The 113,190-nt window shown below is 49.5% G+C and carries 117 protein-coding genes and 4 tRNA genes (2 of these 121 running past the window's edge); 87 read left to right on the top strand and 34 right to left on the bottom strand.

What is annotated here, in order from left to right; all coding sequences use genetic code 11:
* The 55 genes from DCW36_RS18355 to DCW36_RS18620 all read left to right on the top strand — a co-directional run.
* Positions 1-1,548, top strand: partial view of a M1 family aminopeptidase gene (locus tag DCW36_RS18355; RefSeq protein WP_114778230.1) — the 3' portion only. 1,008 nt of this gene lie to the left of the window's left edge; the window shows 1,548 of its 2,556 coding nt (coding positions 1,009-2,556); the start codon falls outside the window, past its left edge; it ends in the stop codon at positions 1,546-1,548.
* Positions 1,549-1,704: 156 nt separating this feature from the next.
* Positions 1,705-1,787: transfer RNA gene (locus tag DCW36_RS18360), tRNA-Tyr, on the top strand.
* 37 nt (positions 1,788-1,824) lie between these two features.
* Positions 1,825-1,897 (top strand) — tRNA-Gly (locus DCW36_RS18365).
* Positions 1,898-2,007: 110 nt separating this feature from the next.
* Positions 2,008-2,079: transfer RNA gene (locus tag DCW36_RS18370), tRNA-Thr, on the top strand.
* A gap of 70 nt (positions 2,080-2,149) precedes the next feature.
* Positions 2,150-3,337 carry an elongation factor Tu gene (gene tuf / locus DCW36_RS18375; RefSeq protein WP_114778231.1) on the top strand — a complete coding sequence of 396 codons (1,188 nt, stop codon included), beginning with the start codon at positions 2,150-2,152 and terminating at the stop codon, positions 3,335-3,337.
* 107 nt (positions 3,338-3,444) lie between these two features.
* Positions 3,445-3,517 (top strand) — tRNA-Trp (locus tag DCW36_RS18380).
* Between the two features lie 29 nt (positions 3,518-3,546).
* A complete protein-coding gene (gene secE, locus DCW36_RS18385) occupies positions 3,547-3,738 on the top strand; it encodes a preprotein translocase subunit SecE (RefSeq protein WP_114778232.1) in 192 nt (63 codons plus the stop codon).
* 9 nt (positions 3,739-3,747) lie between these two features.
* Positions 3,748-4,305: a transcription termination/antitermination protein NusG gene (gene nusG, locus DCW36_RS18390; RefSeq protein WP_114778233.1), complete on the top strand. Its 558-nt coding sequence runs from the start codon at positions 3,748-3,750 to the stop codon at positions 4,303-4,305.
* 12 nt (positions 4,306-4,317) lie between these two features.
* Positions 4,318-4,761: a 50S ribosomal protein L11 gene (gene rplK / locus DCW36_RS18395; RefSeq protein ID WP_114778234.1), complete on the top strand. Its 444-nt coding sequence runs from the start codon at positions 4,318-4,320 to the stop codon at positions 4,759-4,761.
* A 16-nt stretch (positions 4,762-4,777) separates the two neighbouring features.
* The gene (gene rplA, locus DCW36_RS18400; RefSeq protein WP_114778235.1) at positions 4,778-5,470 is read left to right on the top strand and encodes a 50S ribosomal protein L1; all 693 of its coding nucleotides are present in this window, start codon (positions 4,778-4,780) and stop codon (positions 5,468-5,470) included.
* A 4-nt stretch (positions 5,471-5,474) separates the two neighbouring features.
* Entirely contained in the window at positions 5,475-5,999 is a 525-nt protein-coding gene (gene rplJ, locus DCW36_RS18405) for a 50S ribosomal protein L10 (protein ID WP_114778236.1), read from the top strand.
* Between the two features lie 44 nt (positions 6,000-6,043).
* Positions 6,044-6,424: a 50S ribosomal protein L7/L12 gene (rplL, locus tag DCW36_RS18410; protein ID WP_114778237.1), complete on the top strand. Its 381-nt coding sequence runs from the start codon at positions 6,044-6,046 to the stop codon at positions 6,422-6,424.
* Between the two features lie 152 nt (positions 6,425-6,576).
* A complete protein-coding gene (gene rpoB / locus DCW36_RS18415; protein ID WP_114778238.1) occupies positions 6,577-10,455 on the top strand; it encodes a DNA-directed RNA polymerase subunit beta in 3,879 nt (1,292 codons plus the stop codon).
* 101 nt (positions 10,456-10,556) lie between these two features.
* Positions 10,557-14,873 (top strand): DNA-directed RNA polymerase subunit beta', encoded by a 4,317-nt coding sequence (gene rpoC, locus DCW36_RS18420; protein WP_114778239.1) that lies wholly within the window; start codon positions 10,557-10,559, stop codon positions 14,871-14,873.
* A 6-nt stretch (positions 14,874-14,879) separates the two neighbouring features.
* Positions 14,880-15,191: a DUF3467 domain-containing protein gene (locus DCW36_RS18425; protein ID WP_114778240.1), complete on the top strand. Its 312-nt coding sequence runs from the start codon at positions 14,880-14,882 to the stop codon at positions 15,189-15,191.
* A 106-nt stretch (positions 15,192-15,297) separates the two neighbouring features.
* Entirely contained in the window at positions 15,298-15,714 is a 417-nt protein-coding gene (rpsL, locus tag DCW36_RS18430) for a 30S ribosomal protein S12 (protein ID WP_007654317.1), read from the top strand.
* A 16-nt stretch (positions 15,715-15,730) separates the two neighbouring features.
* Positions 15,731-16,198 carry a 30S ribosomal protein S7 gene (rpsG, locus tag DCW36_RS18435; RefSeq protein ID WP_114778241.1) on the top strand — a complete coding sequence of 156 codons (468 nt, stop codon included), beginning with the start codon at positions 15,731-15,733 and terminating at the stop codon, positions 16,196-16,198.
* 2 nt (positions 16,199-16,200) lie between these two features.
* On the top strand, positions 16,201-18,303 hold the full coding sequence (fusA, locus tag DCW36_RS18440; protein WP_114778242.1) for an elongation factor G: 2,103 nt from the start codon (positions 16,201-16,203) through the stop codon (positions 18,301-18,303).
* A 10-nt stretch (positions 18,304-18,313) separates the two neighbouring features.
* On the top strand, positions 18,314-18,619 hold the full coding sequence (rpsJ, locus tag DCW36_RS18445; protein ID WP_007654312.1) for a 30S ribosomal protein S10: 306 nt from the start codon (positions 18,314-18,316) through the stop codon (positions 18,617-18,619).
* 6 nt (positions 18,620-18,625) lie between these two features.
* Complete coding sequence (locus tag DCW36_RS22650; protein ID WP_164891178.1) at positions 18,626-18,796, top strand: hypothetical protein; 171 nt, start codon at positions 18,626-18,628, stop codon at positions 18,794-18,796.
* 177 nt (positions 18,797-18,973) lie between these two features.
* Positions 18,974-19,591, top strand: coding sequence for a 50S ribosomal protein L3 (gene rplC / locus DCW36_RS18450; RefSeq protein WP_114778243.1), 618 nt, complete (start codon positions 18,974-18,976; stop codon positions 19,589-19,591).
* A 1-nt stretch (position 19,592) separates the two neighbouring features.
* Positions 19,593-20,222 carry a 50S ribosomal protein L4 gene (gene rplD / locus DCW36_RS18455; protein WP_114778244.1) on the top strand — a complete coding sequence of 210 codons (630 nt, stop codon included), beginning with the start codon at positions 19,593-19,595 and terminating at the stop codon, positions 20,220-20,222.
* Positions 20,222-20,509: a 50S ribosomal protein L23 gene (rplW, locus tag DCW36_RS18460; RefSeq protein ID WP_114778245.1), complete on the top strand. Its 288-nt coding sequence runs from the start codon at positions 20,222-20,224 to the stop codon at positions 20,507-20,509. The genes rplD and rplW overlap by 1 nt, the downstream gene beginning before the upstream one ends.
* 11 nt (positions 20,510-20,520) lie before the next feature.
* Entirely contained in the window at positions 20,521-21,345 is an 825-nt protein-coding gene (gene rplB, locus DCW36_RS18465) for a 50S ribosomal protein L2 (protein WP_114778246.1), read from the top strand.
* Positions 21,346-21,624 carry a 30S ribosomal protein S19 gene (gene rpsS / locus DCW36_RS18470; protein WP_114778247.1) on the top strand — a complete coding sequence of 93 codons (279 nt, stop codon included), beginning with the start codon at positions 21,346-21,348 and terminating at the stop codon, positions 21,622-21,624.
* Between the two features lies 1 nt (position 21,625).
* Positions 21,626-22,018, top strand: a complete 393-nt coding sequence (rplV, locus tag DCW36_RS18475; RefSeq protein WP_114778248.1) for a 50S ribosomal protein L22 — start codon at positions 21,626-21,628, stop codon at positions 22,016-22,018.
* A 4-nt stretch (positions 22,019-22,022) separates the two neighbouring features.
* The gene (gene rpsC, locus DCW36_RS18480) at positions 22,023-22,790 is read left to right on the top strand and encodes a 30S ribosomal protein S3 (protein ID WP_114778249.1); all 768 of its coding nucleotides are present in this window, start codon (positions 22,023-22,025) and stop codon (positions 22,788-22,790) included.
* Positions 22,791-22,819: 29 nt separating this feature from the next.
* Positions 22,820-23,242 carry a 50S ribosomal protein L16 gene (gene rplP, locus DCW36_RS18485; protein WP_114778250.1) on the top strand — a complete coding sequence of 141 codons (423 nt, stop codon included), beginning with the start codon at positions 22,820-22,822 and terminating at the stop codon, positions 23,240-23,242.
* A 2-nt stretch (positions 23,243-23,244) separates the two neighbouring features.
* Positions 23,245-23,445, top strand: coding sequence for a 50S ribosomal protein L29 (rpmC, locus tag DCW36_RS18490; RefSeq protein WP_114778251.1), 201 nt, complete (start codon positions 23,245-23,247; stop codon positions 23,443-23,445).
* Positions 23,446-23,457: 12 nt separating this feature from the next.
* Positions 23,458-23,715, top strand: coding sequence for a 30S ribosomal protein S17 (gene rpsQ / locus DCW36_RS18495; protein WP_114778252.1), 258 nt, complete (start codon positions 23,458-23,460; stop codon positions 23,713-23,715).
* A 1-nt stretch (position 23,716) separates the two neighbouring features.
* Positions 23,717-24,085 (top strand): 50S ribosomal protein L14, encoded by a 369-nt coding sequence (gene rplN, locus DCW36_RS18500; protein WP_018476849.1) that lies wholly within the window; start codon positions 23,717-23,719, stop codon positions 24,083-24,085.
* 19 nt (positions 24,086-24,104) lie between these two features.
* Positions 24,105-24,428, top strand: coding sequence for a 50S ribosomal protein L24 (gene rplX, locus DCW36_RS18505; protein ID WP_114778253.1), 324 nt, complete (start codon positions 24,105-24,107; stop codon positions 24,426-24,428).
* Position 24,429: 1 nt separating this feature from the next.
* The gene (gene rplE, locus DCW36_RS18510) at positions 24,430-24,984 is read left to right on the top strand and encodes a 50S ribosomal protein L5 (protein WP_114778254.1); all 555 of its coding nucleotides are present in this window, start codon (positions 24,430-24,432) and stop codon (positions 24,982-24,984) included.
* A 4-nt stretch (positions 24,985-24,988) separates the two neighbouring features.
* Positions 24,989-25,258, top strand: a complete 270-nt coding sequence (gene rpsN / locus DCW36_RS18515) for a 30S ribosomal protein S14 (protein ID WP_114778255.1) — start codon at positions 24,989-24,991, stop codon at positions 25,256-25,258.
* Positions 25,259-25,349: 91 nt separating this feature from the next.
* Positions 25,350-25,748 carry a 30S ribosomal protein S8 gene (gene rpsH / locus DCW36_RS18520; RefSeq protein WP_114778256.1) on the top strand — a complete coding sequence of 133 codons (399 nt, stop codon included), beginning with the start codon at positions 25,350-25,352 and terminating at the stop codon, positions 25,746-25,748.
* A 14-nt stretch (positions 25,749-25,762) separates the two neighbouring features.
* Positions 25,763-26,317: a 50S ribosomal protein L6 gene (gene rplF, locus DCW36_RS18525; RefSeq protein WP_114778257.1), complete on the top strand. Its 555-nt coding sequence runs from the start codon at positions 25,763-25,765 to the stop codon at positions 26,315-26,317.
* 8 nt (positions 26,318-26,325) lie between these two features.
* On the top strand, positions 26,326-26,676 hold the full coding sequence (gene rplR / locus DCW36_RS18530) for a 50S ribosomal protein L18 (RefSeq protein ID WP_114778258.1): 351 nt from the start codon (positions 26,326-26,328) through the stop codon (positions 26,674-26,676).
* A gap of 6 nt (positions 26,677-26,682) precedes the next feature.
* Positions 26,683-27,201: a 30S ribosomal protein S5 gene (gene rpsE / locus DCW36_RS18535; RefSeq protein WP_114778259.1), complete on the top strand. Its 519-nt coding sequence runs from the start codon at positions 26,683-26,685 to the stop codon at positions 27,199-27,201.
* Between the two features lie 5 nt (positions 27,202-27,206).
* Complete coding sequence (gene rpmD, locus DCW36_RS18540; protein ID WP_114778260.1) at positions 27,207-27,386, top strand: 50S ribosomal protein L30; 180 nt, start codon at positions 27,207-27,209, stop codon at positions 27,384-27,386.
* 1 nt (position 27,387) lies between these two features.
* A complete protein-coding gene (rplO, locus tag DCW36_RS18545) occupies positions 27,388-27,834 on the top strand; it encodes a 50S ribosomal protein L15 (protein WP_114778261.1) in 447 nt (148 codons plus the stop codon).
* A gap of 5 nt (positions 27,835-27,839) precedes the next feature.
* Complete coding sequence (secY, locus tag DCW36_RS18550) at positions 27,840-29,147, top strand: preprotein translocase subunit SecY (RefSeq protein WP_114778262.1); 1,308 nt, start codon at positions 27,840-27,842, stop codon at positions 29,145-29,147.
* 3 nt (positions 29,148-29,150) lie between these two features.
* On the top strand, positions 29,151-29,924 hold the full coding sequence (gene map / locus DCW36_RS18555) for a type I methionyl aminopeptidase (protein WP_114778456.1): 774 nt from the start codon (positions 29,151-29,153) through the stop codon (positions 29,922-29,924).
* Positions 29,925-30,143 (top strand): translation initiation factor IF-1, encoded by a 219-nt coding sequence (infA, locus tag DCW36_RS18560; RefSeq protein WP_025609076.1) that lies wholly within the window; start codon positions 29,925-29,927, stop codon positions 30,141-30,143. It begins immediately after the preceding gene.
* Between the two features lie 5 nt (positions 30,144-30,148).
* On the top strand, positions 30,149-30,265 hold the full coding sequence (gene rpmJ / locus DCW36_RS18565; protein WP_007654264.1) for a 50S ribosomal protein L36: 117 nt from the start codon (positions 30,149-30,151) through the stop codon (positions 30,263-30,265).
* 10 nt (positions 30,266-30,275) lie between these two features.
* Positions 30,276-30,653 (top strand): 30S ribosomal protein S13, encoded by a 378-nt coding sequence (gene rpsM / locus DCW36_RS18570; protein WP_114778263.1) that lies wholly within the window; start codon positions 30,276-30,278, stop codon positions 30,651-30,653.
* Between the two features lie 9 nt (positions 30,654-30,662).
* Positions 30,663-31,055 (top strand): 30S ribosomal protein S11, encoded by a 393-nt coding sequence (rpsK, locus tag DCW36_RS18575; RefSeq protein WP_114778264.1) that lies wholly within the window; start codon positions 30,663-30,665, stop codon positions 31,053-31,055.
* A 25-nt stretch (positions 31,056-31,080) separates the two neighbouring features.
* Positions 31,081-31,686 carry a 30S ribosomal protein S4 gene (gene rpsD / locus DCW36_RS18580; RefSeq protein ID WP_114778265.1) on the top strand — a complete coding sequence of 202 codons (606 nt, stop codon included), beginning with the start codon at positions 31,081-31,083 and terminating at the stop codon, positions 31,684-31,686.
* A gap of 37 nt (positions 31,687-31,723) precedes the next feature.
* A complete protein-coding gene (locus DCW36_RS18585) occupies positions 31,724-32,713 on the top strand; it encodes a DNA-directed RNA polymerase subunit alpha (protein ID WP_114778266.1) in 990 nt (329 codons plus the stop codon).
* A gap of 71 nt (positions 32,714-32,784) precedes the next feature.
* Complete coding sequence (gene rplQ, locus DCW36_RS18590; RefSeq protein ID WP_114778267.1) at positions 32,785-33,291, top strand: 50S ribosomal protein L17; 507 nt, start codon at positions 32,785-32,787, stop codon at positions 33,289-33,291.
* Between the two features lie 99 nt (positions 33,292-33,390).
* Positions 33,391-34,497 (top strand): glutamine-hydrolyzing carbamoyl-phosphate synthase small subunit, encoded by a 1,107-nt coding sequence (gene carA, locus DCW36_RS18595; protein ID WP_114778457.1) that lies wholly within the window; start codon positions 33,391-33,393, stop codon positions 34,495-34,497.
* A gap of 18 nt (positions 34,498-34,515) precedes the next feature.
* Entirely contained in the window at positions 34,516-35,793 is a 1,278-nt protein-coding gene (gene eno / locus DCW36_RS18600) for a phosphopyruvate hydratase (RefSeq protein WP_114778268.1), read from the top strand.
* Between the two features lie 97 nt (positions 35,794-35,890).
* The gene (locus DCW36_RS18605) at positions 35,891-36,190 is read left to right on the top strand and encodes an FtsB family cell division protein (protein ID WP_114778269.1); all 300 of its coding nucleotides are present in this window, start codon (positions 35,891-35,893) and stop codon (positions 36,188-36,190) included.
* A 322-nt stretch (positions 36,191-36,512) separates the two neighbouring features.
* Entirely contained in the window at positions 36,513-37,010 is a 498-nt protein-coding gene (locus DCW36_RS18610) for a DinB family protein (RefSeq protein ID WP_114778270.1), read from the top strand.
* 292 nt (positions 37,011-37,302) lie between these two features.
* Positions 37,303-39,165 (top strand): Fe-S protein assembly chaperone HscA, encoded by a 1,863-nt coding sequence (hscA, locus tag DCW36_RS18615; protein ID WP_114778271.1) that lies wholly within the window; start codon positions 37,303-37,305, stop codon positions 39,163-39,165.
* 53 nt (positions 39,166-39,218) lie between these two features.
* A complete protein-coding gene (locus tag DCW36_RS18620; protein ID WP_125185144.1) occupies positions 39,219-39,755 on the top strand; it encodes a hypothetical protein in 537 nt (178 codons plus the stop codon).
* Between the two features lie 350 nt (positions 39,756-40,105).
* Here DCW36_RS18620 and DCW36_RS18625 read toward each other — a convergent pair whose 3' ends face one another.
* Positions 40,106-40,444 carry a hypothetical protein gene (locus tag DCW36_RS18625; protein ID WP_114778273.1) on the bottom strand — a complete coding sequence of 113 codons (339 nt, stop codon included), beginning with the start codon at positions 40,442-40,444 and terminating at the stop codon, positions 40,106-40,108.
* A 9-nt stretch (positions 40,445-40,453) separates the two neighbouring features.
* A complete protein-coding gene (locus DCW36_RS18630) occupies positions 40,454-41,521 on the bottom strand; it encodes an Ldh family oxidoreductase (RefSeq protein ID WP_114778274.1) in 1,068 nt (355 codons plus the stop codon).
* A 202-nt stretch (positions 41,522-41,723) separates the two neighbouring features.
* On the opposite strand from DCW36_RS18630, the gene DCW36_RS18635 reads away from it, so the two are divergent.
* Entirely contained in the window at positions 41,724-44,096 is a 2,373-nt protein-coding gene (locus tag DCW36_RS18635; RefSeq protein ID WP_114778275.1) for a hypothetical protein, read from the top strand.
* 230 nt (positions 44,097-44,326) lie between these two features.
* Here the strand turns inward: DCW36_RS18635 and DCW36_RS18640 are convergent, their stop codons facing one another.
* Positions 44,327-45,262 carry a Ppx/GppA phosphatase family protein gene (locus DCW36_RS18640; protein WP_114778276.1) on the bottom strand — a complete coding sequence of 312 codons (936 nt, stop codon included), beginning with the start codon at positions 45,260-45,262 and terminating at the stop codon, positions 44,327-44,329.
* A gap of 420 nt (positions 45,263-45,682) precedes the next feature.
* On the opposite strand from DCW36_RS18640, the gene acsA reads away from it, so the two are divergent.
* From acsA to DCW36_RS18680, 8 genes are all read left to right on the top strand, one after another.
* Entirely contained in the window at positions 45,683-47,401 is a 1,719-nt protein-coding gene (acsA, locus tag DCW36_RS18645; protein ID WP_114778277.1) for an acetate--CoA ligase, read from the top strand.
* Positions 47,402-47,419: 18 nt separating this feature from the next.
* Positions 47,420-48,424, top strand: a complete 1,005-nt coding sequence (gene pdhA, locus DCW36_RS18650) for a pyruvate dehydrogenase (acetyl-transferring) E1 component subunit alpha (RefSeq protein WP_114778278.1) — start codon at positions 47,420-47,422, stop codon at positions 48,422-48,424.
* A 4-nt stretch (positions 48,425-48,428) separates the two neighbouring features.
* The gene (locus DCW36_RS18655; RefSeq protein WP_114778279.1) at positions 48,429-49,415 is read left to right on the top strand and encodes an alpha-ketoacid dehydrogenase subunit beta; all 987 of its coding nucleotides are present in this window, start codon (positions 48,429-48,431) and stop codon (positions 49,413-49,415) included.
* Complete coding sequence (locus tag DCW36_RS18660) at positions 49,408-50,718, top strand: dihydrolipoamide acetyltransferase family protein (protein WP_114778280.1); 1,311 nt, start codon at positions 49,408-49,410, stop codon at positions 50,716-50,718. The genes DCW36_RS18655 and DCW36_RS18660 overlap by 8 nt, the downstream gene beginning before the upstream one ends.
* Positions 50,715-50,963 (top strand): acyl carrier protein, encoded by a 249-nt coding sequence (locus DCW36_RS18665; RefSeq protein WP_114778281.1) that lies wholly within the window; start codon positions 50,715-50,717, stop codon positions 50,961-50,963. Before DCW36_RS18660 ends, DCW36_RS18665 begins: the two co-directional genes overlap by 4 nt.
* 26 nt (positions 50,964-50,989) lie before the next feature.
* Entirely contained in the window at positions 50,990-53,758 is a 2,769-nt protein-coding gene (locus DCW36_RS18670; protein ID WP_114778282.1) for a cation-translocating P-type ATPase, read from the top strand.
* 126 nt (positions 53,759-53,884) lie between these two features.
* Positions 53,885-54,484: a rubrerythrin family protein gene (locus DCW36_RS18675; RefSeq protein WP_164891179.1), complete on the top strand. Its 600-nt coding sequence runs from the start codon at positions 53,885-53,887 to the stop codon at positions 54,482-54,484.
* Between the two features lie 77 nt (positions 54,485-54,561).
* Complete coding sequence (locus DCW36_RS18680) at positions 54,562-54,897, top strand: hypothetical protein (RefSeq protein WP_125185145.1); 336 nt, start codon at positions 54,562-54,564, stop codon at positions 54,895-54,897.
* Here DCW36_RS18680 and DCW36_RS18685 read toward each other — a convergent pair.
* From DCW36_RS18685 to DCW36_RS18755, 14 genes are all read right to left on the bottom strand, one after another.
* Positions 54,825-56,033 (bottom strand): DUF3570 domain-containing protein, encoded by a 1,209-nt coding sequence (locus DCW36_RS18685; protein ID WP_114778284.1) that lies wholly within the window; start codon positions 56,031-56,033, stop codon positions 54,825-54,827. The two genes, DCW36_RS18680 and DCW36_RS18685, sit on opposite strands and share 73 nt — an antisense overlap.
* Positions 56,018-56,245 carry a DUF4266 domain-containing protein gene (locus DCW36_RS18690; protein WP_240676237.1) on the bottom strand — a complete coding sequence of 76 codons (228 nt, stop codon included), beginning with the start codon at positions 56,243-56,245 and terminating at the stop codon, positions 56,018-56,020. The genes DCW36_RS18685 and DCW36_RS18690 overlap by 16 nt, the downstream gene beginning before the upstream one ends.
* A complete protein-coding gene (locus tag DCW36_RS18695) occupies positions 56,242-57,309 on the bottom strand; it encodes an FAD:protein FMN transferase (RefSeq protein WP_114778285.1) in 1,068 nt (355 codons plus the stop codon). Before DCW36_RS18695 ends, DCW36_RS18690 begins: the two co-directional genes overlap by 4 nt.
* A gap of 29 nt (positions 57,310-57,338) precedes the next feature.
* Complete coding sequence (locus DCW36_RS18700) at positions 57,339-57,803, bottom strand: thioredoxin family protein (protein ID WP_240676238.1); 465 nt, start codon at positions 57,801-57,803, stop codon at positions 57,339-57,341.
* 148 nt (positions 57,804-57,951) lie between these two features.
* Positions 57,952-58,527 (bottom strand): cation transporting ATPase C-terminal domain-containing protein, encoded by a 576-nt coding sequence (locus DCW36_RS18705; RefSeq protein WP_240676239.1) that lies wholly within the window; start codon positions 58,525-58,527, stop codon positions 57,952-57,954.
* Positions 58,528-58,632: 105 nt separating this feature from the next.
* Entirely contained in the window at positions 58,633-58,839 is a 207-nt protein-coding gene (locus DCW36_RS23050; protein WP_114778286.1) for a cation-transporting P-type ATPase, read from the bottom strand.
* 87 nt (positions 58,840-58,926) lie between these two features.
* On the bottom strand, positions 58,927-60,579 hold the full coding sequence (gene glgP, locus DCW36_RS18715) for an alpha-glucan family phosphorylase (RefSeq protein WP_114778287.1): 1,653 nt from the start codon (positions 60,577-60,579) through the stop codon (positions 58,927-58,929).
* A 125-nt stretch (positions 60,580-60,704) separates the two neighbouring features.
* Entirely contained in the window at positions 60,705-63,293 is a 2,589-nt protein-coding gene (mgtA, locus tag DCW36_RS18720) for a magnesium-translocating P-type ATPase (protein ID WP_114778288.1), read from the bottom strand.
* A gap of 85 nt (positions 63,294-63,378) precedes the next feature.
* A complete protein-coding gene (gene pncA, locus DCW36_RS18725) occupies positions 63,379-63,987 on the bottom strand; it encodes a bifunctional nicotinamidase/pyrazinamidase (RefSeq protein ID WP_114778289.1) in 609 nt (202 codons plus the stop codon).
* Positions 63,988-63,989: 2 nt separating this feature from the next.
* Entirely contained in the window at positions 63,990-65,402 is a 1,413-nt protein-coding gene (locus DCW36_RS18730; protein ID WP_114778290.1) for a nicotinate phosphoribosyltransferase, read from the bottom strand.
* A gap of 32 nt (positions 65,403-65,434) precedes the next feature.
* Positions 65,435-65,911, bottom strand: coding sequence for a hydrogenase maturation protease (locus tag DCW36_RS18735; protein ID WP_114778291.1), 477 nt, complete (start codon positions 65,909-65,911; stop codon positions 65,435-65,437).
* Entirely contained in the window at positions 65,908-67,359 is a 1,452-nt protein-coding gene (locus DCW36_RS18740; protein WP_164891180.1) for a Ni/Fe hydrogenase subunit alpha, read from the bottom strand. Before DCW36_RS18740 ends, DCW36_RS18735 begins: the two co-directional genes overlap by 4 nt.
* Before the next feature lie 10 nt (positions 67,360-67,369).
* Positions 67,370-68,662, bottom strand: a complete 1,293-nt coding sequence (locus DCW36_RS22785) for an NADH-quinone oxidoreductase subunit B family protein (protein ID WP_205702963.1) — start codon at positions 68,660-68,662, stop codon at positions 67,370-67,372.
* Positions 68,649-70,376: an NADH-ubiquinone oxidoreductase-F iron-sulfur binding region domain-containing protein gene (locus DCW36_RS18755; protein WP_114778293.1), complete on the bottom strand. Its 1,728-nt coding sequence runs from the start codon at positions 70,374-70,376 to the stop codon at positions 68,649-68,651. The genes DCW36_RS22785 and DCW36_RS18755 overlap by 14 nt, the downstream gene beginning before the upstream one ends.
* 114 nt (positions 70,377-70,490) lie before the next feature.
* Here DCW36_RS18755 and DCW36_RS18760 point away from each other — a divergent pair, with 114 nt between their 5' ends.
* From DCW36_RS18760 to hypE, 6 genes are read left to right on the top strand one after another with little or no spacing between them, the layout of a single operon-like run.
* On the top strand, positions 70,491-70,832 hold the full coding sequence (locus tag DCW36_RS18760; RefSeq protein ID WP_164891181.1) for a hydrogenase maturation nickel metallochaperone HypA/HybF: 342 nt from the start codon (positions 70,491-70,493) through the stop codon (positions 70,830-70,832).
* A gap of 11 nt (positions 70,833-70,843) precedes the next feature.
* Positions 70,844-71,605, top strand: coding sequence for a hydrogenase nickel incorporation protein HypB (hypB, locus tag DCW36_RS18765; RefSeq protein WP_114778295.1), 762 nt, complete (start codon positions 70,844-70,846; stop codon positions 71,603-71,605).
* 3 nt (positions 71,606-71,608) lie between these two features.
* Positions 71,609-73,948, top strand: a complete 2,340-nt coding sequence (gene hypF / locus DCW36_RS18770) for a carbamoyltransferase HypF (RefSeq protein ID WP_114778296.1) — start codon at positions 71,609-71,611, stop codon at positions 73,946-73,948.
* An 11-nt stretch (positions 73,949-73,959) separates the two neighbouring features.
* Positions 73,960-74,223, top strand: a complete 264-nt coding sequence (locus DCW36_RS18775; RefSeq protein WP_114778297.1) for a HypC/HybG/HupF family hydrogenase formation chaperone — start codon at positions 73,960-73,962, stop codon at positions 74,221-74,223.
* A gap of 12 nt (positions 74,224-74,235) precedes the next feature.
* Complete coding sequence (gene hypD / locus DCW36_RS18780; RefSeq protein WP_114778298.1) at positions 74,236-75,351, top strand: hydrogenase formation protein HypD; 1,116 nt, start codon at positions 74,236-74,238, stop codon at positions 75,349-75,351.
* A gap of 9 nt (positions 75,352-75,360) precedes the next feature.
* Positions 75,361-76,380 carry a hydrogenase expression/formation protein HypE gene (hypE, locus tag DCW36_RS18785; protein ID WP_114778299.1) on the top strand — a complete coding sequence of 340 codons (1,020 nt, stop codon included), beginning with the start codon at positions 75,361-75,363 and terminating at the stop codon, positions 76,378-76,380.
* Between the two features lie 55 nt (positions 76,381-76,435).
* Here hypE and DCW36_RS18790 read toward each other — a convergent pair whose 3' ends face one another.
* The gene (locus DCW36_RS18790) at positions 76,436-77,329 is read right to left on the bottom strand and encodes a class I SAM-dependent methyltransferase (RefSeq protein WP_114778461.1); all 894 of its coding nucleotides are present in this window, start codon (positions 77,327-77,329) and stop codon (positions 76,436-76,438) included.
* 106 nt (positions 77,330-77,435) lie between these two features.
* Between DCW36_RS18790 and dapF the strand changes: the two genes are divergently transcribed.
* The 13 genes from dapF to DCW36_RS18855 all read left to right on the top strand — a co-directional run bounded on the left by dapF (position 77,436) and on the right by DCW36_RS18855 (position 93,245).
* The gene (gene dapF, locus DCW36_RS18795) at positions 77,436-78,209 is read left to right on the top strand and encodes a diaminopimelate epimerase (RefSeq protein WP_114778300.1); all 774 of its coding nucleotides are present in this window, start codon (positions 77,436-77,438) and stop codon (positions 78,207-78,209) included.
* 39 nt (positions 78,210-78,248) lie between these two features.
* A complete protein-coding gene (locus DCW36_RS18800; protein WP_114778301.1) occupies positions 78,249-78,764 on the top strand; it encodes a GNAT family N-acetyltransferase in 516 nt (171 codons plus the stop codon).
* 709 nt (positions 78,765-79,473) lie between these two features.
* Complete coding sequence (gene secA, locus DCW36_RS18805) at positions 79,474-82,845, top strand: preprotein translocase subunit SecA (protein ID WP_114778302.1); 3,372 nt, start codon at positions 79,474-79,476, stop codon at positions 82,843-82,845.
* A 5-nt stretch (positions 82,846-82,850) separates the two neighbouring features.
* Entirely contained in the window at positions 82,851-83,513 is a 663-nt protein-coding gene (gene deoC, locus DCW36_RS18810) for a deoxyribose-phosphate aldolase (RefSeq protein ID WP_114778303.1), read from the top strand.
* A complete protein-coding gene (locus DCW36_RS18815) occupies positions 83,506-84,015 on the top strand; it encodes a sporulation protein (protein ID WP_114778304.1) in 510 nt (169 codons plus the stop codon). The genes deoC and DCW36_RS18815 overlap by 8 nt, the downstream gene beginning before the upstream one ends.
* A 96-nt stretch (positions 84,016-84,111) precedes the next feature.
* Complete coding sequence (locus DCW36_RS18820) at positions 84,112-85,302, top strand: M20 metallopeptidase family protein (protein WP_114778305.1); 1,191 nt, start codon at positions 84,112-84,114, stop codon at positions 85,300-85,302.
* A 538-nt stretch (positions 85,303-85,840) separates the two neighbouring features.
* A complete protein-coding gene (locus tag DCW36_RS18825; protein WP_164891182.1) occupies positions 85,841-86,602 on the top strand; it encodes a DUF2490 domain-containing protein in 762 nt (253 codons plus the stop codon).
* A gap of 162 nt (positions 86,603-86,764) precedes the next feature.
* On the top strand, positions 86,765-87,292 hold the full coding sequence (locus DCW36_RS18830) for an Hsp20/alpha crystallin family protein (protein WP_114778307.1): 528 nt from the start codon (positions 86,765-86,767) through the stop codon (positions 87,290-87,292).
* A 189-nt stretch (positions 87,293-87,481) separates the two neighbouring features.
* Positions 87,482-88,978, top strand: a complete 1,497-nt coding sequence (locus DCW36_RS18835) for a Do family serine endopeptidase (RefSeq protein WP_114778308.1) — start codon at positions 87,482-87,484, stop codon at positions 88,976-88,978.
* 100 nt (positions 88,979-89,078) lie between these two features.
* On the top strand, positions 89,079-90,656 hold the full coding sequence (gene amaB, locus DCW36_RS18840) for an L-piperidine-6-carboxylate dehydrogenase (protein WP_114778309.1): 1,578 nt from the start codon (positions 89,079-89,081) through the stop codon (positions 90,654-90,656).
* Positions 90,657-90,923: 267 nt separating this feature from the next.
* Complete coding sequence (locus DCW36_RS18845) at positions 90,924-91,484, top strand: RNA polymerase sigma factor (protein WP_114778310.1); 561 nt, start codon at positions 90,924-90,926, stop codon at positions 91,482-91,484.
* Between the two features lie 11 nt (positions 91,485-91,495).
* Positions 91,496-92,128: a hypothetical protein gene (locus tag DCW36_RS18850; RefSeq protein WP_114778311.1), complete on the top strand. Its 633-nt coding sequence runs from the start codon at positions 91,496-91,498 to the stop codon at positions 92,126-92,128.
* A 1-nt stretch (position 92,129) separates the two neighbouring features.
* Complete coding sequence (locus tag DCW36_RS18855) at positions 92,130-93,245, top strand: DUF4097 family beta strand repeat-containing protein (RefSeq protein WP_114778312.1); 1,116 nt, start codon at positions 92,130-92,132, stop codon at positions 93,243-93,245.
* A gap of 135 nt (positions 93,246-93,380) precedes the next feature.
* Here DCW36_RS18855 and DCW36_RS18860 read toward each other — a convergent pair whose 3' ends face one another.
* Positions 93,381-95,030 carry a sulfatase-like hydrolase/transferase gene (locus tag DCW36_RS18860; RefSeq protein WP_114778313.1) on the bottom strand — a complete coding sequence of 550 codons (1,650 nt, stop codon included), beginning with the start codon at positions 95,028-95,030 and terminating at the stop codon, positions 93,381-93,383.
* Between the two features lie 3 nt (positions 95,031-95,033).
* Positions 95,034-96,194, bottom strand: coding sequence for a DUF418 domain-containing protein (locus DCW36_RS18865; RefSeq protein ID WP_114778314.1), 1,161 nt, complete (start codon positions 96,192-96,194; stop codon positions 95,034-95,036).
* A gap of 189 nt (positions 96,195-96,383) precedes the next feature.
* On the opposite strand from DCW36_RS18865, the gene DCW36_RS18870 reads away from it, so the two are divergent.
* Together DCW36_RS18870 and DCW36_RS18875 are read left to right on the top strand one after the other, a co-directional pair.
* On the top strand, positions 96,384-98,198 hold the full coding sequence (locus DCW36_RS18870) for a MutS-related protein (RefSeq protein WP_114778315.1): 1,815 nt from the start codon (positions 96,384-96,386) through the stop codon (positions 98,196-98,198).
* Positions 98,199-98,215: 17 nt separating this feature from the next.
* A complete protein-coding gene (locus tag DCW36_RS18875; protein ID WP_114778316.1) occupies positions 98,216-98,458 on the top strand; it encodes a hypothetical protein in 243 nt (80 codons plus the stop codon).
* 61 nt (positions 98,459-98,519) lie between these two features.
* Here the strand turns inward: DCW36_RS18875 and tsf are convergent, their stop codons facing one another.
* The 7 genes from tsf to DCW36_RS18905 form a co-directional block, all read right to left on the bottom strand.
* Positions 98,520-99,356: a translation elongation factor Ts gene (gene tsf / locus DCW36_RS18880; protein WP_114778317.1), complete on the bottom strand. Its 837-nt coding sequence runs from the start codon at positions 99,354-99,356 to the stop codon at positions 98,520-98,522.
* Between the two features lie 204 nt (positions 99,357-99,560).
* Entirely contained in the window at positions 99,561-100,328 is a 768-nt protein-coding gene (gene rpsB / locus DCW36_RS18885; protein ID WP_114778318.1) for a 30S ribosomal protein S2, read from the bottom strand.
* Between the two features lie 21 nt (positions 100,329-100,349).
* Positions 100,350-100,736, bottom strand: coding sequence for a 30S ribosomal protein S9 (rpsI, locus tag DCW36_RS18890; protein ID WP_114778319.1), 387 nt, complete (start codon positions 100,734-100,736; stop codon positions 100,350-100,352).
* Positions 100,737-100,745: 9 nt separating this feature from the next.
* On the bottom strand, positions 100,746-101,195 hold the full coding sequence (rplM, locus tag DCW36_RS18895) for a 50S ribosomal protein L13 (RefSeq protein ID WP_114778320.1): 450 nt from the start codon (positions 101,193-101,195) through the stop codon (positions 100,746-100,748).
* A 166-nt stretch (positions 101,196-101,361) separates the two neighbouring features.
* The gene (locus DCW36_RS22655) at positions 101,362-101,529 is read right to left on the bottom strand and encodes a hypothetical protein (protein ID WP_164891183.1); all 168 of its coding nucleotides are present in this window, start codon (positions 101,527-101,529) and stop codon (positions 101,362-101,364) included.
* 255 nt (positions 101,530-101,784) lie between these two features.
* Entirely contained in the window at positions 101,785-104,238 is a 2,454-nt protein-coding gene (locus DCW36_RS18900; RefSeq protein WP_125185146.1) for a M56 family metallopeptidase, read from the bottom strand.
* Positions 104,216-104,581: a BlaI/MecI/CopY family transcriptional regulator gene (locus tag DCW36_RS18905; RefSeq protein ID WP_114778322.1), complete on the bottom strand. Its 366-nt coding sequence runs from the start codon at positions 104,579-104,581 to the stop codon at positions 104,216-104,218. Before DCW36_RS18905 ends, DCW36_RS18900 begins: the two co-directional genes overlap by 23 nt.
* 175 nt (positions 104,582-104,756) lie before the next feature.
* On the opposite strand from DCW36_RS18905, the gene DCW36_RS18910 reads away from it, so the two are divergent.
* Positions 104,757-105,737, top strand: a complete 981-nt coding sequence (locus tag DCW36_RS18910) for an NAD(P)H-quinone oxidoreductase (RefSeq protein ID WP_114778323.1) — start codon at positions 104,757-104,759, stop codon at positions 105,735-105,737.
* A gap of 69 nt (positions 105,738-105,806) precedes the next feature.
* On the opposite strand, the gene DCW36_RS18915 is transcribed toward DCW36_RS18910, so the two are convergent.
* The 6 genes from DCW36_RS18915 to DCW36_RS18940 all read right to left on the bottom strand — a co-directional run bounded on the left by DCW36_RS18915 (position 105,807) and on the right by DCW36_RS18940 (position 111,979).
* Positions 105,807-106,520 (bottom strand): RluA family pseudouridine synthase, encoded by a 714-nt coding sequence (locus tag DCW36_RS18915; RefSeq protein ID WP_114778462.1) that lies wholly within the window; start codon positions 106,518-106,520, stop codon positions 105,807-105,809.
* Between the two features lie 448 nt (positions 106,521-106,968).
* Positions 106,969-108,006, bottom strand: coding sequence for a sensor histidine kinase (locus tag DCW36_RS18920; protein ID WP_114778324.1), 1,038 nt, complete (start codon positions 108,004-108,006; stop codon positions 106,969-106,971).
* Positions 108,007-108,009: 3 nt separating this feature from the next.
* Entirely contained in the window at positions 108,010-108,699 is a 690-nt protein-coding gene (locus DCW36_RS18925; RefSeq protein WP_114778325.1) for a response regulator, read from the bottom strand.
* 224 nt (positions 108,700-108,923) lie between these two features.
* Positions 108,924-109,730, bottom strand: a complete 807-nt coding sequence (locus tag DCW36_RS18930) for a DUF3108 domain-containing protein (RefSeq protein WP_114778326.1) — start codon at positions 109,728-109,730, stop codon at positions 108,924-108,926.
* 161 nt (positions 109,731-109,891) lie between these two features.
* Positions 109,892-110,932: a recombinase RecA gene (recA, locus tag DCW36_RS18935; protein ID WP_114778327.1), complete on the bottom strand. Its 1,041-nt coding sequence runs from the start codon at positions 110,930-110,932 to the stop codon at positions 109,892-109,894.
* Positions 110,933-111,346: 414 nt separating this feature from the next.
* Positions 111,347-111,979, bottom strand: a complete 633-nt coding sequence (locus DCW36_RS18940; protein WP_114778328.1) for a GNAT family N-acetyltransferase — start codon at positions 111,977-111,979, stop codon at positions 111,347-111,349.
* Positions 111,980-112,240: 261 nt separating this feature from the next.
* On the opposite strand from DCW36_RS18940, the gene DCW36_RS18945 reads away from it, so the two are divergent.
* Entirely contained in the window at positions 112,241-113,104 is an 864-nt protein-coding gene (locus DCW36_RS18945; protein ID WP_114778329.1) for an SDR family NAD(P)-dependent oxidoreductase, read from the top strand.
* 70 nt (positions 113,105-113,174) lie between these two features.
* Here the strand turns inward: DCW36_RS18945 and DCW36_RS18950 are convergent, their stop codons facing one another.
* Positions 113,175-113,190, bottom strand: the end of a protein-coding gene (locus DCW36_RS18950) for a hypothetical protein (RefSeq protein WP_114778330.1). It continues 413 nt past the right edge of the window; 16 of the gene's 429 nt are visible here — the last part of the coding sequence; its start codon lies off the right edge, out of view — the gene reads right to left on this strand; the stop codon is at positions 113,175-113,177.

Raw genomic sequence — 113,190 nt, forward strand, 5'->3', positions numbered from 1 at the left:
ACCACGGCCTCTACTTTTATGGAAGACCTGCAACTGAATGAACGCGAGCTGCTGGACAAAGACTGGGACAACATCATCGCCCATGAGCTTTTTCACCAGTGGTTCGGCGATTACGTAACCACCGAGTCGTGGGCGAACCTGCCGCTGAATGAGTCGTTTGCAAATTATTCGGAATACCTGTGGGCCGAGCACAAGTTTGGCCCTGACCAGGCCGCTTACCAGCAGCTGGAGGAACTGGGGCAGTACCTGGACGAAGCCCAGACCAAGCGGGTGCCGCTGATCCGGTACCATTATGACGACCGCGAGGATATGTTCGACAGCCATTCCTATGCAAAAGGAGGACGTGTACTGCACATGCTCCGCAAGTACGTAGGCGACGACGCTTTTTTTAAATCGCTGAACCGCTACCTCACGCAGAACAAGTTTTCGGATGTGGAAATTGCCGAACTACGGATGGCTTTTGAAGAAGTAACCGGCCAGGACCTGATGTGGTTTTTCGACCAGTGGTTTATGAATGCAGGTCACCCGGAGCTGAAAGTGACGCACAATTACGCAAACGGGCAGCTGAACCTGCAGGTAGTACAACAGCAGGACACGCTGTATGCGCCCGTATACCGCCTGCCGCTGAAGGTAGCCATGTGGGTAAACGGCGAGCGGAAAGAGTATCCTATTGAAATAACAAAAGCAAAGCAAACCTTTAGCTTCCCGGCTGGCTCGCAGCCACAGCTGGTTGTGTTCGATAGCGAGCACCAGTTGCTGGGTACTATAGACCATGAGAAGCAAACCGATGAACTGGTGTTTCAGTTTAGAAATGCCAACCAGTTTGGCGCCAAATATGAAGCACTGGGAAAACTGGGTAACAACATCGCAAACCCGGAAGTGCAGAAAGTGCTGCAGACAGCGCTGAAAGATGATTTCTGGTTTATCCGGAGTATGGCAATCAATGCCCTCGGCGACCTGAAGCCGGAAGAAAGAGCTGCTTATACGGATGAACTGCTGCGGATAGCGCAGAAAGATAAAAAAGGATCGGTACGTTCCGATGCCCTGCTTACATTGGCTGCCTGGGGAGGGGAGCAGTACAAGGCCTTGTTCGAGCAGGCCATGCGCGATAGTTCGTATGTGGTAAATGCAGCCGGTATACTGGCTTATGCAGGCACAGGAGCCGCAGACGCTAAAACCAGGCTGGAGACTTTTGAAAAAGAGAAAAACGAAGACATTACGCTGGCCCTGGCCAATTATTACGCCGTTAGGGGCGGAGCCGGAAAGCAGGACTGGTTTATGCAGAAACTAAAACAGGCAAAAGGCGGGAACCTGTATTACCTCCTGCAAAGTTACGGCGCCTTTCTGGCCAGTCACCCGGAAGCAAACACACCAGCGGCAGTAGACATGCTGCGTGATCTGGCAAAAAGCCATAAGGCTTACTATGTAAGGATGGCTGCTTACCAGGCGCTGCTGGTGATGGCAGATAAGCCGGAGGTGAAAAAAACGCTGGAAGAAATAAAACAAAATGAGAAAGACGAGCGTCTTCTGAGGCTATATAACCAGTAAAGGAGGGGCTCAGAAAAAATATTAAATTTTTTTTCAAGAATATTTGCCTCTAAAATAAATGTGCTTAATTTTGCATCTCCTTAGAACGAACAGCGGGTTTGAAGCTGCAAAGTTGAAGGAGGTGATCTGAATAAGATTAGTCGAAATAAAGCATTTGGGGAGATTCCAGAGTGGCCAAATGGGACGGACTGTAACTCCGTTAGCGCGAGCTTTCGAAGGTTCGAATCCTTCTCTCCCCACATTTTAAAGTCAGGTAATTGGCTGCATTTTATTGAAGCGGGAGTAGCTCAGTTGGTAGAGCGATAGCCTTCCAAGCTATAGGTCGCGAGTTCGAACCTCGTCTCCCGCTCAGCTCAGAAATTACAGGCTGGATTTACTGGTTTATGTAAAAAGAGGAAATTCATGAAAATGGACTTCCTTTTTACTGTAGGTCCGGTTCTTGTTTTTGACGGGGAATAAGCCGACGTAGCTCAGGGGTAGAGTACTTCCTTGGTAAGGAAGGGGTCGTGGGTTCAATTCCCATCGTTGGCTCAAAGTCCGTTACGTGTATCTTTAAAACACTGCAACACTTAAACGTTTTAACCTTAATTAAATATCATAGATGGCTAAAGAAACATTTGACCGTTCCAAACCGCACGTAAACATCGGTACAATCGGTCACGTTGACCACGGCAAAACTACTTTGACTGCTGCCATTACTACTGTACTGGCTAAAAAAGGTCTTGCTCAGCTACGCGACTTCTCTTCAATCGATAACGCTCCTGAGGAAAAAGAAAGAGGTATTACAATTAATACTTCTCACGTAGAATACGCAACTGCTAACCGTCACTATGCACACGTTGACTGTCCTGGTCACGCTGACTATGTGAAGAACATGGTTACTGGTGCTGCCCAGATGGACGGCGCTATCCTTGTGGTTGCTGCTACAGATGGTCCGATGCCGCAAACGCGTGAGCACATCCTTCTTGCCCGTCAGGTAGGTGTTCCTCAGCTTGTTGTGTTCATGAACAAAGTGGACATGGTGGATGACCCTGAGCTTCTTGAGCTTGTTGAAATGGAAATCAGAGAACTTCTTTCATTCTATGAGTTTGATGGTGACAATATCCCGGTTATTCAAGGTTCAGCTCTTGGTGGTCTGAACGGCGATGAGAAGTGGGTGAAGACAATTGAAGAATTGATGGATGCAGTTGATAGCTGGATTCCAATTCCAACTCGTCTGACTGACCTTCCATTCCTGATGCCGGTTGAAGACGTGTTCTCTATCACTGGTCGTGGTACAGTTGCTACTGGCCGTATCGAGCGTGGCGTAATCAACTCTGGTGATCCTGTTGAGATCCTGGGTATGGGTGCTGAGAACCTGAAGTCTACTGTTACTGGTGTGGAGATGTTCCGTAAGATCCTTGACAGAGGTGAGGCTGGTGACAACGTAGGTCTACTTCTTCGTGGTATTGAGAAAACTGATATCCGTCGTGGTATGGTTATCTGTAAGCCAGGTTCTGTTAAGCCTCACCAGGAGTTCAAAGCAGAGGTTTACGTTCTTTCTAAAGAAGAAGGTGGTCGTCATACGCCATTCTTTAACAAGTACCGTCCTCAGTTCTACTTCAGAACGACAGACGTTACTGGTGAGATCCACCTGCCAGAAGGTGTAGAAATGGTTATGCCTGGTGACAACATCACTATCACTGTGAAGTTGATCAACAAGGTTGCTATGGAGAAAGGTCTGCGTTTCGCTATCCGTGAGGGTGGTAGAACTGTAGGTGCCGGTCAGGTAACTGAAGTATTAGACTAATACATAAAAATTACAAGCCCGTTTTAAAATTTATTTAAAACGGGCTTGTTTTTACCTGAATTATAAGTAACTTTGCACTCCATTTCCAAAGTGGCGTGCATTTTTTTACGGGTGTAGCTCAATTGGTAGAGTAGTGGTCTCCAAAACCATTGGCTGGGAGTTCGAGTCTCTCCACCCGTGCAATTTTTTTTAACAGGTTAAGTGAAGCGATGAGCAATATTAAAAGCTATATAGACGAGACAGTTGAGGAGATGAGAGATAAAGTCTCATGGCCTACCTATTCTGAATTGCAGAATAGTTCCGTACTGGTGTTGATAGGTTCTTTGGTATTTGCATTAGTCGTTGGTGCTATGGATTTTGTTTTTGATTCTGCGCTTACGTGGTTTTACAACCAGTTTTAAGGGGAAGCTATGGCTGATTTAAAATGGTATGTAGTACGCGCGGTAAGTGGCCAGGAGAAAAAAGCAAAAGCTTACCTGGAGAATGAAATCATAAGGCAACACCTGGAAGATTATGTGCCTCAGGTTCTGATTCCTTCGGAGAAGGTGTATGAAATGAGAGGCGGTAAGAAGCGTATCAGGGAAAGAAATTTTTTTCCGGGATACGTACTGGTAAATGCAGATCTTTCGCACGGCGAAGCTGAACACGTAATCATCAGTACCCCTGGTGTAATAGGCTTCCTGGGTGCCAGTGAAGGAAATGTAAGTAAAAAGCCGGTTCCCCTTCGTCAGTCGGAAATCAACAGAATTCTTGGTACAGTAGACGAAGCAGAAGAGCAGGCGGAAGTGCTCGATACTCCTTTTATAGTTGGAGAAACAGTAAAAGTAATGGATGGTCCGTTCAGTGGATTCTCCGGTACGGTAGAAGAGGTGTTCGAAGAGCGTAAGAAACTGAATGTGATGGTGAAGATCTTCGGTCGTAATACGCCGGTGGAGCTTAACTACATGCAGGTTGAAAAAGAATCGTAGTAAAAATAAATAATGGCAAAGGAAATAAAAGGTTACCTGAAACTTCAGGTAAAGGGAGGTGCCGCGAACCCATCGCCACCGATTGGACCTGCACTTGGTTCTAAGGGTCTTAACATCATGGAGTTCTGTAAGCAGTTTAATGCCAGAACCCAGGATAAGCCCGGACAAGTGTTACCAGTATTGATTACAATTTATGCAGACAAGTCCTTCGACTTCGTTATCAAGACGCCACCTGCACCAATATTGTTAATGAATGCTGCTAAAATTAAGGGTGGTTCAAAAGAGCCAAACCGTAACAAAGTAGGTTCAGTTACATGGGATCAGGTAAAAGAGATTGCAGAAACTAAAATGCCCGATTTAAATGCGTTTAAACTGGAATCAGCCATGAGAATGGTGGCAGGTACAGCACGCAGCATGGGTATTACAGTTACTGGTAATGCTCCTTGGAACGAATAAAAAGAGTTGAAGGATAATGGCTAAGATTTCAAAAAATAGGAAAGCTGCTTTAGAAAAAGCTGACCTTAACAAAGAATATTCTTTAACAGACGCCGCTTCGGTAGTAAAAGATATCACCTTTACTAAGTTTGATGCTTCTGTTGATATTGATGTGCGCTTAGGCGTTGACCCTCGTAAAGCTGACCAGATGGTTAGGGGTATTGTTACCCTTCCACATGGAACTGGTAAAGAAGTTAAAGTTCTTGCATTGGTAACTCCTGACAAAGAGCAGGAAGCAAAAGATGCCGGCGCTGATTTCGTAGGTCTTGACGACTATATTCAGAAAATAGAAAAAGGCTGGACGGATGTGGATGTGATCATCACAATGCCAGCTGTAATGGCTAAAGTTGGTCGTCTGGGAAGAATATTAGGTCCACGTAACCTGATGCCAAACCCGAAGTCTGGTACAGTTACGCAAGACGTTGCAAAAGCAGTTAAAGAAGTAAAAGCTGGTAAAATTGATTTTAAAGTGGATAAATTTGGTATTATCCACACCAGTGTTGGGAAAGTTTCCTTCTCACCAGAGCAGCTTGCTGCTAATGCTGCTGAAGTAATTTCAACGCTAAACAGATTGAAGCCATCTTCAGCTAAGGGTACTTATATTAGAAGTATAACATTGTCCAGTACAATGAGCCCTGCCGTAATCGTTGACAAAAACGCAATTAGCTAAGAAAATGACCAGGGAAGAAAAAGAAATAATTGTAAAGGACCTGAGCGAAAAGTTTGCTAATACAAACTATTTCTATATCACAGATGCTTCTACCATGTCAGTGGCGAGCATCAACCAGTTCAGGAGAATGGCTTTTGAAAGAGGTCTGGAGTATAAAGTATACAAGAATTCGCTAATCAAAAAAGCATTGGATACTTTAGAAGCTGATACTACTGAACTGGAAGGTGTACTGAAAGGTTTCTCCGGAGTAGTATTCTCTACGGAAGCAGGCAATGCCCCAGCTAAACTCATCAAAGACTTCCGCAAAAAAGGAAATCAGCTTCCACTTCTGAAAGGTGCCTATATCGATGCAGGCATTTATGTAGGAGAGGATCAACTGGATGCACTGACGAAAGTGAAGTCTAAATTCGAACTCATCGGTGATGTTATCGGATTGCTGCAGTCTCCTGCGAAGAACGTTGTTTCTGCGCTACAGAGCAGTGGTGGCAAACTGGCTGGTATCCTGAAAACTTTGTCTGAAAAAGAATAAATTTAAAAAACGTAATCAATAAGTAACTTTTAATTTCAATAAAAATGGCAGATTTAAAAGCATTCGCTGAGCAGTTAGTAAACTTAACTGTGAAAGAAGTTAATGAACTAGCTACAATCCTTAAGGACGAATACGGTATCGAACCAGCTGCTGCTGCTCCAGTAATGGTTGCTGGTGGTGGTGCTGCTGAAGGCGGAGCTGCTGTAGAAGAAAAAACTTCTTTTGATGTTATCCTTAAGTCAGCAGGTGCATCTAAACTAGCGGTAGTAAAACTAGTTAAAGAACTTACTGGTCTTGGTCTGAAAGAAGCTAAAGAATTGGTAGACGGTGCTCCTAAGCCTTTAAAAGAAGGTGTTGCAAAAGATGAAGCAGAGTCACTGAAGAAGTCTTTGGAAGAAGCTGGTGCTGAAGTGGAGGTTAAATAATCACACTTTTTCAACATACTGAGAACAGGTAGACCTGGCGATGAGTCAGGTCTTTTCCTGTTTGTATACGGATTCAAATTTTGAATCCTTTTTTTGCAAGTAGCTGTTCAGAAGTGAATAAGCTAGAAACAAAATGTTAACGTTAAAATTCAATGTCTTTGGCTAAGAATAAAACGACAAATCGAATCAATTTTGCTTCTATTAAGCCTGTCATAGATTATCCTGACTTTTTAGATGTTCAGCTTCAGTCATTTCAGGATTTCTTTCAGCTGGAGACTCCTGCTGAAAATAGAGCGCAGGAGGGTTTGTTTAAGGTATTTGCCGAAAACTTCCCAATCTCTGATTCACGCGAGAACTTCGTGCTGGAGTTCATCGATTATCATATAGATCCACCTAAATATTCAGTAGATGAAAGTATTGACAGAGGCTTAACGTATTCTGTTCCGCTGAAGGCAAAGCTTCGTCTGATTTGTAACGATGAGGACAACGAGGACTTTGAAACGATAGAGCAGGAAGTTTTCCTTGGCAATATACCTTACATGACTGAACGAGGCTCCTTTGTTATAAATGGAGCTGAACGTGTTATTGTATCTCAATTACACAGATCGCCAGGCGTATTCTTTGCGCAAAGTAAGCACACGAACGGAACAAAACTTTATTCTGCCAGAATTATTCCTTTTAAAGGTTCCTGGGTTGAGTTTGCGACAGACGTAAATAACGTGATGTATGCCTACATCGATCGGAAGAAAAAGTTCCCGGTTACCACGCTCCTTCGTGCTATCGGATATGGCACAGATAAGGATATCCTGGATCTGTTTGGCCTGTCAGAAGAAATCCCGGCAACAAAAGAGAATCTGAAAAACTCTGTTGGACGAAGACTTGCTGCACGTGTGCTGAGAACATGGACAGAAGACTTTGTAGATGAAGATACGGGCGAAGTAGTTTCTATTGACAGGAATGAAGTGCTTTTGGAGCGTGATTCTGAAATCACAGCCGAAGATATAAGTGTAATTACAGAGTCGGGTGTGCAGTCGATTATCCTGCACCGCGAAAATGTAAACATTGCAGATTACGCCATTATCTATAATACCTTACAGAAAGATAATTCAAACTCTGAAAAAGAAGCGGTAGAGCAAATTTACCGTCAGCTAAGAAACACAGAGGCTCCTGACGAAGAGACAGCGCGTGATATTATCCAGAAGTTGTTCTTCTCAGACAAGCGCTATGACTTAGGAGAGGTTGGCCGTTACAGGATCAACAAAAAACTGGGTCTGGATACTAATTGGGATGCGAAGGTACTTACAAATGAAGACATCGTTCTGATTGTAAAATACCTGATCGGCCTCATCAACTCTAAAGCTGTAGTGGATGATATTGACCACCTGAGCAACCGTCGTGTAAGAACGGTGGGTGAGCAGTTGTATGCCCAGTTTGGTGTTGGTCTGGCACGTATGGCCCGTACCATCAAAGAGCGTATGAACGTACGCGACAACGAGGACTTTAAGCCTGTTGACCTGATCAACGCGCGTACGCTGTCTTCGGTAATTAACTCATTCTTCGGAACCAACCAGCTGTCTCAGTTCATGGACCAGACAAACCCGCTGGCAGAAGTAACACACAAACGCCGTGTGTCTGCCCTGGGGCCAGGTGGTTTGTCGAGGGAACGTGCCGGTTTCGAGGTACGTGACGTGCATTATACCCACTATGGCCGTCTGTGTACGATTGAAACACCGGAAGGGCCAAACATTGGTCTGATTTCTTCGCTGTGTGTGCACGCCCGCGTAAACCACATGGGCTTTATCGAAACTCCTTACAGAAGGGTGGAGGAAGGTAAAGTAAACGTTACCGGAGAAGTAAAGTACCTGACAGCTGAAGAGGAAGATACCCATCACATTGCGCAGGCAAACGCTGTTATTGACGATAATGGGAATTTTGTAAACGACCGTGTAAAAGGAAGGTTTGAAGGCGACTTCCCTGTTGAAGAGCCTACTACTTATACTTATATGGACGTTGCGCCTAACCAGATTGTATCGGTAGCCGCATCGCTTATTCCATTCCTGGAGCATGACGATGCCAACCGTGCCCTGATGGGTTCAAACATGCAACGCCAGGCGGTACCTTTATTAAAGGCAGAAGCTCCGATAGTAGGTACAGGTCTGGAGAGAAGAGCGGCAATAGATTCCAGAGCATTGGTTATTGCTGAGGGCGATGGTGTAATTGATTTTGTCGACTCAACTAAGATTGTAGTAAAATATGATCTGACCGAGGAAGAAAAGTTAGTTGCCTTTGATGCTGAATATGTTACTTATAAACTGATCAAGTTTAGAAGAACAAACCAGGATACCTGCATTAACCTGACGCCAATTGTTTACAAAGACCAACGTGTTGTTAAAGGACAGCCGCTGTGCGAGGGTTATGCGACCAACAATGGCGAACTGGCACTTGGAAGAAACCTGCAGGTTGCCTTCATGCCATGGCAGGGGTATAACTTTGAGGATGCCATTGTAATATCGGAGAAGGTTGTACGCGACGATGTGTTTACTTCTATTCACATTGAAGAGTTTGAACTGGAAGTACGTGAAACGAAGCGTGGAGAAGAAGAACTTACTTCTGAAATTCCGAACGTAAGTGAGGAAGCTGTAAGAAACCTGGACGAAGACGGTATCATCCGTATTGGCGCTGAGGTTACTGAAGGCGATATCATGATTGGTAAGATCACACCGAAAGGTGAGACTGATCCAACGCCGGAAGAGAAACTGCTACGTGCCATATTCGGCGATAAAGCAGGTGATGTAAAGGATGCATCTCTTAAAGCGCCGCCTTCTTTGAATGGTGTGGTAATTGAAACCAAACTTTTCTCCCGTCCTAAAAAAGACAAAAACCTGCGGGCCAAGTCTAAGAAAGAGGTAGAAGAGCTGAAGGTGAAATATTCCAAAGATCTGATTGCCGTTAAAAATGTAATGGTGGACAAACTGGTGACGTTGCTGGAAGGTAAAACATCACAGGGCATCAAGCATAAGTTTGGGGATGAGATCCTGACAAAAGGCTCTAAGTTTAGCAGAAAGAATATCATAGAAGCACTGTTCCCTGAAAAGAACCCTTATAAAGACGAAAGTAATTATGCGGTTCCGGAAGAAGTGAACATGTTCAAAGATCTGATTCTGGAGAACTGGACAACAGACGAGAAAACAAATTCCATGCTGGTGGAGCTTGTTAAGAATTATAATAAGCGCAGAAACATCATATCAGCCCACTTTAAACGTGAGCGGTTTACGCTGGAAGTTGGAGACGAATTACCTGCAGGTATTGTGCAGTTGGCTAAAGTTTATGTAGCCAAGAAGCGTAAGCTGAAAGTAGGTGATAAAATGGCCGGTCGACACGGTAACAAAGGGGTGGTTGCCCGTATTGTTCGCGAAGAAGACATGCCGTTCCTGGAGACAGGCGAACCGATGGACATCGTGCTGAACCCACTTGGTGTACCATCCAGGATGAACATTGGGCAGATCTATGAAACAGTACTTGGATGGGCCGGTAAGAAATTGGGCAGAACTTATGCTACGCCAATTTTCGACGGAGCAACTGAAGAGCAGGTTTCTGCCGAACTGGCTGAAGCAGGATTACCAAGATTCGGACGATCTTATTTATTTGATGGATTGTCCGGAGAACGTTTTGATCAACCGGTAACAGTAGGTGTGATCTACATGCTGAAACTGGGCCACTTGGTAGACGATAAGATGCACGCCCGTTCGATTGGTCCGTACTCGCTCATCACGCAGCAACCACTGGGTGGTAAGGCGCAGTTCGGTGGTCAGCGTTTTGGTGAAATGGAAGTGTGGGCGCTTGAGGCATTCGGTGCATCAAACGTTCTGCAGGAAATCCTTACAGTAAAATCTGACGATGTGATTGGCCGTGCGAAAGCATACGAAGCCATCGTAAAAGGTGATGTATTGCCTAAACCGAATATACCTGAATCATTCAACGTACTGATTCATGAGCTAAGAGGCTTGGCATTGGAAATCACATTAGAATAAAAGAGAAGTGTAAGCGCAGCCGTGAATGGTTGCGCTTTCGCTACTTCCATAAAATGTTAGGCTGTAAGGCATATTCATTGTATTGACATTATTATAATAATATGGCATTTGCAAAAAATAAAAAACTAACTCAGGACTTCTCGAAAGTAACGATAAGCTTGGCTTCTCCAGAGTCTATTCTGGAACGTTCCAACGGAGAGGTAACAAAACCTGAGACCATAAATTATAGAACCTATAAGCCTGAAATGGGTGGTTTATTCTGCGAAAGAATATTCGGACCTGTAAAGGACTGGGAATGCCACTGCGGGAAATATAAAAGAATCAGATACAAAGGCATTATCTGCGACCGTTGCGGCGTAGAGGTGACCGAGAAAAAAGTGCGTCGAGAGCGCATGGGCCACATTGAACTGGTAGTTCCGGTGGCACATATCTGGTACTTTAAATCGCTTCCCAATAAAATAGGATATCTGTTAGGCTTGCCAACCAAGAAGCTCGACCAGATTATCTACTATGAAAGATATGTAGTTATCCAACCGGGTATGCTGGCAGAAGATGGCGTGAACACGCTGGACTTCCTGACAGAGGACGAGTACCTGGATATGATTGACAAGCTTCCGCGCGAAAACCAGATGCTGGACAATAATGATCCAAACAAGTTTATCGCGAAGATGGGTGCCGAAGCATTACAGATGCTGTTAGAGCGCACGAATCTGGATGACCTGTCGTATGAACTGCGCCATGCTGCGGCACATGAAACCTCCCAGCAGCGTAAGGCGGAAGCGTTAAAGCGTCTGCGTGTGGTGGAAGCATTCCGTGATGCTACTACCAGGATAGAAAACAAGCCGGAGTGGATGATCATCCGCATGGTGCCTGTAATTCCGCCAGAGCTTCGTCCACTTGTTCCGTTGGATGGTGGCCGTTTCGCTACGTCTGACTTGAACGACCTTTACCGACGCGTGATTATCCGTAACAACCGTCTGAAGCGCCTGATCGAGATCAAAGCCCCAGAGGTTATCCTTCGAAATGAGAAGCGGATGCTGCAGGAAGCGGTTGACTCGCTGTTCGACAACTCACGTAAAGTGAACGCTGTTCGTGCAGAGGGTAACCGTGCGCTGAAGTCACTATCTGACATGCTGAAAGGTAAGCAAGGACGTTTCCGTCAGAACTTACTTGGTAAGCGTGTTGACTACTCCGGTCGTTCGGTAATTGTGGTTGGTCCTGAACTGAAGCTGCATGAGTGCGGTCTGCCAAAGAACATGGCTGCCGAGCTTTTCAAGCCGTTCATCATCCGCAAACTGATCGAAAGAGGTATTGTAAAGACAGTAAAGTCTGCCAAGAAAATAGTAGACCGTAAGGACCCTGTGGTGTGGGATATCCTGGAGAATGTGCTGAAAGGCCACCCGGTACTCCTGAACCGTGCTCCTACGCTCCACAGACTTGGTATACAGGCGTTCCAGCCGAAACTGATCGAAGGAAAAGCGATTCAGTTGCACCCACTGGTGTGTACGGCCTTCAACGCCGACTTTGACGGTGACCAGATGGCGGTGCACGTTCCACTGGGACCTGCTGCCGTACTGGAAGCCTCTATGCTGATGCTGGCTTCGCACAACATCCTGAACCCTGCCAACGGTGCGCCTATTGCAGTACCTTCGCAGGACATGGTACTAGGTCTGTACTATGTATCGAAAGGAAAGCGCAGCACCGAAAATGAGAAGATCAAAGGAGAAGGCATGAGCTTTTATTCTCCTGAAGAAGTAATCATTGCTATCAACGAAGGCCGGTTGTCGAAGCACGCTTACATTAAGGTAAGAACAAACGTGAAGAATGATAACGGCCAGTTAGAGCTGAAACTGATAGAAACAGTTGCCGGACGTGTTATCTTCAACCAGTTTGTTCCGGAAGAAGTAGGCTACATCGATGAACTGCTAACGAAGAAAAAACTGCAGCAGATCATTTCCAGAGTGTTCAAAGAAACAGGTATGGCTCGTACGGCTCACTTCCTGGATGATATTAAGACACTCGGCTTCCAGTCAGCTTATAAAGGTGGTCTGTCAATGGGGCTGGGTGATATCAACATACCGGCAGAAAAAGACATACTGGTAGCACAGGCCAAGAAAGATGTAGAAGCTGTTTGGCAGAACTACTCTATGGGTCTGATTACGGATAACGAACGATATAACCAGGTGATCGACATCTGGACCCGTATCAACAACCAGATAACGGAAACGCTGATGCGCCGCCTGGAGAACGATGATCAAGGCTTTAACTCAATTTTCATGATGATGCACTCCGGTGCACGTGGTTCGAGAGAGCAGATCCGTCAGCTGGGTGGTATGAGAGGCCTGATGGCGAAACCTCAGAAATCGCTTCAGGGTTCGGTTGGTGAAATTATTGAAAACCCGATCCTTTCCAACTTTAAGGAAGGGCTGGATGTAATCGAGTACTTTATCTCCACACACGGTGCGCGTAAAGGTCTGGCCGATACTGCCCTTAAAACGGCGGATGCGGGTTACCTGACCCGTCGTCTGGTGGATGTGTCGCAGGACGTAATTGTAAACGAAGAAGACTGCGGTACCCTGCGTGGACTGGATGTAAGTGCTCTGAAAGACAACGAAGATATCGTAGAGTCTCTGTCTGAAAGAATTCTGGGACGGGTAACAGTACACGATGTGTATGACCCGATCACCAATGATCTGATCGTAGAGTCAGGTTCTGAAATTACGGAAGAAATTGCACGAGCTATCGAAAACACGGCAATAGAATCAGTAGAAATCAGATCGGTACTGACCTGCGAATCGAAGCGGGGAATTTGTGCTAAATGCTACGGCCGTAACCTGGCTACCGGATTTATGGTGCAGAAAGGTGAAGCGGTTGGTGTAATTGCAGCACAATCCATCGGTGAGCCTGGTACACAGCTGACACTTCGTACCTTCCACGTGGGTGGTACTGCTTCGAACATCGCCGTTGAAGCAACTATCTTCGCCAAGTTTGGTGGTAGAATAGAATACGAAGACGTTAGAACGATCGATACCATCAACAACGAAGGTGAGCCAGTGAAAGTGGTGATGGGACGCTCCGGTGAAGTGAAAATTGTTGATCCGGCATCCGGAAAACTGCTGATCAGCAACCACGTGCCATATGGTTCTTTCCTTGTAGTAAACGATGGAGATACCGTAGAAAAAGGAGCTCAGATCTGTAGTTGGGATCCATATAACGCGGTTATCCTGTCAGAATTTGATGGTGAGATTTCTTATGAGTCCATCATCGAAGGTGTTACGTACCGTGAAGAATCTGATGAGCAGACAGGTTACCGTGAAAAAGTAATTGTTGATACAAAAGATAAAACGCAGAACCCGGCTATTATTGTAAATCCGAAAAACGGAGAGTCAAAAGCGTACAATATACCGGTGGGTGCTCACTTAACAGTAGAGGACGGAGAGAAGATAAAAGCAGGTCAGATCCTGGTTAAAATTCCACGTGCTATTGGTAAAACACGCGATATTACGGGTGGTCTGCCAAGGGTAACAGAATTGTTCGAGGCACGAAATCCTTCAAACCCAGCGGTAGTAAGTGAAATTGATGGTGTAGTTACCTACGGAAGTGTGAAACGTGGTAACCGTGAGATTTACATCGAGTCGAAAGACGGTGTGAAGAAAAAATACATGGTGCCATTGTCAAAACACATTCTGGTGCAGGATAATGACTTCATCCGTGCCGGTATGCCGCTTTCTGACGGAGCGATCACACCAATCGATATCCTGAACATTCAGGGGCCGGGCGCCGTGCAGGAATACCTGGTAAATGAAATTCAGGAAGTATACCGTCTGCAGGGTGTGAAGATCAACGACAAGCACATCGAGGTAGTAGTACGCCAGATGATGCAGAAAGTAGTTGTGATCGATCCGGGAGATACAAGCTTCCTGGAGCACCAGGTAGTGGATAAGGTGAACTTCATGGAAGAAAATGACCGCATCATTGATATGAAAGTGGTAGAAGACGCCGGAGACTCTGCAAGCTTTAAACCAGGACAGATTGTAACAGCCAGAAAGCTTCGTGACGAAAACTCGAGCCTGAAGCGTAGAGATATGAAACTGGTAACAGTACGTGATGCCTCACCTGCTGTATCAAGACCGACACTGCAAGGTATTACACAAGCATCGTTAGGTACACAAAGCTTTATTTCTGCAGCATCGTTCCAGGAAACAACAAAAGTACTGAGCGAGGCCGCCATTAAAGGTAAGGCGGATGAGTTACTGGGTCTGAAAGAGAACGTGATTGTAGGACATCTGATTCCAGCCGGTACAGGTCTGAGAGAATACCAGAACCTGATCGTGGGAAGTGCAGAAGAATACGAATCATTGGTAGAGTCGAAAAAAGCTTTCGCTCGTTCAAAACAGCAGGAGTATCAGAATAAATAATAAGAAATGGCAGAAGAACAGCAAAATCAAATAAACATCGAACTGACGGAAGAGATAGCAGAAGGACAGTATGCTAATCTGGCCATGATCGCCCATTCGAGCAGTGAATTTGTAATTGATTTTATAAGGCTGATGCCAGGTCTGCCAAAAGCAAAAGTAAAAGCTAGAGTTGTTATCACGCCAGAGCACGCTAAAAGATTATTGGCTGCTCTGGCCGATAACATCCAAAAGTATGAACAAAGCTTTGGAGAGATAAAATCGGCACAGGAAGTCCCTTCATTCCCCATGAATTTCGGAGGAACGATAGGCGAAGCTTAACGTGCTAAGAATTAATGAATTATTAATTTTGAAAAAGCAAAGAAAATTCTCTACCTTTGCAGACCGAAATTTTGAGTAAAAAAATCGAATAATTAATAGATTGTAAATGCCTACTATACAGCAATTAGTAAGAAAAGGAAGAGAGAAGTTAACTTCAAAATCAAAATCTCCTGCCTTAGATTCATGCCCACAGCGTCGTGGCGTATGTACTAGAGTGTATACTACTACTCCTAAAAAGCCGAACTCAGCTATGCGTAAAGTAGCCAGGGTAAGACTTACAAACGGAAAAGAAGTAAACGCTTATATCCCTGGTGAAGGACACAACCTGCAGGAACACTCAATCGTGTTGATCAGAGGTGGCAGGGTAAAAGACCTTCCAGGTGTACGTTACCACATCGTACGTGGTGCATTAGATACTGCCGGAGTAAACGGCCGTCTGCAAAGCCGTTCTAAATACGGTGCAAAACGTCCTAAGCCAGGTCAGCCAGCAGCTGCAGCAGGCAAAGGCGGAAAGAAAAAATAAGTAATTTAAAAATACAATGAGAAAAGCAAAGCCTAAAAGTAGAATTCTCCTTCCCGACCCAAAATTTAAAGAGACCCTGGTAACACGTTTCGTTAACTACCTGATGGAAGACGGAAAGAAAAGTGTTGCTTACGGAATCTTCTACGATGCTGTAGAATTAGTAGAGCAAAGAACAAAAGAAAACGGTCTTGAAACCTGGAAGAAGGCATTGAACAACATCATGCCGAGCGTAGAGGTGAAAAGCCGTAGGGTAGGGGGAGCTACATTCCAAGTGCCGACTGAGGTTCGTCCGGACCGCAGAGTATCTCTGGGAATCAAGTGGATGATTTCCTATTCTCGCAAAAGAGGCGAGAAAACAATGAAAGACAAATTAGCCGGCGAAATTATTGCTGCCGCTAAGGGTGAAGGTGCTGCCGTGAAAAAGAAAGACGATACGCACAGAATGGCAGAAGCAAATAAAGCATTCTCACACTTCAGATTCTAGTAATGGCAAGAGATTTAAAATACACAAGAAACATAGGTATAGCGGCGCACATTGATGCTGGTAAAACAACAACAACAGAGCGTATTCTATACTATGCAGGCGTAAGCCACAAAATTGGTGAGGTTCATGATGGCGCTGCCACAATGGACTGGATGGAACAGGAGCAGGAAAGAGGTATCACCATTACGTCTGCCGCTACAACTGTAAACTGGCCATACAGAGGCAACAACTACCACATCAACATCATCGATACCCCTGGTCACGTTGACTTTACGGTAGAGGTAAACAGATCGCTCCGCGTATTGGATGGTCTTGTGTTCCTCTTCAGTGCAGTAGACGGTGTGGAGCCGCAATCTGAAACTAACTGGCGCCTGGCAGACAACTATAAAGTTGCCCGTATCGGCTTCGTAAATAAAATGGACCGCTCCGGTGCCGACTTCCTTGCTGTTTGCAAGCAGGTGAAAGAAATGCTGGGTAGCAATGCCGTAGCACTTCAGTTACCTATCGGTGCTGAAGACGATTTTAAGGGAGTGGTTGATCTTGTGAATAACCGTGGTATTATCTGGAACGAAGAGGATAAAGGTATGACCTTTACTGAAGTTCCGATTCCGGATGATATGGTGGATGAAGCTGCTGAATATAGAGAGAAACTGCTGGAAGCGGTTGCAGAATATGATGAAACGTTGATGGAGAAGTATTTCGAAGATCCGGAATCTATCTCTGAAGACGAAATCCTGGCTGCTTTACGTGCTGCAACTATCGATATGGCAATCGTGCCAATGCTGTGTGGTTCTTCTTTCAAGAACAAAGGCGTTCAAACGATGCTGGATTACGTGATGGCACTTTGCCCTTCTCCGCTCGATAGAGATAAAATCACAGGTACTAACCCTGACACCGGTGAAGAGGTTTCTCGTAAGCCAAGCGAAAGCGAGCCATTTGCAGGTCTTGCCTTCAAAATTGCTACTGACCCTTACGTAGGTCGTCTGTGCTTTGTGCGTGCCTATTCAGGTGTGCTGGAGTCAGGTTCTTATATCTTCAATACGCGTTCAGGCAACAAAGAACGTATTTCCAGGATATTCCAGATGCATGCTAACAAGCAGAACCAGATCGAAAGACTGGCAGCTGGTGATATTGCTGCGGTAGTAGGCTTTAAAGATATCAAGACAGGTGATACCCTTTGCGACCAAAGCGCGAAGATCGTACTGGAGTCTATGGAGTTCCCTGAGCCAGTTATTGGTTACGCTATTGAGCCAAAAACACAGGCTGACTCTGATAAAATGGGTATGGCCATTGCCAAACTCGTAGAAGAAGATCCAACCCTGCAGGTAAATACTGACGAGGAAACTGGTCAGACTATCCTGAGAGGTATGGGCGAACTTCACCTGGAGATCATCATCGACAGGATGAAGCGCGAATTCAAAGTGGAACTAAACCAGGGTGCTCCTCAGGTTGCTTACAAAGAAACCCTTACCAAAACTGTTGAACACAGAGAGGTATTCAAGAAGCAGTCTGGTGGTCGTGGTAAATTTGCTGATATCGTATTCAACTTAGGACCACGCGAAGATGGCAAACAAGGACTTGAGTTCGAAAATGCTATCGTGGGTGGTGTGATTCCAAGAGAATTCATCCCGGCGGTTCAGAAAGGTTTCGAAGAAGCCATGAAAAACGGTATTCTTGCAGGCTTCCCGATCGACTCGATGAAAGTGAGACTGTTCCACGGTTCCTTCCATGATGTTGACTCTGACTCACTTTCTTTCGAATTAGCTGCACGTCAGGGCTTTAAAGAAGCAGGGAAACAATGCGGTCCGAAGCTGCTCGAGCCAATTATGGCTGTTGACGTGGTAACTCCTGATGAATATACGGGTCCGGTAACAGGTGACTTGAACAGAAGAAGAGGTATCATGAAGGGTATGGATACAAAAGGTACTTCAACTGTAGTAAAAGCGGATGTTCCATTATCAGAACTGTTTGGTTATGTGACAGACCTCCGTACCATTACTTCAGGTAGAGCTACTGCCTCCCTTACTTTCTCACATTATGAGCAAGTGCCACAAAACCTGGCAGACGGTATCATTGCAAAATTAAAAGGAACTGCAGCTAAATAGTTTTAGAATAATGAATCAGAAAATAAGAATTAAATTAAAGTCTTACGACCATAACCTGGTAGACAAATCTTCTGAGAAGATCGTGAAAGCTGTAAAGGCTACTGGTGCAATCGTAAGCGGACCAATTCCACTTCCAACTGAAAAGGATAAATTCACTGTGCTGCGCTCGCCACACGTAAACAAAAAATCACGTGAGCAGTTCCAGCTTTGCACATACAAAAGATTAGTTGACATCTATTCAACCAGCTCTAAAACAGTTGATGCCCTGATGAAGCTTGAGCTTCCGAGCGGCGTAGACGTTGAAATCAAAGTTTGATAGACCTTGAGCGACAAACAAAAAAGAGAACCAAATCAATGGTTCTCTTTTTTTATGGTACAGGGGGAAAAGATTGGCCAAGACAGAAAAACGCCCGGAACACGAATAGAAAAGGTTTCTGCTCCTGCCACCAGAGCCACTCCACATGGTCAAATCGATGAGCAGAAGATGTGGTGAAAGAGGCTGCAGAATAAATTCGAATCCGAAAGGCTCTAATTCTGCTATACTACAAGGTTGAAAATAAATATTTTAGACAATACTTGTGTTAAGAAAAAATAAATCATTAAATTTGCACTCCCTTAGCAAAACTGCAGGGTGAAATAATATAATTTCCATCTAAAAAAAACAAGTTGAATGCCTGGAATTATCGGTAAAAAAATCGGAATGACAAGCCTCTTCACTGCAGATGGTAAATACACACCAGTAACGCTTATTCAAGCTGGTCCGTGTGTAGTTACGCAGGTGAAGACAGTGGAAACTGATGGCTACACAGCTGTACAGCTTGGCTATGGCGATAAAAAGCTAAAGAGAGTAACCAAAGCGGAAGCCGGTCACTACGAAAAAGCCAAAACTGCTCCAAAGAAAAAAGTTGCTGAATTCAGACTGGATGAAGTTAACCTGAATTTAGGTGACCTGGTAGACGTAAACTTATTCGAAGTTGGCGAATTTGTTGACGTTGTTGGTACATCTAAAGGTAAAGGTTTTCAGGGTGTTGTAAAACGCCACAATTTCGCCGGTGTTGGCGGCCAGACCCACGGTCAGCACAACAGGGCAAGACACCCCGGATCTATCGGCGCCTGCTCCTGGCCATCACGCGTATTCAAAGGAATGAGAATGGCTGGCAGAATGGGTGGTAACAGAGTGAAGATCCAAAACTTAACTGTGTTGCGTGTTATTGCAGATAAAAATCTGCTAGTAGTTAGTGGCTCTGTTCCAGGTGCCAAAAATTCTTACGTGTTAATTGAGAAATAAAATGGAGCTTTCTGTATTAAATATCAAAGGTGAAGATACAGGTAGAAAGGTAAACCTTTCGGATGCTGTGTTTGGTCTGGAGCCAAACGAGCATGCCATGTATCTTGACGTGAAGCAGTATCTGGCAAACCAGAGACAAGGAACGCACAAAGCGAAAGAGCGAAACGAAGTAGCAGGTTCTACTAAGAAGATCAAAAAGCAAAAAGGTACTGGTGGCGCGCGTGCTGGTAGCTTAAAAGCTCCCTTATTTGTTGGTGGAGGTAGAGTGTTCGGCCCTAAGCCAAGAAACTACAGCTTTAAATTAAATAAAAAGCTGAAGTCGCTGGCTCGTCTGTCTGCACTGTCTTTATTAGCACGTGATAACAAAGTGGCACTGGTAGAGAATTTCACACTGGAAGCACCAAAGACAAAAGAATTCAAAGGAATTCTGGGAAATCTGCAGGCTACAGGTAAAACACTGCTGGTAGGATCTTCAGTTGATAAAAACGTGTTGCTGTCCAGCAGAAACCTGCCAAAAGTAAAAGTGTCTGCGGTTAACGACCTGAACACGTATGATCTGCTCAACACAGAAAAACTTCTGTTGATAGAAGATTCAGTTAATGTTTTAGAAAACCTCTATAGCGAAAAATAATGAACGTTCTTAAAAGACCGCTTGTCACAGAGAAATACGCTGCCATGAATGAGGTTGGAAAGTATGCTTTTGAAGTAGCAAAAACTGCCAATAAAGTAGAAATCAGAAAGGCAGTTGAGAAAATTTATGGAGTTACAGTTGAAAAGGTAGCTACCATCAGAACCTTAGGCAAGTTAAAAACAAAGCACACCAAATCCGGTGCTGTAACCGGCCGTTCGGCTTCCATAAAAAAAGCAATCGTTACTGTGAAAGAAGGTGACGTGATAGACTTTTACAGCGGCATTTAATCATTTAGAAAATGGCTTTAAAGAAACTAAGACCAATAACACCAGGTCAAAGATTTAGAGTAGCTCCCGCGTTTGACGAGATAACGACAGACACGCCGGAGAAATCTTTGTTGGCATCAAGAAAAAAATCTGGTGGACGTAACAATACTGGTAAAATGACCATGCGCTACATTGGTGGCGGTCATAAGCAGAAATACAGGCTCGTTGACTTCAAGAGAACGAAGCATGGAGTTCCTGCAACAGTAAAAACAATTGAATACGATCCGAACAGAACAGCACGTATAGCGCTGTTGTATTATGCAGATGGTGAGAAGAGCTACATCATTGCTCCATCTGGCTTACAGGTAGGTACCGTGGTGGTGTCAGGACCTGGCATTGCACCTGAAGTAGGAAACTGCCTTCCTTTATCAGAAATTCCTCTAGGTACAATTATTCATAATATTGAGCTTCAGCCAGGCAACGGTGCAACCCTAGCCAGAAGTGCAGGTGCATATGCCCAGCTGGTGGCAAGAGAAGGCCGCTACGCTACCATCAAGCTTCCTTCCGGCGAGCTGCGTATGGTGCTGGTTAATTGCTACGCTACGGTAGGTACAGTATCAAACGGTGACCATATGAATGTGAAGGTTGGTAAAGCCGGCCGTAGCAGATGGTTAGGAAAACGTCCACGCGTACGTGGTGTTGCAATGAACCCGGTAGATCACCCTATGGGTGGTGGTGAAGGTAAGTCTTCAGGAGGACAGCCTCGTTCTAGAAAAGGTTTATACTCAAAAGGATTAAAAACCAGAAAGCCTAAGAAGTATTCAGAGAAACTAATAGTTAATAGAGGAAAAAAATAAATGGCTAGATCATTAAAAAAAGGGCCTTACATTGACTATAGGCTCGAGAAGAAAATAGGAGTAATGAACGATTCTGGCAAGAAGTCAGTTATCAAAACCTGGTCGCGCAGATCAATGATTTCTCCTGATTTTGTTGGACATACCTTCGCAGTACACAACGGGAATAAATTTATCCCTGTTTATGTAACTGAAAACATGGTAGGCCACAAATTAGGTGAATTTGCTCCAACCAGAAATTTCAGAGGTCACGTGGCTAAAAAAGATAAAGGCAAGCGATAAGATGGAAGCAGTAGCAAAATTAAAGAACGTACCTACTTCTCCTCGTAAGATGAGGTTAGTAGCAGGCTTGGTACGCGGCAAAAGCGTAACAAAAGCTTTGGGACTCCTTAAATTTGAAGCTAATTCTGGCGCTGAAAAGTTAGAAAAGCTTCTTCTTTCAGCCTTATCGAACTGGCAGCAAAAAAATGAAGATGAGCGCATCGAAGACGCCAACCTTTTTGTAAAGGAAATCTTCGTGGATGAAGGTAAAATGTTGAAGCGCCTTCGTCCGGCTCCTCAAGGTCGTGGTCACCGCATCAGAAAAAGATCAAACCATGTGACAGTTGTAATTGACAGCCTGACTGACGAGCAACTGGAGCAGCAATCTAAGAAATCTATAAAAGCCACTAAGTAAGAATATGGGACAGAAAGTAAATCCAATCGGTTTTCGACTCGGAGTTATCAAAGGTTGGGATTCAAACTGGTATGGCGGTAAAGATTTCGCTGATAAGCTGGTTGAAGACGAGAAAATCAGAAAATATATTTTAGCACGTATCCCCAAAGGCGGTATTTCTAAAATAATTATTGAGCGTACCCTTAAGCGTATCACCATTACCATCAACACGGCTCGTCCTGGTGTAGTAATCGGTAAAGGCGGACAGGAAGTAGATAAGATCAAAGAAGAGCTTAAGAAGCTTACTAACAAAGATGTTCAGATTAACATTTTTGAAATTAAGCGTCCTGAGTTAGATGCCAAGCTTGTTGGTGAATCAATTGCCCAGCAGTTACAGGCTCGTATCTCTTTCCGTCGTGCGATGAAGCAGGCAATCGCTTCTGCGCTTCGAGTTGGTGCTGAAGGTATCAAAGTTCAGGTTTCCGGTCGTTTAGGTGGTGCCGAGATGGCAAGAACCGAACACTACAAGGAAGGCAGAACTCCTCTTCACACACTGCGTGCTGATATCGATTATGCGCTTTCAGAAGCACAAACGGTATACGGTAAACTTGGAATCAAAGTGTGGATCTTCCGTGGCGAAGTTTACGGCAAGAAAGATCTGACTCCGAATGCAGGTATCGAAAGCAAGAGCAGCGGTGGTGCTGGTGCACCTGGTGAAAGACGCGGGGGCGACAGACGCAGCAAAAAAGGTGAAGGTGCCGGTGCTGCCAAGCGTAACAAGCGTCGTCAATAATTGATTGTATACATTAACAGGTTTTAGAAATGTTACAGCCGAAAAGGACTAAATATAGAAAAATGCAAAAAGGCCGCGTGAGAGGTCTTGCTCATAGGGGCAGTACTATCTCATTTGGTTCATTTGCGATTAAATCACTCGAAGCTACTTGGATCACGAGCCGTCAGATTGAAGCTGCCCGTATTGCGATGACAAGAGCAATGAAACGTGAAGGCCAGGTATGGATTCGCATATTCCCTGACAAACCAGTTACCAAGAAGCCTGCAGAGGTTCGTATGGGTAAGGGTAAAGGTTCCCCGGAGTATTGGGTAGCCGTAGTGAAGCCAGGTACTATCATGTTTGAATCTGATGGTGTTCCTTTGGAAGTGGCAAAAGAGTCGTTGAGACTTGCAGCGCAGAAGCTTCCGGTAAAATCAAAATTTGTAGTACGTAGAGATTACGTTGAGAAATAGTTATGAAAAATTCAGAGATAAGAGCTTTATCTTTAGAAGAGCTGAAAGATAAACTTGCTGCTGAGAGCACAAATATGCAAAATCTGCGTTTTGCACATGCCATTTCTCCGCTGGAAAACCCAATGCGAATTCGGGAAACTAAGCGTGAAATTGCCAGATTGAACACAGAGATTCGTCGTCGTGAATTAGAAGCTAACTCTTAATAACAAAGAATCATGGAAGAGAGAAATCTTAGAAAAGAAAGAAGTGGTAAAGTTGTTAGCAATAAGATGAACAAATCTATCACTGTGCTTGTGGAGAGCAAAATGAAACACCCGATCTACGGTAAATTCGTACGCAAGTCCACAAAATTTATGGCTCACGATGAGAAGAATGAGTGCAATATCGGTGATACCGTTCGCATTCAGGAGACTCGTCCGCTTAGCAAAAATAAAAACTGGCGTTTAGTTGAAATAATAGAAAGAGCGAAGTAAGATGATACAGCAGGAATCAAGATTAACTGTAGCTGATAACAGCGGTGCAAAGGAGGTACTTTGCATCCGTGTACTTGGTGGTACTGGTAAAAAGTATGCATCCATTGGTGATAGAATAGTTGTAACGGTAAAATCAGCTCTTTCTTCAGGTAACGTAAAAAAAGGAACTGTTTCTAAAGCAGTTATTGTAAGAACTAAGAAGGAAATCAGAAGAAAGGACGGGTCTTATATCCGCTTTGATGATAATGCAGCTGTGTTGTTGAATGCAAACAATGAGCCACGTGGCACCCGTATTTTCGGACCTGTTGCACGTGAACTTCGTGAAAAACAATTCATGAAGATTGTTTCGTTAGCGCCTGAAGTTCTTTAATCTATAATTCAGAATCAAAATGAATAAAAGTAAACTTCATGTAAAAACCGGCGATACTGTAAAAGTAATCGCCGGTGATGAGCGCGGCAAAACAGGCCGCATTGTTTCTGTTGATACTCAAAAGCAGAGAGTTGTAATTGAGGGATTGAACCTGGTTACAAAACATAACAAGCCTAGCGCCAAAAATCCACAAGGCGGTATTGTAAGTGTTGAAGCACCTATCCATGCAAGCAATGTACAGCTTGTTGATCCAAAGTCAGGTGAATCGACCAAAACTGCCAGAAGAAAAAATAGCGAAGGTAAATCAGAGCGATATTCTAAAAAGACAGGAGAAGTAATATAACATGGCAACTGCAAGATTAAAAGATAAATATCAAGCCGAGGTTGTACCTGCTCTGAAAGAGAAGTTCCAGTATAAGAACATTATGCAGGTGCCTAAGCTGACAAAAATCTCCATCAATAAAGGCATTGGTGCTGCTGTAGCAGACAAAAAACTTGTTGATATTGGTGTAGAAGAGTTAACTACTATCACTGGTCAGAAGGCTGTTCCTACAATAGCAAAGAAATCTGTTTCGAACTTCAAGCTTCGTGAAGGTATGCCAATCGGCGCCCGCGTTACGCTTAGAGGTGAAAGAATGTATGAGTTTCTGGATCGTTTGCTGACTATTGCACTGCCACGTGTACGTGACTTCAGAGGTGTTAGTGACAAAGGTTTTGACGGCCGTGGTAACTATACCCTTGGTGTTAAAGAGCAAATCATTTTCCCTGAAATCAGTATTGATAAAATTAAGGCTATTAGTGGAATGGATATTACATTCGTAACTACAGCTCAGACAGATGAGGAAAGTTATGAATTGCTAAAAGCATTTGGTATGCCTTTCACTAATATTAAGAAATAAAAAAATGGCGAAAGAAGCAGTAAAAGCAAGAGAGCTCAAAAGACAGAAATTGGTAGCTAAATATGCTGCCAAAAGAGCTGAACTGAAAGCCAAAGGAGATTATGAAGCGTTAGATAAATTACCTAAAAATGCATCTCCTGTACGGTTACATAACCGTTGTAAGTTAACTGGAAGACCACGTGGCTATATGAGAAAATTTGGTATTTCTCGTGTTACTTTCAGAGAGCTGGCTTCAGCTGGTAAAATTCCAGGTGTAACAAAATCGAGCTGGTAATTATTTTCTTAAGTAATTAAGAAAATAAAAAGATATTCGTATCTTTGCGGCTCGCTTACAAAAAAGCGTTTATTATTTAAGTGAATTCATAATGAACTCAGATCCAATAGCAGATTATTTAACGAGGCTCAGAAACGCCATTAAGGCGAATCATAGAGTAGTTGAAATACCATCTAGCAATATTAAAAAAGAGATAACGAAAGTTTTGTACGAAAAGGGTTATATTCAAAGCTATAAATTTGATGACTCTTCTGTACAAGGTACTATCAAGGTCGCTCTGAAATATAATCCCTCTACCAAGCAATCTGCTATTGTGAAACTAGAGCGGATCAGTAAGCCAGGGCTCCGCAAGTATGCTGGTCATGATAACTTGCCAAGAGTTTTGAACGGCCTGGGAATTTCCATCCTGTCAACATCTAAAGGTGTAATGACTGAGAAAGAAGCCCGCGAGCAAAATGTTGGTGGTGAAGTTTTGTGTTACGTTTATTAAGAGGAGGAAAGACGATGTCACGTATAGGAAAATTGCCAATCACTCTGACTAATAATGTACAGGTTACTGTTGACAAAAATAACCTGGTTACCATTAACGGACCAAAAGGTTCTCTTTCTACGCAGGTAGATAAAGATATTATTGTAAAGCAGGAAGATAACCAGATTGTGGTGGAGCGTCCGACTGAGCAGAAACGTCATAAGGCGATGCACGGTCTATACAGAGCTCTCATCAACAATATGGTGGTTGGTGTAACGCAGGGGTACCAGGAGAAATTAGAACTTGTTGGTGTTGGTTATAAAGCAGCCGTTCAAGGAAAAATTCTGGAGCTGTCTTTAGGTTACTCTCACAATATTTACATGACCTTGCCTGCAGAAGTTTCAGTTTCCGCTGTAACTGAAAAAGGTAAAGCGCCTGTAATTACATTAGAATCTAATGATAAGCAGCTTATCGGTCAAGTTGCTGCAAAAATCCGTTCACTGCGCAAAGTTGAACCTTACAAAGGTAAGGGTATACGATTTGTTGGTGAAGTAGTAAGAAGAAAAGCTGGTAAGACAGCATCTAAATAATCATCATCATGTCTGCTAACAAAGTACAAAGAAGACTCAGAATTAAACAAGGTATCAGAAATAAAATTTCTGGTACTCCTGAAAGGCCTAGATTATCTGTGTTCAGAAGCAATAAATTTATTTATGCGCAGATTATAGATGATACTACTGGTGTGACACTAGCGGCGGCCTCTTCAGCTAAACTAGATGATGCAAGCAAATCCAACATCGAAGCTTCTGGCAAAGTTGGTAAAGCTATTGCAGCGCAAGCACTGGAAAAAGGTATTACCCAGGTTGTTTTCGACAGATCGGGTTATCTGTTCCACGGCAAAGTTAAATCATTGGCAGAAGGTGCTCGCGAAGCAGGACTCAAATTCTAAATAGTTATGTTAAAGAATAATATACGTAGTGTGAAGGCTAGCGAAATCGAATTAAAAGAGAGAGTAGTTGCCATTAATCGCGTTGCCAAAGTTGTAAAAGGTGGTAGAAGATTTAGCTTTGCAGCCATTGTTGTAGTAGGTGATGGAAATGGTGTTGTTGGCTACGGATTGGGTAAAGCAAATGAAGTTACTGACGCTATTGCGAAAGGTATCGATGATGCGAAGAAGAACCTGGTTAAAGTTCCTCTCTATCATCATACTGTTCCTCATGCGATGGAAGGTAAATACTCCGGTGGTTTTGTTTTAGTAAAACCTGCAGCTGCTGGTACAGGCGTTATTGCTGGTGGAGCTATGCGTGCTGTGCTGGAAAGTGCTGGTATCAAAGACGTACTTTGCAAGTCAAAAGGTTCTTCAAACCCGCACAATGTGGTGAAAGCAACCTTTGATGCCCTTGCGAAAATGCGTGATCCACTTGCTGTTGCACAGCAAAGAGGTGTTAATTTACAGAAAGTATTTAACGGTTAACGGAGATGGCAAAAGTTACAATAACGCAGGTTAAAAGCACAATCGACAAGCCTAAGAACCAAAAGCTGACTATTCAGGCTCTTGGACTTGGCAAGATAAGCAAATCAGTAACTGTAGAACTGACTCCTCAGATTGCTGGTATGGTTAACAAGGTTCAACATTTAGTAGAAGTAAAAAATATTTAATATGTATTTAAGTTCATTAAAGCCTGCAGAAGGATCTGTAAAGACCAGAAAAAGAATAGGTAGAGGTACAGGTTCAGGTAGAGGTGGAACTTCTACTAGAGGTCATAAAGGGGCTAAATCACGATCAGGTTATTCTCAAAAAGCTGGATTTGAAGGTGGCCAGATGCCACTTCAAAGACGTGTTCCAAAGTTTGGCTTTAAAAATTTCAACAGAGTTGAATTTAAAGCTATCAATTTGGATGTGCTTCAGTCTTTGGCTGAATCTACTAATGAAACTGTTCTTAACTTTGACTTCCTTAAGTCACATGGATTGGTTTCTAAAAATGATAAAGTAAAAGTTTTAGGTAGAGGAGAGATTTCTAAGGCTGTAGAAATACACGCACATGCTTTCTCAAAAACTGCTTCCGAATCTATTGAAAAAGCAGGCGGTAAAACAGTAGCTCTTTAAGTAATATGAAGAAGTTTATAACAACAGTTAAGAACATTTTTGCTATAGATGATTTAAGAATCAGAATCTTAAATACGTTAGGTTTTATAGCTATTTTCAGATTAGGTTCTTATGTTGTTCTCCCTGGTGTTGATCCTAATGCTTTAACAGCCAATACTCCTGGCCTGCTGGGATTATTAGATACTTTCTTAGGTGGTGCATTTAGCAATGCTTCCATCTTTGCATTGGGGATAATGCCATACATTTCAGCTTCTATCGTATTACAATTATTGACTATAGCTGTTCCCTACTTTCAGAAGATGCAGAAGGAGGGTGAGTCTGGCAGAAAGAAAATAAACCAAATCACCCGTGTCCTCACTATTGTAATCACACTTGCGCAGGCTGTTGGTTTTGTGGCTACATTAAATGCAGAGGCTATCTTAATAAATACTACGCTGTTTACGATCATGTCCATGATCATATTATCAGCCGGTACTATTTTCTGCATGTGGTTAGGAGAGCGTATTACGGATAAAGGTATTGGAAACGGTATTTCTATGCTGATCATGATCGGTATTGTTTCCAGGTTCCCTGGGGCTATTATTGCCGAATTCCTTTCCAACCAGGCCTTTGTTTTCTTGATTGAACTTGCTGTTCTGTTCTTTGTTGTAATGTCTGTTGTTATGCTTACACAGGCTATCAGAAGAATTCCAGTACAGTATGCCAAGCAGATTGGTGGTAGTTCTCTTTATTCCGGTCAGCGACAGTTTATTCCATTAAAAGTTAACGCTGCTGGTGTAATGCCTATCATTTTTGCACAGTCCCTGATGTTTTTACCTTCTATGGTTGCATCAATTTGGGCTGATACAAATGAAACTGCTAATTATATTGGTTCAACTTTCTCTAACTTCCAGTCTTGGCAATATAATCTGGTGTTTGGATTGATGATTCTAATCTTTACTTATTTCTATACAGCTATAAGTGTAAATCCAAATCAGATTGCCGATGATTTGAAACGCAGTGGTGGGTTTATCCCGGGTGTGAAGCCAGGACGATCTACTTCAGAATATATTGATTCAATTTTGACAAGAATAACTCTTCCTGGAGCTATTTATCTTGCCTTAGTAGCTATTTTCCCTGCTATTGCCATGATATTCGGTGTTACCCGTGAATTTGCGCAGTTTTTTGGTGGAACCTCCCTGATCATTATGGTGGGTGTTGTTCTGGATACTCTGCAGCAAATTGAGAGTTATTTATTAATGAGACATTACGATGGTATGATGAAATCTGGAAAACTTCGCGGTAGAACAGAGAACATTGCCATGGCATCCTAGTTGATGATTTATTATAAAACCGAAGAAGAGATTGAGCTGCTTCGCCAGAGTGCTTTGATATTAAGCAAAGCACATGGCGAAATTGCTCATCTTGTGCAAGAGGGTGTTTCTACTCTTACCTTGGATAAACGCGCCTATGAGTTTATCAAAGATAATGGAGGTACACCTTCTTTTTTGAACTATAATGGCTTCCCTAATAGTTTATGTATTTCTGTTAATTCCACAGTTGTACATGGCATACCGGGGAAATACACACTCAAGGACGGAGACATTATTTCTGTCGATTGCGGTGTGTTTTACAAAGGCTTTCATAGTGACTGTGCCTATACACATGCAGTAGGTAAAGTTACTGATGAAGTGAAAAAACTTCTGAATGTTACAAAGGAGTCATTATATAAAGGCATTGAAAAAGCTGTTGTTGGTTCCAGAATGGGTGACTTGAGTTATGCCATACAACATTATGCTGAAAGCAATGGTTTTTCTGTTGTGCGTGAATTGGTAGGGCATGGCGTTGGAAGGAGTTTGCATGAGTCGCCGGAGGTACCAAATTATGGTAAACGTGGGCAGGGCCTTAAACTGGCAAATGGATTGGTACTCGCCATTGAGCCCATGATTAATTTAGGAACAAAAAATATTGTTCAGGAGGAAGACGGCTGGACCATCCGGACGAGAGATAATAAGCCTTCTGCTCATTTTGAACATACTGTTGTAGTAAGAAAAGATAAGGCAGAAATTCTTACTACTTTTGATTATATAGAACAAGCTAATCAATACTAAATGGCGAAACAATCCTCTATCGAACAAGACGGAACAATCGTTGAAGCATTATCCAATGCCATGTTCCGGGTAGAGCTCGAGAATGGTCATCAGGTAGTCGCTCATATCTCCGGTAAAATGAGAATGAATTACATTAAGATTTTACCAGGTGATCGGGTTAAACTGGAAATGTCACCCTATGATCTAACTAAAGGCAGAATAGTTTATCGTTATAAATAAGAACAATGAAAGTTAAAGCATCAGTAAAGAAAAGAAGTGCTGAATGTAAAGTTATTCGCCGCAAGGGGAAACTTTATGTGATCAACAAAAAAAATCCAAGATATAAACAAAGACAAGGATAATTAATTAAGTATGGCTAGAATAGCAGGAGTAGATATTCCGGATAACAAAAGAGGAGAGATTGCATTAACTTATATTTTTGGTATAGGTCGTAAGCTTTCTCAGCAAATTCTTACCAAGGCCGGAGTGGATCTTGACAAAAAAGTAAAAGACTGGTCTGAAGATGAAGCCGGTGAAATCAGAAATATCATTGCATCTGATATCAAAACTGAAGGTGTACTTCGGTCTGAAGTTCAGCTGCACATTAAGCGTCTTCTTGACATTGGTTGCTACCGAGGTTTAAGACATCGTAAAGGATTACCTGTTCGAGGTCAGCGTACCAAAAACAATTCAAGAACCAGAAAAGGTAAGCGTAAGACAGTTGCAAACAAGAAGAAAGCTTCTAAATAATTTTTGATCATGGCTCAGAAAAGAAAAGACAAAGCTAAAAAGCGTGTAGTGGTGGTGGAATCAACCGGCCAGGTGCACATTAAAGCTTCTTTCAATAATATTATTATCTCAATAACCAATAATGCAGGACAAGTAATTTCTTGGGCTTCTGCTGGTAAAATGGGTTTCAAAGGTTCTAAAAAGAACACTCCTTACGCTGCACAAATGGCAGCTTCTGATTGCGCTAAGGTTGCTCATGATTTGGGCATGCGTAAAGCGGAAGTTTTTGTTAAAGGTCCTGGTGCAGGTAGAGAGTCCGCCATCCGTACTGTTCAGAATTCTGGTATCGAAGTAACAACAATCAAAGACGTTACGCCTTTACCTCACAACGGATGTCGTCCTCCAAAGCGCAGAAGAGTTTAATTTATCTAAATTCGATTTATTAATTATGGCAAGATATACTGGTCCCAAAAGCAAAATCTCCAGAAAATTTAATGACGAGATTTTTGGCCCAAGCAAAGCATTAAAAAAGAAAAGCTATCCTCCGGGCATGCATGGTCGTGGCCGTCGTAAAAAGCAGTCTGAATATGCTGTTCAGCTGGCTGAGAAGCAAAAAGCAAAATATATCTATGGTATGCTGGAAAGACAGTTTGCGAACCTGTTTGACAAAGCTCATAGAAAAGGTGGTATTACAGGTGAAAACCTGTTAGTGTTACTGGAATCAAGACTTGATAACACTGTTTACCGTTTGGGTATTGCACCAACCAGAAGAGCTGCCCGTCAGCTTGTGCTGCACAAGCACATCACTGTTAATGGTGAGGTTGTAAATATTCCTTCTTATAGTTTAAAAGTTGGTGACACTGTAGCTGTCAGAGAGAAATCAAAATCTCTGGAAGCAATTACGACCAGTCTTACTGTACGCAATGCGCGTGCTTACAGCTGGTTAGAGTGGAACGGAGCCGAGATGTCTGGAAAATTTGTGTCTGCGCCTCAGCGTGACCAGATCCCTGAAAAAATTCAGGAGCAGTTAATCGTCGAGCTTTACTCTAAGTAAGCAGCCTAATCAATTTTTAACCTTTAACACTGCAAGTATGTCAATATTAGCATTTCAAATGCCAGAGAAAGTTGTAATGGAAAAAGCCGACGACTTTCATGGTTTATTTGAATTCAAGCCGCTTGAAAAAGGTTACGGTGTCACCATCGGTAATGCATTAAGAAGAATATTACTTTCTTCTCTTGAAGGTTACGCCATAACCAGCGTACGTATTCCGAGTGTACTGCATGAATTTTCTTCTGTTGAAGGTGTGGTTGAGGATGTTTCTGAAATCATCCTGAATCTCAAAATGGTTCGCTTTAAAAAAGTAAGCGAAGTTGTTGATGATAAAATCACAGTAACCATCAGTGGCCAGGATACCCTTACTGCCGGTGATATTAACAAGTTTACTTCAAGCTTCCAGGTGCTGAACCCGGAACTTGTTATCTGTAATCTTGATCCCAGCATAACCCTGGAAGTGGAGCTTACCCTTCAAAAAGGACGTGGTTATGTTCCTGCTGAAGAGAATAAGTTGGCTGATCAGCCGTTTGGCCTAATTGCCATAGATGCCATTTTTACTCCAATTAAAAACGTGAAGTACAGTGTTGAAAACACACGTGTGGAGCAGAAAACGGACTATGAAAAATTAGTGCTTGATATCCAGACGGACGGTTCTATCCATCCGGAAGATGCCCTGAAAGGAGCAGCCAATATTCTGATCCAGCACTTCATGCTCTTCTCTGATAACACCATGACCTTTGAAACAGCTAAGCCTGAAGAGGAAGAGGCTGTAGATGAAGAACTGCTGCATATGCGCAAGATTCTTAAAACTTCACTGCAGGATATGGATCTGTCGGTAAGAGCTTACAACTGCTTGAAAGCGGCCGATATCAAAACCCTTGGTGATTTAGTTACCTTAGATATTTCTGATATGATGAAATTCCGTAACTTTGGAAAGAAATCATTAACAGAACTTGAGAATTTAGTTCAGGAGAAAGGTTTAACTTTCGGAATGGACCTTTCTAAGTACAAATTAGACGAAGATTAATTAATCCTACGGCATAATTCCCGATCCCTTAACAGGTTGATCGACGGTATGCACGTGCACAAATTACAATAATGAGACACGGTAAAAAAGTAAATCACTTAGGAAGAACCGCTTCACACCGAAAAGCGATGCTGTCTAACCTGGCATCATCCTTAATCCTGCACAAGCGAGTTTCTACTACAGTTGCTAAAGCTAAGGCACTACGTAAATATGTTGAGCCTCTGCTGACTAAATCTAAAAGCGACACTACGCACTCACGAAGAACAGTTTTTGCTTATCTGCAAAACAAGGAGTCTGTAAAAGAGCTTTTCGACCAAGTATCTTCTAAAATCGCAGGCAGACCAGGTGGCTATACTAGGATAATTAAAACTGGTTACAGACTTGGTGACAACGCTGAAATGTGTGTGATTGAGTTAGTAGATTTCAACGAGGATATGTTAGCAGCAACAACTGCTGCAGCTGGTGCTAAGAAAACTCGTCGTCGTTCTGGTAAAAAAGCTGGTGGTACTACTACAGAAGCTTCTACTGAATCTGAAGCTCCTGCAGCAGAAGCCGAAGGTGAAAAAGCAAATGACTAACATAAAGGTGCTGAAAATCATCTTTTCAAATGTTAAATATTTTAAAAGGGACACGACTTATATCGTGTCCCTTTTTTATTTTTGTACCAAATTATGATAATGAAAAAGCAAATTCACAACGAAGCAATTCTGTTATTAGAAGACGGAACATTTTATAAAGGCAAGAGCCTTGGACTGATTGGCACTACGGGAGGGGAGCTCTGTTTCAATACAGGGATGACTGGATATCAGGAAATCTTTACCGATCCTTCTTATTATGGACAAATTGTGATTACCACCGTATCGCATGTTGGTAATTATGGTGTGCAGCACGAGGAGGTTGAATCTGATAATATCCAGATTAAAGGGCTTGTGTGTAAAGAGTTTTCGGAATTTTTTTCCAGAAATACAGCAGAAGGATCTTTACAGCAGTATTTTGAAAAAGCTGGCATCGTAGGAATTTGTGAAATTGATACCCGTGCGCTTGTACGCTACATCCGTGACAAAGGCGCTATGAATGCGGTAATTTCTTCTGAGACTTCTGACCCTGAAGTGTTAAAGCAGAAATTAGCTGCTGTTCCGTCCATGAAAGGTCTGGAACTATCTTCTCATGTTAGCACGGGACAGGTGTATGAAGTGAAGCCGGAAGAAACAAAATTCCGTGTCGCTGTACTGGATTTGGGTATCAAGAAAAATATTATCAACAATTTGGTTTCGAGAGGCTGTGAGCTAAGAGTTTATCCTTACAACACCCCATTTGAAGAAATGGAGAAGTGGAATCCGGATGGTTATTTTATTTCGAACGGTCCTGGTGATCCAGCTGCTACAACCGAGGCAGTGGAAAGTGTGAAGAAAATCCTGAGCAAGTCAAAACCAATGTTTGGTATTTGCTTGGGTCATCAGATGCTGGCGCAGGCGAATGGCATTCCTACTTATAAAATGCACAACGGGCACCGGGGCCTGAACCACCCGGTGAAGAACCTGATCACTGGCCGAAGTGAGATTACCTCCCAGAACCACGGTTTCGTGGTGGATGCAGCGGCTATCGCCAGTCATCCGGAAGTGGAGGTAACACACATCAACCTCAACGACAATTCTATTGAAGGTATTCGCGTGAAGGGCAAACCGGCCTTCTCGGTGCAGTATCACCCGGAGTCTTCTCCAGGCCCGCACGATTCTGAATATCTTTTTGATGATTTCATCAAATTATTAGAACAATATAAGTAAACCCTTAAACAACTTAACATGAGCTTAATTACTGACATTAAAGCCAGGCAAATTTTCGACTCCAGAGGTAATCCTACTGTTGAGGTTGATGTAGTAACCGAAAATGGCTCTATTGGCCGTGCTGCTGTTCCGTCTGGTGCTTCTACAGGTGTGCACGAGGCTGTTGAACTTCGTGACAATGACAAGAGCAAGTACATGGGCAAAGGTGTACTGCAGGCTGTTCAGAACGTAAATGAGAAAATTGCAGAAGAACTGATTGGCTTTTCTGTATTTGAGCAGAACCTGCTCGATAAAATCATGATTGAACTGGATGGTACCAGCAACAAAGGCAACCTTGGTGCTAATGCTATCCTGGGTGTATCGCTGGCTGCTGCCCGTGCTGCTGCACAGGAACTGCACATGCCGCTTTACCGCTACGTAGGCGGTGTTAATGCCAACACGCTTCCGGTTCCGATGATGAACATCCTGAATGGCGGTAGCCATGCCGATAACTCTATCGACTTCCAGGAGTTTATGATCATGCCGGTTGGTGCTTCTTCTTTCTCGCATGCACTTCGTATGGGAACGGAGGTGTTCCATCACCTGAAAAACGTTCTGAAGAAGAAAGGCATGTCTACAAACGTAGGCGACGAAGGTGGTTTTGCGCCAAACATCGCTTCTAACGAAGAGGCTATCCAGGTGGTACTGCAGGCAATTGAAACTGCCGGTTACAAGCCAGGCGACGATATCATGATTGCCATGGACGCTGCCAGCTCTGAGTTCTACGATGAGGCATCAGGTTTGTATCACTTCAAAAAATCTACAGGCGACAAGCTGACTTCTTCTGAGCTGGTAAGCTACTGGGCTGACTGGGCTAAGAAATACCCAATCATCTCAATCGAAGACGGTATGGCAGAAGACGACTGGAAAGGCTGGAAAGAACTGACTACTGCTATCGGTGATAAAGTGCAGCTGGTAGGCGACGACCTGTTTGTAACAAACGTAAACCGTCTGCAGCAGGGTATCGACCAGCAGATCGCGAACTCTATTCTGATCAAAGTAAACCAGATCGGTACGCTTACCGAAACCATCAACGCAATCAACCTTGGCCTGCGTCATGGTTATAAGAGCGTAATGTCGCACCGTTCCGGCGAGACAGAAGACAATACCATTGCCGACCTGGCGGTAGCGCTTAACACAGGTCAGATTAAAACTGGTTCAGCTTCCCGTTCTGATAGGATGTCGAAGTACAACCAGCTGATTCGCATTGAAGAAGAACTGGGCGAAATCGCTTATTTCCCTGGTAAAAAGTTCTAAGCAGGTATTAGTAAAATAAATATGGGTAAGGCTGTGTGTTTTCGGACGCACAGCCTTATTTTTGTATTAGTACCTATCTAATACACAGCTGTTGATTATGTTGAAGCGCGTCCCAAAAATATTCCGGAATTTCTATTTCATTACCACCACTTTGTTTTTGATCTGGATGCTGTTCTTCGATTCCAACGACTTTATCACGCAGTTCCACATGAGCCGCCAGCTCAGCGAGAAGGAGAGCGAAAAAGAATACTACCTCGAGAAAATGGAGCAGGTAGAAAAAGACCGCAAAGAACTAATGAGCAATCCCGAGCTCCTCGAAAAATTTGCCCGCGAAAAATACCTCATGAAGCGCCCGAACGAGGATGTGTTCATTCTGGTGCCACAGAAAGAGGAATAGGAACTGCCCGGCAGTAGCAGAGGCTGTGGTGGCAGGTGCAGCAGATTTTCTGTACCGTTGTAATAGTGATTGAAGGATGAGTGTAATTTCTTTTTATCAGCAATTGGTTTACGCGCCTCCAGACTATTGTTCCAGCAATTATTGTTTCTTTAGTTCTTCTCCTTTATCATATAATTCATTTCATCACTACCATCAGCGGTTCAGAATATTTACTGCACCTGCCACCACTCCCTCTGCTCTATAAAAAACTATTAACTAAATATATTAGTATTTGCTAATTAGTTTAGTTAATATTGCTGCTCAATAAAATCAAAATAAACCTATGAAAATCATCCAAAAGCTTCTGATGGAAATTGAAGAAGAAGGGCAAAGAACCCGTAAGATGTTAGCTATTGTGCCAAACGACCAATACAATTGGCAGCCGCACGCCAAAAGCATGCCTGTTAAAGACCTCGCGCTGCACATTGCCGATTTGCCAACCTGGATAACCTTAGCCGTTACCACCGACGAGCTTGACTTTGCGACCAGCCCATACAATCCTGGAAATGCAAGCAACACAGAGGAACTGTTAGCGCTCTTCGAGAAGAACCAGGCCAAGGCAAAAGCAGACATGGCGCAGGCAACAGAAAAGCAACTGGAAGAACCCTGGAGCTTAAAGAATGGTGAGGTGGTGTACATGACCTTATCGAAGTATGAAACGGTTCGCCATGCGCTGGCGCAAACCATTCATCACCGGGCACAGCTGGGCGTGTACCTGCGCCTGCTCAACATCCCCATCCCTGGCAGCTACGGCCCAAGCGCCGACGAGCAAGGACTGTAGGAGTTAGAGAGTTTGGGAGGTAGAAAGTTTATAGTGAAAGTGTGGGGCAGGGACAACTGCCTTAGGTGGTTATTTGATTTCTTCCTGTCATTTCATTGTAAATTTTTTTCGTACAATATGCAGAACCCATCACTCTAACTCCCAAACTCTCTAACTCCCAAACTTTTTAACTTCCCAACCTTCTACCTTTCTACCTCTCTACCTCCTATAACGCATAACCAATAACTAATTCGTACCTTTGTATCTGTGTGCCGCTGCCTTTCCGGTGGCGGATGAACGTAAAACAGATACTATGGCAAAAGTAGCAATAAACCTATCTACAGGCTCCATTCAGCAGGAAGAGGTGATTGTAGGTATCGATTTGGGTACAACCAACAGCCTGGTTGCCTACATACATCCCGAAGATAAAAAGCCCATTGCGATAAACGACCAGGGCCGCGGCACCATCGTGCCGTCGGTGGTGCACTTCACGCAGCAGGGCGAAACCATTGTGGGCAACGAGGCTAAAGAATACCTCACCACCGACCCCGCCAACACCATCTACTCCGTAAAGCGCCTGCTGGGCAAGTCGTACCAGGACCTGGGCGAGCACCGCGATTACTTCGGCTACAAAATTATTGACGATAACACCGAAGGACTGGTAAAGATACGGGTAGGAGACAGATTCTATTCACCTATCGAACTGTCAGCCGAAATCCTGAAGGAGCTGCGGGAGCGGGCAGAGCATTCGCTTAAAACGCCTGTCAACAGGGCCGTTATCACGGTACCGGCCTACTTCAACGATTCACAACGCCAGGCCACCCGTGACGCCGGTAAACTGGCCGGGCTGGAAGTGCTGCGCATCATCAACGAACCTACGGCTGCCTCGCTGGCCTACGGCATCGGCATCAGCCCCGAAGAAGAGAAAACCATTGCCGTGTATGATTTAGGCGGCGGAACTTTCGATATCTCTATCCTGAGCATCCACCAAGGCATTTTCGAAGTGCTGGCCACCAACGGCGACACCTACCTCGGCGGCGACGACCTGGACCGGGAGATTATCAATTACTGGATAAAGGAGAACGAACTGGTAGCCGACACCATCAACCAGGACAAGCACCTTTCGCAGGAGCTGCGCCTGAAAGCAGAAGAAGCCAAGAAAGCCCTCAGTTCAGCAGCGGAATACACCAGCGACATCGACGGCAAAATCAGGTGCCACATCACCCGCGACAAGTTTGAAGAACTCATCCAGCCGATTGTAGCCAGAACCATCCGCAGCTGCGAACAAGCCCTGTCCGATGCCAAACTGACGCCGGAGCAGATTGATGCCGTGATTATGGTGGGAGGTTCTACCAGGGTGCCGCTTGTGTACAATGCCGTTTCGGAGTTCTTCGGCAAGCCCGCCAACAACTCCCTGAACCCCGACGAAGTAGTGGCCCTGGGAGCCGCCATACAAGCCGACATCCTGGCCGGTAACCGCAAAGACATCCTGCTGCTCGACGTAACGCCACTCACGCTCGGCATCGAAACCATGGGCGGCCTGATGGATTCCATCATCCCGCGCAACTCCAAAATACCAACCAAAGCCGGCCGCCAGTACACCACATCGGTAGACGGGCAGGTGAACATGAAGATATCAGTCTACCAGGGCGAGCGCGACCTGGTAAAGGAAAACCGCAAGCTGGCCGAGTTCGACCTCAAAGGAATTCCCGCCATGCCGGCAGGTTTCCCGAAAGTAGATGTAAACTTCATCCTGAACGCCGACGGCATCCTGAAAGTGGAAGCGATAGAGCTGCGCTCCGGGGTGCGGCAGGAGGTAGAGGTAAAACCGCAGTACGGCCTCACCGACGCACAGGTAGAGCAGATGCTGATGGACTCCATCACCCACGCCCGCGAAGACGTAGCAGCCCGCATGGTCATCGAAGCCCGCACCACCGGTGAGCAGATGGTGTACCAGGTAGAGCAATTCCTCAAAAAGAACGGCCAGCATTTAACCGAGGATGAAGTTTCGCTGACCCAAACCAATGTGCAAAACCTAAAAAACGTGCTCACCTCCGGCGACAAAGATACCATCCTGAAAGCCGTAGACACCCTGGAAGAGCAAACCAGCCCCTTCGCCGAACGTGTGATGCAGATATCTATCAAGCAGGCCATGGCCGGGAAGAAGATTGAGTAGATTATCTTTTATTATGTGAAGATACTTATAAGTAGCTTTAACAAATTGTATTATTGAAACCAATTGTAATAAATAGGACGATTAAAGATTATTATAGACAAGCATTGTTTATAGAGAAAGTCACGCGCCATTCTGAAAGAAAAAGGTTAAGGAATACATTTTTTACACTTGTAACTTTATCTGTACTTCTAGTAGGAATAATTACAATAGGCACTGCAGAAACCTTTATTGGATTTACTATAGTCTTGGTGTTTGCTTGGGTTATATTCTCAATTTATTCTTTGATTAGATTTATTCGGTTCCAAAAGTTGAAGAATTTAATATTGAGAAAAGCTACAGAAGAAGTTGTTAAGGGGAAACGTCACGAGATAAGCTTTAATGAAGAATTCATCAAATATTTTACTGATGATGCAAAAGTAGAATTTAAGTGGAACAACTTTAAAGCTTATCTTGAAGAGGAAGATACTATTTATCTAATACCCGAGAACCCCAAACATACCTGGTCTTTCTCAAAGGAGGAAATTGGTGCAAAACCTTTGTCTGACTTATGTGAACTAGCAAAGAGCAAGCTTCCACAACTAAAATATTAGTTTATCAAAGGTGAGATTGGAAGACAATTTTATTTTACACTCACCATAAATTGCGCTGGCGATAAGCTTGATGTAGTAGCATTATCTCTGAATAAAACAGAAAGACCGCTGGCAAATCAATGTCAGCGGTCTTTTTTATTTTCACCACATCATACAGCTCCAGCCACCAAACTCACGCAGCCAGCTCAAATGACCTCGCAGCGTCTTCAAGACCTGCGAGCGTCTCGTGGTAGAAAGTAAAAAGTCTGCTGCACCAGCCATCATTCCCTCTCCTCTAAAAAACAAAGCGCAGAAGCAACTGGCACAGACGCTCGCAGGTCCTAAAGACGCTGCGAGGTCAATACATCTATCTACCCCACCGCCTCCAGTACAAACCGCAGCAAGGTAAAACTAAAGTACAGCAGCGTTATCGCCACAATTACCCCTACCATCACATTGGCGTAGGGCGCATCCTCTTCCCGTACCCGCTTCACACCCCAGTACACATAGGCTAGCAGCGCCACAAGGCCATATACCAGCAGGAGGATAGGCACCGCGAGCAGCACCTGCACCGAAGCGAAGCGCCAGAAATAGTTGAGGCCAAGCCACAGCACGTTCAGGAGCCAGACCAGCACCAGCATCACGAGGCACCGGTTGGGCGAGCCCAGCCCCAGTTTAGCCAGTAAATTCACCGTACTACCTGCTGCCATGGCAGAAGATTATAGCTGAACGCCAAACTTCTTGCCCAGCTCTTCCAGGTCGCGCTCCACCGGACCCAGCAGCGGAATGCCTTTTTTCAGGCGCTTCTCCGTCATCTCACGCTCCGGGTCGCCGGGAATGAGCACGGCTTTTTCGCCTTTCTTTACTTTCGCTTTGCGGAAGGTTGTAATCCAGTTATCCATGTGGTCCTTAAAATCATTGGCCGGACGGAACGCATCTACGCGCATGGCGCCCAGGAAATGGCCGATGCCTTCGCCCACCAGGTTTTCGGCCAGCGGCAGGAAGCTCACGAAAGGCGGCACCCACGGGCCATAATTGGCACCGGAAAGTACAGCCGAGAATATATCAACAACCGCAGAAAGCGCATACCCTTTGTGGCTGCCGTGTGTCCGGTCGCTGCCCAACGGGAGGAGGGAGCCACCTTCTTTAAGTTCATGTGGGTTGGCCGTACGCTTGCCATCAGCGGTTTGTATCCAGCCAATGGGCGCCTTTTTCTCTTTGCGCTGCAGTATCTCCAGCTTGCCATTGGCGGCAGCAGAGGTAGCCAGGTCAGCCACAAACGGCGGCTGCAGGTTGGTAGGTACGGCTACGGCAATGGGGTTAGTGCCCAGCATGCGGTCTGTCGAGAAAGTAGGCGCTACCAAGGGGCTGGCATTGGTCATGGCCAGGCCAATCATATCTTTTTCCAGGGCCATCATGGCGTGGTAGCCGGCAATACCGAAGTGGTTCGAATTCTTGACCGATACCCAGCCGGTACCTACCCGGTCAGCTTTTTCTTTGGCAATGGCCATGGCACGCGGCGCAATGACCAGGCCCAGGCCGCGGTCGCCATCGACGGTGGCGGTGCTGGGGGTTTCGTGCACGATGCGCATTTGTGGTTTTGCATTGATGCGGCCGGCATCCCACAGGCGCACATAGCCACTCAGGCGCGCAATGCCATGTGAGTCCACGCCGCGCAGGTCGGCTTCGAGTAAAACTTCGGTAGCAAGACGGGCATCCTCTTCAGGGCAACCCATGCGCAGAAAAATCTCCCGGGTAAAATCAAAAAGCTGTCGGTACGGATACATAAATAGAAATTGATAATCTTTGCGGCCGTAAATTAACAAATAATCCAGGCAGTGGCGCGAAAAGCTTCAGAAGTTCGGCTGTTCGTCGATACATTTCGCCTGTTCCTCTAATCGCATCTGCTTTTTTCTATATTTTGAACAGCAGCCCAAGAATCTGGAACAGATTTTGACTTACAGCCTGCATAGCCCAACCAATACAACTATGAAACACGCTATACTTTTTACCTGGATATTTTTAGCTGCCTTTGTGGCACAGGCACAAACCCGGCTGGTGTTTGAAGAAACCGTTCCCGAAGCTTACCTCATGCGCAGAGGCAATGGTGGCAGCAGCAGTCAGCAAACGGTGAACAACATCATCAGTCTTTTGCAGAATAATGTAACAGCAAAGGGAGGCGGCAGGCCAAACCGGGTGCCGGAGTTTGTGGTGCGCTTCGAACAGCAGGCCCGCATTGCGCAGCAAGGCGACAAGCTGCAACTGAAAGTGCAACTGCAGAAGCTCACGGTTAGCGGCGACATCAACTACAAAGGTTTCGACCTAGCCGAAGTGCTGCTGCCTGAAAAGCTGAACTACACCGTAAAACTCCTGAACGGCCAGCAGGTCCTGAAAACCTATCCGCTCAGCGTTAGCTTTAAAAACAGCGAAATGCTGCTGCTCGATACCACCGTACCCGATACGCTGAAGCAGGCCCGCTACAAGCTGGTGGTAGAGGAGAAGGAAGTGCTGTACACGCCGGTTAACCTGAGTAAGTTGCAGGCACACCTCAACCTCATTGCCGGCTACTACACTGCTGACAACCAGCTCCACCTCGCCCTGCAGGACATCAAACGCGTGCTCCCCGACGACCTCGACCGCATCCCGCAGCACGACCGCACCCTGCGCGACCTAGAGAACAGTTTTGCCAGCCTGAAAGCCGCCCAGTACGACAAAAAGCTTAACCTGAAACAGCACGACCCGCAGCGCCTGCTGCCCAGGATGAGGCAACTGGAAGATCAGCTGCTGGATAAACGAAAAGCCCTGAACTTCGTGCTGGCTACCCTCGACCAGCAATACTACAACCGCGGCATGGACATGGCCACCATCGGTAACGTACGCGCCGCCCGCGATTATTTTCTGCTCTCTGTGGAGGTGAACCGTGAATTCGCTCCCTCGCACCTGCAGCTGGCCTGGCTCGACTTTAGAGGCGGTTTCATCCGCGAAGCCACCGCCCGGACCCGCGACATCCTCACCCGCATGCGCGTAGACCCGCAGACCGAGCAGCAGGCCCTGGCCCTGGCCCACGACATTTACAATACCTACATAAGCGAAGGCAACAGCCGTACCAGCCATGGCGACTACAGAAATGCCTTAGCCGCCTATGCCGATGCCCGTGCCCTGTGCAGCACCATGGGCGGCATCCGCTGCAACATGCCTGCCCTGAACGACGGGGAAGCCCGGGCTGCGTATGGGATGTACCGTGGGATTGTAGAAGAAGGAAAACGCCAGTTGGCAGGCAACAACCTGGCAGGCGCAGAGCGCAGCATCGCCGAAGCCGTGGCCTTTCAGCGCCAGTACCACGTGGTTCTGCACGACGCCCGCGAAGCCGCCGATTTGCAGCAGCAGGTAAAATTCCAGTACTACGTGCAGCACATCGACAAAGGCAAACGCCACCTGAGCGAACGCAACTACAGCGCCGCCCTCAGTCAGTTTGATGCCGCGCAAGAGCTGGAGCGCCAGTTTGGTTTCCAGCCGGTACGGGAGCTGGGGCAGTTGCTGCGCGATGCGGCCAAGCCGGTGCTGCTGGCCAGCCTGAGCCAGGGCTACGAGCAGGCCATGAGCAACAGATTAGGTGAAGCAAGAGCCACCGCCTCCGCCGCCGTAGCCATGCAAACCAAATACGCGCTGGAGCAGGACGCCGATGTGCAGAACAAATACAACCTGCTGCGCGACCGCATCGTGTCGCAGGAGTGCCTCAACAGCCAGGCTGCTTACGACTTGCATTTCCGGAAGGCACAGGAGCTGGCGCGGGAGCGGAAATTTATCGCCGCCGACCAGGCCTACCAGGCCGCCATGAAGGCAGCCGGTAACAGCGCCTGCGGCATCGCCACCTTCACCGCCGAAGACGGCCGTGCCGCCATTGCCGCCGCCGTAACCTACCAGCGCATGCTCGACGATATCAACCGCTTCGTAAACAGCAGCCGCTACACCGAAGCCATCCAGCGCTACAACGAGGCAGAGCAGCACTACCTGGCGCAGGAGGTTAACCGCTTCGGCCTCGACCAAACCTCGCTCTACAACTACGCCATGAGCAGCCCCAAGCAGCCGTTCACGGTAGCAGTAGCAGCTTATTTTGCAGGCAAAGGCAACGAAGAAGCAGGTATACAGCTGTTGAACATTTTGCTCGACAAAGGCTACAGCAAAGGCAAAACCAAAAAAGTGCAGGAGCAAATCGGAAAACAACTGGCGCAGAAAGATGCGCAACTGGGGCTACCGGAGTCACCGAAAGTGCTGGCCGCCAGCTACACCAGTGGCAATAAAAAAATGAAGTACCTGGGCAAAGCTTACGAGAAGGAGCGCAAGCGCCTGGCGAAGGCATAGCAGGAGATTGTCTGAACCTTTGATTTTTGTGATTTAATTGATTTAACTGATTATTGTCTGAATATGGATTCGTCAGATTAAAGGATTAATGGGATTTCCATAATTCCGGGAGAAAGGACTGGAAATTGGGCTTATAGAAGCTGCAAATAGAAGCTGCAAATGCAGGTACCGTTACAATCTGAATAATCCTTTAATCCGGCGAATCCAAATTCAGACAAAAAATCCTACCATCAACGGTTGAGCATCTCCTGCAACACCCCCTCCTTCAGCGCATACGCCGACACGCGTATCTCCTGTAACTGGTATTGTTGCAGCACGAAATCAATCAGGATGCCCGCCACCACAATCAGGTCCACGCGCATTTCCAGCATACCGGGAATGGCGAGGCGCTCGTCGTGGTTTTTGCGGAGCAGGTCGGCGTAGATCTGGTAGAAGTCAGTTACTGCCAGCGCAGAGGCAGGAGGTGGTAACGGAAAGCGGGAGGTATCGCCTTTGCGCATCGCGTCTATGTCGCAGAGGGTGTCGAAGGTGCCGGAGGAGCCTACCAGAACCGATGGTTTATGAATGGCAATAGCCTCCGTGAGTGGTTGCAGTTGTTCCTGAAGGAAGGCTTTTTCAGCGGCTATGCTTTCGGCAGGAATGGGGTCCTGCTGGAAGAAGCGGTCCATCAGGCGCTGGGCTCCAAGTTCAAAGCTGCGTTTCCAGAAGATTTCCCGCTTGTTGCAGATGATGAATTCCACGCTGCCGCCGCCGATGTCAATGATAAGCGCTTTCTGTTCGTCCAGCACCCCCGCCGACCGCACTCCGAAGTAAATCAATTCAGCTTCCCGGTCGCCGGATATCACTTCTACTTCAATACCCGTCTGCTCCCGGATGTCCTGCACAAAGGCTGCTCCGTTAGCTGCATTGCGCACCATACTCGTCGCCATGGCCCGCACTGCGCTTACACCGTGTGCTTCTATTTGCGCTTTAAAATCCTTCAGCGTGGCGAGTGCCCGCGCATAAGGCTCCGGGGCAATGGCGCCCTGGCTAATGCCGCCCTGGCCCAGCCGTACCGGCAGCTTTACCTTCACCAGGTCGCGGCGGCTGCCGTCGGGATTTACCTCTGTAATCATCAGGTGAAACGTGTTGGTACCCATGTCGATGAGCGCGAGACGGTTGTTCATGTGCGAGTGATGTGATAGTTTGTAGTTGAAAAACTTAAACGTAGCAGCAGCTGAAAGAATGGTCAGTGCTGCAGAAAATTTTTTGTGAGCCAAAACTGGCAGCATGGCAGCAAAGATAAGGAGAATGTATTTGCTGCACCGCCCACCACAGTCTCTGTTGAGGGATTTCATTGAATTATATACCTAAAAAATAAAACAATATAAAGCGTTGTGATGTAAAACAAAATAAGCCATCATAGCGCCCACAGGCCTGCCAGTGGTTATTATACCACCAAAACAAAGGCCTTTCAGGCGCTCCGGAGAGGCAGTAGGGTAGGCGGGCGGTACCGGTTTTGGTTCTTCCTTCTGCATAGCTTGAAATACTACGGCAGCAGACGGAAGTGAAGTAGATTTCAGGTCATCACATAACATCTTCCTGCTATGCCAGTTGCTCCAAACGTATCCGATTACGACTCCCTCTACGCCGGCTTCAGCTGGGAAACGGAAAAAGCCGGGCTCAGCGGCCTGCCCAACGGCCAGGGACTCAACATAGCCTATGAGGCTGTAGACCGCCATGCGATGGGCGCCCTGCGCGACCACATTGCCTTCCGCTGGATAAAGAAAGACAGGTCGGTGCGCGACTGCACGTATCAGGAGCTGATGGAGCTGACCAGCCGCTTTGCCAATGTGCTGGGGGAACTGGGCATAACCAAAGGCGACCGTGTTTTCGCTTTCCTGGGGCGCATCCCGGAGCTTTACATAGCAGCTTTGGGTACATTAAAAACAACAGCCGTATTTTGTCCGCTGTTCAACGTGTTCGGGCCGGAGCCCGTGTTTCAGCGTATCAGCCGGGGCGATGGCAGCATGCTGGTCACTACCAAAGACCAGTTTGAGAAAAAGATACGCCAGTTGCTCGAGCGGCTTCCACAGTTGCGCTACGTGCTGTTAACCGATGCTGAGCAGGACGAAAGCGGGCAGGTGCGGTCCCTGCCCCGCCTTATGGAAAAAGCCTCTGCAGCTTTCACCATTCCCACGACAGCACCCGAAGACCCCGCTTTGCTGCACTTTACCAGTGGCACCACCGGTCTTCCCAAAGGGGCGCTGCATGTGCACAAGGCGGTGCTGGTGCATTACGTAACGGGCAAGTACGTGCTCGATTTTCATCCGGGCGATATCTACTGGTGCACTGCCGACCCTGGCTGGGTGACCGGCACCTCCTACGGCATCATCGCCCCGCTGGTAAACGGGGTAACGAACATCGTAGACGAAGAAGAATTCGACGCCACCCGCTGGTACGCCATCCTCGAAGAGCAAAAAGTTAACATCTGGTACACGGCTCCCACCGCCATCCGCCGCCTGATGCGCATGAACATCAGCCCGCGCGAAAAATACAACCTGGAGCACCTGCGCCTGATGCTGAGTGTGGGCGAACCGCTGCATGCGGAGGCGGTAACCTGGGGCGAAAAAACCTTCGGCATGCCCTTCCTCGACAACTGGTGGCAAACCGAAACCGGAGGCATCATGATAGCCAATTACCGGTCCATGCCCGTGCGCCCGGGTTCCATGGGCAAACCTTTGCCTGGTGTGGAAGCCGCCGTAGCCGAAGTAACCGACGACAGCTTCAGCATCATCACCGAACCCGGTAAAGACGGGCACCTGGTACTCAAACGCGGCTGGCCTTCCATGTTCCGCACCTACCTGCACGACGAGGAACGCTACAACAAGTGCTTCCGGGGCGACTGGTACCTGACCGGCGACCTGGCCAAACGCGATGCCGACGGCTACTTCTGGTTCGTGGGCCGCGCCGACGATATCATCAAAACCTCCGGGCACATGGTAGGTCCTTTTGAAGTGGAAAGCGCCCTGATGGAACACCCTGCCGTAGCCGAAGCCGCTGTGATAGGTAAACCGGACCAGCTGATTGGGGAACTGGTAAAGGCTTTTGTTGTGCTGAAACCGGAGTACCAGCCGGATGAGGCCCTGAAGCTGGACATCACGGCCCATGCCCGTCGCAAACTTGGCCCTGCGGTGGCGCCCAAAGAAATCACTTTTATCGACAACCTTCCCAAAACCCGCAGCGGCAAGATCCTGCGCCGCCTGCTCAAAGCCCGTGAGCTGGGACTACCGGAGGGCGACCTGTCTACCCTGGAGCAACCTTGAATCTCAACCGGAAAAGCTATGGCAAAGAAAGGAACCAAAACCAAAACTACAGCGCCTCTTGCTCCTGAACTGGCGCAAAAGCTGCTCTACCAGATGCTCCTGATTCGGAGGTTCGAAGAGAAGGCGGCGGAGATGTACACCAAAACCAAAATACGCGGTTTCCTGCATCTTTACATTGGCGAGGAGGCGGTGGCGGTGGGCGTCATGCAGGCGCTGCGGCCCCAGGATAATGTGCTGGGCACCTACCGGGAGCACGGGCATGCGCTGGTGCGCGGGCTGGAGCCAAACGTTATCATGGCCGAAATGTATGGCAGGCAGGAAGGCTACTGCAGGGGAAGAGGTGGGTCCATGCACCTGTTCGATGCCAAAAGAAAATTCTTTGGCGGTAACGCCATTGTGGCGGGCCACCTGGCGCTGGCGGTAGGGCTGGCGCTGGCCGATAAAAAGATGCAGCGCAACCAGCTGACCTGCTGCTTTTTCGGAGAAGGCGCCATGGCCGAAGGAGCCTTTCACGAAGCCATGAACCTGGCGGCGCTATGGCAGGTGCCGGTGCTCTTTGTATGCGAAAACAACCTCTACGCCATGGGCACCGCCCTCCGCTACACCCATGCACAAACAGACCTCACCTTAAAAGGAGCAGCCTACGGCATCACCGCAGCTGCTGTCGACGGTATGGACTTGCAGGCTGTAATGGAGGCGGCCAATACAGCGGCAGCCACCGTCCGGAAAACCGGTAAACCTTACTTCCTGGTCTGCAACACCTACCGCTTCCGGGCCCACTCCATGTTCGATGCCGAGCTGTACCGCGATAAAGCAGAAGTGGAAGAATGGAAGCAGCGCGACCCGATTCCTGCTTTTTCCAACACCCTCCTGCAACAGCAGCTTTTAGCCGAAGCAGACCTGCAGGCACTGGAGGCACGGGTAAACGAGGAAGTGCAGCAGGCCATAGACTTTGCCGAGTCCTGCAGCTGGGAGCCCGTGGAAGAGATGAGCAGGTTCACCTACAGCGAAAAAAAGACCTGAACCCATGGCAACCAGCCTTATTACTTACCGCGAGTGCCTGAAGCAGGCGATACGGGAGGCCCTGCAGGGCGATGAGCGGGTGTTCCTGATGGGGGAAGACGTAGGCCATTACGGTGGCGCCTTCGCCGTGAGCAAAGGACTGCTGCAGGAATTCGGCCCGGAGCGCATCATGGACACGCCCTTATCCGAAGCCGGTTTTACCGGGGCAGGCATTGGCGCAGCACTCGGCGGCATGCGGCCTATTGTCGAAATCATGACCATCAACTTCAGCCTGCTGGCCCTGGACCAGATTGCCAACAATGCCGCTACGCTGCTGCACATGTCGGGCGGGCAGCTCAACGTGCCGCTCGTTATCCGGATGAGCGCCGGTATCGGGCGGCAGCTGGCGGCGCAGCACTCGCATAGCTGGGAGCCGCTGTTCGCCCATTTGCCGGGGCTGCGCGTGCTCTCCGTCGGCACCCACGAAGATGCCCGCTACATGCTCGCACCCGCCCTGCTCGACCCCGACCCGGTCATCATCTTCGAATACACCTCCATGCTCAACCTCGAACAGGAACTACAGCCCGTGGAGGGAGGCGTCGATATCAGCAAGGCAAAAATAAGGCGGGAAGGAAAAGACATCTCCATCATCACCTACGGCACCGGCGTTTACAAAGCCCTGGAAGCGGCTGCAGAACTGGCTGCGGCAGGCATAGAGGCGGAGGTAGTGGACCTGCGCGTGCTGCGTCCGCTGGATGACGAAACGATACTGGCTTCTGTTACCAAAACCAGCCGGGCCATAATCGTGGAAGATGCCAGCAGGTCGGTGAGCGTTTCTTCGGAGGTGAGTGCACGGATTACGGAGAATTGCTTCTACGACCTCGATGCGCCGGTGCAGCGCCTGTGCGGGGCTGAGGTGCCGATACCTTACCCCAAGCACCTCGAGGATGCCGCCGTGCCGCAACCTGCCCAGATTGTATCAGCCATCAAAAAATTACTGCAACATGCTTGAGTACCGCATGCCCAGCCTCGGAGCCGACATGGAGAGCGGCTTTCTGCGTGAATGGCACGTAAAGCCAGGCGATAAAATTAAGAAAGGCGACATCATAGCCGAAGTAGAAACCCAGAAAGGCATCATCGACATCGAAGTATTCGACGACGGTACCATTGGCGAACTGCTGGTACAGGTAGATGAAAAAGTGCCGGTAGGGACCCTGATGGCCATGATTATACCTCCGGGAGAGGATGGCGAAATTAAGGAAACGCCACAAAAATCTGCTGCACCAGCCACCACACCCACTGCTGCTGAAGAGGCATGGATTGCAACAGAGCCTCCTCCCATGGCAGAAAAAGCAGCGGCCGCGGAACATCATGTACGGGCTTCGCCCTTAGCCAAACGCATAGCCGAAGAAAAAGGCATCGACATCGCCACCATCCACGGAACAGGACCGGAAGGAGCCATCATCCGCGAAGACGTAGAGCATGCCATTACCGCCCGGGTAGCACCGGTGCCGGAAGCTCCGAAAGAGGCTGCGCCTGCGCCACCGCCTGCATCACCACCTGCACCCGTTGCGGCGGAAAAACCTGCCCCACCAGCCCAGGCACCAGCTGCTCCTGCAGAGGAGGAAAAAGCCAGGCAAGCCACCGGAGCCTCTGCCGAAACCATCCGCATGGCCGTGGCAGCCGCCATGAGCAAGTCGAACCGCGAGATACCGCACTATTACCTCGAAACCAGGATAGACATGCGCAGGGCGATGGCCTGGCTGGCAGAAACAAACAAACAGCGACCCGTAAAAGAGCGGCTGTTGCCCGCCGTGCTGCTCCTGAAAGCGGTAGCCAAAGCGCTGAACGAGGTGCCGGACCTGAATGCCTGGTGGGAGAACGGGCTGCAGCGGAAACCGGCCATCAACATCGGCTATGTAGTGGCCCTGCGCACCGGCGGCATCATGGTGCCCGCCATACACGATGCCGATAACAAGTCGCTGGACGAGCTGATGCAGACCCTCAACGACCTCATTCCGCGTGCCCGGGCGCTGCGGCTGCGCAGTTCCGAACTTGCCGACTCCACCATCACGGTGACCAGCCTCGGCGAAGGAGGCGTGGAAACGGTGTTCGGTGTTATTTACCCGCCGCAGGTTGCGCTGGTGGGTTTTGGCGGCATTACCGACCAACCCTGGACCGAAAACGGCATGCTGGATGTGCGGCCCGTGCTCACCGCCACCCTCGCCGCCGACCACCGCGCCACCGACGGCAGCACCGGCAGCCGCTTCCTGACAGCCATCAAAAATTACCTCCAACAACCCGAAAAACTATGACAGCAGAAGAAATAAAACAAGCCCTCTTGCTCCGGCTCAAAACCATCGCCCCCGATACCGAACCGGCCCAACTACAGCCCGACGACAACATCCGCGAAAAGCTGGGCATCGACTCCTTCGATTACCTGCAGTTCATCGTCGCCCTCGACGAACAGTTCGGCATCCAGACGCCCGAAGAGGATTACGGCAAAATTCAGACGCTGCAGGAGCTGACGGAGTATGTGGGGGCAAGGGTGAAGGGGTAGGGAGGATTTCTGTTACATCCAAAGCCATGCCCGCCTCAAGCCCTGCAGACATTTTCCGGTTGCCGCCCGAACAGGTGGCGGCGCAGCTGCAGACTTCCCCGGCACAAGGACTGACGACGGCAGAAAGTGCGGCTCGCCTGAAGCGCTTTGGCTATAATCAAATCCGGCACATCAACAAACGGAACATGCTGCAGGTGTTTCTGGAGCAGTACAAAAACGTGCTGGTGCTGTTGCTGCTGGGCTCCTGCGTTATTTCCTTTTTCCTGGGTTATGTGCAGGATGCCATTGTGCTGCTGCTGGTTGTTTTCTTCAACACATTTATCGGCTTTTACCAGGACTGGAAATCGGAAAACCTGCTGGCTTCGCTCAAAGAACTCGTGCAGGAACGGTGCTATGTGCTAAGGGAGGGGCGGAAGCTGGAAATACCGGCCCGGGAGCTGGTGCCCGGCGATGTGGTATACCTGAGCGAAGGCGACGGCGTTCCGGCCGATATCAGGCTGTTTAGCACCACCGGCTTTGTCGCCAACGAGTTTATCCTGACCGGCGAATCGCAATCGCGTATAAAGGAGGCAGCACGTGTGCCCGAAGAAGCGGCAGGGCTAAACGGGCGCGATAACGCTGTGTTTATGGGAACCACTGTCGCCGGCGGCGAAGCTACCGGGGTGGTGGTGGCAACCGGCATGCAGACTGAACTGGGCCGCATCGCCCGCACCTCCGAAACCATCGATGCCAGTCTTACGCCGCTGCAAAAGGAGCTGAACGTGGTGGCGAAAAAGATTACGATTGCTACCCTGGTGCTGGCAAGCCTGCTTTTTACCGCCCGGATGCTGCTGGACAGTCACCTGCACGATGCGCTGCTCTTTACCATTGGCGTGGCCGCCGCCATGGTGCCCGAAGGTTTGCCTGCCCAGATATCCGTTTCGCTGGCCCTGGGGGTAGCGCGGCTTGCACGGAAAAAAGCAGTGGTGAAAAAGCTCTCGGCCGTGGAAGCGCTGGGGGCTGCTACGGTGATTGCCTCCGACAAGACCGGCACCATCACTAAAAACGAAATGAGCATCATTCACTGCTACCTCAACGGGCAGAACTACACCGTAACCGGCACCGGCTACGAACCCACCGGCCAGTTACTCGACCTCGACAGCCACGTGCTCCACAAAGATAATTTAGAGAACCTGAAGCCTTTTTTCCTGGACGGTTACCTTGCCTCTACCGGCAAAATCAATCCGCCCGATAAATACCACGCCACCTGGTACCCCCTCGGCGACCCCACCGATTGCGCTTTTTCCACGCTGGTACTCAAAGCGGGATTTCAGCTGGAAGACCTGGACCAGCAGTACCCGCGCAAACAACTCTTCCCCTTCGACTCCTTCCGCAAGCGCACCTCCATTGTCCGGCGGCACAAAAACAAAACGATAAGTTTTATAAAAGGCGCCCTCGAATCGGTGCTGGAAACGGCGGTGGCGCACGAGGTGAATTTTGAGGTAAAGCCGCTTCTGCCGGAGGAAAAAGAACACTTCCTGAACCTGGCCCGCCTGCACGCAGCCGAAGGCAAAAGAATTATTGCATTGGCTTACAAAGACCTGCCGCTACAGGAAACCTACACGCTGGAAGAAGCGGAAACCGCAACTGTTTTTGCCGGTTTTGTAACGATGGTGGACCCGCCACACGAGCAGGTAAAAGCCGCCGTTCAAACTGCTTTTGAAGCCGGCATGAAGCTCATCATGCTAACCGGCGACAACGAAGTAACAGCCCGTGCCATCGCCAACCAGGTAGGCATGCACAACCCCGACGGAAGTTTGCCAGCCGTTATCGACGAGCAGCTGCTGAAGACACTGGATGATGTCTCCCTGAAAAAACACCTGGAGGCCCGTACGCTGATTTTCTCACGCGTATCGCCGGACGAAAAGCTGAAAATAGTAACGCTGCTGAAAGAAAGTGGCGAAGTGGTGGCTGTTACCGGCGACGGCGTAAACGATACGCTCAGCCTGAAAAAAGCCGACATTGGCATAGCCATGGGGCAGAAAGGAAGCAAAGTAGCCCAGGAAGCAGCCGGTATGGTGCTGCTCAACGACGATTTTTCTACCATTGTGGTTGCCATACAGGAAGGCCGCACCATTTACAACAACCTCAGGAAGAACGTACTGGCCAACCTCATTGGCAACCTGGCGGAGCTGACGGTTATCCTGCTGGGCTTTGCTGCTGCTTTCCGGGGCATGCCCATGGCCCTGCTGGCTATCCACATCCTGCTCATTGACCTGATTGGCAACATGCTGCCGCTGCTCATGCTCTCCTTCGACCCGCCCGAAGAAGACCTGATGCACCGGCCGCCACGCCGCCTGGGCGAGATGCTCAACAAGCAGGCCCTGCTGACTATCCTTTACTCCGGCCTTATCAAAGGCTTAATCTCGTATGCGGTGTTCCTGCTCTCGTTCTTCAGCCACGCGGGGCACCCGCTGCAGCACCCCATCGCCATGACCGTCACTCTCACGTCCATTGTCTTCTGCCAGTTTGTAAACATCTTTTCGAGCCGCACCAGCCGCACGGTTTTCACCCGCTTCTTTTTCTCCAACAGGCTGCTTTTCTTCGGAATGAGCCTTTCTGCCTTTTTTGTCTTCGTCATCAGCTATCTGCCGTTTTTCAACCGCTACTTCCGTACCGGACCTCTGGCCGCTGCTGACTGGGCACTGGTGCTGGGGGGCGCCCTGGTGTACCTGATAATTCTGGAAGTATTGAAGCGTGTTTCCGGGAAAAGGAATAAATACGTAAGTGATAAAAAGATGCAAGGTGTTAAGTAGTAATGTTTTATGTTTGGATATTCATCATGTTTACATATCAAAAATACCGATTTACGAAATTTGTTTAATTCCTTTTGTTATCTTGAATTTAATTGCGTTAAACTAATAATTAATTAGTTTATGTTTATGAAAGCAATCTTTATTATTCCGTTTTTACTCTTATGCAGCCTCGTTACATACGGACAGCAGCATAAGCAAACGCTTACCAATCTGGAGAAAGCCTATCAGGCCGAGGCAAATGCAAGCCGCCGTTACGAAATGTTTTCCAAAAAAGCATCAGAAGAAAAGCAGGAACAAATTGCCAGATTGTTTCGTGCTGTATCGAAGTCAGAATCCATCCACATGCAGAACCACAAACGGGCTATCGAAAAAATCGGAGGGACTCCTTCCAAAATTATGTACCAGAAAGTGAAGGTAGAAACAACCCGCGACAACCTGAAGGAGCCAATTGAGGGTGAAAAGCAGGAGACAGAATCCTTGTATCCCGAATTTGTAAGAATAGCCAAGCAGGAGAATGCAAAACAGGCAGTACAGTCGTTTACCTACGCCATGGAGGCTGAAGCCCAGCATGAAAAGCTTTACAAAGACGCCCTGCAGCACTATGGCAGGAACAAGAAAATGGACTACTATGTCAGTTCCGTATCAGGTTCAACCATTGCGGTAGAGCCTGGTAAACCTGCTCCTAAACCCAAGCATCCAAATGAGAAATACATGCTGATAAAATAAAGCAAGCGTTACAGCAGCGTTGTACGGAACCAGCCTGGTCAGTACAATGCTGCCTATCGCTGTAACTACCATACAAAATGGACTACACGCACATCCACCTGCTGCTTAACCACTTTCCTATTGTAGGAACGCTGACTGGCGCAGGCGTTATGGTTTGGGGAGTACTGAGAAATGAAAAAACTGTTAAAGCAGTGGCTGCCGTCAACATCATGGCTGTGACCGTCATGACGATACCCGTGTTTCTGGCAGGAGAATCAGCCGAAGAGCGGGTAGAGCACCTGCCCGGCGTTTCTGAGCGCGTAATTGAGGAGCATGAAGTGGCAGCCGAGCGCTTCGGTAGCTATTCAGCCGGAAGAGTAAAGCCAAGGTCAGTGCTGATGATGTATGCTTTAAGTCCGTCGCTGCGCCAGTAGCTGCCAAAATGGAGTTCTATTCCTTTAAAAATAGATTTGTGTTTTGTAAAAGGAAGCCCGAAACTTTTAATGCCCATGAGGGGCGAGTAGCGGAGCCCGAGCCCGGTTTTATGGCTGCTGAAGCCGGAAAGGTCATAATCCGAAGTATAAAATTCCTCACGCAGGCTATGCTCCTGAAAGGGGGCAAAGTAGGCTGCTGCTGTTTGCAGGTGGAAACGGTAAAACGGGTAAACAGAGAAGAAGGGACCAAACTTTACAGGTGTTTCCAGCTCGAACGTGTTAGCGGTAATGCCCCAGCTGTCGGTGTAGAAGCGGTAAAAGAAACGGGTGGTCAGGTAATCGTTCAGGTAGTAATTTACCCGCAGACCTACCGGGTATTTCAGCCGTGTATCCGGCAACTGCTCTACCCTGGGCAGCTCCATCCCCCGGAAGTACACCCGGTGGAAAGGCGTGGACAGCAAGCCGGACTGATAAACCAGGTCAGCCGACAGCGAAGCCTGTATCTTCTGATTGATTACCTGTGAGTAGGTGGCGGAGAGGTTGTAAGACTGTCGCTTATCGGACTTCACCAGCTGTTCCCCGGAGCGTAGCTCTATTGGGTAAATCAACGACCAGGCATCCCAGTAGGCCAGTACACCCAGGCTGAATTCCCGGTTGCCGTCAGCCGACTCCACAGCCCAGCCTGCCCCTGCCGAGAAGGACTGGTAATCGTATTCGGTGGAGCCTCCCAGCGATATACTCTTCGTAATCCTGCTCAGGCTGTTGCGGCGGCTGAGGCTGATGTTGAGGTGCGTACGCGTGTCGGAACTGGAGGCAGAAGATACGTTATAGTCGATGTTATCGGTAGAGGCCGAGGAGTAGAAGTCCATCCCGAAATTAACATTCAGATTTGTAACAGAGTCGAGCGGCACATTCACAATGATGGTGGGCGTTCCATCGGTTAGTTGTTCCGTACCTATGCCTCCTGTTACAGGCGAATGGTTGCCGTCCTGGCTGTAGTAGCTCCCCAGGATGTTGACCTCGGCAGGCTCCAGTTTTCGTACCCGCCTTGCGGGTGTGGGAGTGGTCTGGGCGAAGGAAGCAGTAGCCATGGTGCAGGCTACGAGCAAACCGGCATATTTTAGTTGCATCCGCATCCTCCTCCCACTTTACCCCCGTTTGCTCCGGAGGCACCTTCCCGGTAAGACTGAAAATTTGTTTCGAACGACTCCAGTTTCCGTGCATTCAGCTTCATCTCCTCTTCGTTCAGGTATTTTTTCTGGTAAGGCTTCACAGCCTCACAACTGCTCAGGATGCCCGATGTTATTATACAGGCCATTAGCAGAAGCGCGTAGGTAAGTAATTTCATAGCCTATTCTGTTTTGTGTTTGGCTTTTGTTGCAGCAAGGCAGGTTTCGGCTTGCTCTGGTAACCATGCAGGTGCAGGTTATCGGATGTCACTAGCTCATCGGAGTCGGTTACCATCAGGCATTCCACTCCTTTGAGCTGGTTTACCAGGTATAGCCCTTCTTCTTTCCCGAGCACAAAGGTCGCCGTAGCCAGGGCGTCGGCCAGTTCCGCATCCGGGCAGATAATGGTAACACTTTTCAAACCTGTAACCGGGTAACCGGACCGGGGGGCGATGATATGGGCGTAGCGCTTGCCATTTATTTCGGCGTATTTTTCGTAGCTGCCGGAAGTCACCACAGCTGTTTCGTCGGCGGTGAGCCAGGAGAATACTTTATCTTTCTCGGCAGGGTCGGCAATACCGATGTACCAGGACTGGCCATCGGCTTGCCTGCCCCAGGTAACCAGGTCGCCGGCGGCATTTACCACGCCATTTTTTATGCCCATGCTGCGCATCAGGTCGCGGGCGCGGTTAGCAGCATAGCCTTTCCCGATAGCGCCAAAACCAATTTTCATACCCGCTTCCTGCAGCCTTACACTGTGCGTTTCGGGGAACAACTGGATTTTTTCGTATCCGATATGCCGGATAGAGTTGGCAATGGCCTCCGGTGACGGCAGTTCCTGCATGCTGCCATCAAACCGCCACACCTTATCGGCTGCGGCCCAGGTAATGTCAAAAGCGCCTCCGGTTAATTTCGAGAGGCGGATACTGCGCCTGATGAGTTCAAACAACTCCTTATCCACCGGCACCGGCATGCCGCCGGCACTCCGGTTGATGGCGCTGGTCTGGGAAGTTGGCTGCCACTCCGACAGCAGCGCCTCGATTCGCTGGATTTCCTGAATGCCTGCTGCTACAGCCATTTCTGCCAACTGCCCATCTTCCGACACGGCAACCAGTTCAAAGCGGGTTCCCATTAGCAGCAGCACCTGTTTATGTGTTTTTAATGCCTGTTCAGGCGCCTGCGCCTGTGTGCTGCCAAAGACCAGCAACAGCAAAAGGCATGTTATTATCCGGAACTTCTTCATGGCATTTTACTTCTTCTGGCAGCGGCTGTTCATTTATGATGCAGGATTTGTTTCAGATGGGCAATGTAATTTTCCGGGCCTCCTGGCTGGTAGCCCGTTTTGGCAAGCACCTGGCCTTTTTCATCCGTCAGCACCACCAGCGGGAAAACACCTTCTTTGTTATACCGACCGGCAAGCTGCTCGTTGTGCCGGGTTTGCTCTGCAGGTAACTGGTTTTTCTTAAAGCGGGGGAAATCGAGCTCCAGCAGTACGAAATGGTCTTTGGCGTAGGTTTGGAATTCCGGTGTGTCCCACACCTCCTTGCGCAGCATAATGCAGGGTTTGCACCAATCTGAGCCGGCAAACACCATCAGTATGGGTTTGTGCTCTGCGGCAGCCAGTTGGGCAGCCTCCTCGTACGTGTGCTGCCATTTTACATCACCCGACTGCGCATGGCTATTGTGCGAGGGTAGCAGGCACAGCCATAAAAGCATAAACAAAAGTACATTTTTCATCTTTTCCTCTTTTAAAATCAAACAATACCAGGTTGAACAACAGCAGCCTGGGTGGTGGTAAAGGTAAAGTTTAAGTCATTGGCAAAAAGAGGGTTATGCTATTTATTATAAACGCTGCTGCTGCTCCTGCTGTTGTACAAATACAGGTTTAATTTTGAGAAAGTAAGTTTGCCTCCATTTCAGGTTCGCCAACGGGCGTGGAGGACTGGGATTTTTGCCTCCTGAACCATTTAGCCCCTTCCAGCCAGATAACCGACACGAAACCTGTTACCACCGTAAAAAGCAACTGGTGTGGCCCCAGCGGGACGAATCCAAAGAATCCGGCCAGGGGAGGGGCATATACTAATGCCGCAGTGAGGACAGTGGTAAGACCAATGATAAACGCCACCAATCGGTTTTTGTAGTGCAGGGTAGTGAGTATGGAGTAATAAAAAGAGCGGTTGACCAGCGTCAGGAAAATGTTGGCAGCAATCAGTACCATTAATACCATCGTCCTGGTCAGGTCGGCATCGTAGCCGTTGCGTACGGCATACTGGTAGGTAAACAAGGTGCCTGCTGTTATCATAACACCCTGGATAATGCTGGTAGTGAGTTCTCTCCAGCTGAAAAATGTGAGGGAGAACTTGCGCGGTGGCTGGAACATGAGGTTTTGTTCAATGGGCTCGTTTTCGTAGATAATGGAACAGGTGGGGCCCATAATCAGCTCAAAATAGATGATATGCACTGGGGAGAAGATGTTTGGATAAACCCAGCCCAGCACCAGGGGCAAAAAACGGTCAGGATGATGGGAATATGGATGGAGAGTATGTACTGAATAGCTTTTTTCAGGTTAGCGTAAATTTTCCTGCCCATTGCTACAGCCTCTGCCATCTTGCCCAAATCGTCTTCCAGCAGAATAAGCGAGGCTGCCTGTTTGAGGGCTTCCAGAAACTTGTTTTTCTTTTTTGTGGTCCAGCCGGTTTGGGCCATACCTTTCCCGCGACTGCCGTACCTGCTCAGCCGTTAATCCCACGATATGGTAGGCTTTTTCTGGCATTGTTTTTTAACTGAATAACGTTCAGTGCTATGGCAGCATCAGTTATAATAAACTTTTCCTGAAGCACCTCTTTCTTTACCAGAAGTGTCAGGCATTGTACAGTTTCTCATAGTACTCCTGCGCAAGTCGGGTGGAATCGAAAAAAGGCAGGATGTCGCGCATGCTGTTTTTGATGATGGAGCGCCACCTGTCCGGCTGGGTGTAATACAGTGGCAGAATCTCGTGCTGCAGGATGTCGTACACGTTTTTTGCATCCAGGTCGTCCTGCTCGTGCTGCGGAAGTTTCGGGTCGGCCGGTGGCGCTACAAACCCGTTGATGCCGTGGCGGACGAACTCCGGCACCCAGCCATCGGCCGTTGACAGGAGTACAGCGCCATTCATGGCGGCCGACATGCCACTGGTACCGGAAGCCTCGTGTGTTACCAGCGAGGAACTCAGCCAAAGGTCGGCCCCCTGCTTGAGCAGTTTCGACAGCTTTAGCTCATACCCGACAAGCACAGAACAATTCGGATACGCTCTGCTCAGATTTACCAGCTTGTCGAAAACCGTGATTGCACCATAGTCCATGGGGTAAGGCTTGCCTGCCCATATGAGTTGAACCGGGTACGTGTTGTTGGTTAACAGGCTGTGCAGCAGGTCCATGTCCTCGAGCAGCAGGTCGGCCCGCTTATAGGCGGCAAAGCGCCTGGCCCAGACAATAGTGAATACCTTCTCATCGAGCATATCGCCTGCCTGGTCTGCTACCTCCTCGAAAAGCTGCTTTTTCAGGTCCTGTTTTCGCTGCACCAGACGTTGGTCCTGATCCGTCTGTAGGCAGTCGTAGAGCGGTTTGTCGGCCCAGTACGCGTAGCTCTGCGCATTGGTAATAGAGAGGATAGGGGAAACGCCGCTATACCCCTGCCACTTCCGGACAAGGGTTTCTCCGTGCATGCGCGAAACAGCATTCGAACGCTTTGCCAGGCGCAGGGCCGCCAGGGTGTGGTCCAGGATACCTCCCTCCGGCTTTACCAGCTGCTGTACCTGCTCCGGCGGTACCTTTAAAAAGAAACTCATGTCCTGCAGCAGCCGGATATCAGTTTTTTCGTTGCCTGCTTCTTCGGGAGTGTGGGTGGTGAATACGACCCGCTTCCTGACCTCATCCGCGTTCCCGTACTTCTCCAGAAGCGCGAAAGCCAGGGGCAGGGCGTGTGCTTCGTTCAGGTGGTAGATATCGGGGGCAACGCCTAAAATTTCGAGCAGCTTAAAACCTCCTGCACCCAGCAGAATACTGGCAGCAATCCTGGCTGCTTTATCCGAATCGTAGAGCTTGTGCGAGATGGTTTGCGCCAGGTAATTGTTTTCGGGCAAATCGGTGGTGAGCAGGAATAGCGGAACGGTGCCAAAAATGTGCGGCGGGAGGTAATATACCCCCACCTGCACCGGCGCACGGTTTACGGTTATTTCAAACCGGATGCTGGTCTTCTCCAGGAAGCCGTAAATTTTCTCCTGGAACAGCACGCCCATCGTCTGGTCCGGTTGCCGTACCTGGTCGTAGTAGCCATACTTCCAGAAAATGCCTATCCCGATCACATTCTGCTTTAGCTCATAGGCGCTGCGCATATGGGAACCGGCCAGAAACCCCAACCCGCCAGCGTATAGCTTGAGCGACTGGGCAATGGCATATTCCATGCAAAAATAGGCAACCCGCTTTTGGTAAGCAGGCGCATAGGCATACGGGTGCAGGTACTGCTGATTTTCCATTTCTATTGCTTGTGCAGCTACACTAAAATGTCCATAAGTTCTCCTCCTGATTACGTGCAAGCTGCATCGGGGATGCTGCTGCGCCTGGCTTTCGGGCGCTGTTTGTTATTTTGAGGTCAAAATTTTTATCTGCACCAGCCACCACATCCACAGCTCCTGAAATATAGTTTACTGCACCTGCCACCACAGCCTCTGCTGCTACCCGGTAAACCTATTCTTCTGAAAGACCTGAAAAACCAATGCTTCAGCAGCTCCGCCGTAACCGCATACGCCAGTATGATTCCGGTAATAACGATTACCTGCTGCTGGTGCGCAATGGCAAAGCTGAGTACCGGTGCAAAGGGCGAGAAGGGCAGCCAGAGCGTAACTGCCAGCGCCAGGGCAGCCGTAAGCAGCAGGAGCCTGCCCGGGCTGCTCCGGAAGATGGATTTCGGCGTCCGGATAATGAACACAATGAGCAGCTCTGTCACGACCGACTCCAGGAACCAGCCTGTCTGAAAGGGTGTCTCGGGCAAGTCAAAGTAAAAATGCAGCATGTAAAAAGTAGCGAAATCGAATACCGAGCTATGGAGGCCGAAGACCAGCATAAACCGGCGGATGAGGCGGATGTCCCAGCGGAGCGGGTGGCGCAGCTGCTCTTCGTCTACTTTATCAGAAGCAATTGCCAGGTAGGGAACATCTGAAATCAGGTTCGTCAGCAGAATCTGCTTGGGGAGCATGGGCAGGAAAGGCAGCAGCAGCGAGGCGCCGGCCACACTGAACATGTTGCCAAACGTAGCGCCTGTGGTGGCAAAGATGTACTTCATGGAGTTGGCAAAAGATTTCCGCCCTTCCGTTACCCCGTCTGCCAGCACCGCCAGGTCTTTTTCGAGCAAAACAAAATCGGCGGCTTCTTTGGCCACATCCACGGCATTGTTGGTAGTGATGCCGGTATCGGCGGCATGGAGGGCGGCTACATCGTTTATGCCATCTCCCAGGTAAGCTACCCGGAACTTGGATTTCTTCAGGGCCCGGACTATCCGCTCTTTCTGATAAGGCTCCACCTCGGCAAACACATCGGTTTGCACGGCCTTTACCGTCAGCGCTTCCGGGGCCATGCTATTCAAATCCTGGCCGGTGATGATAGTGGCGGTGTTGAGGCCAAGGGCTTTGGCGGTGTGCATGGCCGCATAGCGGTTGTCGCCGGTAATAATTTTTACGGCAATGCCCATCTGCTCCAGCCGGTCCAGCGAGGCGGCAGTGCTTTCCTTGAGCTTGTCTTCCAGCAGGATAAAGCCCATGAATACCATCTGCTGCTCATTTTCGTGCACAATGTCTTCTTTATCTGTTTTCCGGTAAGCAATGCCCAGCACCCGGAAACCTTCCTGGCTGTAACTGGCCAGCTTCTCTTTTAGCAGGCTACCCTGCGCTTCGTCGAGCGGCTGCTCGGTGCCATCGGCTGCTACATAGGAGCTGCACACCTCCAGCACGCTCAGCAGGGCGCCTTTGGTAATGATGGTTTTTCCGGCGGCGCTCCTTACGCCGATGCTGAGGCGTTTGCGCACAAAGTCGTAAGGAATTTCGTCGTACTTTTCATAGCCCTGCGTATCCAGGGGCAGTGCGCTGATAACATCGTCGATGGGGTTGGTGAAGCCATTCTGAAAAGTAGCGTTCAGAAAAGCGAACAGCCGGGCCTGCGGGTCTGATTTTCCGGCGATGTTTACCACATCGTGCACTTGCACGGAACCTTCGGTAATGGTGCCGGTTTTATCGGTGCAAAGCACATTCACCTCGCCCAGGCTGAAGATAGAAGCCAGGCGCTTTACAATTACTTTGCGGTCCATCATGCGCCTGGCGCCCGCCGACATGGCAAAGGTCATGATGGCAGGCAGCAGCTCGGGAGTCATGCCGATGGCCAACGCCAGCGAGAAAAGCAGCGAGTCGAAAAAGGGCTTCTGGAAGTACAGGTTGGTAAGCAGGATGAAAGAAGAGAGGAGGATGGTGATGCGCAGCAGGAAATAACCAAAGTTCTTCAGCCCTTCTTCAAAGGCCGTCGTGCGGACCTGCGTGAGGCTGTGCGCCATCTGCCCGAAAACGGTTTCCCGGCCCATGTGTACCACCAGTGCTGTGGCCGTGCCACTTACCACACTCGTCCCTTGCCAGAGGCAGTTGCTTTTCATGTTCAGCGGTGCATTTTCGGGGATGATGCCCGGTTCCTTGGCTACAGGAAAGGTCTCGCCCGTCAGGGGGCTTTCGTTGACGTGCAATTCGTTGCTTTCAATGATACGGCAGTCGGCCGGAATCATGTCGCCTGCATGGAGTACCACCACATCGCCTGGCACCACTTCCTGCACCGGTACGCTCACCTCCCGCCCTTCGCGGATGACCTGGTGCTTTACCTCGATTATTTGCAGAAGCTTATCCACCGCTCTGCCGGCATGCAGCTCCTGCAGGAAACTCAGCAGCCCCGAAACCAGCAGGATAAACAGCACGATAAGCGTATCCGAAAACTCCCCCAGTATGGCAGACAGCACGACCACCAGCAGGAGCAAAAGCATCAGCGGACTGCTGAACTGCCGCAGCAGCAGAAGCAGTTCCCGCTCAAACCTTGTCCGGACCTTCGCCTTCTTTTGCTGTGCTGCTATCCGGCGTTTTGCGGTTCCGGCACGTAGACCTTTTGCTCCGGAACGAAGCTGCTTGTAGAGCTGCTCAAGTGTGGGAGATGCCAGGTTCATGGTTATCGGTTTCCGGTGGTGGCAGTAGCATTTTACACAGGTTTGTGGAGCAGCGTGCGAAAAGAGTAGAGCAGCATAGCCGTGCTTACAAGAGTTCCGAACTCTGGATGACCTTTCCGCCCTTCTCCCGGTAAATTTTCATCACCCGCTGGTACTCCTCCTGGTTCAGGGGGCGGGTGGCATCTTCTATAAAATAGGTGTCGAACCCTTCCTGCAGGCTGTCGATGCCCGAGAGGTACACACAGATGTCGCCTGCCAGCCCGGTCAGGTACACCTGCTGCACGTTTTTGCCGCGCAGGTAATCGGCCAGGCCGGTTGTTTTTAAGTGCCCGTTGTCGAAAAAGCCGCTGTAGGTATCTATTTCCGGGTCCATACCTTTCCGGAAAATTGCTTCAATTTTAGCTGTATGAAGTTCAGGGGGGAAATCGGCACCGGGTGTATCTTGTACGCAATGGTCGGGCCAGAGGATCTGCTCCAGGCCATGCAGCTCAATTACGTCGTATACCTTTTTGCCGGGGTGGTTGGAAGCGAAGCTTTTGTGGTTTTTAGGGTGCCAGTCCTGCGTGGCCACCACCAGCTCGAACCGCTCCTGCAGCCTGTTCACCACCTCGATAATCTTATCGCCTTCCGGCACCTCCAGCGACCCGCCCGGCAAAAAATCGTTCTGTATATCTATCAGGAGTAGTGCTTCCATTTTTATTTAAGCTGATAATGCTGTTTCAGTTGCTCCCGCAGTTCCAGTAAGGCTTTGCTGATGCCCACCTGGTAGAGCAGGGGATGCTCCAGGTGCTTGAACCCGTCAGGTAAAAGCCCCAGCCTGTCGCGGGCATAGGCTGCCGTTTCGGCTAGCGACGGGGAAGCAGTGCGCTTGCCGTTTTCCATGACCTTATGCAGCAGTGGCTCCTGCCGCAACCCGCTCACTGCCTGCGATCTGCCTGGCTCAAAAGGGTGAAAGATGTCGGTTGCGCTGTCGCCTTCCTCTTCCAGTATAACAGCGTCAGCGCCATAAAACCGGCCGTCTTCCCCGAAAATCCGCAGGATCTGTTTATTGCCCGGCAGCGTAATCTTTTCCTTTGCTTCGGATAATTTAAGGCGCGGTTTGCCGCAAGCCATCGCTAATTTATATACCCCGTCGAGCGCCGCGTCCGGAGCGCCTGTTACAAGTTTGGTGCCGACCCCGAATATGTCGATGGGCGCCTGTTGCGCCAGCAGGTCCCGGATAGCATACTCATCCAGTTGGTTGGAGGTCACGATTTTTACATAATTCAGACCAGCCTCGTCCAGCATCGCCCGGGCTGCTTTCGCCAGAGAGCCCAGGTCGCCGCTGTCGAGCCGGATGGCTTTTGCCCGGTGCCCCTGTGCTTCGAGTTCTTTTGCAACCGTAATGGCATGCGGCATGCCGCTTTTGAGGGTGTTGTAAGTGTCGACCAGGAAAATGCAGTCGTCGGGGCGGGAGCGGGCGAAGGCGCGGAATGCCTCCAGCTCATCGTCGTAGCTCTCGATGTAGGAATGGGCCATGGTGCCGGAGGCGGGGATGCCGTACAGTTCGGCGGCATACACATTGCTGGTAGCATTAAAACCACCCACCACGGCTGCGCGGGCGGCCAGTATGCTGCCCGGCCCATGTGCTCGCCGCAGCCCGAAGTCGCTCAGCACCCGGTCGCCCGCCACGTACCGCATACGGGAGGCCTTGGTCGCCACCAGCGATTCGAAGTTCACAATGTTGAGCAGCAGGCTTTCTACCAGTTGTGCTTCCAGGATGTTGCCCGTTACCCGCAGCACCGGGCTGTTGGGGAATACCACTTCCCCTTCGGTGGCGGCATATACGTTACCCCGGAACCGGAAGCCTTTGAGGTATTCTATAAAGGCGGGGGCAAGTTTCTGGTCCTGCAGGTAAGCTATGTCGGCTTCGGTAAACTGCAGGTCTTCGAGCACGCTGAGCAGGTCGTGCAGCCCGGCAAAGAGCACGTACCCGCCCTTGCCCGGGATTCTCCGGAAGAAGTAGTCGAAACAGGCCGGCTCCTCCTGCCTTCCTTCCAGGAAGTACGTCTGCCCCATGGTTAATTCATAGAGGTCGGTGTAAGTGCCGCTAATACGAATGGAAAGCATAACACATCAGTTTTTTTCTTCAGAAAAATGCTTCAACTCTGCTGAGAGGAACTAAAGGAAGCCAGCTCGCCGGATTCCCGACAAGATGTTCTGAAATACTTCAACGCCTTCTCCAGGTTTGCCTGCGCCTTTGCCGACAGCCCCTCCTTCAGCTCCCACCGGTATCCCTGCATGGTCAGCAGCCAGGCCTGCGGCGCCTGCGCATACAGCTGCCGGCACAGGTACAGCGTGCACGCCGGCGAGAGCAGGTGCGTGGAGAAAGCGGTGTCGGGCTGGGGGTGGCAGGGCGTCAGGGCAAAACCACCGGGCAGTTCACCGGCAAAGGCATCGGCAAAGAACACCTGGTCATACTGCGAAAGCAGCTCGGCATCTTCGATGTTCAGCTGAAACCGGTACAGGCAGTCGCCCTGAAAACAAGCCTCCTGTTCCACCTGCTCCACAAAAGCCCAGCCCAGGCCGTCGTCCTGCCTGCCCGAGTTGCCGATGCCGATGAGGAGCGACTTTTTCATTCCCTGATTTTTTCGTCTACCAGCTGGTTGGCGGCATCGAACAGCGATACCCTAAGGGGCATTTGCCCCAGCGCATGGGTGGCGCAGCTCAGGCAGGGGTCGTAGGCGCGAACGGCAGTTTCCACCTGGTTCAGCAGGCCTTCGGTAATTTCGGGTTTACTGTCCAGCACCTGCTCGGCTACCCACCGCACAGACCGGTTCATCGCTTCGTTGTTGTGCGTGGTCGACACGATCAGGTTGCACCTGGTAATCATGCCACTGTCATCAACCTCGTAGTGGTGAATGAGGGTGCCGCGGGGGGCTTCAATCACGCCGATGCCCAGGTTCCGGTGCTTGCCCTGCCGCACCAGTTCGCCCTGGTCCAGCGAATCATCCAGCAGCAGTTCCTTCATCAGCTCGGCACAGTGCAGCACTTCTATCATTCGGGCAAGATGGGTGTGCATGGTTTTGTTGTTGGGGCTGTTGCTGCTGAGCTGTTTAAAAGCCTGCCGTTCCCTTTCTGCCAGCGGCGTAGATATAAATTCGCATACATTCAGGCGGGCCAGCGGACCCACCCGGTACCAGCCGTTTTCCCGGCCCAGGCTTTTCAGGTAAGGGAACTTCAGGTAGGTCCAGGTTTCAGTGGCTTCGCTAAAAAGTTGCTGGTAGGTGCTGTCTGCTGCATCCTCCATAGCCTTTGCTCCTGTAGCATCCAATACCCGGAACTTCCCGTCGTAAAGCTCCAGCGCCCCATCAGCAGCAACAAGGCTGAGGTGATTCGAAGGAAAAGCGGCGAAACTGTCCATCCACTCCCGGTGCTGTTCGCGGTAATCAAAAAGAAAACGGACCATCTCCAGCGACCAGGCAATCATGGTGTCAACCGACGGAATCGCTTTCCCATCCAGGAAAAAAGTGCGTTCTTCTTTTGACAGCCCTTTGTGCACGCCCCCCGGTGTTACCGAAATGCCGTGCACTTTTTTGCCGGCAATGGCCTGTATCAGCTCCTGCCCGAACTTGCGCATCTGGATGCCCTTTCTCGCCAGTTCCGGGTTGGCTACGGCTACTTCCATGATGTTACGCTTCTCGGCAGGCGCCTCCACCCCGAACAGCAAATCCGGCGACGCCAGGTAAAAGAAGTGCGTGGCATGCGACTGGAACACCTGCGCATAATGGAGCAGCCGCCGTATTTTGGTGGCCGTGGGCGGCAAATCTTCCGGGTCGATGCCGACAATCTGGTCTATGGCTTTACCGGCAGCCAGGTGGTGGCTCACGGGGCAGATGCCGCAAAGCCGCTGCACCAGCAGGGGCGCCTCCCAGTACGGGTGCCCTTTCACAAAGCTCTCGAACCCCCGGAACTCCACGATGTGGAAACGGGCTTCCTTTACCCGGTTCTGCTCGTCCAGGTGGAGCGTCACCTTGCCGTGTCCTTCAACCCGGGTTACGGGGTCTATCGCTATCTTTCGGTCCATCGCGTTGCGGTTAGTCGTATTTGAAGATCTCGTAGGGTACATCGAAGTTTGTCCCGAAAAGGATGTTCTGCACCACCTTGTAAATATGGTCGGCACCCGGCGGGCAACCGGGGATGAAGTAGTCAATCTTCACGACTTCGTGGCAGGGGTACACCTTATCCAGGATTTTGGGCAGGTCTTCGTGGTGTGGAATCAGGCCTGTAGCATCGGCTGTAGGAGCATCCAGGTAGGCCTCTGTCATAACCTGTTCCAGCGGCAACCAGTTGCGGAGGGCAGGCAGGTTCCCGTTGATGGCACAGGCTCCCACCGAAACCAGTATGTCGCAGTTCTCCCGGAACTTCCGCAGCACCTCCACATTCTCATCCGAGCAGCAGCCTCCTTCTATCAACCCGATGTCGCAGCGGGTGGTAAACTGCTTTATATCCGTGAGGGGGGAGCGGTTGAAGGTAACGAGCTGTAGCAGGTCCAGCAGGTCCAGGTCCATGTCCAGCATCGACATGTGGCAGCCGAAGCAACCGGCCAGCGATACGGTGGCGACTACTTTTTTTTGTTCTGCAGCAGCCACCATGGCCACTGCTCCTGGTTTTTCTGTCGCAGCAGGTGGCGGTAGTTCGGAGATGGGAACGTGGTCGTACTTCCGGTGCCCGGGGGCTTCTATGGTATCTTCTTTCAGCAGGATAGTGCCCACGGGGCAGATGTCCATGGCACGATGTGCCTGCTCAGGCGTTAGCCGCGCTTCCTGCTCGTAGTCGACTGCTACTACCGTGTCTTTACCACGCTGCTGAAAGAAAAAAACCGGTTTGCCATCGTCGGTAAAAACATCTTCCACGCAGCGCTTGCACTGCACACAGCGGTGGTGCTCCAGCATGAGGTGTGTGGGTCGGTAATCAATCTGCCTGTCTGGAAAAGTATAGGGGAAGCGGGGCGTTTCCATGTGCATCTCGTAGCCCAGTGCCTGCAGGGTGCATTTCCCGCTTTTCTCGCAGAGGGGGCAGATGTGGTTTCCTTCGGCAAACAGCAGTTCTACCACGGCCTTGCGGTAATCGAGCAGCTCCGGTGTCATCACTTCTACCTCCATACCAGCTTTGGCTGTTGCCTGGCAGGCGGCGGTGTATTTACCGTTTACTTTTACCGTGCACACCCGGCAGGTTCCGGGCGAGGGGTCGATGTGGTCGAAGAAGCAGAGGGTAGGGATGTAAACGCCGTTTTCCTGCGCCACCCGCACCAGGTTCCCGCCTTCCGGGCAGGTAATGGCTTTCCCGTCTAGCAGGATACGTACCTCTTTTTCGTCATGCGCTTTCATGGGTGAGCTGGTTATAGGTGTGGGTCGCTTTTGCCAGGTCGAAGGCCGGGTTAAACAGGTCGCTCTTCGTCACTTTGTCCCGGAAAAGCTGCGGAAATTTCTGGATGGCCTGCTCCAGCGAGTTCGGCGCCGTCTGGCCCAGGCCGCAACGGCTGGTGTGTTTGATGGTTTCCGCCCACTGCTGCATTTTGCTAACATCGTCGGTGGTGGCCTGGCCTTTTTGCAGCTTTTCGAGCAGGTGCAGCAGTTGCGGGTTACCGGCCCGGCAGGGCGTGCAGAGGCCGCAGGATTCGTGGGTGAAGAAGGCCGAGAAGTTATGCAGGATGGTGAACAAATCGCGGTTTGCGTTAAAAACCATCACCGAGCCGCCGCAGCGGATGTCGTCGCAGGACAGGGTGCGGTCTTTCTCGTCAATCGAAATAAGTTCGCCCGATGGACCACTCATCTGGATGTATTTCGGGTTTTCGGCGCCGCACCTGTCCAGCAGTTCGCTTACTTTCATGCCCCACTCAATTTCGTACAGGCCGGGGTATTTGCAGTCGCCGGCAACGCTCAGCAGTTTGGTGCCCGCAGAGCCAGGCACGCCCAGCGAGCGGAACTTTTCTGCGCCCAGTTCCACGATGCGGGCCGCAGCGCAGAATGTCTCCACATTGTTTACCACCGTCGGCATGCCCAGAAATCCCTTGTCTGTCGGGAAAACTGTTTTCGGACGGGGTTCGCCGCGTTTGCCTTCCATTGATTCCAGCAGGGCGGTTTCTTCGCCGCAGATGTAAGCGCCTGCTCCCAGCTGCACCCGGATATCGAATCTGTAGTTGCCCAAAGCCGGTATGTGCCTGCCCAGGTACCCTTTTTTCCGGTAGCAGATCAGGGCCTGGTGCAGCTTGGGCAGGAGCCAGCAGTATTCGGCCCGGAGGTAAATAATGCCTTCCTGCGCTCCTACCGCGTAGCCCGCGATGAGCATGCCTTCTATAACCAGGCCCGGCAACAGGTTGAGCAGGGCCCGGTCTTTAAAGGTGCCGGGTTCCCCCTCGTCGGCGTTGCAGACAATGTATTTGGTGCTGCCTTCGGCATTTTTACAGAGCTCCCGCTTCAGGCCAGTCGGGAAAAAAGCACCGCCTCTTCCGGTTAAACCCGAATCCTTTATCATGGAGATAACCTGGTCCGGCGGGAGCGCTTTGAGCCTGGTCAGCACCTTGCCCGGTACAAATTTCCGGAACAGGATGGCTTTACCCGCTTCCGGCTTGTACTGAATCCGTTCTTCGATGGTATCGGCCAGCGCCGCCGGGGTACTGCCTGCTTTCAGGCTGCGGATAAGGCTGCGTACCTTGCCGGGCGTAAGGCGGGTAAAAGGCTGAAAGTTAATGAGTGCCGCCGGCTCCCGGTCGCTCAGCCCGATGCAGGACGTCTCAAACAAACCGAACATGCCCGAAGAACTGACGCCGCCTGCTTTAGCGCCTGTTTCTTTCTCGAACGCTGCTTTTACTTTTTCAAAACCATTAAACCGGGAGAGAATGCTGTTGTTGAGGTAAATGGTAAACGTTCCGGCGGGGCGGCGGTGAAAGAAATGGTAAAAGCTGATAACGCCTTCCACATCCACTGCAGACAGGCCAAACGCTGCGGAAGTCCGAGCAACATCCTCATCGCTCAGGTAGCCGCGGGCAGTGTGCAGCTCCCACAGGTGGTTAAGCAGTTCGCTTCGTGCTTTCGTTTTCATGGTGCTGGCGGAATAAGTTGCAGGAACAATTTAAGTGCCCGTGCGTTATAATTAAACGAGAATAAATTGAATATGATTGATGCTGCTTTGCTTTTAATTTAACTGCCGGCGCCTGTGCACGAACTTTCCATTGCCTTAACCATTGTTGAAATAGCCGAAGAAGAAGTAAAAAAGGCGGGCCTGACCAGCGTCGGGAAAATCGTGCTCGAAATCGGGAATCTGGCTGGCGTGGAAACAGAGGCGCTGGCCTTTGCCTGGCAGGAGGCGGTAAAGCAAACGGTCCTGGAAAAGGCAGAGTACCTTGTGGAGCATACGACAGGCAGCGCCAGGTGCCTCAGTTGCAACAGCGCGTTTGAACTGGCTTTTATCTACGACTGCTGCCCGTGCTGCGGCGGCTTTCGGAAGGAGTTGCTGCAGGGGAAGGAAATCAGGATTAAATCGCTTGAAATCTTATAAATCAAAACATTATGTGTACAACCTGCGGATGCAGCGCTGACGAGCCGGCCAGCATAACGTTGCCAGGGCAGCCGGCAAGGCCCCTGGTGGTAAGCGGAGCCCCACAAAAGCAGTTCCGGGTGCTGGAGCGGAACGTGCTGCACAAAAACGACCAGGCCGCTGCCCACAACCGGCAGCACTTCGACAGCAGCCAGGTGCTGGCCATCAACCTGGTCAGTTCGCCGGGCTCGGGCAAAACCACGCTGCTCGAAAAAACCATCCTGGCCCTGAAAGAGCAGGTGCCGGTGTATGTGATAGAGGGCGACCAGCAAACCATGCAGGACGCCAACCGCATACAGGCCACCGGTGCGCCGGTGGTGCAGGTAAACACCGGCAACGGCTGCCACCTCGACGCCGACATGGTGCACCGGGCCCTGCATGCGCTGCACCCGGCAGCGCAGTCCATCCTGGTCATCGAAAATGTAGGCAACCTGGTGTGCCCCGCCCTCTTCGACCTCGGCGAAACGTACCGTGTAGTGGTGATGAGCGTGACCGAGGGCGACGACAAGCCGCTGAAATACCCCAACATGTTCGAGAGCGCCCACCTTTGTATCATCAACAAAACCGACCTGCTGCCTTACGTGGACTTTAAAGTGGAGCAGGCAAAGGAATATGCGCTGCGGGTAAATCACCGGCTGCAGTTTATCGAACTTTCTGCTACTAAAGGAGCGGGCATGGAAAACTGGCTGAACTGGCTGAAACAGGAACAGGCCGCACTTATACCTGTCAATTAGCCAATGCCGACCTATGCCATCCATATCGCAGGACAGGTGCAGGGCATTGGTTTCCGGCCGTTTGTGTACCGGCTGGCAACGCAGCTAGGCCTGCAGGGCTGGGTGCGTAACCAGGCTGATGGCGTGCACATTCAGGTACAGGGCGAGGCGCAACAGGTGCAGGAATTTTATGAAAAGCTTTCAACAGAGGCGCCACTTCATACTTGTATCCAGGCAAAAACGATAGAAAGAACAGCGGATAAAGATTTTGATGACTTCCGGATTCTGAAGGAACCTTCCGTAGATGCAGCGGCCAGACTGCTGCTTACGCCCGACCTGGCCATGTGCGAAAGCTGCCGCCACGAAATCAGCGACAGCCACAACAGGCGCTTTGGCTATGCCTTTACCACCTGCACCTCCTGCGGCCCCCGGTACTCCCTCCTGGCAAAGCTACCCTACGACCGCGAGCACACCACCATGGCGCCTTTTGCCATGTGTGCCGCCTGCGCACAGGAGTACCAGGCCCCCCAGAACCGCCGCTACTACTCCCAGACCAACTCCTGCCCCGACTGTCCCATTAATTTGGCCTTATATGATGCACAGCAGCACCTGGTAACGGAAAACCAGCAGGAGGTTATTGCGGCTACGGTGCAGCTCCTGCGCGAAGGAAAAATAGTAGCCGTGAAAGGAGTAGGCGGTTTCCTGCTGCTGGCCGATGCTGCCAATGCCGCCACTGTAGCTGCTTTACGAAAACGAAAACACCGTCCGCACAAGCCTTTCGCCCTGATGTACCCGAACCTGGAGGCGGTGCTGCAGGATGTAGTGCTGCATGAGGAAGAACAAAAGCTGCTGCTGTCGCCGGAAGCGCCCATCGTGCTGGCACAGCGGAAGCCGCAAGCTGCTTCGGGTATACAGACGGAACTTATTGCGCCGCGCATGAACCGGCTGGGCTTGCTACTGCCCTATGCCCCGTTGCTTGAGCTGCTGCTTTCGGAATTTCAACAACCAGTTGTGGCCACCAGCGCCAACAGCAAAGGGAGCCACATTCTCTACAAGAACGAGGAGGCGCTGGAGCAGTTAGCTGGTATCGCCGATTTTGTACTGCTGCACAACCGGGACATTCTGATGCCGCAGGACGATTCGGTGCTGCAGTTCACGCCCAAGCACCGGCAGCGCATCCTGCTGCGCAGGGCAAGAGGCTTTGCACCGGCAGCAGCGGGAGTGGTGGCAGGTGCAGATAACTTCTTAGCGCTGGGAGCAGATCTAAAAAGCACCTTCGCCTTCACCGCCGGCGGCAACACCTGTGTCAGCCAGTACCTCGGCGACCTCGCTTCTTATAACAACCTCCTGCATTTCGAGCGTTGCCTGGCGCACCTGGCACACCTGCTTCACTTTCAGCCTTCGCACATCATTATTGATAAACATCCGGGCTACGCGTCCGTGCAGTTGGGAAAGCAGCTGGCGCGGAAATATGAAATACCTGTTGTGGCGGTGCAGCATCACGAGGCACATTTTGCCGCCGTGCTCGCCGAGAACCAGCTGCTAAATAACCACGAGCCGGTACTGGGTGTTATCTGGGATGGCACCGGCCTCGGCCACGACGGTCTGGTACGCGGCGGGGAATTCCTGCTGTTCCAGGATAAACAAATGGCTGCACTGGCACAGTTCGAACCGTACCTGCACCTGCTGGGCGACAAGATGGCGCTGGAACCACGCATAGCTGCTTTAGCGCTTTGCCATGGCCTAAAAGGAGCGGAAGCTGTGCTCAGCAGTTCTTTTACGGCGGCAGAATGGAAGCTCTACCAGCAACTGCTTCAGCCTGACAAGGTCACGCTGCACACCACCAGCATGGGACGGATTTTCGACGCGGCAGCGGCACTTATGGGCTTGTGCAGCCGCAACAGCTACGAAGGAGAAGCAGCCATGGCTTTGGAGGCTGCAGCTATGCACGAACCGGCTCTTTTTGAGTTGCCCGGCTATGCTGTTGCAGCTTTCAACGGGAAAAATTTACCTGTTGTACCAATTTTTCAGCAGCTGCTACAGGATGTGCAGCAAGGCATCAGTCAGGCAAGAATGGCAGCGCAGTTTCATGTTACGCTGGTGCGACTGGTAGAGCAGGTAGCAAGTCACTACTCCCTCCGCAGCATTGCCTTCAGTGGCGGCGTGTTCCAGAACAGCCTGCTCGTGGACCTGCTCCTGGAAAAGCTGTCTACGGACTTTCAGTTATACTTCCACCGGCAGCTACCGCCCAACGATGAATGTATCGCATACGGACAGCTGGCATGGACCAGCCTGCAGCAGCAAGCCCGGCAAAAGGCAGAAACGCCTGCACTTGAAGAAAAGCATCAGCAACATCACCTTTAACCGTATTAACCATGTGTTTAGGCATCCCTGCAAAACTAGAAACGATAGACGAGGCATCCGACGAATTCTTCCGGACAGGCAAAATCTCCTTTGGCGGCATCTCACGCACCGTCAGCCTGGCGATGCTCTCCGAAGCGCAGCCCGGCGACTACGTGCTGGTGCATGCCGGCATTGCCCTGAGTGTGATAAGCGAGGAAGAAGCCAGAACTGTTTTTGAATATCTGAAGGAATCGGGGGAGTTGGAGGAGGAAGGGTTGCCGGAAGAGGACATTTAACCAGCATCAGCCATGAAATACCTTTCTGAATATCGGAATGCAGCAGTCGTGAAAAAACTGTTGACAGAGCTACAGGCAATCGTAACTCAGCCCTGGATGCTGATGGAAATTTGCGGCGGGCAAACACACAGCCTGGTGAAAAACGGTATCCTGGAGATGCTGCCGCCGGAGGTGACGATGGTGCATGGTCCCGGCTGCCCCGTTTGCGTTACCCCCGCCTCTATGATTGACAAAGCCGTGGCGCTGGCGATGCGGCAGGAGGTGGTGCTGTGTTCGTTTGGCGATATGGTGCGGGTGCCGGGCAGCCGCAAAAGCCTGCAGCAGGCCCGCTCGGAAGGCGGCAACCTGAAGATTGTGTATTCCCCGCTGGATGCGGTAAAGCTGGCACAGGAGCATCCGGAGAAGGAAGTGATTTTCTTTGCCGTCGGATTCGAGACAACGGCCCCGGCTAATGCGCTGGCCGTACTGCAGGCGGCGAAGCAGGGGCTGACAAACTTTTCGGTGCTGGTGTCGCATGTGCTGGTGCCTCCGGCGATGGAAGCGATCCTCAGCGACAGGTTTAACAACATCAACGCTTTCCTGGGGGCAGGCCATGTGTGCACCGTCATGGGGCTGCAGGAGTATTACGCGCTGGCGCAAAAGTACCGGGTACCGGTGGTGGTAACCGGTTTCGAACCGGTAGACTTGCTGGAGGGCATCCTGCTGGCGGTCCGGCAGCTCGAAACAGGTAGGGCAGCAGTTGAAAACCAGTACGCGCGGGTGGTGCGGGAGTCCGGAAACGAGGCTGCGCAGGCGGTAATACGGGAGGTGTTCGAGGTGGCCGACCGGGAATGGCGGGGCATCGGTTTGATTCCGCAAAGCGGTTACCGGGTACGGGAGCAGTACCGGCAGTTTGATGCGGAGCAGAAGTTCGGCGAGTCGGCGGAGGTGCTTTTTTCAGAAACTGACACAGGCTGTATAGCGGGCGAAATTCTGCGGGGACTGAAAAAGCCGGCCCAGTGCCCGCACTTCGGGAAAGCCTGTACGCCGCTGTATCCGCTGGGAGCACCCATGGTTTCGTCGGAAGGGGCCTGTGCGGCCTACTTTCATTTTTCGCAGGCCTGTGAAGTTACTGCTTCACCTCATTAATACACTCCTATGGAAAAGACATTTGAACGCTTTACCCTCGCCCACGGCAGTGGCGGCGAACTGACCAGTCAGCTGCTGGAGGACGGGGTTTTTAAGCTGCTGCAGAATGAATACCTGCAAAAGCGGCACGACGGGGCGGTGTTTGAGCTCTCCGGCAGGCTCGCCTTCACCACCGACAGTTACGTGGTGTCGCCCCTGTTTTTCCCCGGCGGCTGCATCGGCGACCTGGCTGTAAACGGCACCGTTAACGATTTAGCCATGTGCGGCGCCCGGCCAAAATTTCTTTCCCTCAGCTTTATCCTGGAAGAAGGTTTTAGTAAAGACGAGTTTCATGCTATTCTATCTGCCATCCGGGAAGCATCAGCTACAGCAGGCGTGCTGGTGGTAACCGGCGACACGAAAGTAGTGGAGCGCGGCAAAGGCGATAAAATTTTCATCAACACCTCCGGCATCGGGCAGGTGCACCCGCAGGCGCAGGTAGACGCTGGAAACATCCGGCCCGGCGACCGCATCCTGATCAGCGGCCCGGTTGCCAGCCACGGCATGGCGATAATGTCGGTGCGGGAGGGGCTGGCGTTTGAGTCACAGCTGCAGAGCGATACGGCCCCTGTACACGAGCAGGTGCTTGCGCTGCTGGACGCGTTTGGTTCCGATATTCACTTCCTCCGCGACCCGACCCGGGGCGGCGTTGCCACCGTACTCAACGAAATTGCCCGGCAAACGAATTTAGGCATGGCGATAACCGAACAGCAAATCCCGCTGGAGGGGCAGGTGCAGTCTGCCTGCGAAATGCTGGGCCTCGACCCGCTCTACGTGGCTAACGAAGGCATTTTTATAGCCTGGGTATCGGAAGCCGTAAGCGTAGCCGCGCTGCAGCAACTGCAGGCGCTGTCGCCGCCAGGGCAACAGGCAGCCATCATTGGTAAGGTAGTAACAGAACACCCGGGGCAGGTGGTGCTGCAGACGTTCATTGGCGGCCGCCGGGTGGTGGCGATGCCTTCGGGGGAGCAGCTGCCCCGGATTTGCTAAGAAAACAGCTTATTTTATTCTGCTGCTGCAGTCACTACACCCGCTGCTCCTGTATTTACTTGCCCACCGAAGTGAACCTGAAAAAAGTACCCAGTGGCAGCTTACGCTCGCCGCGGTCGTGCAGGTAGAGTTCGCCCATCTCGGGGTGTTTTACCTGGTCTTTAAATGTCAGGTGCATCAGGTTATCCAGCACCATGGCCGAGAAGCCGATGGAGTAGAGGTTGATGAGCAGGAAATAATCTGTCTTGTCGAGCAGCTCCTGGCAGAGCTTTATCATCTCGTTCAGCTCCTCCTCCAGTTGCCATTTCTCGCCGTTGGGGCCGCGGCCATACGCGGGCGGGTCCAGGATGATGCCGTTGTAGGTGTTACCGCGCTTCACTTCGCGGCGGGCAAATTTCATGGCATCTTCCACTACCCACCGGATGTTGTCGAGGCGGCTGGCTTCCATGTTGTCGCGGGCCCAGTAGTTTACCTGCTTCACCGAGTCGAGGTGTGTTACGTCGGCCCCGGCGGCTTTGGCAGCCAGTGTGGCGGCGCCTGTGTAGGCAAACATGTTCAGTACCTTTGGCGGCTTCGTCTTCAGCTGGCGGGTGGTGTCGTAGATAAAGCGCCAGTTGCTGTCCTGCTCCGGGAACAGCCCCACATGCTTGAACGACGAGAGGCCCAGCCGGAAGCTCAGGCTCATGTCTTTATACTTATAATCGATGTACCACTGCTCGGGCATTCCCTTTTTTAACTGCCACTGGCCTTTCTCGGAGCTGCCCTTGTCGCGCTTGAACACGGCCTGGGCCAGCCGCTGCCATTCCTGTTCGGGCAGATGCTTGTCCCAGATGGCCTGCGGTTCCGGGCGTGCCACGTAGTACTTGCCGAATCGCTCCAGTTTTTCAAAATTTCCGGAATCTACCAGCTCATAATCAGGCCAGTTTTCTGTTGTTAAAAAGGAATACATATCTTTGTAGATTATTTCGGCAAAAGCCAACCGGCTGTAAAAGTAGTAATTAATATGCCGAACCTAAAAAAGTGCACTAAGTTGCAGAACTAATTGTTTCAAGTACATGATAGTAAACTTTTACAAATATCAGGGCACGGGCAACGACTTTGTGATGGTCGATAACCGCAAACGAACTTTTCCGGCAGACGATGAGCAACTGGTAAAACGCATGTGCGACCGCCGCATGGGCGTTGGAGCCGACGGGCTTATCCTGTTGCAGGACCATCCTACCTACGATTTCGAAATGGTGTATTACAACGCCGATGGCAGGGTAGGCTCCATGTGCGGCAACGGCGCCCGTTGTGCGGTCCGCTTTGCCCGCCAGCTGGGTGTGATCGAGGATGTGGCCTGTTTCCTGGCCGCCGACGGCGAGCACCAGGCCAGCGTGGAACGCGACGATATTCACCTGAAAATGAACGATGTGAGCGGCGTGGAGCAGATTGGCGACGATTATTTCCTGAATACCGGATCGCCGCATTATGTGCGTTTTGTAGATAATGTGCAGGAACTGGATGTGTACCGGGAAGGCCGTGCCGTCCGCTACAACAGCCGCTTCAGCGAGAAAGGCACCAATGTTAACTTCGCCGAGCGCATTGCGGAAGACGAGTTTTTTGTGCGCACCTACGAGCGTGGCGTGGAAGATGAAACCCTCTCCTGCGGTACCGGCGTAACTGCCTGCGCTCTGGTGGCAGGATTAAGAGGCATCGACAGCCCAATCAAAGTAAAAACATTGGGCGGAGAGCTGATGGTTACCTTTAAGCACGAAGGCGACAATTTCTACAGCATCTACCTGATGGGACCTGCAAAGCTTGTTTTTTCCGGTTCGATTACTGTTTAAAGCAGCATCTAAAAAGTAACAACCTAAATCCGGATCAGCGTGTTTTTAAAGTCAGACAAAATTTACCTGCGAGCTTTAGAACCCACTGATCTGGATTTTTTATATGAGCTGGAAAACGATGTCAGCGTCTGGCACGTGGGCAACACAGTGGCACCCTATTCCAGGTTCGTGCTGGAGCAGTACCTCGAAAACGCTGCCCTCGATATTTACACCGTCCGCCAGCTGCGGTTGCTCATCTGCACCCCCGACCACCAACCCGTAGGCGCCATCGATCTTTTTGATTTCGAGCCGCTGCACTGCCGTGCCGGCATCGGTATTATGCTTGCGCCCGCTTTCCGCCGACAAGGTTACGCTTCCGAAAGCCTATCACTGCTGCTCGACTACTGCAGGCAAACGCTCCTGCTGCACCAGGTCTACTGCTCCGTCACCGCCTCGAACCACACCAGCCGCCAGCTTTTCGAACAGGCAGGTTTCCAGGAAGTGGGGCTGCGAAAAGAGTGGCTCCGGACAGCAGCAGGCTGGGACGATGTGGTAGAGTACCAGAAACTTTTTTAAATCTCAAAGCTGCAATAACCTGTTAAGCAGTGGTATCCACTGCCCAGGCACCTCTTGTAAGGGCTTTTCTCCGGCAATTACTTATCTGCTCCTGCCACCACAGCCTCTGCTGCTGTCCGAACACGATTAAATGATTAAAGGATCAACAGGATTATTTGTCTGAACCGCTGATTCGTGTGATTTAATTGATTTTTGTGATTATTTGTCTGAACACGATTAAATGATTGCAGGATCAACAGGATTATTTGTCTGAATCAGGATTTACAGAATTTCTGAATTGTCAGAATTGGGTTTGTCTGTGGTTCGGGCAGGAGACGCGAGCACCGCGTCTCTACAGCCGCCCCCCTCAACCTCTCAACCTCTCAACCTCTCTACCTTCTAAACTTCCAAACTCCTAAACTTTCATTCCCTCCCCAATAACAAATAACTAACAACCAATAACTAATTTAACCCAAAACCAATCCCGGTGAAACAACGAATAACCTGTAAAGGACTACTGCCATTTTGCCGATTTTACCTGATATGGCATAACATTTTCGGTTTCATGAAAAAGTTCTGCTCACGGGCGAACTATTATCTGTAAGTTTGGCAGGAGATGCGCTTAACTGCAGTGTGGTATTGTTTTCGTACAGATGCTACGATATGTCAGAAAAACAGCTTATTTTTGACAACCTTACGTTCATAGAAATTCATTTAATAGCAACACATAATGTTAGATTTTTTCGGTAAAACCGTTGCGAAACTATTCGGAACTAAATCCGACAGAGATATAAAGAACGTTGTTCCTTACGTTTCTCAAATAAACGAAGAATATGCAAAGCTAGCCAGCCTGTCCGATGACCAGCTTCGCCAGAAAACAGCCGAGGTAAAAGGTATCATTGATGAGCGGCTGAAGCCAATCGACGAGCAGATAGCGGCGCTGCATAAGCGTGTTGCCGATGAACCGGAGCTCAACATTGTGCAGAAAGAAAATATCTTCTCTGAAATTGACGAGCTCGAAAAGCAGCGAAACAAAGACCTGGAAGTAGTACTGATGGATGTGCTGCCGACGGCTTTTGCTATTGTTAAAGAAACCGCCCGCCGTTACAAAGAAAATAAGCAACTGGTGGTAACCGCTACCGACCTGGACAGAGACTTTGCTTCCAGGAAGCCGAACGTGCAGCTGGAGGGCGACAAAGCTACCTGGTCGAACACCTGGGTGGCAGCCGGCCACGAACTAACCTGGGACATGCTTCACTACGATGTGCAGCTGATTGGCGGCGTGGTGCTGCACCAGGGTAAAATTGCCGAGATGGCAACCGGTGAAGGTAAAACACTCGTGGCTACCCTGCCTGCCTTCCTGAATGCGCTGGCAAAACGTGGCGTGCACGTGGTAACGGTGAACGACTACCTGGCCAAACGTGACTCCGAGTGGATGGCGCCCCTGTTCGAGTTCCATGGTATTACAATAGACTGTATTGATAAGCACCAGCCAAACTCCGAGGCCCGCCGCAACGCCTACCGTGCCGACATCACCTACGGTACCAACAACGAGTTCGGCTTTGATTACCTGCGCGACAACATGGCCCGCGAACCGCAGGACCTCGTGCAGCGCAAGCACCACTACGCTATGGTGGATGAGGTGGACTCCGTTTTGATTGACGATGCCCGTACGCCACTGATTATTTCCGGTCCGGTGCCCCGTGGCGATGAGCACGAGTTCTACCAGCTCAAGCCACGCATTGCTATGCTGGTGGATGCGCAACGCAAAATTGTAAACAACTTCCTGACCGAGGCCAAGCGCCTGATAAAAGAAGGCAACGATAAAGACGGTGGCCTGTCCCTGTTCCGGGCGTACCGTGGTCTGCCCAAGAGCAAGCCGCTGATTAAGTTCCTGAGCGAAACCGGTAACCGTGCCGTGCTGCAGAAAACCGAGAACTACTACCTGCAGGACAATTCCCGCATGATGCCGGAAGCCGACGAGCCGCTCTACTTCACCATCGACGAAAAACACAACCAGATAGAGCTGACCGAGAAAGGCGTTGACCTGATCACCGGCCAGGGCGAAGATCCAAACTTCTTCATTATGCCCGATATCGGTACCGAAATAGCCAACATCGAAAACGACAAGTCGCAGTCGAATGAAGAGCAGCTGCATGCCAAGGAAAAACTGATTTCCGACTTCCAGGAAAAATCGAAGCGTATCCACACCATCAACCAGTTGCTCAAGGCCTACACCCTGTTCGAGAAAGATACGGAGTACATTGTAACGCCTGATCACAAAGTGAAAATTGTGGATGAGCAGACGGGCCGTGTAATGGAAGGCCGCCGCTATTCCGACGGGCTGCACCAGGCCATCGAGGCAAAGGAAAACGTGAAGGTAGAAGATGCTACACAAACCTACGCCACCGTTACGCTGCAGAACTACTTCCGGATGTACCACAAGCTGGCCGGTATGACAGGTACTGCCGAAACAGAAGCCGGTGAGTTCTGGGATATTTACAAACTGGATGTGGTAGTAATCCCGACCAACAGGCCAATCCAGCGCAAAGACGAGCACGACAAGGTATACAAAACCACCCGCGAGAAATTCAATGCCGTAGCCGACGAAATTGTAGCGCTTACAGAGGTCGGACGACCGGTGCTGGTGGGTACTACCTCGGTAGAGATATCGGAGTTGCTGAGCCGCATGCTGACCATGCGTAAAATCAGGCACCAGGTACTAAACGCCAAGCAGCACCAGAAAGAAGCCGAGATTGTAGCCGAAGCCGGTAAGCCGGGTACCGTAACCATTGCCACCAACATGGCGGGGCGTGGTACCGACATCAAGCTTGCACCTGAGTCTAAAGCGGCCGGTGGTTTGGCCATTGTAGGTACAGAACGCCACGAGTCCCGCCGTGTAGACCGCCAGTTGCGTGGTCGTGCCGGTCGTCAGGGTGATCCGGGTTCTTCGCAGTTCTTCGTGTCGCTGGAAGACAACCTGATGCGCCTCTTCGGCTCCGACCGCATTGCCCGCCTCATGGACCGCATGGGACTGGAAGAAGGTGAGGTAATTCAGCACTCCATGATCACCAACTCCATTGAGCGAGCGCAGAAGAAGGTAGAGGAAAACAACTTCGGTATGCGTAAGCGCCTGCTCGAGTACGACGACGTGATGAACGCCCAACGCGAAGTGGTGTACAAACGCCGCCGAAATGCCCTGTATGGCGAACGCCTGGAGCTGGATATCTGGAACATGATCTACGATATCAGCGAAGATTTGGTAGTGAACTTCAAAAACGTAAACGACTACGAGAACTTCGAACTGAGCATCATCCGCATTTTCGGTTACAATACTGGCATCACACAGGAAGATTTTAATGGTACCAATGCCAATGTGCTGGCGGAGCGCCTGTATAACGAGGCCCTGAGTTACTACCTGAACAAGAACAAGCAAATTGCCGCACAGGCCTACCCGATCATTACCGACATTCACCAGAACCGTGGACCGATGATCGAGAACGTAGCCGTGCCGTTTACCGATGGCAAGCGCCAGTTAGCAGCTGTCGCCAATCTCACCAAAACCTTCGAAACGCAGGGGCTGGAGCTGATTCGTGCTATGGAAAAGATCGTGACCTTAGGCACCATCGATCACGCCTGGACAGACCACCTGCGCCACATGGACGACCTGAAGCAGTCGGTGCAGAATGCGGTGTACGAGCAGAAAGATCCGCTCCTGATTTACAAGTTCGAATCGTTTGAGCTGTTCAAGCGCATGATTGGCAAAGTAAACGAAGAAACAGTTTCGTTCCTGTTCCACGCCTTTATTCCAATTCAGGCACCCGAGCAGGTACAGGAGCCGCGTCCGCAGCCAAAGCAGAAGGCGCCGGTGCTGCACGAAGAGAAGCAGGAAGTGCATTCTTCGCTCGAAGGAAGCGATGGCTCTACCTCCGGGCATACGCCGGAGCCTCCCAAGGTGATGCCTGCTCATTCGCACAAAGTAGCCGGCCGCAACGACCGCGTAAGCGTGCAGTACAACGATGGCCGCGTGCTGAAAGATGTGAAGTTCAAGACGGTAGAGCAGGATCTGCAGAATAACCGTTGTATCCTGCTGGAGGACTAGCGCCTATGACAGGAGAGCAACTTGCCGCCTTCATCGATCATACCCTGTTGCGTCCCGATGCAACAGCCGGTATGGTGCAGCAACTGTGCGACGAAGCAAAGCAATATGGTTTCGCCGCCGTTTGCGTGCCGCCGTGTTATGTGCCACTGGCCCAGGAACACCTGGGATCGGATGCGCCGGTGAAACTGGCAACCGTTGTGGGCTTCCCGCTGGGGTACCAGCACGAAAAGGTGAAGATGCTGGAAACGGAACTGGCTATTGTAGAAGGTGCCAACGAAATAGACGTAGTGATGAACATTGCTGCGTTTAAATCCGGCAACTATAACCTGGTACAGGAAGAACTGGCGAACCTGACGGAGTACTGCGAACTGCACGGGGTAACGCTGAAGGTAATTATTGAAACAGCGCTACTGTCGCAGGAGGAAATTGTGAAGGCCTGTGAAGTATGTGCAGCGGCCAATGTGCACTATGTAAAAACCTCTACCGGCTTTGCGTCGCGTGGCGCTTCGGTGGCAGACATAGAACTTATGCGCCGTTCGTTGCCCGACCATATTAAAATAAAAGCATCGGGAGGCATAAAAACCTTCGCCGAAGCAGAAGCGTTAGTGAAGGCAGGAGCAGACAGGTTGGGTTGCTCCGCCAGCATCCGGATTATCAATAATGAATAGAATATTCCATTTCTTGCTTATTTTCGTTCTGTTGGCAACTGCTTCGTGTGGCGCCGGCAAGAGCAGCAAAGCATCTGCCGATACAGGTGCAGGCGCCCGTGCAAAAGTTTCGGAAGACCTGAGCGCTTTTCGTCCGAAATACGAAGCTCCTGCTTCCGACCGTGCCTCTGCCGTGGCTGTTGTTACTCCAACACACCATGTAAATGACCAGGTGGCGGTGCTGATGGATACGGTAGCCAGTGTAAACAAAAACATAAAATATGCCCAGGGCTATCGTATTCTAGCCTACAATGGTTCCGAACGCCAGACGGTGATGAACCTGCGCAAAGCCATTATTGCCCGACTGCCCGAGCAAAAAGATTACCTGACGTACCAGCAGCCCAACTTCCGCCTCAAAATCGGCGATTATTTCTCTCGGATCGAGGCGCAGCAAGTGCTTAACAAGATCAGCGACCTCATTCCGGATGCACTTATTGTCAACGACCAGATTAATGTGAAGTGACCGGTGCCCGGTTTAATGCATTATAAAAAAACGTTGTGGTTTCGCTTAGCGGTAGCCACAACGTTTTTTCTTGTACAATAGATTTATAGAAATAGCATGTCCCAGTTATCAGATAAAATAAAAGAACTTGCCAGAAAATATACGCCCGATACGGTAGCTGCCCGTCAGCACCTGCACGCGAACCCGGAACTGTCGTTTCAGGAATATAACACAGCCGCCTATGTAGAACAGACCCTGAAAAGCTATGGCTTATCGCCGGTTCGGATGGCGGAAACGGGTGTTGTGGCGGTGGTAGAAGGCCGTAACCCCGGCAGTAAAACCACTTCGCTGCGGGCCGACCTCGATGCGCTGCCGATAAAGGAGCAGAACGAGGTAGCTTATAAATCGAAGAATGAAGGTGTGATGCATGCCTGCGGTCACGATGTGCATACTTCATCGCTGCTCGGTACCGCCCGTATTCTGCAGGAGCTGCGCAATGAGTTTGAAGGAACCGTGAAGCTGATTTTCCAGCCCGGCGAAGAGAAGTTTCCGGGAGGCGCATCTGTGATGATAAAAGAAGGTGTATTGAAAAATCCTTCGCCACAAAGCATAATCGGGCAGCACGTGTTCCCGATGCTGCCGGCTGGCAAGATTGGGTTAAGGTCCGGAATGTACATGGCCAGTGCCGACGAGATTTACATAACCGTGAAAGGCAAAGGTGGTCACGCTGCCATGCCCGAGATCAACATCGATACCGTGCTTATTTCGGCGCACCTGATTGTGGCGCTGCAGCAGATCGTGAGCCGCCACGCCAGCCCTAAAATCCCGACAGTACTTTCGTTTGGTAAAGTAGAGGCTATGGGGGCCACCAACGTCATTCCGAACGAAGTGAAAATAGAGGGCACATTCCGGACGATGGACGAAGCATGGCGGAAAGAGGCGCACAAGCGCATCAAAAAACTGGCCGAAGGCCTCTGCGAAAGCATGGGCGGCAGCTGCGAAATCGACATCAAAAACGGCTATCCTTTCCTGAAAAACGATCCTGCCCTCACAGACCGTGTACGTGCAGCAGCACAGGAATACCTGGGGGAAGAGAACGTGGTGGACCTGGACCTGTGGATGGGAGCCGAAGACTTTGCCTATTACTCGCAGGAAGTACCCGCCTGCTTCTACCGCCTCGGCACCCGCGACGAAGCCCGCGGCATCACCTCGTCCGTCCACACACCAACCTTTGACATAGATGAAGCGGCACTGGAAACAAGCACCGGCCTGATGGCCTGGCTGGCGGTGAAAGAGTTAGGAAGTTAGAAAGTTTGGGAGTTAGAGAGTTAGAAAGTTTGGGAGGTAGAGAGTTTAGGAGTTAGAAAGTTAGAAAGGTATAAAGGTAGAATTTGTAGGGGTTGAAGATTTTCAACCCTGTAACAGAGAGGTAGAGGGTATGGCTGTAGAGACGCGGTGCCTGCGTCTCCTGCACGATCCACAAACAATCCCAATCCTGAAAATTCTAAAATTCCGTAAATCCTGATTCAGACAATTAATCGAGCACGATCAAAATCTGGTAAATCAGAAAAATCACCGTAAATCAAAGGTTCAGACAAATAATCACAAAAATCAATTAAATCACAAGAATCAGCGGTTCAGACAAAGGAGCTGTGGCTGTGGTGGCAGGAGCAGAAGAGTTTATACAAGCTCAAAAAGAGTGCCCGCTGATAAAGTCTTCTTTGCTGGCGGGCATTTGTACGTAACCATCGTACGGTAAACAAAGTTAGCAGAGAAACAAATCGCAGGCTGACCATAAGCCATGCCTAAAGCAGAAAATTTTGAGATGAAAAAATGGATTTTAGTTATGGCAGTAGCAGTACTGCCGCTTGTAACTTTTGCGCAGCGAAAAATTAGCAGTCCGGCGGCCATCTGGCCCGAAGTACAGCTTAACTACAGTGTTGGCGAAGAAGGAATGCTGTTCTTTCAGAACCAGTACCGCATTAACACCGACGGGCGCTTTAACGACCTGGCGGAGCAGGGGCCTTTCAGCGGTTTTGAGCGGGTGCAGCTGGTGCTGGGCTACGAGCACACGCTTACCGAGCACTGGCGTGGAGGCGGTTTGGTGCGTTACGCGTACGAAGATTTTCCGAAGCAGCAGTTTTATACCTTGTTTGTGCGGCACAACGGTAACATCAAAAGCCTGTACTTTAACAAACAGATCATGTTCGAATACTGGACAAAACAGCTGCAGGAAGCTTCCGGAAGGTTCAGGATAATGGCCGAACTGGGCAGGAGAACAGAAGTAGGAGAGAAGTTCCTGACGCCTGCGTTAAGCTATGAAGCTATTTTTCTGAAGGAGTTTGAGGAACAGCCGGTTCCGAATGATGCCCGGACAATCGCCCGGACCAGGCTACGGCTTGGGGCGACGTTGGAGCTGACTGAACAGCTGCGGCTTACGCCGTACTTCATCCGGCAGACAGATTACTATAATGTGCTGGCCAAGTACGACGAAAACAATGTGCTGGTGGAGGAGGCGCATAAAGTTAACCGGATTTCTCCCATCATCGGCCTGGAGCTGAAATATAATTTCAATGGCCCTGCGAATACCGCCAGTATTACGTATTAGCCGCTGTGGTTGAAAAAACGTCATGTTCAGGAGAAGGAAGTGTAAGTAGAATATGACATTATTTCAGGATTTGCTGTGGTTTTGAGAATGGCATATTTTTTATAAATAATTAATTGTCAACTGAAATTAACCTGATAATTTAAAATTTAGGAGGATAAAATCATGGCACTTACACGATTTAATGGCGTACAGGAAGGTATGCCGCAATCATTCAGCTCAATGCTCGACCGCTTCTTCAACGAATCGGTAAATACCCGGGGCGTTGCAGGTTTTACACCCCATGTAGATATCTGCGAAAACGAAAAAGGATTTGAAATTGAACTTGCCCTGCCTGGGGTAAAACAGGAGGAAGTGAATATCGATTTCCAGGAGGGCAACCTGACCATTTCGGGTGAGCGCAAGCTGGAAAAGCGGGAAGATAACAGCCGCTACCATATGCTGGAAACGCAGTATGGCTCCTTCAGCAGAACCTTCCACCTGCCCGACAACATCAACCCCGAAGAAATAAAAGCACAGCTGTCCGATGGTATTCTGAGGGTGTCGGTACCGAAAGATGAGCACAAGACCAGGAAACGTCAGATTAAAGTTACTTCCGGAGCCGAAGTTACAAATAGCTCAAAGCAGAAAAATGTAACAGCTGACGCTGACAGCGGAAAACCTATAGAAAGCGGCAAGAACACGAAAGCTTAAGCAGCCGGAAAGAGACCAGAAATTTTGGTCTCTTTTCATAAAATCTTAAATTAACAGATTAATTCTGTGCTGATTCAGAAGAAAACTGCCATAACAGTACATACTACCGTATACATAAAAAGCGTTATAGGAATAGAATATAGGCTGCTCCTAATATTTTTGTATAATCAATAAATAAAAAAGTATTACATGAAGACAAAACAGTTTTTTGCTGGCTTAATGCTTTCTGCCATGGTGGGTGGTGGAGTGGCTGTAGGTAGCTACAAGCTGCTCGAAGAAGATAAAATCGAAGTTTCGGCACAAGAGCAGGTGCAGTACCCGCAGGTGCGTTACACCAGTGATATGCGTAGCAGTAATGTAGTAGTACCTGAAGGACTTAATTTTATCAAGGCGGCACAGGTATCTACTCCGGCGGTTGTGCACGTCATGACAGAATATGCAGCGCCCAGCGCCGATCGCTACAGCAGTCCGTTAGATCCTTTTCTGCGCGATTTCTTTGGCGATGGCTTCGGGGAGCGGCAGCAGCGGGGACCTTCGTTGGGTTCGGGCTCTGGTGTGATCATCTCGAGCAATGGACACATTGTTACCAACAACCACGTGATCGATAAAGCCAGTAAGATTGAGGTGGTTATGAATGATAAACGCAAGTTTACAGCCACCCTGGTAGGTTCAGACCCGACGACAGATATTGCCTTGCTGAAAATTGACGCCGATAATCTGCCGATAATGCGTTATGGCAACTCCGATGATCTTCAAATCGGGGAGTGGGTATTGGCTGTGGGTAACCCCATGAACCTTACCTCTACCGTTACAGCCGGTATTGTCAGCGCCAAAGGCCGTAGCATCGATATCCTGCGTTCCACCGCCGGCGAAATGGGCATCGAGTCTTTTATCCAGACAGATGCTGCCGTTAACCCCGGTAACAGCGGTGGTGCCCTGGTAAACCTGAACGGCGACCTGATCGGTATCAATACCGCCATTGCCTCGCAGACAGGCTCTTTTGCCGGCTATTCTTTTGCTGTTCCGTCTTCTATTGTAAGTAAGGTGGTAGATGACCTGTTAAAGCATGGCGAAGTGCAGCGTGCTTTCCTGGGTGCTTCTATTCAGGAAATAGATGCATCCTTTGCTGAAAAGAACAATATCAAAACGCTGAATGGTGTTTACATTGCCAACGTAGCCGATAAAAGCGGCGCACAGGAAGCAGGCCTGAAATCAGGCGACGTGCTTACTTCTATCAATGGCGTTTCCGTAAGGACATCAGCGCAGCTCCTGGAGCAGGTGGCACGTTACCGTCCGGGCGATAAGGTAAAAGTAACATATGTGCGCGACGGGAAAGAAAAATCTGCCAACGTAACGCTGAAGAACCGCAACAACAACACAGATGTAATGAAGCGCAGTGTGGCTAAGGCGATTACCTTCGAAGGAGCTACCTTTGAGCCTGTTTCTAAGGAAGATATGCTGCGCCTGGGTATCGACGGTGGCGCCCAGATTACGAATGTCCGCAACAGCAAGTTCCGTGAAACCGGTATGCAGGACGGCTTTATCATAACCAGGATAGGCGATCGGGCTGTAAATGTGCCTGCTGATGTAGAAAAATACCTGAAAGATGCCGGTGCCTCCGTGGTATACATCATGGGAATCTACCCGAACGGCCAGAAAGATTACTTCTCCATCGGGAAGCGATAAAGAAATATTTAACTTAATCGGAAAAGCTTCTGCTACCTTGCAGAAGCTTTTTTCGTTTCTAAAGCTAGATGATCATCAAATCCGCAAAAAAAATAAAAACATGAAACAAACCATAGATGCACTCCCGCTCACCAAAGCCATAGCAGATGTTCTGACAGCGTTGGGCGTAAAGGCTGATAATCCGGCTTACAGCACCGGCCTGACCTGGGGCGGGCAGGAAGGCCGCACCCGTAAAGAAATCTTCTCACCCGCCGATGGAAACTTCATAGCTGCTGTCACCATGGCCACTGCTGAAGATTATGACCTGGTGGTAAAGCAGGCGCAGGAAGCTTTTAAAGTGTGGCGCAAAATGCCAGCCCCCAAACGCGGCGAGATCGTGCGCCAGATCGGTAATAAACTGCGGGAGCACAAGGAGGCCCTCGGGAAGCTGGTGAGCTACGAGATGGGAAAAATTCTGCAGGAAGGCCTGGGCGAGGTGCAGGAAATGATCGACATCTGTGATTTTGCCGTTGGTTTGTCGCGGCAGCTGCACGGGCTTACCATGCACTCCGAGCGCCCGGAGCACCGCATGTACGAGCAATACCACCCGCTGGGTATTGTAGGGGTAATTTCGGCCTTTAACTTCCCGGTGGCTGTCTGGAGCTGGAATGCCATGCTGGCAGCTGTCTGCGGCGATGTCGTGCTGTGGAAGCCATCCGAGAAAACACCGCTCACCGCTATTGCCTGTCAGCACATCCTGCGCGAGGTGCTCCTGGAAAACGAGCTGCCGGAGGGCGTGTTTAATCTGGTAATCGGCGATGCGGAGATTGGTAGCCTGATGGCACACGACACGCGCATTCCGCTGGTGTCTGCTACGGGTTCTACGCGTATGGGCAAGAAAGTAGGCGAAGCGGTAGGCGCCCGCCTGGGCAAATCGCTGCTGGAGCTGGGTGGCAACAATGCCATCATCATCACCGAACATGCCGACATCGAAATGGCGCTTCGGGCGGTGGTGTTCGGGGCAGTAGGCACCTGCGGCCAGCGTTGTACCTCTACCCGCCGCCTGATTGTGCACGAGCAGGTATACGACCAGGTAAAAGAGCGGCTACTCAAAATTTACCCCAGCCTGCCCATCGGGCACCCGCTCAGCGATACAACCTTAGTGGGGCCGCTCATTGACAAAGATGCTGTACAGGCCTTTCAGGCAGCCCTGGAGGCGGTGCAGCAGGAGGGAGGGAAAGTGTTAATCGGGGGCGAGGTACTGTCCGGTGATGCTTACGCAACAGGTACCTATGTAAAACCCGCTATTGTGGAAGCGCAGAACGACTACCACATGGTGCAGGAAGAAACCTTTGCGCCCATCCTTTACCTGATCAGATACACAGGCGACGTAGAAAATGCCATCGAGCTGCAGAATGGCGTGCGGCAGGGGCTGTCTTCGGCTATCTTCTCCACTAACCTGCTCCAAACCGAAGCCTTCCTCAGCCACTGGGGCTCCGACTGCGGCATTGCCAACGTAAACATCGGCACATCCGGTGCCGAAATAGGCGGCGCTTTCGGAGGCGAAAAAGAAACCGGCGGCGGCCGCGAATCCGGCTCCGACGCCTGGAAAGTCTACATGCGTCGCCAGACCAACACCATCAACTTCGGTAAGCAGCTGCCGCTGGCACAGGGGATTAAGTTTGATATTATGGACTGAGGATAATGTGCTGATTAAGTAATGTGCTGATGTGCTAATTTGATTTGGTGAAGTTGAAACAAAGGGAAGCCGATAGAAATTAATTCTGTCTGCTTCCCTTTTGTGTTTTAGACCGAAATAAAAAAATTTTGCAACTCCATGCAACCTCTGCTCAATCCCTTTGTCTTTAGTGTGGAAGTAGGGAAAAGGGAGGAGCATCAGGAGGAACATTTAGAAAGTACAGGTAAAGAGCGTCAGCAGTAAGTACAATCGCTAATCCGGGGAATTTTGGAAACACGTCGTTATCAGGATGTAAATGTGCAGGTGATCGATCGTTGCAAAAACGGCGATAACCGGGCGCAGTACGAACTGTACAAACTGTACGCGAAGGCCATGTTCAACGTGAGCATGCGCATTACCAACGATTATGCCGAAGCCGAAGATGTGCTGCAGGAGGCCTTTATCAGTGCCTTTAAAAACCTGCATACCTACAAAGCAGACGCTTCATTCGGGAGCTGGCTCAAAAAGATTGTAGTAAACGCTGCCATTAATGCCATCCGGAAAAAACGGTCGGAACTGGTGCCGATGGATGAGCGGTTGGCCGAAGATGTAGCCGACGAAGTAGACGAAGACGACAACGAGTGGAAAGTGGAACAAGTACGGTATGCTATTCAGCGCCTACCAGACGGGTACCGGGTGGTGCTTAGCCTGTACCTGCTCGAAGGCTTCGACCATGCGGAGATTGGCGAGATACTGGGTATTACGGAGTCAACTTCCAAGTCGCAGTACAGCAGGGCCCGTAAAAAATTAGTAGAAATAATGCGTGCGCCGCACATAGTAGCGCACTAACAGCTATAATAATGAAAGATAAATTTGAAAAGTTTGTGCAGGAAAACCGGGAGGAGTTCGATGTATTCGAGCCCCGGCAGGAACTCTGGCAGCAGATATGCCAGCAACTGCCGCCGCCTGCAGCTAAGAAAGAGGCAAAGGTTATCAGCATCAACTTTGGCGAACGGGCCAGCTTCCGTGCCGACTTTATGTTTATGCGGGTGGCGGCAGCTGTTTTACTGCTGCTGGGTTGTGGCCTTACGCTGCTGCTCACCAAGCAAAACACGCCTGCCAATGCAATTGCCGCTACCGAGCAGGTGCGGCTCAACAACATAGCTCCTGAACTGGCAGAAGTAGAAGCTTACTACACGAGCCAGATCAACAGCAAAAAAGGCCAGCTGTCGGCCTACAACCTGAAGGTGCTGGGCCTGGACGAGGAACACGACATAGAGCAGGAACTCGCCCGCCTCGATCGGAATTATGCAGAACTGAAAAAACAACTATACACGACTCCCAATACCGACAAAGTAATGGACGCCATGATCCGGAACCTGCAGCTACGCATCATGGTGCTTAACCGGCAACTCGAGGTACTGGAAAAGATTGAAAAACTACAGAAAACAGAAACATCAGAACCCGGTCAAAATGAAACTCAGATTATATAACATGTTAAAATTTGCACTGCTCCTATTATTAGCAGCTCCCACCACGCTGTCTGCACAAACCCAGGTGTATGTACTGGCCCGTGCAAATGCCAGCAGTCCTGTAGCAGTGGTAAGGACAGGCACAGCTTATGTACAAGTATTGCAGGAAGCAGAAAATACTACAGCGCAGGAGCAAACAGAGCCGGGGCAGAACCAGCCGGCAGCAGAAGCCGAGCCGGGTTGCAGTTCCGCTTTTGCCTCGGAGGTAACAAAAACCATCGAACGGAATTATAAAGTCGGCAACTCCGATAGGCTCAACATCGAGAATAAGTTTGGAAAGGTGCATGTAAATACCTGGAAGAAGAACGAAATTCACGTAAAAGTAGATATCATTTGCAGGGCAGGCACCGATCAGAGAGCGCAGCAGCTAATGGACCTGATCCGGGTAACGGAAAACCGCAGCGGGAAAGTTATCAGTTTCCGGACCGAACTCGAACCCATCCGGATAAACAACAACAGCGAGAAAGGCTTTGAAATTAACTACACCGTTTCTATGCCCGACGATAATCCACTCACGGTCAAGAACAGCTTTGGCGATGTATACCTGGCTAATTTCAGGGGAGTGGCAGCTATTAATGTACGGTACGGTTCTTTAAAGGCAGAGCAGCTGAACAACACCTCAAATACAGTAAAAGTAGCTTACGGTTCTGCCAACTGCCGGTACATCAACCAGGGCAACATCGATCTGTCCTACGGCAGCTTGAATGTGGAAGGCACCAATGGCCTGCAAGGTTCGTCGAAGTTCAGTGATATTAAAATCGGGAGCCTGAACAGTTCCTTGGATCTGGATATGAAATATGGTGCCCTCCGGATTGATAATATCAGCCGAAATGCCAGCAAAATAAATGTAGCAGGCGGCTTCAGTCCCATCTCACTCCGGTTCGAGGATAAAACCACTTTTAAATTTGATGTGAACGTGCAGTTCGGAAACTTCAAGTATGACAAAGAGTTGGTAACTCTTACGTCACATGAGAAAAGCCACACCTCGACGGCCTACAAAGGAAGCTTCGGAAGTGCCGCTCCCAAAGGTTCGGTTAGTATCGTGTCGAAGTATGGCGATGTGAAGTTCAGCAGGTAAGCGCTTCTGCCAGTGCCGAATGGTAGAGCAGCGGCTGTGGTGGCTGGTGCAGCAGATTATTTTTTGTGTTGGATTAAGTGAGAAGGACTGGTTTAGCTGCTGGTCCTTCTTTTTTTGTGGCTGCTGATGGGTGGCTCAAAAGCCAGTGACCTTAAAAGGTACTTTAGTGGAAGTGCCTCGCCCAAAAATATCTCCGGTGTAAAAGTACCTGCGGGAGTTCGGTACTTCATCCAGCAGACTATTTCCGAACCTGGTTTTAACAAAAGTTGAATCGTAGCCCTGTAGCAGCAGCAGCGTCGGGAAGATCTGCTCGTGTGACCTGGTATGCATGGTTGGCTGCGTTTTGATGCCAAGAAAACCGGATTTATCCAGGAGCCAGAGCGGGACGTTGGCCTCAATGGGTTTGGTATGCTGGCTGCTGGCATGGGCCATACTGATACCGTCTCCCGATAAGTCCTGCCCGTGGTCGGAGGTGTAAATAATAACCGTCCTGTCCGTGGGGGAGATAGCAGGTATTAGTTTTTGCCAGAAACTATCCACCGTCCACCGGATCGCGTTGAAATAGGTATTTAAAGACTTTTCCCTGTCCTTGAGCATACTTCTTTCAGCCAGCACAGGCCGGAAGAAAACTGAATCAGGTGGATAAGTACGGGCGTAGGGCCAGTGGGCGCCGGCTTTGTTCACATAAACAAAAACTTTCTCCTCCGATCCGGACAACTGGATCAACTTATCTGCCACCACAAAATCGCGCTGGTAGTACGGGAGCGACGGGTCTTCCTCCGAGGGCTGAATAAAATGGTCGATGTAGTTCAAATCCTGCGGCGACATGTAGTTCTGGAGCATACCACGGCCCAGTTGAGCATCGATAAAGTAAGTCGTGTAACCTGCTTGTTTGGCGTACTGGAAGATGCTGGCGGCGGTGAGTGCTTTCCGTTTTTTATCAGGCATATCGCTTAACCTCAGCCCGCTCAGGAGCGCAATGTTGCTTCCGGCACTGTAGTTGGTAGCGGAGCTGGCAATGCCGAAGTTGATGATCTGGTTGGTGTTTGCTTTAAGATAAGGGGTTGTGTTCATAGTCGCTCCGTTAAGAGACAAGGCGCTTCCGGTAATGCTCTCATCAACAATCATAAAGATATGCCTGGCTCCGGAGTTAAGCGGCGCTGCGGTTACCTCCTGCCTGTTACCCAAAGGCAAGGCGTGCTTTGCTGCCAACAGCGTGCTCAGCGGTACCCGGTACAAAGCCGGAAAGTCGTCTGTTCCACCCGTGGACCGGTTGATGTACCAGTAAGAAAGCAATGTAGCCGGAATCAGGAGCAGGGAGAGCCACGGGGAATACAGCCCCTTGCTTTTTCGGGCGGCTACAACAAATACCAGTAAGATAAGGCAACAGCTGATAAGGCCAAGGCCAATGTGCAGGTTAAAGTTGGAGATTGCCTCCGGTGCCAGGCTAAGGTTGCCTAGCGCTGTCTGTGCATCGGCATACCAGTAGTTGTAGCCAGTGATAAACCTGTAGCTAAGACTGACCAGCAAAAAAGGGAACAGGGCGAGCAGGAATAGGTAGCGAATCAGGCGACTTTTGTTGAACAGCAGTACCTGCACGCTTCCAACCGTCAGTCCGAACACAGCCAGGTACTGCAGCAGCGCCAGCAAGCTCTGCCGGAAAAGCAGGTGTTGCACTACAAAGTATACCCTGCCAGGCCGCATCTCTACGGTCACCGTGTAGAGGCAAAGCAGCAGGAAAATGAAAATGTGCAGGAAGTACTTTTTTCTTACCAGGAGCCGCATCAATTAATGTTGGTTTTGCTTAGAGCCATATGTCGTAATGGACCGCCAAAGTCGCTCTAGCGGACCTTGCTTATGCCACTTTAGCCATAACATACTACCTGCAACCTGTAACAGAAAGAAGAAGAAGCCAAGCAGAAGGTATTGAAACGGTTGCAATCGTTGGTAATAGCCAAAGCCGTATCCATAAAACAGCAACGACAGCACCAGTGTTTGCATGATATAGTTTGTGAGTGTCATTCTGCCTACCGCAGCCAGAGGAGCTAATAATTTGTTGCCAATAGTTGAATAGAATAGAATCAGGAAGCCAATCACATATAGGGCGGGATTAATGAAAAAATTAGCAAATGATACAATTTCACGTACGCCGCCACCTGTAATTCCTGCTAATGTGAAGGAGTAAGTAAACACCGCCAACAGCACCCGGATGAGCAACAGCCAGAGCCATGCTTTTTTCCACCATTCCCTGTGCTTCTCAAAAGCAGCAAAATTATAGGCTTTACTCACGTACAACCCAAAGGCTATAAAAGAAAATATTTTTACGTTAAAAAGTAAATTTTCAAACGAGAACATGCTACTGAAAATACCCAGTGCCCGCTTCTGCACCAGTGCCGCATAAGGGAGTTCGACAACGGCAGAAGTTTGATCAGATATAGCCGGAGCCGAAAGAACTGCTTCTGCCACTAAATGATAGTACACATATAAACTATGCAGCACATATACCAGTATGGTAACAGCAAGCACTTGGTTTTTATCCAAGCGTGCTAACGCCACAATCATAAAGCCCGCCAGGGCATATTCCAGTAATATATCACCGTCCCAGATAAAAATATAGTGGATTGTTCCAAGCAGTAGTAAAACGAGTAAGCGGCGGATTAGAAATGGAGTAGCTCGTCCTGTAGCAGCACGTGCCTTAAACTGGAGTCCAAGGCCAAGGCCAAAAAGGAATGCAAAAATGGGATAGAATCTCGACCGGAAAAGGAACTTAATTGCCAGAGTTATACCTTGATTTACACCGTCTGTAAACTGTGCATAGTAACTGTCGAATTGATGGCTGGTGGTGTTGAACAGAAAAATATTTGTAAGAAGTACACCAAATAGGGCGAAGCCGCGAAGTGCGTCCAGTGCTGCTATCCTTTTCGTACTTTTTGTTTCTGCTTCTGCCACTATTCTTTTTTAGCCTGGTAATTTACAGAAGATTTACAAAAGAGGGAATGGTAAACAGCTTCGCTTAACGGTGTTTTTCATAAATTTGACCTGAAGGATGCATGACTTTGCCTGATATTTCTGCCAAAGGTACACTTGAACAAACACTAAATTCGTTTTACTGTTTCTTAATTTTAGGATAAGGATAGCGTGAACAAAAAAACAGAAGAGTTTAAACAACGGGCTGCTGGCATTGCCGTGCAGGAGAAACAGGCGGCTTCAAAGTCGCGGCTGGTGTCGTGGTTGCGGGTAGCGGTTTTTCTGGCGGGTGTGGCAACAGCCTGGTACTTTTTTAGAACAGATAACAATGTGGCAGGTGGCGTAGCAGTCCTGCTGTTTTATGGCTTGTTTATCCTGGTGATGCGCTGGCATGCCCGACTCGATTATATATACCAGCAACTCAGGCTGCTCCGGAAGCTAAACCTGGAGGAAGCGGAGCGGTTGCAGGGAAAACTGCAGCAGTTTGATGGCGGTTTCACATTTGTCAACGAGCAACATCCGTATACCTCCGACCTCGATATTTTCGGGCAGAACTCGCTGTTCCAGTTGGTCAACCGTTCTGTTTCCAGTGTTGGCAAAGCAAAGCTTGCAAACTGGATGAAAGCTGCTGCACCGGTAGATGAGATTGAACAACGCCAGCAGGCTGTAGCAGAGCTGGCACATCCAAGCCAACTGGAGTGGCTGCAGGCGTTTATTGCCAAGTCGCGGCACTACAAGCACCAGGAGGAATCTTCGGATAAATATCTTGCGTGGTTAAGGGAACGTGACTTTTATCGGTCGCGGCCACTCATGAAGGTGCTGCTCTTTGTACTGCCTGTGCTTACGATAGCCTCGCTGGCTGCCTGGGCGTATGGCTATTCGGGTTACATTGTAGGTTTTTTTCTGGCGGTGCAGTACAGCATCAGTTATAAATACCAAAGCATCCGCGACGAGTATTACGAGAACAGCATTGCCATTTTTGAGTCCATGCGCAGTTATACCGACCAGCTGCGGCATGTAGAGGAGCATACCTTTGCCTCGCCTTTGCTGCAGCAACTGCAAAAAAAACTTTCTGCTGCTGCCACTAAAGCCTCTGCTGCTATCGGGAAGCTGGCTACCATCATCGATTACTTCTCCTGGCGCCTGAGCACGCTCATGAGCTTTTTCCTGAACGCATTCCTGATGTGGGACTTCGTATGGATTTACCGGCTGGAGCGCTGGAAGGCCAGGCACCTGGAGCAGGTACTGCATTCGCTGGAGGTGCTGGCCACGGTGGAGGCGCTGACGAGCATTGCTGCGTATCAAAACGCCAACCCGCATTTTGCCGTGCCTGAAATAAGCCATAAGCCATTTGACTTTGACGCCGTGCAGCTGGCGCACCCGCTGATTTTTACCGTGAACCGCGTCGCCAACGATTTCCGGATGCAGGGGGCGGGTAAAACAATTGTGGTGACGGGTTCTAACATGTCCGGGAAAACTACTTTCCTGCGGACCGTGGGCATCAACATCGTACTGGCATTAATGGGCGCTCCGGTAGCTGCTGAAAAGTTCCGGGTGGCGTCGGTGCAGGTGTATACAGCTATGCGCACTGCCGACAACCTGGCGGAGAATACTTCTTCGTTTTATGCCGAACTCAAGCGCTTGCGCATCCTGCTCAACATGACGGAGAAGGAGCACGTGCCAGTGTTTTACCTCCTCGACGAAATTCTCAAAGGTACCAACTCCCGCGACCGGCATGCCGGTGCCATGGCGCTTATCCGGCAGCTGCACCAGCGCAATGCCTCCGGCCTTATCTCTACCCACGACCTGGAGCTGGGGGCGATGGAGCAGGAACTCCCCGGAAGTGTGGAGAACTACAGCTTTAACAGTACGATAGAGGGCGATAAAATTCTCTTCGATTATACCCTTCAACGCGGTATTTGCCGTAGTTTTAATGCCAGCAAGCTCATGCAGCTGATGGGCATTGCCATTGAAGAAAACGTATAAGCTATAATAAACTAACAATGAGAGCAGTAGCAGACATCCCGCACCCCAACATGAAAATCACCCTGCTGGCCTGGAACGGCAAATACCTTCTGAAGTTCGAACGTGGCGATTTTGAGCAGACCTACAAAATAAGCGAAATGGATTTAGAGGGAGATGAGGAAGCAAAAGCGCTGATAGACGATGATTTCCTGGAAGCTGTTTCTAACCGCTTCGTGGATATGCGCGATGCTTTTGTCTCTTCTTTAAGAAGGCACATTTAGGCAGTACCATAAAAAAAGCCCGCTGTTAAGGCGGGCTTTTCTGTTTTGTATTTCTTAGTGCTTAGGCACCAATAGCAACACGCTTGAACTCAGACACCGTCATGCCTTTGCTTGTTTTGTCAAGCAGCTGGGCTACTGTAAGCGAAGAGTCTTTTACGAACTCCTGGTTCAGCAGGGTGTTTTCTTTGTAGAACTTGTTCAGTTTGCCCATCGCAATTTTCTCCAGCATTTGCTCCGGCTTGCCTTCGGCACGTGCCTGCTCTTTACCGATTTCGATTTCACGCTCGATTGTAGCTGAGTCTACACCGTCTTTGTCAACAGCGATCGGACGCATGGCAGCGATTTGCATCGCCACGTCTTTACCAACTTCAGCTACGTCGTTACCGCCTGTGTTTACAAGGCCAACGAGTACTCCCAGTTTGCCATTAGAGTGGTTGTAAGCAACTACTTTCTCAGCTGTTACATTCTCGTAAGCTACTACGTCAATCTTCTCACCGATTTTACCCATCAGGTCGGTGATGTGGTCCTGCAGCGAACGGCCATCAGCCTGTGGAGCAGCAAGAAGTTCTTCTTTCGAAGAAGCATTAGTAGAAACAGCAGTTTCCAGAACAGCATTAGCCAGGTTCTGGAAATCGGCTACTTTAGATACCGGCTCAGTTTCGCAGGCAAGTGCAACTGCTTTACCGTTAGTACCTTCAGCGTTTACCTGTGTAAGCACGATACCTTCAGAAGTAACGTTCTCGGCACGCTTGCTGGCAATTTTCTGTCCCTGCTTACGCAGAATATCTTTAGCTGCTTCGAAATCGCCGTTTGCTTCTGTCAGCGCTTTCTTGCAGTCCATCATACCTGCTCCGGTTTCCTGGCGGAGTTTGTTAACGTCTTGTGCTGTAATAGCCATGTTTTCTATAATTAAGAATTATGAAGTATTAATCAGTTTTTTCTTTAATGGGTTCAGGAAGAATTAGCGCCTGTTGCACTTATCAGTAGGTGTTTACTATTTCTGCGGGTAGGCTGCGGTCCTTAAACCCCTAAAACAAAGTGAACATTGAAGCAGCAGCGCGCTCAATGTTCACTTTATAGGTAATGCAATAGGAACGATTGATTATTGTTCTTCTGCTTCTTGTTTAGCTTTGATGCCTTCTTCTTCGGCACGCTTACGCTCAGTTTCTTCTTTGTCTATTTTACGCTCAGACAAACCTTCTTCAATCGCCTTACCAACGATAGATACGATCAAAGCGATTGACTTGGAAGCATCGTCGTTAGCCGGGATTGGGAAGTCAACTGACTCAGGGTTTGAGTTGGTATCGCAGATCGCGAATACAGGTAAGTTCAGCTTGTGTGCTTCTTTTACTGCAATGTGCTCGCGCTTCACGTCAACAATAAACAGGGCTGCAGGAAGCCTGGAAAGGTCAGCGATACCGCCCAGTACTCTTTCCAGTTTCTCACGCTCGCGGGAAAGCATCAGTTTCTCACGTTTCGCGATAGCAGCATAGGCCGTGTTGTCTTTCACCATCTTATCGATGGTAGACATTTTCTTAAGCGACTTACGTACAGTAGCGAAGTTGGTAAGCATACCACCTAACCAACGATCGGTTACGTAAGGCATTTTCAGGCGCTTTGCCTCTTCGGTTACGATATCCTGTGCCTGCTTTTTAGTAGCTACAAACAGGATTTTGCGACCAGACTTTGCGATGTTTTTGATAGCTGCAGTAGCCTCGTCAATCGCAACTAAAGTTTTGTTCAGGTCAATAATATGGATTCCGTTTTTCTCCATGAAGATATACGGAGCCATTTTCGGATCCCACTTGCGGGTAAGGTGACCGAAGTGAACACCTGCCTCAAGTAATTCTTTATAATTAGTACTTGCCATGTTGTTGATACACCTTTAATATTAACGTTTACTGAACTGGAATGAACGACGCGCTTTGCGCTTACCGAACTTCTTACGCTCTACCATGCGTGGGTCTCTGGTTACGAAACCTTCTTTACGCAGAGCTGATTTAGACTCGGCATTCTCCACTACCAGTGCTTTTGCGATAGCAAGTCTAAGTGCTTCAGCCTGGCCGCTTACACCACCACCTTTTAGATTGGCTTTGATATCGTATTTGCCAATTGAATCTAAGGTTTTAAGTGGCTGATTCACTATAGTTTGCAATACTTCGCTAGGGAAGTACGCCTTGATATCTTTACCGTTAATAGTGATATTCCCTTGCCCAGGCGTCATGTAGATGCGCGCCACCGAGGTTTTTCTTCTACCGGATGTATTGATAACTTCCATTAAACTTAATTAAAGATTGAGTGTTAATTCTTTAGGCTGCTGAGCTGCATACGGATGCTCGCTTCCTGTAAAAACATGAAGATTTCTGAAAAGCTCGCGACCCAGTGGGCCTTTAGGCAACATGCCACGAACTGCGCGCTCTACCAGCAGCGTCGATGATTTTGCCTTAAGCTCACGTGGAGAAGCTTTCTTCTGACCGCCTGGGTAACCAGTGTGTGTCAGGTAGTACTTCTGATCCCACTTACGGCCGGAGAAACGCACGTTATCGGAGTTGATCACGATTACGTTGTCGCCGCAGTCAGCATTGGGCGTATACGAAGGTTTGTGTTTTCCCTTCAGGATCTTGGCAATCTCAGATGCCACACGACCCAGGTTTCCTTGCCCGGCATCAACAATCACCCAGCCTTTGTTGGCTGACTTCTTGTTTACATACTGGGTTTTATAACTTAAATGATCCATTTTTAGTGGTTGTAAGCGATATATTAATGATTAAACTGAATTCAGTTCGTGAAAAATGGTCACAAAGATAGGAATTGTTTTTTTGTGATGCAACAGGTGGTGTGAAATATACTGTGTGACAGGGAGGTAGTGGGGGAGGAGGTGTTTTTCTTTGGTTGTCTCAGGTCTATTCCCACTCATCCCGCATCTGCTTCTGATAGTCCATCGGATCGATATCTGTTTTTAGAGCTCCTGCATATTTCATGATGTTGCTTTTAGGAGCTTTGGAAATAGCTTCGGTGATCAGTTTTTTTATCTCTTTTTTGGGAGTTCCTTTTTTGATGATGGTTACCATGGTGTAAGGTTTTTGTGCAGAATATTCTCTTTCCTCTGTCTATTACTGATAGCTACTAAATATACGAACGGTAGCGATAACTGGTAAGATAGTTATTACTGATGACTTTTACTTGCGTTGTCGGAAGTTACAATTACGATTTAGTGTTTAGGTCTGATGTCGTCGTTATAGAAAAAAGCATACCGGCAGCAGTTGCATTGAAACAACAGCTGCCGGTATGCTTGTGAATAAATCTTGATAAATGAGTAGGATGTGTTAATACTCCCTGTGAATACCCATACTTGATTTAACAACTTGGCCATTTCTAAAACCCAAGTTGTGTGTTATAACAAACTTAAAGGTTTCAACTTGTTGTGAATCATCTGCCCCGGCAGGTAAGAACTTTGGCAAGGCATTTATAGCTCTGATGAGTTCCTGTTTTATTATTTCGTGCGGAGCGCTTAATACTTCCAGATTCGATATACTTCCGTCTTTTTCAAGTGTGAAAACAAGCTTCGATTCTCCATGGATATTATTTTCTTTAGCATCTTCCGGGTATTTGATATAGTTAAGCAGTTGATGAGCAATATTTGAGGCGCTTCTGGATCTGGAGTGCGACCTCTCAACCACGGTAGCTGTTACCTTGCTTCCATCTATAGCATCAAAAGTAACTGGGCCATTAGTAGGGTTCTTTTTAATAACTGGTTGTGAAAAGACCCTTACTTCTCCTGTTTCTTTGTTACCACTTAGTATAATCTCATGCCTTTTCCCCCTCAGCTCATGCATGTTGTAGGTGGCGCTCGCTCTTGATTTGGATTTAGTTGCTGTCAGAGCAACTTTCAATGTAGCTATTTCGCCTTGGCTATAAATGTCATCGAATTCCAGGTTAAAGCCATGTTTCATGAATTTAGCTTTGATAGACTCTATTTGATTATCGTCATAATTTATAAAAGGCTTAATAATATGTATAATAATATTATCATCAATACTGCTTGCTTTTACTTCCTGGGCAGGAACAGGTGCGGCCGGTGCTGAGCCGGACGATTTAAATGCAACGACGGTCACAGGTATAACACCAGGTGCAGTCGCTGGCTGAGGCGATTCGGACAATCCTGTGCCTCTTTTGGATTCTTCCTTGATGGTAAATTTTATTAACATTTTCTGAGTAAAAACGGGCTGCTGTTCGTTTGCTTCGGCAGGAAGCCATTTCGGCATACTGCCAACAATTCTTAAAACTTCCTGTTTAATGCTTTCGTGAGGCGCCTGAATAACTTTGGGATTTGTGATGGACCCATCTTTCTCTACAGTAAATTCGACTACAGCCTCCCCGTGTGCATTGGCTTTTATGGCCGCTCTCGGATACTTTATGTTCCTGCCAAGGTACTCATAAAGGCTTTTTTCACCTCCGGGAAATCTGGAAGTCCTCACCTGTTCTTTGGGTACTTCCGGAGCCGCAGGTGCTGGCGGAACAGGCGGAGCTGGTGGAGTCGGGGGGGCAGCTGGCGGCGGAGGAGGAGGTAAAACAGGCAGCTTTCCATATTTGTTTTCGGCAGCGGCTCTGCTCTTTTCGTCCAGCAGGTTGTACAATTCTGTAGCACCGGAGTTCAGGAAGACAACCAGCACAGTCTTTTTGCTACCTTTCCAGCCTGCCTGCTTCACCTGCGGGTTGCGTTTCAGGAAATCTTTGTAGTCTGCCGTTTGATTAGCTGCGTCGGGTACATACACCGGATCATCTTGTTGTAATGCTTCGGATAAAGCAAGTTCTTCCTGCTGGGGAGCAGGCAAAGCGGCAGCTGTTGTTTCAACTGCTTGTACTGCTTGTTGAACTGGTTCTGTATTTGGTTCGCTTACGCTTCTAAACGCCAGCAGCAGCACGGCTACTATCGGCAGAACAACGAGCAGCCGGAGGCGGTTTGCTTTATTGGTGGGCAGTTTGTTTATCATGGCTATTCTTCGTTTAAGTGATGGGAAACTGAATTGTGTGGCAATGTGTGGCTCCGGAACGCCTGTTACTTTCAGGAGCAGGTACTGGTATTCTTTTTTATCTGCGCCGGCACGTATGGCCTGCTGGTCGGCTATAAACTCCAGGTTCTCTTTTATAGCCTTCTTCATAAGCCACATACCCGGGTTGAACCAGTAAAACACGGTGCTGATTTCGGCCAGCAACACATCCAGCGTGTGCCAGCCCTGCACATGCACCTGCTCATGCCGGAGAATGGATTCCAGTTCTTCCTGCTTGTGCTGCGATGGGTTCAGGTAGATATTTTGCCAGAAAGAGAATGTCTGCGTAAGGCGCTGCACCTTTCTGAAGCCGATGCCGTTGTGGCTGTCCGGTTCCGAAGCGGCATGTATGCGGTAAAGCGACACAAATTGCAGCACCAGCCGGATAGCCATTACGCCTGCACCCAGCCAGAAAAGCCAAACCGGGAGCTGCCAGAAATCGAAGGCGGGCGCTGTTGTGGGAGCCTGCGAGGCCGTAACCCACACGACTGTAGGAGCAATAGCAGGAATTGGCAGTTGCGCTGGTTTGTTCAGGAACGGCGTGATGTCGATAAAAGGGTACAGAGTAGAAAACAGGATTCCGAAAAGCAGGAACCGGCGGTTGAGGTGGTAAAACGTGAGCCTGCGCAGCACCAGGTGGTAAGCCAGGAAAAACAGCAGGAGGGCTACGTTTACTTTGAGCAGGTACAGGAGGAGGGCCGGCATATCATTCGGATTTACGGTTTTCAATCATGTCGATAATTTCTTTCAGTTCGTCTGCACTTATCTGCTTTTCCTTCGCAAAAAAGGCCACCAGTTCTTTGTAGGAATTTTTAAAATAATCGCCCACAAAACCTTTCATAAACTTCTTCTTGTATTCCTCTGCTTTGATGAGAGGTGTGTAGCGGTAGGTGTTGCCGAGTTTCTCGCTGGAAAGATATTTTTTCTTTTCCAGGTTCTTTACCGTGGAGGCCAGAGTGGTGTAGGGAGGCTTTGGTTCCGGGAGCTTCTCCAGAAACTCCTTCACAAAGCCGCCATCCGTTTCCCAGATTACCTGCATGGCTTCTTCTTCCTGTTGCGTTAGTTTTTCCATAGTTCTACGATGTTTTCGTATAGTTACGAAACTTTCGTAATAAAGGCAACAGATATTTACTTTATTTTATAAAAAATTTGATGGGGCGTTTTGATTCGGCATTATTCGGAGCAGCAAGTGCAACATCTTTGGTCAGCAGGCGTCTTTATCAGCTAAAAATAAAAACTTTTTTTTCATGAAAGCCATCTTGGTAAAAGCTCCCGGCGGACCGGAGCAACTGCACCTGGGGGAATACCCGAAGCCGGAACCACAGGCAAACGAACTGCTGGTAAAAGTACACGCCACTGCCCTTAACCGGGCCGATACGCTGCAGCGCCAGGGCAAATATCCGCCACCGGCAGGTGCCAGTCCGCTGCTGGGGCTGGAATTGGCCGGTGTGGTGGAAGCAGTGGGAGCAGATTGTACCCGCTATAAACCCGGCGACAAGGTGTTCGGGCTATTGCCTGGTGGCGGGTATACCGCATATGCGGTGATAGACGAAGCCATGGCGATGCCGGTACCTGAAAATTTAAGCATGGAGGAGGCTGCTGCCATACCCGAAGTTTTCCTGACGGCTTTCCAGGCGCTGGTGTGGCTGGGCAGGCTGCAGGCAGGGGAGCGGGTGCTAATCCATGCAGGTGCCAGCGGTGTGGGTACGGCTGCCATCCAGCTGGCCCGCGAAACAGGAGCAGAGGTTGTGGTGACAGCTTCAGCAGAAAAACACACGACCTGTCTGCGCCTGGGTGCTGCCAAAGCCATCGATTACAAGCACGAGTCTTTTAAGGAGGAGGTGATGCGCTACACCAACAACGAAGGCGTGGATGTGATCGTCGATTTTATTGCCGGCCCCTACTTCAACGACAATCTCGACTGCCTCCGCACCGATGGGCGGCTGGTGTTGCTGGCGACGTTGGGTGGTGGCAAGGTGGCAGATTTCGATTTACGCAAACTGCTGGCGAAGCGCCTGCAGGTAACCGGCTCCACGCTACGCTCCCGCTCCCGCGACTACCAGGTAAAGCTGACACAGGAGCTGAGCGCTTTTGCCTTGGGCAGGTTCGTATCTGGAAAGCTGAAACCTGTTATCGATTCTGTTTTCGACTGGCAGGAGGTGGCGGAGGCGCACCGGTATATGGAAGCCAACAAGAATACCGGGAAGATTGTGCTGCGGGTGGGGTAATAAAATCCTGCCGCAAGTTACGCTCCACTAAACTTGCGGGAGGGGTTCAAAATTTTGAACCCCTACGGTCTAACTATACTGCCGCAGTTGCTTTACCAGCACGGCAAAATCTTTCGGATAAGGCGCCTCCAGCTTTATCTTCTCCCCATCTAGTAACGTGAAGCCGATGTTGAACGAGTGCAGGGCGAAACGTTTGATGAGCGGCTGCTCTTCGGTATCCTGCTTCAGGTTGAATTTGCGTTTCAGGCTGCTCAGGTAGAGCGGTTCGCCTCCGTACAGTTCATCGCCCACAATCGGCGCGTTCAGGAAAGCCAGGTGCACGCGTATCTGGTGCAGGCGGCCGGTTACGGGCATGCACTCTACCAGCGTGTGGCGGCTGTAGGTTTCGAGGGTGGTGAAGTAGGTTTCGGCGGGTTTGCCCTGCGGCGATAACTTGGCTACTCCTTTGGCATTGGGCAGGATATTGCGACTTACCAGCTCGTCTTCAAACTTATGCTGCCCCCATACTACGGCGTGGTAAATTTTGTACACTTCACGGGCTTCGAACTGCATGGCCAGGTGGCGGTAGGCTTCGGGGTTTTTGGCAAACACCAGGCAGCCGGAGGTGTCTTTGTCGAGGCGGTGGCAGGCTTGCAGGTCGGGGTTGTACTGGCGGGCCAGCTTGAGCAGGTTGGTGGTATTGGGCGTGCGGTCTTCCAGCGTAGCCAGGAACGGCGGCTTGTTTACCACCAGGTAATCTTCGTCTTCGTGTATGATCAGGTCTTTAAAAACCGGGTATTTCATGTGCTGTTCTTCTTTGTTCGGGCACAGTGCTGCTACCTGCACTGTTTGTGCTGCAAAGATACGCAATTTTAATGTGCTAATTTTTTAATGTGCGAATGCTTGAATTACGAAGTGATTAAACTACTAAAATGTTGAGCAGAGGGAGTGGTGGCAGGTGCAGAAAAGGTTTTTCGTTTGTCTGAATCAGGATTTATAGAATTTTAGGATTTTCAGGATTAGTGTTTGTCTGAACAAGATTAAGATGATTTAAGGAATAACAGGATTGATTGGATTTGTTGGTGGTTCGTGCAGGATCGTGGTTCGTGCAGGAGACGCGGGCACTGCGTCTCTACAGCCACAACCTTAACCTCTCTACCTTTCCGTTACAGGGTTGAAAATCTTCAACCCCTACAAAATCATCACCTTTTTACCTTTCTACCTCCTAAACTCCTAAACTCCCAAACTCCCATCATTCCTTTGCCTTTTGCAGCTTGAAGCGGAGGGTCGTGCCTTTGCCTATTTCGCTTGTAACGGCGATGAAAGAGCGGTGGGCTTCTACGATGTGTTTGGAAATAGCAAGTCCCAGGCCGGAGCCGCCGCTGTCGCGGGAGCGGCTTTTGTCGATGCGGTAGAAGCGTTCGAAAATACGGTTGATGTGTTCCTGGGCTATGCCTTTGCCGTCGTCTTTTACGGTGATGGTGTAGCGCTTCCGGCCTTCGGTAAACCAGACCCAGATGTTGCCGTCCTCGCGCCCGTACTTGATGGCATTATCGATCAGGTTCACAAACACCTGGTAGATGCGGTTGCGGTCGGCAAATACCATAATTTCTTCGTCGGGCTGTACTTCCAGGTGGAGCCTGATGTTGCGGGAGGCTGCTTTCAGTTCCAGTTGCTCAAATACTTCGCGGGCCAGCTGTACGACATCAAAATTTTTCTTCTGCATTTTTACCACCCCTTTCTCGAACTGCGAAATGCTGATCAGGTCCTGGACGAGTGCATCGAGGCCGTCTAGGCTGTTGGCTGCTTTTTTCAGGAATTTGTCACGTACGGCAGGGTCGTCTACGGCTCCGTCCAGTAAGGTGTGGATAAAGCCCTGTGCGGCAAAGATGGGTGTTTTCAGCTCGTGCGACACATCGGCCAGAAATTCGCGGCGCATGGCCTGCAACTGCCGCAGTTCGTCAATCTCCTGCTGCTTGCGCTCTGCAATCTGGTAAATGTCGTCTTTAATTTTGGTGAGCGGGTCGGCGGTGAAGAGCGACTTGCTTTCTACTTTCTTGTAATCCTGTCGTTTTATTTTCTCGAGGCTGGAATACACGTTTTTTATTTCCCGGAACACCAGGGCTTCGTACGAAAAGTGAATGATTAAAAAGCAGCAGATAAAAACTACCGCCATGGCCACGATAATGCCTTCGGTAGACAGGTACCTGGCAAAAGCAAGAAAGGCGGTAAGCACCAAAGCCACCGCCATCGATATTAAAACTGCAAGCGTACGCGAATTTAAATTCATGTATTAGTCGGTGTTGAACTTGTAACCAACGCCTTTTATGGTCCTGATGTATTCTTCTCCTATTTTTTCCCGCACTTTACGAATATGTACATCCACGGTACGGGCTATTACATAAACATCGGTGCCCCACACATTGTTCAGCAGCTCGTCCCGGCTGAACACCTTGTTTGGTTTGGCCGCCAGAAAAGCGAGTAGCTCAAATTCTTTTTTGGGAAGAATAATTTTTTCGTCGCCTTTATAAACGGCATAGCTGGTGCGGTCTATCCGCAGTCCTGCAATTTCAATTACCTCGTCCAGGCCTTCCTGTTGCGCATCGCGGCGGGCGTAGGCTGCCAGGCGGCTCAGCAAGGCCCGTGGTTTGATGGGTTTGGTAATGAAGTCATCTGCCCCGGCCTCGAAAGCGGCTACTTCCGAAAACTCTTCGGCCCTGGCGGTAAGGAAGATGATGTGCGTCTGGCGAAACTCCGGCATTTCGCGAAGCTGGCGGCAGGCTGCAATGCCATCCAGTACCGGCATCATGACGTCCATCAGGATTACATCCGGTTTAAACGCAACGGCAGTATCTATTGCTTTTTTTCCGTTTTCGGCCTGCTCCACCTCATAGCCTTCTTTGGTCAGGTTGTAGTGTAGCAGCTCTACGATGTCCGGATCGTCGTCTACTACCAGTATTTTGTAAGTTGATGTTGTTTGCACAGAATAGTGGGTTAGGGTTGTGTTTGTTAAACCTGCTGTTGTGCCCAGGCCTGTTGCTGAAAAGGCGGTTTACGTAATACGTTAAATCGTGTGTTTTAACTGGTTTCTATGCAAATATACAGTTTCGGCCTGCAAAAGATTTATCCTAACCAAATCATAATATTTTCTTAACATGGAGCCATGTTTTCCATAAACAGAAAAGCCAGCTTTAAGCTGGCTTCCGTTTAATTCTTGGCTATGTAAATATTGTGTTTCAGGTTTTTATACTCGTAGAGGTCTACTTTTACGGACCCCACAAACATGGCGGCCTGTATAAGTACCGGTATTTTGTTTTTATCGTCGGAGAGGTAAACGGTAATGGCGTCTTCTCCTTTAAACAGCTTGTTGTCCGGCATGGCAGGTACCAGCTTAATGGCCCGGATATCGCCGGCTTTGGTACTCACGGTTTCTTTGCCTTTGTAGGTTACCACCATATCAAACACCTCATCATCCAGAAAGCCTTTTACATGGAACTTTTCGCCAACGCGCATTTTTTCGTAGTTCTGGGTACGCAGAAAATAAAAGCCGCTTACGATGTCCTGCACCTGGTTCGGTACTTTGTATGTTCCCGACTCCTTGTGTTTGTTTTTCTTGCGTTCTACGGTTGCGGTATTGGTGTGATGGTTAAAGTCGACTGTTTCGCGTTTACGGTAATTGCCTTCTTCTATATTGCGGAAGGAGCGCTGCGGTACGATGGCTGCCGTGTCGATGTAAGACTGCCAGGTGTCGCGCACTTTCAGGAATAAGTCGAAAGAGCTGTTGGTTTTGCCGTACACGGTTGCTTTATAGCAGGGCTTGCCATTTACATATTGCAATGAAGGAGCAACGTCTATCACGGCTTCTGCAGCTGTAATAGGTCCGTAATGTACTTTGTATTTTAAAACTTCTCCTGTTGTAAAGCTCTCGTTTGGTACTACCAGCGGTTTGTTGTTCATCACAAAACCGGATACCACCATCAGGACTAAGACAATTATAGGAAGTACTTTCTTCATGCTATTACTTTAATTCTGGTTTTACGCTGTCAGTAAATCAACTATTGTACCAACTATTTTATTAACTGCTTTAAGGCTTCGATTCGTATTATAACACGCCATACGCAAAAAAGGTGCTATGAATATAGCACCTTTTTATATATTTCAGAATTGGCCGGAGTTTATTCTGCTGATGTATCTTCCAGCGCTGCAGCTACTTTTTCCGGTTCGCCTTTCACAATGGCCCTGATTTTAGCTTCTATTTCATCCATCAGTTCCGGGTTGTCGAGCAGTATCTGTTTCACGCCGTCGCGGCCCTGGCCCAGTTTGCTGCCGTTGTACGAGAACCAGGATCCTGATTTCTGCACTACTTCCAGTTCCACGCCCAGGTCCAGGATCTCGCCTACTTTGGAGATACCTTCGCCATACATGATATCAAACTCCACCACCTTAAACGGAGGTGCTACCTTGTTTTTTACCACTTTTACACGCGTACGGTTACCGGTAATATTGTCAGCGCCCTCTTTAATCTGGCCAATGCGGCGAATATCGAGGCGTACGGAAGCATAGAACTTCAGGGCATTACCACCTGTGGTTGTTTCCGGGTTACCGAACATCACACCGATCTTCTCGCGCAGCTGGTTGATGAAGATACAGCAGCAGCCGGTTTTGTTGATGGTACCGGTCAGCTTACGGAGCGCCTGTGACATCAAACGAGCCTGCAAGCCCATTTTGCTGTCGCCCATGTCGCCTTCCAGTTCGCCTTTCGGCACCAGTGCAGCAACAGAGTCAATTACAATGATGTCGATAGCACCGGAGCGGATCAGGTGATCGGCAATTTCTAAAGCCTGCTCGCCGTTGTCGGGCTGCGAAATGAGCAGGTTCTCTGTATCGATTCCGAGTTTCTCGGCATATATTTTATCAAAAGCATGCTCCGCATCGATAAAAGCGGCCAGGCCGCCGGCACGCTGTGCCTCTGCAATGGCATGCATGGTAAGCGTGGTTTTACCAGACGATTCAGGACCGTAGATTTCCACTATACGGCCACGCGGCAAACCGCCTATGCCCAGCGCAATATCGAGCCCAAGCGAACCTGTAGAGATGGCAGGAACGTCTTCTACTTTGTTGTCGCTCAACTTCATTACGGTGCCTTTCCCGTAGGTTTTATCAAGCTTGTCTATTGTCAGCTGCAGGGCTTTTAGTTTTTCGTTGCTTACACTCATGTGTGAATTATTATTTGCTTTAGAATGATGTGAAATTACTAATTTGGTACGAATAAACAAAAAAGAAAATGGTTTATTTGCTAATTATTTTAGTCTTTTTTGCTTGCTTTACTATAACACCTGCCGCGCGCTTTTTGTCCCATCTTTTGTAATAATTTATAAAGTAATTTCAAGGTAAAATAGCTGTTGCTGAAGCGGTAGCAGGTGTTGCGCGCAAAGCTGCCTGTTTGAGAGGTTGATGAGCCGGAGGCGGCAAAAAAAATGATTTGCTAAAAATATTGGAAATTGCGTGAAGCTGCGCCGGATGTATCTCCGCCAGTCAGGAGCAGCGGCTGTGGTGGCTGCTGCAGCAGACCCGAAGGAGCAGCAATGGCTTGCAGTTGGAGCAAAACGGGAGGTAAAAACGGCAAAACCTCAGGCTTCGACTTCGGCCTGGGTCAGCTTTTTTTGTTTCTGCTTCAGCTCGAAATCTTCGCGGGTCATGCCGTAGTAGCTCAGGTCGAGCAGCTCTTCGGAATCGGCTCCTTTGTAGTCGCTGCGCAGGATGCCTTCTTTGATAAAACCGCAGGCTTCGGCCAGTTCCCCGATAAAAGCATTGGCATTGGTACACCGGATATAGACCTTGTTCAGCACCAGCGTGTTGAAGGCAAAGGCCACAATGGCTTCCAGGGCCTGCTGCGCATGGGTTTTGTTGGTGGCCCAGGCTGCAAAGTACATGCCCAGCTCTGCTTTTGGAATTTTGTAGTCGAGGTTTTTAAGACTAATATCGCCGATGTACTTCTCCTGGTCCTTCAGCCAAACCCCAAACTCGAACACCTTGCGGTTGTCCCAGTCGGCACGCAGTTGCTGCACCATGTTCCGGGCATCTTCCAGGGTGCGTACCTGCACCGGGCGGGTGCTGAAAGCCGGAACCATCATCGGCATGTTCTCTGAAAGCAGTTGCATAAAATCATTCTCGTCTCCCTGCTGGTAGGGCCGCAAAATAAGGTGCCTTGTTTCGAGACGTTCTTCAAACGAATCGGGAAGAGAGTTGTACAGGTAGCTCATAGGATAGCACGGTTAAAGGTGAATGAATAGGTTCAGGTGCTCCAGGGTGCGGTAGTGCAGCAGGTTAATCTGTAATAATTTATACGAAATCAGGGCGAAAATGTATATCGTGTAAAGGATAACAAACCAACCCCCTCTGCTGCTTAGCCGTTTACCTGATACTGCAACAGGTATCGGAGTGGTGGAAGGAGGCTTCGGCCTGGCACTGCTACTTTAGGAAGCAACTGGATCATATTCATCAATTTACATCAAAATATAACTATGAGCAAACGACTTGAAGGAAAAGTAGCCATTGTAACGGGTGGCGCAACAGGCATTGGCGAGGCCATCTGTAAAAAATTTGCCAGCGAAGGCGCTAAGGTAGTGGTAACGGGTTTCCCGGAAGACCCGGTGGACGAGGTAGTGCAGGAAATAACCAAAGCCGGCGGCACTGCAGTAGCTTTTGCAGCCGACATTTCTATGGAAGTGAATGCAAAGCGGTGCGTGGAGTTGGCCGTGAGTAAATATGGTAAGTTGGACATCCTGGTAAACAATGCAGGGGTTTTCCCGGAGGTAAACACGCTGGCAGACTATACCGAGGCTGCTTTTGAGTACATGCTGAAGAACAACGTGAAAACGGCTTTCCAGATGTCGAAGGCGGCGCTGCCGGAGTTGCAGAAGACCAAAGGAAACATCGTATCGGCGGGCTCGGAGGCGGGCATGATCGGTATTGCCCAGAATGCTCCTTACGGCGGCACGAAAGGCTTTATCCATGCTTTTATGAAAGGGCTGGCGGTGGAGCAGGCACAGTTCGGCGTTCGCTGCAACATTGTAGGCCCGGGCCCCATCGATACCGCCTGGACCCACAGCAGCACCGGCCCCATGGACAAGAAGATGGTAAAGACCATGAAATCGGCCACGCCAATGGGCAGAAGGGGCACACCGGAGGAAGTAGCCAACGTGTACCTGTTCCTGGCTTCGGACGAGGCGTCGTATGTAACGGGGGCGCTTTACATGGTTGATGGCGGCATAACGGTTGCCAAGGGACCTGTAGGCGAGCAGGCAGATTCCGATATGAAAGACGAGCCGGAGGGAGAATTAAACCTGAAGCATTCGAAAGAAGGACATACTTCCATCAGGCGGTAGATAATTAAAGCCAAAACGCCAGCGGTCACTAAGGTCGCTGGCGTTTTGCTTGTATGCTGTGGTGGCTGCTTCAGGCATTCAGGAAG

It is taken from the genome of Botryobacter ruber (assembly GCF_003347595.2).
Classification (GTDB): Bacteria; Bacteroidota; Bacteroidia; order Cytophagales; family Hymenobacteraceae; genus Pontibacter; species Pontibacter ruber_A.

What these genes read in the sequence shown, in the direction of transcription:
- tuf (WP_114778231.1), top strand. Translation starts at nt 2,150, where the DNA reads ATGGCTAAAGAAACATTTGACCGTTCCAAACCGCACGTAAACATCGGT.
- secE (WP_114778232.1), top strand. Translation starts at nt 3,547, where the DNA reads ATGAGCAATATTAAAAGCTATATAGACGAGACAGTTGAGGAGATGAGA.
- nusG (WP_114778233.1), top strand. Translation starts at nt 3,748, where the DNA reads ATGGCTGATTTAAAATGGTATGTAGTACGCGCGGTAAGTGGCCAGGAG.
- rplK (WP_114778234.1), top strand. Translation starts at nt 4,318, where the DNA reads ATGGCAAAGGAAATAAAAGGTTACCTGAAACTTCAGGTAAAGGGAGGT.
- rplA (WP_114778235.1), top strand. Translation starts at nt 4,778, where the DNA reads ATGGCTAAGATTTCAAAAAATAGGAAAGCTGCTTTAGAAAAAGCTGAC.
- rplJ (WP_114778236.1), top strand. Translation starts at nt 5,475, where the DNA reads ATGACCAGGGAAGAAAAAGAAATAATTGTAAAGGACCTGAGCGAAAAG.
- rplL (WP_114778237.1), top strand. Translation starts at nt 6,044, where the DNA reads ATGGCAGATTTAAAAGCATTCGCTGAGCAGTTAGTAAACTTAACTGTG.
- rpoB (WP_114778238.1), top strand. Translation starts at nt 6,577, where the DNA reads ATGTCTTTGGCTAAGAATAAAACGACAAATCGAATCAATTTTGCTTCT.
- rpoC (WP_114778239.1), top strand. Translation starts at nt 10,557, where the DNA reads ATGGCATTTGCAAAAAATAAAAAACTAACTCAGGACTTCTCGAAAGTA.
- DCW36_RS18425 (WP_114778240.1), top strand. Translation starts at nt 14,880, where the DNA reads ATGGCAGAAGAACAGCAAAATCAAATAAACATCGAACTGACGGAAGAG.
- rpsL (WP_007654317.1), top strand. Translation starts at nt 15,298, where the DNA reads ATGCCTACTATACAGCAATTAGTAAGAAAAGGAAGAGAGAAGTTAACT.
- rpsG (WP_114778241.1), top strand. Translation starts at nt 15,731, where the DNA reads ATGAGAAAAGCAAAGCCTAAAAGTAGAATTCTCCTTCCCGACCCAAAA.
- fusA (WP_114778242.1), top strand. Translation starts at nt 16,201, where the DNA reads ATGGCAAGAGATTTAAAATACACAAGAAACATAGGTATAGCGGCGCAC.
- rpsJ (WP_007654312.1), top strand. Translation starts at nt 18,314, where the DNA reads ATGAATCAGAAAATAAGAATTAAATTAAAGTCTTACGACCATAACCTG.
- rplC (WP_114778243.1), top strand. Translation starts at nt 18,974, where the DNA reads ATGCCTGGAATTATCGGTAAAAAAATCGGAATGACAAGCCTCTTCACT.
- rplD (WP_114778244.1), top strand. Translation starts at nt 19,593, where the DNA reads ATGGAGCTTTCTGTATTAAATATCAAAGGTGAAGATACAGGTAGAAAG.
- rplW (WP_114778245.1), top strand. Translation starts at nt 20,222, where the DNA reads ATGAACGTTCTTAAAAGACCGCTTGTCACAGAGAAATACGCTGCCATG.
- rplB (WP_114778246.1), top strand. Translation starts at nt 20,521, where the DNA reads ATGGCTTTAAAGAAACTAAGACCAATAACACCAGGTCAAAGATTTAGA.
- rpsS (WP_114778247.1), top strand. Translation starts at nt 21,346, where the DNA reads ATGGCTAGATCATTAAAAAAAGGGCCTTACATTGACTATAGGCTCGAG.
- rplV (WP_114778248.1), top strand. Translation starts at nt 21,626, where the DNA reads ATGGAAGCAGTAGCAAAATTAAAGAACGTACCTACTTCTCCTCGTAAG.
- rpsC (WP_114778249.1), top strand. Translation starts at nt 22,023, where the DNA reads ATGGGACAGAAAGTAAATCCAATCGGTTTTCGACTCGGAGTTATCAAA.
- rplP (WP_114778250.1), top strand. Translation starts at nt 22,820, where the DNA reads ATGTTACAGCCGAAAAGGACTAAATATAGAAAAATGCAAAAAGGCCGC.
- rpmC (WP_114778251.1), top strand. Translation starts at nt 23,245, where the DNA reads ATGAAAAATTCAGAGATAAGAGCTTTATCTTTAGAAGAGCTGAAAGAT.
- rpsQ (WP_114778252.1), top strand. Translation starts at nt 23,458, where the DNA reads ATGGAAGAGAGAAATCTTAGAAAAGAAAGAAGTGGTAAAGTTGTTAGC.
- rplN (WP_018476849.1), top strand. Translation starts at nt 23,717, where the DNA reads ATGATACAGCAGGAATCAAGATTAACTGTAGCTGATAACAGCGGTGCA.
- rplX (WP_114778253.1), top strand. Translation starts at nt 24,105, where the DNA reads ATGAATAAAAGTAAACTTCATGTAAAAACCGGCGATACTGTAAAAGTA.
- rplE (WP_114778254.1), top strand. Translation starts at nt 24,430, where the DNA reads ATGGCAACTGCAAGATTAAAAGATAAATATCAAGCCGAGGTTGTACCT.
- rpsN (WP_114778255.1), top strand. Translation starts at nt 24,989, where the DNA reads ATGGCGAAAGAAGCAGTAAAAGCAAGAGAGCTCAAAAGACAGAAATTG.
- rpsH (WP_114778256.1), top strand. Translation starts at nt 25,350, where the DNA reads ATGAACTCAGATCCAATAGCAGATTATTTAACGAGGCTCAGAAACGCC.
- rplF (WP_114778257.1), top strand. Translation starts at nt 25,763, where the DNA reads ATGTCACGTATAGGAAAATTGCCAATCACTCTGACTAATAATGTACAG.
- rplR (WP_114778258.1), top strand. Translation starts at nt 26,326, where the DNA reads ATGTCTGCTAACAAAGTACAAAGAAGACTCAGAATTAAACAAGGTATC.
- rpsE (WP_114778259.1), top strand. Translation starts at nt 26,683, where the DNA reads ATGTTAAAGAATAATATACGTAGTGTGAAGGCTAGCGAAATCGAATTA.
- rpmD (WP_114778260.1), top strand. Translation starts at nt 27,207, where the DNA reads ATGGCAAAAGTTACAATAACGCAGGTTAAAAGCACAATCGACAAGCCT.
- rplO (WP_114778261.1), top strand. Translation starts at nt 27,388, where the DNA reads ATGTATTTAAGTTCATTAAAGCCTGCAGAAGGATCTGTAAAGACCAGA.
- secY (WP_114778262.1), top strand. Translation starts at nt 27,840, where the DNA reads ATGAAGAAGTTTATAACAACAGTTAAGAACATTTTTGCTATAGATGAT.
- map (WP_114778456.1), top strand. Translation starts at nt 29,151, where the DNA reads ATGATTTATTATAAAACCGAAGAAGAGATTGAGCTGCTTCGCCAGAGT.
- infA (WP_025609076.1), top strand. Translation starts at nt 29,925, where the DNA reads ATGGCGAAACAATCCTCTATCGAACAAGACGGAACAATCGTTGAAGCA.
- rpmJ (WP_007654264.1), top strand. Translation starts at nt 30,149, where the DNA reads ATGAAAGTTAAAGCATCAGTAAAGAAAAGAAGTGCTGAATGTAAAGTT.
- rpsM (WP_114778263.1), top strand. Translation starts at nt 30,276, where the DNA reads ATGGCTAGAATAGCAGGAGTAGATATTCCGGATAACAAAAGAGGAGAG.
- rpsK (WP_114778264.1), top strand. Translation starts at nt 30,663, where the DNA reads ATGGCTCAGAAAAGAAAAGACAAAGCTAAAAAGCGTGTAGTGGTGGTG.
- rpsD (WP_114778265.1), top strand. Translation starts at nt 31,081, where the DNA reads ATGGCAAGATATACTGGTCCCAAAAGCAAAATCTCCAGAAAATTTAAT.
- DCW36_RS18585 (WP_114778266.1), top strand. Translation starts at nt 31,724, where the DNA reads ATGTCAATATTAGCATTTCAAATGCCAGAGAAAGTTGTAATGGAAAAA.
- rplQ (WP_114778267.1), top strand. Translation starts at nt 32,785, where the DNA reads ATGAGACACGGTAAAAAAGTAAATCACTTAGGAAGAACCGCTTCACAC.
- carA (WP_114778457.1), top strand. Translation starts at nt 33,391, where the DNA reads ATGAAAAAGCAAATTCACAACGAAGCAATTCTGTTATTAGAAGACGGA.
- eno (WP_114778268.1), top strand. Translation starts at nt 34,516, where the DNA reads ATGAGCTTAATTACTGACATTAAAGCCAGGCAAATTTTCGACTCCAGA.
- DCW36_RS18605 (WP_114778269.1), top strand. Translation starts at nt 35,891, where the DNA reads ATGTTGAAGCGCGTCCCAAAAATATTCCGGAATTTCTATTTCATTACC.
- DCW36_RS18610 (WP_114778270.1), top strand. Translation starts at nt 36,513, where the DNA reads ATGAAAATCATCCAAAAGCTTCTGATGGAAATTGAAGAAGAAGGGCAA.
- hscA (WP_114778271.1), top strand. Translation starts at nt 37,303, where the DNA reads ATGGCAAAAGTAGCAATAAACCTATCTACAGGCTCCATTCAGCAGGAA.
- DCW36_RS18625 (WP_114778273.1), bottom strand. Translation starts at nt 40,444, where the DNA reads ATGGCAGCAGGTAGTACGGTGAATTTACTGGCTAAACTGGGGCTGGGC.
- DCW36_RS18630 (WP_114778274.1), bottom strand. Translation starts at nt 41,521, where the DNA reads ATGTATCCGTACCGACAGCTTTTTGATTTTACCCGGGAGATTTTTCTG.
- DCW36_RS18635 (WP_114778275.1), top strand. Translation starts at nt 41,724, where the DNA reads ATGAAACACGCTATACTTTTTACCTGGATATTTTTAGCTGCCTTTGTG.
- DCW36_RS18640 (WP_114778276.1), bottom strand. Translation starts at nt 45,262, where the DNA reads ATGAACAACCGTCTCGCGCTCATCGACATGGGTACCAACACGTTTCAC.
- acsA (WP_114778277.1), top strand. Translation starts at nt 45,683, where the DNA reads ATGCCAGTTGCTCCAAACGTATCCGATTACGACTCCCTCTACGCCGGC.
- pdhA (WP_114778278.1), top strand. Translation starts at nt 47,420, where the DNA reads ATGGCAAAGAAAGGAACCAAAACCAAAACTACAGCGCCTCTTGCTCCT.
- DCW36_RS18655 (WP_114778279.1), top strand. Translation starts at nt 48,429, where the DNA reads ATGGCAACCAGCCTTATTACTTACCGCGAGTGCCTGAAGCAGGCGATA.
- DCW36_RS18660 (WP_114778280.1), top strand. Translation starts at nt 49,408, where the DNA reads ATGCTTGAGTACCGCATGCCCAGCCTCGGAGCCGACATGGAGAGCGGC.
- DCW36_RS18665 (WP_114778281.1), top strand. Translation starts at nt 50,715, where the DNA reads ATGACAGCAGAAGAAATAAAACAAGCCCTCTTGCTCCGGCTCAAAACC.
- DCW36_RS18670 (WP_114778282.1), top strand. Translation starts at nt 50,990, where the DNA reads ATGCCCGCCTCAAGCCCTGCAGACATTTTCCGGTTGCCGCCCGAACAG.
- DCW36_RS18675 (WP_164891179.1), top strand. Translation starts at nt 53,885, where the DNA reads ATGAAAGCAATCTTTATTATTCCGTTTTTACTCTTATGCAGCCTCGTT.
- DCW36_RS18680 (WP_125185145.1), top strand. Translation starts at nt 54,562, where the DNA reads ATGGACTACACGCACATCCACCTGCTGCTTAACCACTTTCCTATTGTA.
- DCW36_RS18685 (WP_114778284.1), bottom strand. Translation starts at nt 56,033, where the DNA reads ATGCGGATGCAACTAAAATATGCCGGTTTGCTCGTAGCCTGCACCATG.
- DCW36_RS18690 (WP_240676237.1), bottom strand. Translation starts at nt 56,245, where the DNA reads ATGAAATTACTTACCTACGCGCTTCTGCTAATGGCCTGTATAATAACA.
- DCW36_RS18695 (WP_114778285.1), bottom strand. Translation starts at nt 57,309, where the DNA reads ATGAAGAAGTTCCGGATAATAACATGCCTTTTGCTGTTGCTGGTCTTT.
- DCW36_RS18700 (WP_240676238.1), bottom strand. Translation starts at nt 57,803, where the DNA reads ATGAAAAATGTACTTTTGTTTATGCTTTTATGGCTGTGCCTGCTACCC.
- DCW36_RS23050 (WP_114778286.1), bottom strand. Translation starts at nt 58,839, where the DNA reads ATGCCAGAAAAAGCCTACCATATCGTGGGATTAACGGCTGAGCAGGTA.
- glgP (WP_114778287.1), bottom strand. Translation starts at nt 60,579, where the DNA reads ATGGAAAATCAGCAGTACCTGCACCCGTATGCCTATGCGCCTGCTTAC.
- mgtA (WP_114778288.1), bottom strand. Translation starts at nt 63,293, where the DNA reads ATGAACCTGGCATCTCCCACACTTGAGCAGCTCTACAAGCAGCTTCGT.
- pncA (WP_114778289.1), bottom strand. Translation starts at nt 63,987, where the DNA reads ATGGAAGCACTACTCCTGATAGATATACAGAACGATTTTTTGCCGGGC.
- DCW36_RS18730 (WP_114778290.1), bottom strand. Translation starts at nt 65,402, where the DNA reads ATGCTTTCCATTCGTATTAGCGGCACTTACACCGACCTCTATGAATTA.
- DCW36_RS18735 (WP_114778291.1), bottom strand. Translation starts at nt 65,911, where the DNA reads ATGAAAAAGTCGCTCCTCATCGGCATCGGCAACTCGGGCAGGCAGGAC.
- DCW36_RS18740 (WP_164891180.1), bottom strand. Translation starts at nt 67,359, where the DNA reads ATGGACCGAAAGATAGCGATAGACCCCGTAACCCGGGTTGAAGGACAC.
- DCW36_RS22785 (WP_205702963.1), bottom strand. Translation starts at nt 68,662, where the DNA reads ATGAAAGCGCATGACGAAAAAGAGGTACGTATCCTGCTAGACGGGAAA.
- DCW36_RS18755 (WP_114778293.1), bottom strand. Translation starts at nt 70,376, where the DNA reads ATGAAAACGAAAGCACGAAGCGAACTGCTTAACCACCTGTGGGAGCTG.
- hypB (WP_114778295.1), top strand. Translation starts at nt 70,844, where the DNA reads ATGTGTACAACCTGCGGATGCAGCGCTGACGAGCCGGCCAGCATAACG.
- hypF (WP_114778296.1), top strand. Translation starts at nt 71,609, where the DNA reads ATGCCGACCTATGCCATCCATATCGCAGGACAGGTGCAGGGCATTGGT.
- DCW36_RS18775 (WP_114778297.1), top strand. Translation starts at nt 73,960, where the DNA reads ATGTGTTTAGGCATCCCTGCAAAACTAGAAACGATAGACGAGGCATCC.
- hypD (WP_114778298.1), top strand. Translation starts at nt 74,236, where the DNA reads ATGAAATACCTTTCTGAATATCGGAATGCAGCAGTCGTGAAAAAACTG.
- hypE (WP_114778299.1), top strand. Translation starts at nt 75,361, where the DNA reads ATGGAAAAGACATTTGAACGCTTTACCCTCGCCCACGGCAGTGGCGGC.
- DCW36_RS18790 (WP_114778461.1), bottom strand. Translation starts at nt 77,329, where the DNA reads ATGTATTCCTTTTTAACAACAGAAAACTGGCCTGATTATGAGCTGGTA.
- dapF (WP_114778300.1), top strand. Translation starts at nt 77,436, where the DNA reads ATGATAGTAAACTTTTACAAATATCAGGGCACGGGCAACGACTTTGTG.
- secA (WP_114778302.1), top strand. Translation starts at nt 79,474, where the DNA reads ATGTTAGATTTTTTCGGTAAAACCGTTGCGAAACTATTCGGAACTAAA.
- deoC (WP_114778303.1), top strand. Translation starts at nt 82,851, where the DNA reads ATGACAGGAGAGCAACTTGCCGCCTTCATCGATCATACCCTGTTGCGT.
- DCW36_RS18815 (WP_114778304.1), top strand. Translation starts at nt 83,506, where the DNA reads ATGAATAGAATATTCCATTTCTTGCTTATTTTCGTTCTGTTGGCAACT.
- DCW36_RS18820 (WP_114778305.1), top strand. Translation starts at nt 84,112, where the DNA reads ATGTCCCAGTTATCAGATAAAATAAAAGAACTTGCCAGAAAATATACG.
- DCW36_RS18825 (WP_164891182.1), top strand. Translation starts at nt 85,841, where the DNA reads ATGGCAGTAGCAGTACTGCCGCTTGTAACTTTTGCGCAGCGAAAAATT.
- DCW36_RS18830 (WP_114778307.1), top strand. Translation starts at nt 86,765, where the DNA reads ATGGCACTTACACGATTTAATGGCGTACAGGAAGGTATGCCGCAATCA.
- DCW36_RS18835 (WP_114778308.1), top strand. Translation starts at nt 87,482, where the DNA reads ATGAAGACAAAACAGTTTTTTGCTGGCTTAATGCTTTCTGCCATGGTG.
- amaB (WP_114778309.1), top strand. Translation starts at nt 89,079, where the DNA reads ATGAAACAAACCATAGATGCACTCCCGCTCACCAAAGCCATAGCAGAT.
- DCW36_RS18850 (WP_114778311.1), top strand. Translation starts at nt 91,496, where the DNA reads ATGAAAGATAAATTTGAAAAGTTTGTGCAGGAAAACCGGGAGGAGTTC.
- DCW36_RS18855 (WP_114778312.1), top strand. Translation starts at nt 92,130, where the DNA reads ATGTTAAAATTTGCACTGCTCCTATTATTAGCAGCTCCCACCACGCTG.
- DCW36_RS18860 (WP_114778313.1), bottom strand. Translation starts at nt 95,030, where the DNA reads ATGCGGCTCCTGGTAAGAAAAAAGTACTTCCTGCACATTTTCATTTTC.
- DCW36_RS18875 (WP_114778316.1), top strand. Translation starts at nt 98,216, where the DNA reads ATGAGAGCAGTAGCAGACATCCCGCACCCCAACATGAAAATCACCCTG.
- tsf (WP_114778317.1), bottom strand. Translation starts at nt 99,356, where the DNA reads ATGGCTATTACAGCACAAGACGTTAACAAACTCCGCCAGGAAACCGGA.
- rpsB (WP_114778318.1), bottom strand. Translation starts at nt 100,328, where the DNA reads ATGGCAAGTACTAATTATAAAGAATTACTTGAGGCAGGTGTTCACTTC.
- rpsI (WP_114778319.1), bottom strand. Translation starts at nt 100,736, where the DNA reads ATGGAAGTTATCAATACATCCGGTAGAAGAAAAACCTCGGTGGCGCGC.
- rplM (WP_114778320.1), bottom strand. Translation starts at nt 101,195, where the DNA reads ATGGATCATTTAAGTTATAAAACCCAGTATGTAAACAAGAAGTCAGCC.
- DCW36_RS22655 (WP_164891183.1), bottom strand. Translation starts at nt 101,529, where the DNA reads ATGGTAACCATCATCAAAAAAGGAACTCCCAAAAAAGAGATAAAAAAA.
- DCW36_RS18905 (WP_114778322.1), bottom strand. Translation starts at nt 104,581, where the DNA reads ATGGAAAAACTAACGCAACAGGAAGAAGAAGCCATGCAGGTAATCTGG.
- DCW36_RS18910 (WP_114778323.1), top strand. Translation starts at nt 104,757, where the DNA reads ATGAAAGCCATCTTGGTAAAAGCTCCCGGCGGACCGGAGCAACTGCAC.
- DCW36_RS18915 (WP_114778462.1), bottom strand. Translation starts at nt 106,520, where the DNA reads ATGAAATACCCGGTTTTTAAAGACCTGATCATACACGAAGACGAAGAT.
- DCW36_RS18920 (WP_114778324.1), bottom strand. Translation starts at nt 108,006, where the DNA reads ATGAATTTAAATTCGCGTACGCTTGCAGTTTTAATATCGATGGCGGTG.
- DCW36_RS18930 (WP_114778326.1), bottom strand. Translation starts at nt 109,730, where the DNA reads ATGAAGAAAGTACTTCCTATAATTGTCTTAGTCCTGATGGTGGTATCC.
- recA (WP_114778327.1), bottom strand. Translation starts at nt 110,932, where the DNA reads ATGAGTGTAAGCAACGAAAAACTAAAAGCCCTGCAGCTGACAATAGAC.
- DCW36_RS18940 (WP_114778328.1), bottom strand. Translation starts at nt 111,979, where the DNA reads ATGAGCTACCTGTACAACTCTCTTCCCGATTCGTTTGAAGAACGTCTC.
- DCW36_RS18945 (WP_114778329.1), top strand. Translation starts at nt 112,241, where the DNA reads ATGAGCAAACGACTTGAAGGAAAAGTAGCCATTGTAACGGGTGGCGCA.